The sequence below is a fragment of the Pseudomonas hydrolytica genome (assembly GCF_021495345.1).
GTDB lineage: Bacteria > Pseudomonadota > Gammaproteobacteria > Pseudomonadales > Pseudomonadaceae > Aquipseudomonas > Aquipseudomonas hydrolytica.
The window spans coordinates 2046913-2158616 of sequence record NZ_CP099397.1 but is presented as its reverse complement, the minus strand read 5'-3'; the positions used below and the strand labels follow the sequence as shown (position 1 = coordinate 2158616).

At 65.0% G+C, this 111704-nt stretch carries 110 protein-coding genes and 1 other RNA gene (2 of these 111 only partly in view); 66 read left to right on the top strand and 45 right to left on the bottom strand.

The features are described from left to right. A protein-coding gene (locus tag L1F06_RS09970; protein ID WP_129483410.1) for an acyl-CoA dehydrogenase family protein crosses the window boundary here: on the bottom strand, positions 1-75 show its beginning. Its footprint begins 1074 nt before the window's first position; only the first 75 of its 1149 coding nucleotides appear in the window; its start codon is at positions 73-75; its stop codon lies beyond the left edge, outside the window. A 76-nt stretch (positions 76-151) separates the two neighbouring features. Continuing rightward, a complete protein-coding gene (gene ftrA, locus L1F06_RS09965; RefSeq protein WP_129483409.1) occupies positions 152-1120 on the bottom strand; it encodes a transcriptional regulator FtrA in 969 nt (322 codons plus the stop codon). 97 nt (positions 1121-1217) lie between these two features. On the opposite strand from ftrA, the gene L1F06_RS09960 reads away from it, so the two are divergent. Then, on the top strand, positions 1218-1655 hold the full coding sequence (locus tag L1F06_RS09960; protein WP_012018886.1) for a rhodanese-like domain-containing protein: 438 nt from the start codon (positions 1218-1220) through the stop codon (positions 1653-1655). Positions 1656-1663: 8 nt separating this feature from the next. Next, on the top strand, positions 1664-2170 hold the full coding sequence (locus L1F06_RS09955; protein WP_232460455.1) for a GNAT family N-acetyltransferase: 507 nt from the start codon (positions 1664-1666) through the stop codon (positions 2168-2170). Here L1F06_RS09955 and L1F06_RS09950 read toward each other — a convergent pair. The 4 genes from L1F06_RS09950 to dnaX form a co-directional block, all read right to left on the bottom strand. Next, entirely contained in the window at positions 2151-2720 is a 570-nt protein-coding gene (locus L1F06_RS09950; RefSeq protein ID WP_096826624.1) for an eCIS core domain-containing protein, read from the bottom strand. The two genes, L1F06_RS09955 and L1F06_RS09950, sit on opposite strands and share 20 nt — an antisense overlap. Positions 2721-2750: 30 nt before the next feature. Continuing rightward, on the bottom strand, positions 2751-3350 hold the full coding sequence (gene recR / locus L1F06_RS09945; RefSeq protein WP_129483408.1) for a recombination mediator RecR: 600 nt from the start codon (positions 3348-3350) through the stop codon (positions 2751-2753). Positions 3351-3559: 209 nt separating this feature from the next. Further along, positions 3560-3886, bottom strand: coding sequence for a YbaB/EbfC family nucleoid-associated protein (locus tag L1F06_RS09940; RefSeq protein WP_003240957.1), 327 nt, complete (start codon positions 3884-3886; stop codon positions 3560-3562). 26 nt (positions 3887-3912) lie between these two features. Next, positions 3913-5985, bottom strand: a complete 2073-nt coding sequence (dnaX, locus tag L1F06_RS09935) for a DNA polymerase III subunit gamma/tau (protein ID WP_129483407.1) — start codon at positions 5983-5985, stop codon at positions 3913-3915. A gap of 457 nt (positions 5986-6442) precedes the next feature. On the opposite strand from dnaX, the gene L1F06_RS09930 reads away from it, so the two are divergent. Together L1F06_RS09930 and L1F06_RS09925 are read left to right on the top strand one after the other, a co-directional pair. Further along, positions 6443-6664, top strand: coding sequence for a hypothetical protein (locus L1F06_RS09930; protein ID WP_003240961.1), 222 nt, complete (start codon positions 6443-6445; stop codon positions 6662-6664). A 53-nt stretch (positions 6665-6717) separates the two neighbouring features. After that, positions 6718-7005, top strand: a complete 288-nt coding sequence (locus tag L1F06_RS09925) for a DUF3509 domain-containing protein (RefSeq protein WP_003240963.1) — start codon at positions 6718-6720, stop codon at positions 7003-7005. Positions 7006-7098: 93 nt separating this feature from the next. Here L1F06_RS09925 and cysS read toward each other — a convergent pair whose 3' ends face one another. Continuing rightward, on the bottom strand, positions 7099-8484 hold the full coding sequence (gene cysS, locus L1F06_RS09920; protein ID WP_129483406.1) for a cysteine--tRNA ligase: 1386 nt from the start codon (positions 8482-8484) through the stop codon (positions 7099-7101). After that, entirely contained in the window at positions 8485-10152 is a 1668-nt protein-coding gene (locus L1F06_RS09915) for a glutamine--tRNA ligase/YqeY domain fusion protein (RefSeq protein ID WP_129483405.1), read from the bottom strand. A 159-nt stretch (positions 10153-10311) separates the two neighbouring features. Here L1F06_RS09915 and L1F06_RS09910 point away from each other — a divergent pair, with 159 nt between their 5' ends. After that, positions 10312-10809 (top strand): peptidylprolyl isomerase, encoded by a 498-nt coding sequence (locus L1F06_RS09910; protein ID WP_003240971.1) that lies wholly within the window; start codon positions 10312-10314, stop codon positions 10807-10809. Between the two features lie 4 nt (positions 10810-10813). Next, a complete protein-coding gene (gene lpxH, locus L1F06_RS09905) occupies positions 10814-11542 on the top strand; it encodes a UDP-2,3-diacylglucosamine diphosphatase (protein WP_129483404.1) in 729 nt (242 codons plus the stop codon). A gap of 127 nt (positions 11543-11669) precedes the next feature. On the opposite strand, the gene L1F06_RS09900 is transcribed toward lpxH, so the two are convergent. Next, positions 11670-12323: a MiaE family protein gene (locus L1F06_RS09900; protein ID WP_003240976.1), complete on the bottom strand. Its 654-nt coding sequence runs from the start codon at positions 12321-12323 to the stop codon at positions 11670-11672. 157 nt (positions 12324-12480) lie between these two features. Between L1F06_RS09900 and L1F06_RS09895 the strand changes: the two genes are divergently transcribed. Further along, entirely contained in the window at positions 12481-13344 is an 864-nt protein-coding gene (locus L1F06_RS09895) for a universal stress protein (protein WP_012018837.1), read from the top strand. A 58-nt stretch (positions 13345-13402) separates the two neighbouring features. On the opposite strand, the gene L1F06_RS09890 is transcribed toward L1F06_RS09895, so the two are convergent. Then, positions 13403-13879 (bottom strand): DUF1289 domain-containing protein, encoded by a 477-nt coding sequence (locus L1F06_RS09890; RefSeq protein ID WP_003240981.1) that lies wholly within the window; start codon positions 13877-13879, stop codon positions 13403-13405. Between the two features lie 388 nt (positions 13880-14267). Between L1F06_RS09890 and acnB the strand changes: the two genes are divergently transcribed. The 9 genes from acnB (at position 14268) to L1F06_RS09845 (ending at position 23481) form a co-directional block, all read left to right on the top strand. Continuing rightward, positions 14268-16883, top strand: a complete 2616-nt coding sequence (gene acnB / locus L1F06_RS09885) for a bifunctional aconitate hydratase 2/2-methylisocitrate dehydratase (RefSeq protein WP_435301312.1) — start codon at positions 14268-14270, stop codon at positions 16881-16883. 144 nt (positions 16884-17027) lie between these two features. Further along, positions 17028-17237, top strand: coding sequence for a YgdI/YgdR family lipoprotein (locus L1F06_RS09880; protein ID WP_003240985.1), 210 nt, complete (start codon positions 17028-17030; stop codon positions 17235-17237). Positions 17238-17462: 225 nt separating this feature from the next. Further along, on the top strand, positions 17463-18674 hold the full coding sequence (locus tag L1F06_RS09875) for a CmpA/NrtA family ABC transporter substrate-binding protein (protein ID WP_129483403.1): 1212 nt from the start codon (positions 17463-17465) through the stop codon (positions 18672-18674). A 19-nt stretch (positions 18675-18693) separates the two neighbouring features. Further along, a complete protein-coding gene (locus L1F06_RS09870) occupies positions 18694-19272 on the top strand; it encodes an ANTAR domain-containing response regulator (protein WP_003240990.1) in 579 nt (192 codons plus the stop codon). Between the two features lie 238 nt (positions 19273-19510). Then, positions 19511-20623, top strand: coding sequence for a polysaccharide lyase family 7 protein (locus L1F06_RS09865; RefSeq protein WP_129483402.1), 1113 nt, complete (start codon positions 19511-19513; stop codon positions 20621-20623). A gap of 153 nt (positions 20624-20776) precedes the next feature. Next, positions 20777-22006: an alanine transaminase gene (alaC, locus tag L1F06_RS09860; protein ID WP_003240994.1), complete on the top strand. Its 1230-nt coding sequence runs from the start codon at positions 20777-20779 to the stop codon at positions 22004-22006. 161 nt (positions 22007-22167) lie between these two features. Further along, positions 22168-22890, top strand: a complete 723-nt coding sequence (locus tag L1F06_RS09855) for a 1-acylglycerol-3-phosphate O-acyltransferase (protein WP_129483401.1) — start codon at positions 22168-22170, stop codon at positions 22888-22890. 145 nt (positions 22891-23035) lie between these two features. Continuing rightward, complete coding sequence (locus L1F06_RS09850) at positions 23036-23230, top strand: hypothetical protein (RefSeq protein WP_129483400.1); 195 nt, start codon at positions 23036-23038, stop codon at positions 23228-23230. Between the two features lie 8 nt (positions 23231-23238). Continuing rightward, positions 23239-23481: a hypothetical protein gene (locus tag L1F06_RS09845; RefSeq protein WP_129483399.1), complete on the top strand. Its 243-nt coding sequence runs from the start codon at positions 23239-23241 to the stop codon at positions 23479-23481. A gap of 42 nt (positions 23482-23523) precedes the next feature. Here the strand turns inward: L1F06_RS09845 and L1F06_RS09840 are convergent, their stop codons facing one another. Next, on the bottom strand, positions 23524-24249 hold the full coding sequence (locus L1F06_RS09840) for an amidotransferase (protein WP_003241003.1): 726 nt from the start codon (positions 24247-24249) through the stop codon (positions 23524-23526). 296 nt (positions 24250-24545) lie between these two features. Here L1F06_RS09840 and L1F06_RS24945 point away from each other — a divergent pair, with 296 nt between their 5' ends. From L1F06_RS24945 to L1F06_RS09830, 3 genes are read left to right on the top strand one after another with little or no spacing between them, the layout of a single operon-like run. Beyond that, entirely contained in the window at positions 24546-24659 is a 114-nt protein-coding gene (locus L1F06_RS24945; RefSeq protein WP_277425981.1) for a PA2485 family small membrane protein, read from the top strand. Positions 24660-24680: 21 nt separating this feature from the next. Continuing rightward, positions 24681-24881: a type III secretion system co-regulatory protein PtrC gene (gene ptrC / locus L1F06_RS09835; RefSeq protein ID WP_003241007.1), complete on the top strand. Its 201-nt coding sequence runs from the start codon at positions 24681-24683 to the stop codon at positions 24879-24881. Positions 24882-24935: 54 nt separating this feature from the next. Next, positions 24936-25202, top strand: a complete 267-nt coding sequence (locus L1F06_RS09830) for a PepSY domain-containing protein (RefSeq protein ID WP_003241009.1) — start codon at positions 24936-24938, stop codon at positions 25200-25202. Positions 25203-25298: 96 nt separating this feature from the next. Here L1F06_RS09830 and L1F06_RS09825 read toward each other — a convergent pair whose 3' ends face one another. Together L1F06_RS09825 and L1F06_RS09820 are read right to left on the bottom strand one after the other, a co-directional pair. Further along, positions 25299-27443, bottom strand: coding sequence for a 3-hydroxyacyl-CoA dehydrogenase NAD-binding domain-containing protein (locus tag L1F06_RS09825; RefSeq protein WP_129483398.1), 2145 nt, complete (start codon positions 27441-27443; stop codon positions 25299-25301). A gap of 161 nt (positions 27444-27604) precedes the next feature. Then, the gene (locus L1F06_RS09820) at positions 27605-28810 is read right to left on the bottom strand and encodes an acetyl-CoA C-acetyltransferase (protein ID WP_129483397.1); all 1206 of its coding nucleotides are present in this window, start codon (positions 28808-28810) and stop codon (positions 27605-27607) included. 688 nt (positions 28811-29498) lie between these two features. Between L1F06_RS09820 and L1F06_RS09815 the strand changes: the two genes are divergently transcribed. Continuing rightward, positions 29499-29858: a rhodanese-like domain-containing protein gene (locus L1F06_RS09815; protein ID WP_129483396.1), complete on the top strand. Its 360-nt coding sequence runs from the start codon at positions 29499-29501 to the stop codon at positions 29856-29858. Further along, positions 29855-30664 (top strand): c-type cytochrome, encoded by an 810-nt coding sequence (locus L1F06_RS09810; protein WP_129483395.1) that lies wholly within the window; start codon positions 29855-29857, stop codon positions 30662-30664. Before L1F06_RS09815 ends, L1F06_RS09810 begins: the two co-directional genes overlap by 4 nt. A gap of 77 nt (positions 30665-30741) precedes the next feature. On the opposite strand, the gene L1F06_RS09805 is transcribed toward L1F06_RS09810, so the two are convergent. The 5 genes from L1F06_RS09805 to L1F06_RS09785 all read right to left on the bottom strand — a co-directional run bounded on the left by L1F06_RS09805 (position 30742) and on the right by L1F06_RS09785 (position 35468). Beyond that, positions 30742-31131, bottom strand: coding sequence for a VOC family protein (locus L1F06_RS09805; protein WP_129483394.1), 390 nt, complete (start codon positions 31129-31131; stop codon positions 30742-30744). A 111-nt stretch (positions 31132-31242) separates the two neighbouring features. Then, positions 31243-32040, bottom strand: coding sequence for a transglutaminase family protein (locus L1F06_RS09800; protein ID WP_129483393.1), 798 nt, complete (start codon positions 32038-32040; stop codon positions 31243-31245). Continuing rightward, positions 32037-32987 (bottom strand): alpha-E domain-containing protein, encoded by a 951-nt coding sequence (locus L1F06_RS09795; RefSeq protein ID WP_003241023.1) that lies wholly within the window; start codon positions 32985-32987, stop codon positions 32037-32039. The genes L1F06_RS09800 and L1F06_RS09795 overlap by 4 nt, the downstream gene beginning before the upstream one ends. Before the next feature lie 3 nt (positions 32988-32990). After that, the gene (locus tag L1F06_RS09790; RefSeq protein ID WP_003241025.1) at positions 32991-34400 is read right to left on the bottom strand and encodes a circularly permuted type 2 ATP-grasp protein; all 1410 of its coding nucleotides are present in this window, start codon (positions 34398-34400) and stop codon (positions 32991-32993) included. A gap of 393 nt (positions 34401-34793) precedes the next feature. Further along, the gene (locus L1F06_RS09785; protein ID WP_252576757.1) at positions 34794-35468 is read right to left on the bottom strand and encodes an alpha/beta family hydrolase; all 675 of its coding nucleotides are present in this window, start codon (positions 35466-35468) and stop codon (positions 34794-34796) included. A gap of 101 nt (positions 35469-35569) precedes the next feature. Here L1F06_RS09785 and ccoN (L1F06_RS09780) point away from each other — a divergent pair, with 101 nt between their 5' ends. The 14 genes from ccoN (L1F06_RS09780) (at position 35570) to hemN (ending at position 49341) form a co-directional block, all read left to right on the top strand. Next, positions 35570-37009: a cytochrome-c oxidase, cbb3-type subunit I gene (gene ccoN, locus L1F06_RS09780; protein WP_003241029.1), complete on the top strand. Its 1440-nt coding sequence runs from the start codon at positions 35570-35572 to the stop codon at positions 37007-37009. Next, positions 37009-37617: a cytochrome-c oxidase, cbb3-type subunit II gene (ccoO, locus tag L1F06_RS09775; protein ID WP_012018852.1), complete on the top strand. Its 609-nt coding sequence runs from the start codon at positions 37009-37011 to the stop codon at positions 37615-37617. Before ccoN (L1F06_RS09780) ends, ccoO (L1F06_RS09775) begins: the two co-directional genes overlap by 1 nt. 5 nt (positions 37618-37622) lie before the next feature. Further along, positions 37623-37802 (top strand): CcoQ/FixQ family Cbb3-type cytochrome c oxidase assembly chaperone, encoded by a 180-nt coding sequence (locus tag L1F06_RS09770; RefSeq protein WP_012018853.1) that lies wholly within the window; start codon positions 37623-37625, stop codon positions 37800-37802. Then, complete coding sequence (gene ccoP / locus L1F06_RS09765; RefSeq protein WP_096826642.1) at positions 37799-38725, top strand: cytochrome-c oxidase, cbb3-type subunit III; 927 nt, start codon at positions 37799-37801, stop codon at positions 38723-38725. Before L1F06_RS09770 ends, ccoP (L1F06_RS09765) begins: the two co-directional genes overlap by 4 nt. A gap of 345 nt (positions 38726-39070) precedes the next feature. Beyond that, positions 39071-40513: a cytochrome-c oxidase, cbb3-type subunit I gene (gene ccoN / locus L1F06_RS09760; RefSeq protein ID WP_012018856.1), complete on the top strand. Its 1443-nt coding sequence runs from the start codon at positions 39071-39073 to the stop codon at positions 40511-40513. Next, the gene (ccoO, locus tag L1F06_RS09755) at positions 40513-41121 is read left to right on the top strand and encodes a cytochrome-c oxidase, cbb3-type subunit II (protein ID WP_012018857.1); all 609 of its coding nucleotides are present in this window, start codon (positions 40513-40515) and stop codon (positions 41119-41121) included. Before ccoN (L1F06_RS09760) ends, ccoO (L1F06_RS09755) begins: the two co-directional genes overlap by 1 nt. 6 nt (positions 41122-41127) lie before the next feature. Beyond that, a complete protein-coding gene (locus tag L1F06_RS09750; protein WP_003243863.1) occupies positions 41128-41322 on the top strand; it encodes a CcoQ/FixQ family Cbb3-type cytochrome c oxidase assembly chaperone in 195 nt (64 codons plus the stop codon). Then, the gene (gene ccoP / locus L1F06_RS09745) at positions 41319-42314 is read left to right on the top strand and encodes a cytochrome-c oxidase, cbb3-type subunit III (protein WP_129483392.1); all 996 of its coding nucleotides are present in this window, start codon (positions 41319-41321) and stop codon (positions 42312-42314) included. Before L1F06_RS09750 ends, ccoP (L1F06_RS09745) begins: the two co-directional genes overlap by 4 nt. 158 nt (positions 42315-42472) lie before the next feature. Further along, entirely contained in the window at positions 42473-43885 is a 1413-nt protein-coding gene (ccoG, locus tag L1F06_RS09740) for a cytochrome c oxidase accessory protein CcoG (RefSeq protein WP_129483391.1), read from the top strand. A gap of 13 nt (positions 43886-43898) precedes the next feature. After that, a complete protein-coding gene (locus tag L1F06_RS09735) occupies positions 43899-44417 on the top strand; it encodes a FixH family protein (protein ID WP_012018860.1) in 519 nt (172 codons plus the stop codon). Positions 44418-44425: 8 nt separating this feature from the next. Continuing rightward, on the top strand, positions 44426-46834 hold the full coding sequence (locus L1F06_RS09730; RefSeq protein ID WP_129483390.1) for a heavy metal translocating P-type ATPase: 2409 nt from the start codon (positions 44426-44428) through the stop codon (positions 46832-46834). A gap of 75 nt (positions 46835-46909) precedes the next feature. After that, a complete protein-coding gene (gene ccoS / locus L1F06_RS09725; RefSeq protein ID WP_012018862.1) occupies positions 46910-47116 on the top strand; it encodes a cbb3-type cytochrome oxidase assembly protein CcoS in 207 nt (68 codons plus the stop codon). Next, positions 47109-47792, top strand: a complete 684-nt coding sequence (locus tag L1F06_RS09720) for a sulfite exporter TauE/SafE family protein (RefSeq protein WP_003243851.1) — start codon at positions 47109-47111, stop codon at positions 47790-47792. The genes ccoS and L1F06_RS09720 overlap by 8 nt, the downstream gene beginning before the upstream one ends. Positions 47793-47958: 166 nt before the next feature. After that, positions 47959-49341, top strand: a complete 1383-nt coding sequence (gene hemN / locus L1F06_RS09715) for an oxygen-independent coproporphyrinogen III oxidase (protein WP_129483389.1) — start codon at positions 47959-47961, stop codon at positions 49339-49341. Between the two features lie 27 nt (positions 49342-49368). Here hemN and L1F06_RS09710 read toward each other — a convergent pair whose 3' ends face one another. Beyond that, a complete protein-coding gene (locus L1F06_RS09710; protein ID WP_003243848.1) occupies positions 49369-49812 on the bottom strand; it encodes a hypothetical protein in 444 nt (147 codons plus the stop codon). A gap of 152 nt (positions 49813-49964) precedes the next feature. Between L1F06_RS09710 and fnr the strand changes: the two genes are divergently transcribed. From fnr to L1F06_RS09690, 4 genes are all read left to right on the top strand, one after another. Next, on the top strand, positions 49965-50699 hold the full coding sequence (gene fnr, locus L1F06_RS09705) for a fumarate/nitrate reduction transcriptional regulator Fnr (RefSeq protein WP_003243847.1): 735 nt from the start codon (positions 49965-49967) through the stop codon (positions 50697-50699). Between the two features lie 44 nt (positions 50700-50743). After that, on the top strand, positions 50744-51292 hold the full coding sequence (locus L1F06_RS09700) for an adenine phosphoribosyltransferase (RefSeq protein ID WP_012018866.1): 549 nt from the start codon (positions 50744-50746) through the stop codon (positions 51290-51292). Positions 51293-51385: 93 nt separating this feature from the next. Next, entirely contained in the window at positions 51386-52204 is an 819-nt protein-coding gene (locus L1F06_RS09695; protein ID WP_003243844.1) for an ion transporter, read from the top strand. Positions 52205-52428: 224 nt separating this feature from the next. After that, complete coding sequence (locus L1F06_RS09690) at positions 52429-53265, top strand: metal-dependent hydrolase (protein WP_129483388.1); 837 nt, start codon at positions 52429-52431, stop codon at positions 53263-53265. A gap of 111 nt (positions 53266-53376) precedes the next feature. Here the strand turns inward: L1F06_RS09690 and L1F06_RS09685 are convergent, their stop codons facing one another. Next, positions 53377-54084 carry a TetR family transcriptional regulator gene (locus L1F06_RS09685; RefSeq protein WP_129483387.1) on the bottom strand — a complete coding sequence of 236 codons (708 nt, stop codon included), beginning with the start codon at positions 54082-54084 and terminating at the stop codon, positions 53377-53379. Between the two features lie 116 nt (positions 54085-54200). Here L1F06_RS09685 and L1F06_RS09680 point away from each other — a divergent pair, with 116 nt between their 5' ends. The 3 genes from L1F06_RS09680 to L1F06_RS09670 all read left to right on the top strand — a co-directional run bounded on the left by L1F06_RS09680 (position 54201) and on the right by L1F06_RS09670 (position 57086). Next, a complete protein-coding gene (locus tag L1F06_RS09680; RefSeq protein ID WP_129483386.1) occupies positions 54201-55754 on the top strand; it encodes a flavin-containing monooxygenase in 1554 nt (517 codons plus the stop codon). Further along, the gene (locus L1F06_RS09675) at positions 55751-56638 is read left to right on the top strand and encodes an SDR family NAD(P)-dependent oxidoreductase (protein ID WP_129483385.1); all 888 of its coding nucleotides are present in this window, start codon (positions 55751-55753) and stop codon (positions 56636-56638) included. The genes L1F06_RS09680 and L1F06_RS09675 overlap by 4 nt, the downstream gene beginning before the upstream one ends. Before the next feature lie 199 nt (positions 56639-56837). Beyond that, on the top strand, positions 56838-57086 hold the full coding sequence (locus L1F06_RS09670; protein ID WP_003243836.1) for a hypothetical protein: 249 nt from the start codon (positions 56838-56840) through the stop codon (positions 57084-57086). A gap of 138 nt (positions 57087-57224) precedes the next feature. Here the strand turns inward: L1F06_RS09670 and L1F06_RS09665 are convergent, their stop codons facing one another. The 3 genes from L1F06_RS09665 to L1F06_RS09655 are packed head-to-tail and all read right to left on the bottom strand — an operon-like array spanning position 57225 to position 58855. Further along, on the bottom strand, positions 57225-57440 hold the full coding sequence (locus L1F06_RS09665) for a DUF3820 family protein (RefSeq protein ID WP_003243834.1): 216 nt from the start codon (positions 57438-57440) through the stop codon (positions 57225-57227). 46 nt (positions 57441-57486) lie between these two features. Beyond that, positions 57487-58080, bottom strand: coding sequence for a 2-hydroxychromene-2-carboxylate isomerase (locus L1F06_RS09660; protein ID WP_129483384.1), 594 nt, complete (start codon positions 58078-58080; stop codon positions 57487-57489). A gap of 43 nt (positions 58081-58123) precedes the next feature. Continuing rightward, the gene (locus L1F06_RS09655) at positions 58124-58855 is read right to left on the bottom strand and encodes an SDR family oxidoreductase (protein WP_129483383.1); all 732 of its coding nucleotides are present in this window, start codon (positions 58853-58855) and stop codon (positions 58124-58126) included. Between the two features lie 90 nt (positions 58856-58945). Between L1F06_RS09655 and L1F06_RS09650 the strand changes: the two genes are divergently transcribed. From L1F06_RS09650 to L1F06_RS09635, 4 genes are all read left to right on the top strand, one after another. Beyond that, positions 58946-59512 (top strand): TetR/AcrR family transcriptional regulator, encoded by a 567-nt coding sequence (locus L1F06_RS09650; RefSeq protein ID WP_012018874.1) that lies wholly within the window; start codon positions 58946-58948, stop codon positions 59510-59512. Positions 59513-59560: 48 nt separating this feature from the next. Beyond that, on the top strand, positions 59561-60211 hold the full coding sequence (locus L1F06_RS09645) for a YceH family protein (RefSeq protein ID WP_012018875.1): 651 nt from the start codon (positions 59561-59563) through the stop codon (positions 60209-60211). 32 nt (positions 60212-60243) lie between these two features. Then, positions 60244-60558, top strand: a complete 315-nt coding sequence (locus L1F06_RS09640) for an I78 family peptidase inhibitor (protein WP_252576779.1) — start codon at positions 60244-60246, stop codon at positions 60556-60558. A gap of 96 nt (positions 60559-60654) precedes the next feature. Beyond that, positions 60655-61107 (top strand): MarR family winged helix-turn-helix transcriptional regulator, encoded by a 453-nt coding sequence (locus L1F06_RS09635; protein WP_003243825.1) that lies wholly within the window; start codon positions 60655-60657, stop codon positions 61105-61107. 130 nt (positions 61108-61237) lie between these two features. On the opposite strand, the gene L1F06_RS09630 is transcribed toward L1F06_RS09635, so the two are convergent. The 5 genes from L1F06_RS09630 to aroC form a co-directional block, all read right to left on the bottom strand. Next, positions 61238-61834: a histidine phosphatase family protein gene (locus L1F06_RS09630; protein ID WP_129483381.1), complete on the bottom strand. Its 597-nt coding sequence runs from the start codon at positions 61832-61834 to the stop codon at positions 61238-61240. Further along, positions 61795-61986, bottom strand: coding sequence for a PLDc N-terminal domain-containing protein (locus L1F06_RS09625; RefSeq protein WP_129483380.1), 192 nt, complete (start codon positions 61984-61986; stop codon positions 61795-61797). Before L1F06_RS09625 ends, L1F06_RS09630 begins: the two co-directional genes overlap by 40 nt. A 67-nt stretch (positions 61987-62053) precedes the next feature. Beyond that, positions 62054-62590 carry an acireductone dioxygenase gene (locus L1F06_RS09620; RefSeq protein ID WP_012018356.1) on the bottom strand — a complete coding sequence of 179 codons (537 nt, stop codon included), beginning with the start codon at positions 62588-62590 and terminating at the stop codon, positions 62054-62056. After that, positions 62587-63759 carry an MFS transporter gene (locus L1F06_RS09615; protein ID WP_129483379.1) on the bottom strand — a complete coding sequence of 391 codons (1173 nt, stop codon included), beginning with the start codon at positions 63757-63759 and terminating at the stop codon, positions 62587-62589. The genes L1F06_RS09620 and L1F06_RS09615 overlap by 4 nt, the downstream gene beginning before the upstream one ends. An 85-nt stretch (positions 63760-63844) precedes the next feature. Beyond that, complete coding sequence (gene aroC, locus L1F06_RS09610; protein ID WP_129483378.1) at positions 63845-64936, bottom strand: chorismate synthase; 1092 nt, start codon at positions 64934-64936, stop codon at positions 63845-63847. A gap of 123 nt (positions 64937-65059) precedes the next feature. On the opposite strand from aroC, the gene L1F06_RS09605 reads away from it, so the two are divergent. Then, entirely contained in the window at positions 65060-66052 is a 993-nt protein-coding gene (locus L1F06_RS09605) for an alpha/beta hydrolase (protein ID WP_129483377.1), read from the top strand. Positions 66053-66088: 36 nt separating this feature from the next. Continuing rightward, complete coding sequence (locus L1F06_RS09600; RefSeq protein ID WP_129483376.1) at positions 66089-66895, top strand: hypothetical protein; 807 nt, start codon at positions 66089-66091, stop codon at positions 66893-66895. 53 nt (positions 66896-66948) lie between these two features. Here L1F06_RS09600 and prmB read toward each other — a convergent pair whose 3' ends face one another. Continuing rightward, on the bottom strand, positions 66949-67869 hold the full coding sequence (gene prmB, locus L1F06_RS09595) for a 50S ribosomal protein L3 N(5)-glutamine methyltransferase (protein WP_096826665.1): 921 nt from the start codon (positions 67867-67869) through the stop codon (positions 66949-66951). Positions 67870-68042: 173 nt separating this feature from the next. Between prmB and nhaD the strand changes: the two genes are divergently transcribed. From nhaD to L1F06_RS09565, 6 genes are all read left to right on the top strand, one after another. Then, on the top strand, positions 68043-69335 hold the full coding sequence (gene nhaD / locus L1F06_RS09590) for a sodium:proton antiporter NhaD (RefSeq protein ID WP_003243807.1): 1293 nt from the start codon (positions 68043-68045) through the stop codon (positions 69333-69335). A gap of 337 nt (positions 69336-69672) precedes the next feature. After that, on the top strand, positions 69673-70269 hold the full coding sequence (locus L1F06_RS09585) for a cysteine hydrolase family protein (protein WP_003243805.1): 597 nt from the start codon (positions 69673-69675) through the stop codon (positions 70267-70269). Positions 70270-70349: 80 nt separating this feature from the next. Further along, the gene (locus tag L1F06_RS09580; protein WP_003243803.1) at positions 70350-70670 is read left to right on the top strand and encodes a hypothetical protein; all 321 of its coding nucleotides are present in this window, start codon (positions 70350-70352) and stop codon (positions 70668-70670) included. Positions 70671-70779: 109 nt separating this feature from the next. Further along, a complete protein-coding gene (locus tag L1F06_RS09575; protein WP_012018962.1) occupies positions 70780-71337 on the top strand; it encodes a Smr/MutS family protein in 558 nt (185 codons plus the stop codon). An 85-nt stretch (positions 71338-71422) separates the two neighbouring features. Beyond that, complete coding sequence (folE, locus tag L1F06_RS09570; protein ID WP_003243798.1) at positions 71423-71968, top strand: GTP cyclohydrolase I FolE; 546 nt, start codon at positions 71423-71425, stop codon at positions 71966-71968. Between the two features lie 64 nt (positions 71969-72032). Then, on the top strand, positions 72033-72401 hold the full coding sequence (locus tag L1F06_RS09565) for a glutaredoxin family protein (RefSeq protein WP_003243796.1): 369 nt from the start codon (positions 72033-72035) through the stop codon (positions 72399-72401). Positions 72402-72542: 141 nt separating this feature from the next. Here the strand turns inward: L1F06_RS09565 and ligA are convergent, their stop codons facing one another. The 4 genes from ligA to L1F06_RS09545 form a co-directional block, all read right to left on the bottom strand. Further along, positions 72543-74903, bottom strand: a complete 2361-nt coding sequence (gene ligA, locus L1F06_RS09560) for an NAD-dependent DNA ligase LigA (RefSeq protein WP_129483375.1) — start codon at positions 74901-74903, stop codon at positions 72543-72545. A 60-nt stretch (positions 74904-74963) separates the two neighbouring features. Further along, the gene (gene zipA / locus L1F06_RS09555) at positions 74964-75785 is read right to left on the bottom strand and encodes a cell division protein ZipA (RefSeq protein ID WP_096826668.1); all 822 of its coding nucleotides are present in this window, start codon (positions 75783-75785) and stop codon (positions 74964-74966) included. A gap of 170 nt (positions 75786-75955) precedes the next feature. Beyond that, on the bottom strand, positions 75956-79444 hold the full coding sequence (smc, locus tag L1F06_RS09550) for a chromosome segregation protein SMC (protein WP_129483374.1): 3489 nt from the start codon (positions 79442-79444) through the stop codon (positions 75956-75958). Positions 79445-79450: 6 nt separating this feature from the next. Beyond that, positions 79451-80110 carry a GntR family transcriptional regulator gene (locus L1F06_RS09545; protein ID WP_012018967.1) on the bottom strand — a complete coding sequence of 220 codons (660 nt, stop codon included), beginning with the start codon at positions 80108-80110 and terminating at the stop codon, positions 79451-79453. A gap of 232 nt (positions 80111-80342) precedes the next feature. Between L1F06_RS09545 and L1F06_RS09540 the strand changes: the two genes are divergently transcribed. The 5 genes from L1F06_RS09540 (at position 80343) to guaD (ending at position 88263) form a co-directional block, all read left to right on the top strand. After that, entirely contained in the window at positions 80343-81476 is a 1134-nt protein-coding gene (locus L1F06_RS09540; protein ID WP_129483373.1) for an alkane 1-monooxygenase, read from the top strand. Between the two features lie 386 nt (positions 81477-81862). Further along, complete coding sequence (gene xdhA / locus L1F06_RS09535; RefSeq protein ID WP_129483372.1) at positions 81863-83302, top strand: xanthine dehydrogenase small subunit; 1440 nt, start codon at positions 81863-81865, stop codon at positions 83300-83302. A gap of 27 nt (positions 83303-83329) precedes the next feature. After that, complete coding sequence (gene xdhB / locus L1F06_RS09530; RefSeq protein ID WP_129483371.1) at positions 83330-85726, top strand: xanthine dehydrogenase molybdopterin binding subunit; 2397 nt, start codon at positions 83330-83332, stop codon at positions 85724-85726. Positions 85727-86007: 281 nt separating this feature from the next. Beyond that, the gene (xdhC, locus tag L1F06_RS09525) at positions 86008-86838 is read left to right on the top strand and encodes a xanthine dehydrogenase accessory protein XdhC (protein WP_129483370.1); all 831 of its coding nucleotides are present in this window, start codon (positions 86008-86010) and stop codon (positions 86836-86838) included. Positions 86839-86955: 117 nt separating this feature from the next. Beyond that, on the top strand, positions 86956-88263 hold the full coding sequence (guaD, locus tag L1F06_RS09520; protein ID WP_129483369.1) for a guanine deaminase: 1308 nt from the start codon (positions 86956-86958) through the stop codon (positions 88261-88263). Positions 88264-88301: 38 nt separating this feature from the next. On the opposite strand, the gene L1F06_RS09515 is transcribed toward guaD, so the two are convergent. Both L1F06_RS09515 and L1F06_RS09510 read right to left on the bottom strand, forming a co-directional pair. Then, complete coding sequence (locus L1F06_RS09515; RefSeq protein WP_003243776.1) at positions 88302-88784, bottom strand: GAF domain-containing protein; 483 nt, start codon at positions 88782-88784, stop codon at positions 88302-88304. After that, positions 88781-89671: an ATP-binding protein gene (locus tag L1F06_RS09510; RefSeq protein WP_003243774.1), complete on the bottom strand. Its 891-nt coding sequence runs from the start codon at positions 89669-89671 to the stop codon at positions 88781-88783. The genes L1F06_RS09515 and L1F06_RS09510 overlap by 4 nt, the downstream gene beginning before the upstream one ends. 66 nt (positions 89672-89737) lie before the next feature. Between L1F06_RS09510 and L1F06_RS09505 the strand changes: the two genes are divergently transcribed. Next, entirely contained in the window at positions 89738-92101 is a 2364-nt protein-coding gene (locus tag L1F06_RS09505; protein ID WP_435301311.1) for a response regulator, read from the top strand. Here L1F06_RS09505 and L1F06_RS09500 read toward each other — a convergent pair. From L1F06_RS09500 to pqqF, 4 genes are all read right to left on the bottom strand, one after another. Beyond that, complete coding sequence (locus tag L1F06_RS09500; RefSeq protein WP_012018378.1) at positions 92091-92549, bottom strand: MarR family winged helix-turn-helix transcriptional regulator; 459 nt, start codon at positions 92547-92549, stop codon at positions 92091-92093. The genes L1F06_RS09505 and L1F06_RS09500 overlap by 11 nt on opposite strands. Beyond that, positions 92546-93031: a glutathione peroxidase gene (locus L1F06_RS09495; protein WP_129483367.1), complete on the bottom strand. Its 486-nt coding sequence runs from the start codon at positions 93029-93031 to the stop codon at positions 92546-92548. Before L1F06_RS09495 ends, L1F06_RS09500 begins: the two co-directional genes overlap by 4 nt. Positions 93032-93340: 309 nt before the next feature. After that, on the bottom strand, positions 93341-94525 hold the full coding sequence (locus L1F06_RS09490) for a porin (RefSeq protein ID WP_129483366.1): 1185 nt from the start codon (positions 94523-94525) through the stop codon (positions 93341-93343). Positions 94526-94813: 288 nt separating this feature from the next. Further along, positions 94814-97198 (bottom strand): pyrroloquinoline quinone biosynthesis protein PqqF, encoded by a 2385-nt coding sequence (gene pqqF, locus L1F06_RS09485; protein WP_129483365.1) that lies wholly within the window; start codon positions 97196-97198, stop codon positions 94814-94816. A 183-nt stretch (positions 97199-97381) separates the two neighbouring features. Between pqqF and imuA the strand changes: the two genes are divergently transcribed. From imuA to L1F06_RS09470, 3 genes are read left to right on the top strand one after another with little or no spacing between them, the layout of a single operon-like run. Further along, complete coding sequence (imuA, locus tag L1F06_RS09480) at positions 97382-97999, top strand: translesion DNA synthesis-associated protein ImuA (RefSeq protein ID WP_129483364.1); 618 nt, start codon at positions 97382-97384, stop codon at positions 97997-97999. A 1-nt stretch (position 98000) separates the two neighbouring features. Continuing rightward, positions 98001-99422, top strand: a complete 1422-nt coding sequence (locus L1F06_RS09475; protein ID WP_129483363.1) for a Y-family DNA polymerase — start codon at positions 98001-98003, stop codon at positions 99420-99422. Further along, a complete protein-coding gene (locus L1F06_RS09470) occupies positions 99419-102499 on the top strand; it encodes an error-prone DNA polymerase (protein WP_129483362.1) in 3081 nt (1026 codons plus the stop codon). Before L1F06_RS09475 ends, L1F06_RS09470 begins: the two co-directional genes overlap by 4 nt. A gap of 432 nt (positions 102500-102931) precedes the next feature. On the opposite strand, the gene ffs is transcribed toward L1F06_RS09470, so the two are convergent. Beyond that, positions 102932-103028: signal recognition particle sRNA small type (gene ffs, locus L1F06_RS09465), an RNA gene on the bottom strand. 103 nt (positions 103029-103131) lie between these two features. After that, positions 103132-104766: a methyl-accepting chemotaxis protein gene (locus tag L1F06_RS09460; RefSeq protein ID WP_129483361.1), complete on the bottom strand. Its 1635-nt coding sequence runs from the start codon at positions 104764-104766 to the stop codon at positions 103132-103134. Positions 104767-105098: 332 nt separating this feature from the next. Here L1F06_RS09460 and L1F06_RS09455 point away from each other — a divergent pair, with 332 nt between their 5' ends. The 3 genes from L1F06_RS09455 (at position 105099) to L1F06_RS09445 (ending at position 109072) form a co-directional block, all read left to right on the top strand. Beyond that, on the top strand, positions 105099-105377 hold the full coding sequence (locus tag L1F06_RS09455) for an HU family DNA-binding protein (RefSeq protein ID WP_003243757.1): 279 nt from the start codon (positions 105099-105101) through the stop codon (positions 105375-105377). 150 nt (positions 105378-105527) lie between these two features. Next, complete coding sequence (locus L1F06_RS09450; protein ID WP_129483360.1) at positions 105528-106760, top strand: tetratricopeptide repeat protein; 1233 nt, start codon at positions 105528-105530, stop codon at positions 106758-106760. After that, positions 106760-109072, top strand: a complete 2313-nt coding sequence (locus tag L1F06_RS09445) for an EAL domain-containing protein (RefSeq protein ID WP_129483359.1) — start codon at positions 106760-106762, stop codon at positions 109070-109072. Before L1F06_RS09450 ends, L1F06_RS09445 begins: the two co-directional genes overlap by 1 nt. Positions 109073-109084: 12 nt before the next feature. On the opposite strand, the gene L1F06_RS09440 is transcribed toward L1F06_RS09445, so the two are convergent. The 4 genes in view from L1F06_RS09440 to L1F06_RS09425 are tightly spaced (at most 51 nt apart) and all read right to left on the bottom strand, a layout consistent with a single transcriptional unit that may run on beyond the window. Beyond that, positions 109085-109381, bottom strand: a complete 297-nt coding sequence (locus L1F06_RS09440) for a copper-binding protein (protein ID WP_003243752.1) — start codon at positions 109379-109381, stop codon at positions 109085-109087. A 19-nt stretch (positions 109382-109400) separates the two neighbouring features. Beyond that, complete coding sequence (locus tag L1F06_RS09435) at positions 109401-109895, bottom strand: cupredoxin domain-containing protein (RefSeq protein ID WP_129483358.1); 495 nt, start codon at positions 109893-109895, stop codon at positions 109401-109403. A 51-nt stretch (positions 109896-109946) separates the two neighbouring features. Further along, on the bottom strand, positions 109947-111359 hold the full coding sequence (locus tag L1F06_RS09430) for a multicopper oxidase family protein (RefSeq protein WP_129483357.1): 1413 nt from the start codon (positions 111357-111359) through the stop codon (positions 109947-109949). A gap of 16 nt (positions 111360-111375) precedes the next feature. Then, on the bottom strand, positions 111376-111704 hold the 3' end of the coding sequence (locus L1F06_RS09425; protein ID WP_129483356.1) for a TolC family protein. Its footprint extends 1072 nt past the window's final position; only the last 329 of its 1401 coding nucleotides appear in the window; the start codon falls outside the window, past its right edge — the gene reads right to left on this strand; it ends in the stop codon at positions 111376-111378.

The window sequence follows — 111704 nt, the reverse complement described above, 5'->3', positions numbered from 1 at the left end:
ACGCTCGACGAAACGCCGAACGGAGTCGCGAATCAGCTGATGGGAATCATCGAAGTACGACTGAGGGGCGGCCATGCGGGGTTCTCCCGTTATTGTTTCGGCCACCCTAACCTAGCGCTTGCTTGGTTTTCAAGCTGAGACTACCCGCGGATCAGGATGCGTGCGTCACACCGAAACGCTCGCGGTAAGCCGAAGGCGGTAGCCCGACAGCGTTGCGAAAGGCCACACGGAAACTCTCCACCGAGCGAAAACCGCACAGCTCAGCGATGCGCTCACTGCCATCCGTGCCGCTCTCCAACAGTTCACGGGCACGTGCCAGGCGCTCGTGCTGCAGCCAGGCCTTGGGCGTCATGCCTGTGGCCTCACTGAAACGGCGCAGGAAGGTGCGCTCGCTCATGGCAGCGCGACGTGCCAGCTGGCTCACTTCCAGAGGCTTATGCAAGTGCTGCCGCGCCCATTGCATCAGGGTGGAGAGGTCGCTGCGCGGCGCCCGGGCCACCGGGGCCGGAATGAACTGTGCCTGGCCACCGGCCCGCTGAGGCGACATCACCAGGCGCCGGGCTACGGTGTTGGCAACCTGGGTACCGAAGTCTCGCGCCACCAGGTGCAGGCAGGCATCGATACCGGCGGCACTACCAGCCGAGCTGATGAGCGAGCCGGCATCGACATAAAGCACGTCTGGATCCACCTCGACAGCGGGGAAACGACGTGCCAGCTCCTCGGCGTAGCGCCAGTGGGTAGTAGCGCGTCGACCGTCCAGCAAGCCGCTGGCAGCCAGGACGAAAACGCCGGAACAGATGGAAACCAGCCGAGCGCCACGTCCATGAGCGTCGCGCAGGGCGGACAACAAAGGCTCGGGGGGAACCTCGGCGCGGTCACGCCAGCCGGGGATGACAATGGTGCGCGCCTCGGCCAGGCGCTCCAGTCCTGCCTCGGCGAGTATCTGGATACCGCCCATGGCGCGCATGGGGCCGTTGTCCAGGCCAACGATGCAATGGCGGTACCAGGGGAAATCGAACTCGGGCCGGGGGAGACCGAAGATCTCCACGGCAATGCCGAACTCGAAGGTGCAGAGGCCATCGTAAGCCAGGATGGCCACCAGGCCGGGATCGTCGTGCATTTGGCGGAAACTTACCAGTTACTGTCTTGCACGCCACTTTAGAGCAGGATGCGCGCTGGATACAGTGGCGCCATCACTCAACCGATGGAGAGTCACCATGCCCAGCCTCGTTCGTCAGCACCCTGCTGCCAGCCCGGAAACCGCAATTGCCCATTTCACCCAGCGCATGGCCTTCGAGACCGACTGCTCGGACGTGCATGCCAGCCAGCAGGCGGGCGAGGTCGACTACGTGCTGGTCGACGTGCGCGGAGAAGCCGCCTACGCCGCTGGCCACGTACCCGGCGCGATCAACATCCCCCATCGCCTGATGAGCGCGGAGTTCATGGCCGGATATCCAAGCGACACACTGTTTGTCGTCTACTGCGCCGGCCCACACTGCAATGGCGTGCACCGCGCTGCCGTGCGCCTGGCCGGATTGGGTTTCGCGGTAAAGGAGATGCTCGGCGGTGTCACGGGTTGGCTGGACGAAGGCCTGAGCCTGACCGGCGCGCAAAGCCCGCAGCAAGCCCGCCCTACCTTTACCTGCGCATGTTGAGCCCATGTGTGCGCGAGGCGCGGGCCGAGGATGTGCCCGCCCTGCTCCCGCTGATGCGTGAGCTGGCGCGCTTCGAGGACTACCTGGAGGATTTCGCGGTGGACGAGGAGCAACTGACTGCCCGCGCATTCGCACCTGAACCCCAGTGCCGGATATTCGTGGCACAGGCCTCGGAACGACTGCTCGGCTATGCCGTAACTCAGGAGCTCACCTTCACCTATGACCTGCGCCCGACGGTTCGACTCAAGGAGCTATACGTGGCCCCTGATGCACGCAGCCAGGGACTGGGCGAACAGTTGCTGGCCGCAGTGGCCCGCTGGGCAAAGACTCGCGGCGCGGGCCGATTGAAGTGGGATGTGCTGGCGGGAAACCAAAAAGCCGAGCGCTTCTATCAGCGCCTGGGCGGACAACCCGATACCAAGTGGATCGCCTACACGATGGACCACAGCGCCCTGGCTGCCCTGGCAGAGCATCACTGCGCAGCAGACTGCTCCGCTAACGCAGCGCCCGCCTGACCCGCGCCTGCATCTCGTACGCCGGCCCTTCCACCGACTGGAAGTCACGGGTGTAGCGGCGGGCGAACTCGGCCGTGCCCCAGTCGCGGTACTGCTGCACATGCCACAGCTCGTGCGCCCAGAGCGCGGCATCGCTGGCGGCTGCCTCGGCATCGCGAAACACCACCACATCCACCAGCGTCACGGCCTGCACATCCGGGTTCTGCAACATGACGGTGGCGGCGTCCATCTCGTCGGTGATGCCCACGCGAAAGCGCACTTCATCGAGCAAGGCATCGTCGTAGAAGGGCGCGAGCTGCGCGCGAATCATCAGAGGGATCGGCTCGGTACCGGCCCGCAGCGCCGCCTGACGCGATTGCAGCAGCCAGGCTTCCAGGCGCGCCGCCGCCATGTTCAGGCCGTCTTCACGAACGCGTACCGGATCGGGCACGCACAGGCAGGAACCGCCCAGACAGACCTGTATCTGCCCGGTCGGGCATTGGGCCTGGGCGACCAGGGGCGCTCCCAGCAGGAGCAGCAGAGCGATACGGTGCAGAGTGTCGGTGATCACAGGCACTCCGAGTTGGAAGGTTCCGAGGACTTACAGACTGATCGGACGCCGACCGGCCAGGGCATGCGCCAGAGTGCCGCCATCGACCAGCTCCAGTTCGCCACCCAGGGGCATGCCATGGGCGATGCGCGAAGCGACCAGGCCCTTGCCGGCGAGGATCTGCGCAATGTAGTGCGCCGTGGCCTCGCCCTCTACCGTCGGGTTGGTGGCGAGGATCACCTCGCTGAAGGCACCGGCCTCGATCCGCTCCAGCAGCTCGGGAATGCCGATGGCCTCGGGACCGAGGCCATCGAGTGGCGACAGGTGCCCCTTGAGCACGAAGTAACGGCCGCGAAAGCCGGTCTGCTCCACGGCATGCACATCCATAGGCCCCTCGACCACGCACAGCAGGCTGTCGTCGCGACGTTCGTCCAGGCACAGCTGGCAGACCTCGTCCTCGCTCAGGCTGCGGCAGCGCTTGCAGTGCCCCACACCTTCCATCGCCGCATTCAGCGCCTGCGCCAGGCGCTGACCGCCGCTGCGATCACGCTCGAGCAGCTGCAGCGCCATGCGCTGCGCCGTCTTCTGCCCGACACCGGGCAGGATGCGCAGGGAGTCGATCAACTGGCGAATCAGAGGGCTGAAGCTCATGGAAGTCCTGCAAAGTTGGCGGGCAATGATCTGGTGGGCTAAAGCCCACCCTACGAACGGGTGCGTTTTGCACACCATCACCACGGGGCGACCAGACGGTATGCAGTACAAGGCGCGAAAGGCCGCGAGCACCGGAGTTTACGTCTGTAAATGAGGATGCTCGGGGCCTTTCGCAACGCAGTAATGCGTGCCGACTGGGCGTCACAGGATCAGAAGGGCATTTTGAAGCCGGGGGGCAGCTGCATCCCCGCCGTCATGCCGGCCATCTTCTCCTGGCTGTTCTGCTCGACCTTGCGCACAGCGTCATTCACCGCGGCGGCGATCAGGTCTTCCAGCACTTCCTTGTCTTCCTGCATCAGGCTGTCATCCAGAGTGATGCGCTTGACGTCATGACGCCCGGTCATCACCACGCTGACCAGGCCGGCGCCGGACTGGCCGGTGACTTCGGCATTGGCCAGCTCTTCCTGCATCTTCTGCATCTTTTCCTGCATCTGCTGGGCCTGCTTCATCAGGCCTGCCATGCCACCTTTCATCATGTCGGTATCCTCGGTGTTCGGGGGTGTTAGCTGGGGGTATCGATAGGTTCGATGCTGTCGTCGCGCACCTTGGCGGCGAACTGTTGAATCATCTGCTGCACCAGCGGGTCGGCATGGATCGAGGCCTCGGCGCTGCGCTGGCGTTCGGCGCGGCGACGGGCTGCGGCCTGCGCCGGCGTCTCTTGCTCCGGCTTGCACAGCTCGATGCGCAATTTGATGCTGCGCCCCTGCAGCTGGTTCAGCGCGTCGTTGAGACGGCGCTGCTGGGTCGGATTGAACAGCGCGCTGTGCGCCGGGTCCAGGTGCAGCAGCCAGTCGTCGCCATTGGCTTCGATCAGCGTGCAGTTGGCGGCGATGCTGCCGGTCATGCCGCCCAGGCCAAGCTGCGGGAACAGCGACAACCACTCTGCCGCCAGGCCGGTAGCCGGTTTGGCGGCCGGCAAGGGTTCTGCAACCGCTGGCGCCTCGGCCTCGGCTTGGCCGAAATCGTAGTCGAGCGTTTCCGCGTCCATCTCGACATAGTCGTAGTCGCCGGGCGGTGGCTCGTCGTCACCGCCGTCAGCATCCACCACAGGCTGCACGACCTCGCTCGGAGCGGACTCGGCAACTGCTTCAACCTCCACCGCTACAGGCTCTGGCGCGACGACAGGCTGAACGGCTGCGACTGCCGGTTCCGCGGCCTTGGCGGTCTCCCAGGGCACATCGACGGCAGCCGCAGGAGCAGCGATCTCGGGCTCTGGCTCGGGCAGCAGGCTGGGGGCGGTCGCAACCGGGGCCTCAACAGGCGGGACGGGTTCACTCACGACAGGCTCGCTGCTCGAAGCTGGCGCGACCGGACGGACTTCGGCCACTGCTGGAGAGACGGGCACAGACGGTGCTGAAACCACAGCAGCAGCGGGAGCAGAAACCACAGGAGCCGGCATAGCGGTGCCGGCCACTGGCTTCGGTTGGGAATCAGCAGTGGCCTGGCTGATCCCCAAGGGCTTTAGCGTGATCCTTGGCGCATCGTCGGCATCGGCCGGACGGAAGGCCAACATGCGCAGCAGCACCATCTCGAAGCCGCCACGCGGATCCGGCGCCAGCGGTAGATCGCGGCGGCCGATCAGGCCCATCTGGTAGTAGAACTGCACGTCCTCGGCCGGCAGCGCCTGGGCCAGTTGCAGCACGCGTTCGCGATCACCCTGGCCGTTGTCCACGGCATCCGGCAGCGCCTGGGCGATGGCCACGCGGTGCAGGACGTTGAGCATCTCCGCCAACACGCCGTTCCAGTCCGGGCCCTGCTCGGCCAGATGGCGTACCGCCTCGATCAACGCCCGCGCGTCACCTTCGATCAACGCTTGCAGCACACCGTAGACCTGGCCGTGATCCAGCGTGCCGAGCATCGCGCGCACATCGGCAGCCAGCACCTTGCCCTCGCCGAAGGCGATGGCCTGGTCGGTCAGGCTCATGGCGTCGCGCATCGAGCCGTCGGCGGCACGCCCCAGCAGCCACAGCGCATCGTCCTCGAACGGTACGTTCTCGGCGGTCAAGACGTGAGTCAGATGCTCCACCACCCGCTCCGGCGGCATGTTCTTCAGGGAGAACTGCAGGCAGCGCGACAGCACGGTGACCGGCAGCTTCTGCGGGTCGGTGGTGGCCAGGAGGAATTTCACATGGGGCGGCGGCTCCTCCAGCGTCTTCAACAGGGCGTTGAAGGAGCTGGTGGAGAGCATGTGCACTTCGTCGATCAGGTAGACCTTGAAGCGGCCGCGACTCGGCGAATACTGCACGTTGTCGAGCAGCTCACGGGTGTCTTCGACCTTGGTGCGGCTGGCCGCGTCCACTTCGATCAGATCGACGAAACGCCCTTCATCGATTTCCCGACAGACCGAGCAGGTGCCACAGGGCGTGGAGCTGATGCCGGTTTCGCAGTTCAGGCACTTGGCAATGATCCGCGCGATGGTGGTCTTGCCCACACCGCGGGTACCGGTGAATAGATAGGCGTGGTGCAGTCGCTGGCTGTCCAGGGCGTTGATCAGGGCTTTGAGCACATGGGTCTGGCCGACCATTTCGCGGAACGAGCGCGGACGCCATTTACGTGCAAGAACCTGATAACTCATGGAAAACCGTCATATGAGGAAAGCAAAAGTGGGCTAATCCTAGCGGAGCAACCGGCAAATTGCATCCGCCACCGGCATGCCCGACAGGGTCTTGCACCAACCTGGAAATAGCGCTGTTCATTTCTTGAACAATGCATTATAATGCGCACCGTTCGTACCACGCTGTAAGTCATTCGGGCCTCGCGCCCTCCGCTGGTTTCCCGGTTCAACGTCAAGCGCATCTCCGCGCTGCCGCCCTCCCCGATCCCACCTGCTGACTGATCAGGCCGACTCGCCATCCGGCGCAGTTCCTCTGCCTGCCTCCGACGTACCGACCACGCCGAAGAACCGTAACAATGGAACTTTATCGTGCTAATCAGGCTCCGATCAGGTTCAACGCTATGGCCGTCTTGCGGCCGACCTCATGGAGCAACATAACGCGCAACGAAGCGCATATGCTTTGAAGGAAACACCCACAATGAATACTCAACATCAGATCGAGAAAGCTATCAGCACGCTGACCCGTGCATTCGCCCCGTTCGACTGCCGCATCCAGGCAGCGCGCAAGGGCAGCTTCAGCTTCACCCTAGTCGACAAGACCGGTATCGCGCAGTACAGCCAGCGTCTTTACCCAGGTCAATACAACGACGAATCGCTGCAGCAAGTGATCGAGCGTACTCGCCAGTCAATTATTGCTTGAACCATCTACCCATCCTGAGGTCGAAGGGTGCCAGTCTCAGGATGGAGTAGGTTATGGCACTTACCAACCAGCAACTCGTCGACCACCTGTTCAACCCGCTGCGCGCCAGCTTCAGCTCACCAAGGCCGGACGGCAGCATCATCCTCGCCCTGCTCGACGAGAGCGACAGCACCGTTTACAGCCGCGTACTGGCCAAGCCCCAGCTCGATGACCAAGGTGCCTTCGCCCAGAGCCTGGAAGAAATCCGCCTGGAACTGGCCGTACGCGCCGGCAACATCCCTGCCGACCTGCGCAAGACGCTCAAGGAACAGGACAGCGTGCTTAACTATCACAGCAGCTGAGCCCGAGCCCGCTGCGCGGGCTTGCTCCTCCTGCACACCGAACCCAAATGACAAAGGCCGCTATCAAGCGGCCTTTGTCGTGTGGCGCGAAGCTTACTCGGCGAGACGCCAGGTGGTGCCGCCCTTGCCGTCTTCCAGCACCACGCCCATGGCGGTGAGCTGATCGCGGATGCGGTCGCTTTCCGCCCAGTTCTTGTCGGCGCGAGCCTGCAGGCGCGCGGCGATCAGCGCCTCGACCTCGGCCGCATCGACCTTGCCGGCAGCGCCCGCCTGGAGGAAGGCTTCCGGCTCGAGCTGCAGCACACCGAGCACGCTGGCCAGCTGCTTGAGCTGGGCAGCCAGGCCGGCGGCAGCCTGCACATCCGACTCACGCAGGCGGTTGACCTCGCGGATCATCTCGAACAGCACGGCGCAGGCTTCCGGCGAGTTGAAATCGTCGTCCATCGCCGCACCGAAGCGCTCCACATACGCCTCGCCACCGGCAGGCGCTGCTTCCGGCAAACCTTTCAAGCCGTTGTAGAAACGCTCCAGGGCGCCCTTGGCTTCCTTGAGGCTCTCTTCCGAGTAGTTGATCGGGCTGCGGTAGTGGCTGGACACCAGCAGGTAGCGCACCACCTCGGGGTGGTACTTTTCCAGCACCTCACGGATGGTGAAGAAGTTGCCCAGGCTCTTGGACATCTTCTCGCCATCCACGCGCACCGCGCCGGCGTGCATCCAGGCGTTGGCGTACTGCTTGCCGGTGGCCGCCTCGCTCTGCGCGATCTCGTTCTCGTGGTGCGGGAACACCAGATCCGGGCCGCCGCCGTGGATGTCGAAGGTCTCGCCCAGGCAGCAGGTGGACATCACCGAGCACTCGATGTGCCAGCCCGGCCGACCCTTGCCCCAGGGCGAATCCCAGCTCGGCTCACCTGGCTTGGCGCCCTTCCACAGCACGAAGTCCAGCGGGTCTTCCTTGATCTCGTCCACTTCGATACGCGCGCCGATCTTCAGCTCGTCGATCTTGCGCCTTGAGAGCTTGCCGTAGGTCTCGAACCTGGTGACGCGGTAGTACACGTCGCCATTGCCCGGCGCGTAGGCATAACCCTTGTCGATCAGGGTCTGGATCATCTGGTGCATGCCGGCGATATGGCCGGTGGCGCGCGGCTCGATGTCCGGACGCAGCACGGAAAGGCGCGCCTCGTCTTCGTGCATCGCCGCGATCATGCGCTCGACCAGCGCCTCGAACGGCTCGCCGTTCTCATTGGCGCGCTTGATGATCTTGTCGTCGATGTCGGTGATGTTGCGCACGTAGGTCACGTCATAGCCGCGCTGACGCAGCCAGCGGGTGACCACGTCGAAGGCGACCATGACGCGGGCGTGACCGATGTGGCAGAAGTCGTACACGGTCATGCCGCACACGTACATGCGCACCTGGTTGCCGACCAGCGGCTGGAATACATCCTTGGTCTTGGTCAGGGTGTTGTAGATGGAGAGCGCCATTTATTGCCCCCAGGAATCGCGCAGGGTGACGGTGCGGTTGAACACCGGCTTGCCGGGCTGCGAGTCCTTCAGATCGGCGACGAAATATCCTTCGCGCTCGAACTGGAAGCGCTCTTCCGGCGCGGCCTGGGCCAGCGACGGCTCGGCGCGGCAGCCGCTGAGCACCACCAGCGAATCCGGATTGATGTTGTCGAGGAAGCTGCCGCCCTCCTCGCTTTTTTCCGGGTTGGCGGAACGGAACAGGCGGTCGTACAGGCGCACTTCGCACTCGACGCTCTCGGCGGCCGGCACCCAGTGGATCACGCCCTTGACCTTGCGGCCTTCGGGGTTCTTGCCCAGCGTATTCTCGTCATAGGAGCAGCGCAGCTCGACGATATTGCCGGCGGCGTCCTTGATCGCCTCGTCAGCGCGGATCACATAGCTGCCACGCAGGCGCACCTCGCCACCCGGGATCAGGCGCTTGAAGCCGTCCGGCGGGGTTTCCTCGAAGTCGCTGGCGTCGATGTAGATCTCGCGGGAAAACGGCAGCACGCGCACGCCCATGTCCTGCTTCGGGTGGCGCGGCAGCTCGAGGTTCTCGACCTTGCCCTCCGGGTAGTTGGTGATCACCACCTTCAGCGGCTTGAGCACGCACATGGCGCGCGCGGCGTTGGCGTCGAGATCCTCGCGGATGGCGAACTCCAGCATGCCGATGTCCACCACGCCGCCGGCGCGGTTGACGCCGATCATGTCGCAGAAGGTGCGGATCGAGGCGGCGGTATAACCGCGGCGACGGTAGCCGGACAGCGTGGACATGCGCGGATCGTCCCAGCCGCTGACATGGCCTTCGTCAACCAGTTGCTTGAGCTTGCGCTTGCTGGTGACGGTGTAGTTCAGGTTAAGGCGGGCGAATTCGTACTGGCGCGGCTGCGCCGGCACCGGGAGGTTCTCCAGGAACCATTCGTACAGCGGGCGATGATCCTCGAACTCCAGGGTGCAGATCGAGTGGGTGATGCCCTCGATGGCGTCCGACTGGCCATGAGTGAAGTCGTAGCTGGGGTAGATGCACCACTTGTCACCGGTCTGGTGATGATGGGCATGGCGGATGCGGTAGAGGATCGGGTCGCGCAGGTTGATGTTCGGCGAAGCCATGTCGATCTTGGCGCGCAGCGAACGGGCGCCGTCCGGGAACTCGCCGGCCTTCATGCGGGCGAACAGATCGAGGTTCTCCTCGACGGAGCGGTCGCGGAACGGGCTGTTCTTGCCCGGCTCGGTCAGGCTGCCACGGTAGGTGCGCATTTCCTCGGCGTTGAGATCGCAGACGAAGGCCTTGCCCGCCTTGATCAGCTCCACCGCCCAGGCGTGCAGCTGGTCGAAGTAGTCGGAGGCGTAGCGCTCTTCGCCTGCCCATTGGAAGCCCAGCCACTCGACATCAGCCTTGATCGCGTCGATGTATTCCTGGTCTTCCTTGGCCGGGTTGGTGTCGTCGAAACGCAGGTTGCACTGGCCGCCGAACTCTTCGGCCAGGCCGAAATTGAGACAGATGCTCTTGGCATGGCCGATGTGCAGGTAACCGTTGGGCTCCGGCGGAAAGCGGGTCACGATCTTGGCGTGCTTGCCGCTGTCCAGATCGGCCTGGACGATGGGGCGCAGGAAGTTGGCAGCTTTTTCGACGGTGGGCTTGCTCATGGGGTCCTTAACAATACTGGCGCGGCACAGGGTAGGCCGCTTCGGGCAAAGTCCGTATCATAACCAACCTGTCAAGCCCCTGACAGGGTGCACGCCACCCTGGCATGCGCTGTTTCCCCAGAGCCAATGGCTCGAACCTGCCTCATCACGGATACGATCATGATCAAACTGCACACCAATCACGGCGTCATCACCCTGAATCTGTTCGCCGACAAGGCCCCGGAAACCGTGGCCAACTTCGAGCAATACGTGAAGGACGGCCATTACGACGGCACCATCTTCCACCGCGTGATCGGCAACTTCATGATCCAGGGCGGCGGTTTCGAGCCGGGCATGAAGCAGAAGCCGACCCGCGCACCGATCAAGAACGAAGCCAACAACGGCGTCGCCAACAAGGTCGGCACCATCGCCATGGCCCGCACCATGGAGCCGCATTCGGCCAGCGCGCAGTTCTTCATCAACGTCGCCGACAACAGCTTCCTCAACCACAGCGCACCGACCGTTCAGGGCTGGGGCTACGCCGTATTCGGTGAAGTGGTCGAAGGCATGGACGTGGTCGAGAAGATCAAGGGCGTGGCCACCACCATGAAGGCCGGCCACCAGGACGTGCCGGTGGATGACGTGATCATCGAGAAGGCCGAAATCGTAGCCGAGTAAGTCGATGATCCTGCTGATCTCCGATCTGCACCTCGAAGAGAAACGCCCGGACATCACCCGGGCGTTTCTGCATTTTCTCGCCACCCGCGCGCGCCAGGCCGAGTCGCTGTACATCCTCGGCGACTTCTTCGAAGTCTGGATCGGCGACGACGGCATGACGCCCTTCCAGCATGAAATCGCCGGCGCGCTGCGCGAGCTGAGCGACAGCGGTACGCGCATCTACCTGATGCACGGCAATCGCGACTTTCTTATCGGCAAGCGCTTCTGCCGCGAGGCGGGCTGCACTTTGCTGAGCGATCCGCACAGGGTGCAGATGAATGGCGAGCCCGTGCTGCTGATGCACGGCGACAGCCTGTGCACCCTGGACGTCGGTTACATGAAACTGCGCCGCTGGCTGCGCAACCCGCTGTCGCTGTTGATCCTGCGCAACCTGCCGCTCGCCACCCGGCAGAAGCTGGCGCGCAAGCTACGCAACGAAAGCCGCGCACAGACGCGGATGAAGACCAGCGAAATCGTCGATGTCACGCCCGTGGAAGTGGTCAGGGTGATGGGCGAGTACGGTGTGCGTACGCTGATCCATGGGCATACCCATCGGCCGGCGGTGCATGATCTGGAAGTCAACGGACAACCGGCACGGCGCATCGTGCTGGGGGACTGGGATCGCCAGGGCTGGGCGCTGCAGGTCGATGAAGAGGGGTTCAACCAGGCGCCGTTCGAGCTGACGCCAGCCTGACTGCAGCCTGGATGAAATCCGGGGAGCAACTCCGAGGACCGCCCCGGATTTCATCCGGGCTACGACCGAAGGGCTCTGCTCCCCTCTCCCGCCCTTCGGATCACCAGATGGCCGCTTCGCGGCTGTTTTATGCGGGCACGCCGCTGTGGAAACGGAACTGCTCGTCCGGCGAAGTGATCAGCTCCTGCTCCACCGCGCGCACCACTTCGATACGCGCATCCACGTCCGCCGCGTCACCATACAGATAGGCGAGTTTGAGATAGCCGCGGTAGTGGCGCCCTTCGCTTTCCAGCAGGCCGGCGTAGAACTTGGCCAGCTCGGCATCCAGACGCGGCACCAGGGCGGCGAAACGCTCGCACGAACGCGCCTCGATAAAGGCGCCCACCACCAGCACATCCACCAGCCGCTCCACTTCGCCACCACGCAGCAATGCGCGCAGGCCGGCCGCGTAGCGCGACGCCGAAACATGGCGAACCTCGATGCCACGCGCGCGGATGATCTTGCTCACCTGCTCGAAATGCACCAGCTCCTCACGGGCCAGACGTGACATTCTCGCGGTCAATTCGGTCTTGGTCAGGTAGCGCCCCATCAGGCTCAGGGCCGTCTGCGCTGCCTTGTATTCCAGGTTGCGGTGGTCGAGCAGGAGGATTTCCTGCTGGCGCAAGGCCTCGTCCAGCCAGGCATCCGGCGTGGCGACGCCTCCCAGAAAGCCGAGGATCTCCTGCAGGATCGATACCGATTCCTCACCGTTACTCGGAACATGCTGGGCATTTGACATCATATTTGAAGCGCTCTCGGTGCTGGCGAGGTTGAAAATGGCGGGCCATTATACGAGTGGCAGGCCGGACGACCAGCACGCCGTTGATGCAGGTCAACATGCCGCTGGCAACGACGCACCTATAGTTGGATAAGCGCTATTCATTCTCAGGGAGACGACCATGCAAGCGATCCGTAGCATTCTGGTGGTGATGGACCCCCAGCACCCGGAAGGCCTCGCACTGAAGCGGGCAAAACTGATAGCTGGAGTCACCCAGTCGCGCCTGCATCTGCTGGTTAGCGACAAGAAAGGCGACCACGGCGCCTGGCTCAACGACCTCAGCAGCAGCCTCGGCGAAGAAGGCTATGCCGTCTCCACGCAGCAGGCCTGGCACGACAACCTGCATCAGACCATCATCGCCGTGCAGCAGGCCGAGGGCTGCGGCCTGGTGATCAAGCAACACCTGCCGGACAACCCGTTGAAGAAGGCCATTCTCACCCCCGAGGACTGGAAGCTGCTGCGCTACTGCCCGGGCCCGGTGCTGATGGTCAAGACCGACCGCCCATGGACCGGCGGCACCATTCTTGCCGCCGTGGACGTCGGCAATGCCGATGACGAACACCGCACCCTGCACGCCGGCATCATCAGCCACGGCTACGATATCGCCGGCCTGGCCAAGGGCACGCTGCACGTGATCACCGCCCATCCGACGCCGATGCTGTCGGCGGCCGACCCCACCTTCCAGCTCAAGGAAACCATCGAGGCGCGCTACCGCGAACAATGCCGCAGCTTCCAGGCCGAATACGACATCCACGACGACCGTCTGCATGTGATCGAGGGCCCCGCCGACGTGGTGATACCGCATATGGCGCACCAGCTCAGCGCCGTGGTCACCGTCATTGGCACCGTGGCGCGCACCGGTCTCTCCGGTGCACTGATCGGCAACACCGCCGAAGTCATACTCGATGCCCTGGAAAGCGATGTGCTGGTGCTCAAGCCGGACGAAGTGATCGCCCACCTCGAGGAACTGGTGGCACAGCGCTGAAGCGATGAACGAAACGAAAAATGCCGCTCTGAATCGAGCGGCATTTTTGTTTCAGGGGCTAAACCCTCAGCTCCAGCCCTTCGCGCAGAAACTTCGGCGCGATGTAGCGCTCGTAGTGCGCCTCGGAGAGCAGGAAGAATTCCCTGTCGATGGCATCGCGCAGCTCGGGCAGCGCCCAGTTGCGAAACTCCGGCAGCAGCACCATGCCATAGGCTTCCAGCTGGTTGATCACCCGCGCGCCCCGCGCGATCAGCTGATAGGCCCAGCAGTAGGGCGATTGTTGCGGTACGAAGCGGATCTGCCGCTGCTCGAGCTGAGTGCGCAGACGCTGCTCGTCGAACACCTCCAGCTTGGCCGTCATCACCTGTACCAGCAGCACTTCCAGACGCGTCCAGACGGCGCGCTTCTCCTCGTCGTTGTAGCTGTTCCAGTTGATCACCTCATGGTGGAAGCGCTTGCAACCGCGGCACACGACATCGCCGTAAACGGTCGAACACAGCCCCACGCAGGGCGTCTTGATGCGCTGATTGGACATGGCGAAACAACATAAACAGCAAAACGGCCTGGCATCTTAGCCCTTTGTCTAACGCAGATCACCCCTGTCGACACGGGGACATCGGCTTAACTTTGTTCGCGCTTTCCATTAGAATCGGCCCGCCTTTTACGGCGCCAATGTCCGTTGGAAGCTGTTTTCAAAGCGTCACGAGCACAGTCGATCCTGCAGGTACGATGGCGGCGCAGCCACTCGGAGTCCCCCCGAGCGTCTGCGTCGGCCCTCATCAGAACCGTCCTGCCGGCGTAAAACTTTGAAAGCAGCTTCTACAAGAGACTCGTGAAACCTCGGCTGATTGGCTCATAAAGTCGAAAAGCGCCTGGTTCATGGGTTTCTGGATCGCGTCCCGGACAACCCTTTGGGACCACTGATGAGGGTAATAACTGTGCTTGAAGCCTATCGCAAACACGTAGCAGAGCGTGCCGCTCAGGGTATCGTGCCCCAGCCGCTGAACGCCGAACAAACCGCAGGCCTGGTCGAGCTGCTGAAAAACCCGCCGGCTGGCGAAGAAGAATTCCTCGTAGACCTGATCACCAACCGTGTACCGCCGGGCGTGGACGAAGCTGCCTACGTCAAGGCCGGTTTCCTCTCTGCCATCGCCAAGGGCGAAGCCACTTCCTCGCTGATCAGCAAGCAACGCGCCGTCGAGCTGCTGGGCACCATGCAGGGCGGCTACAACATCGCCACCCTGGTCGAACTGCTGGACGACGCCACCCTGGGCGCCGTTGCCGCCGAGCAACTCAAGCACACCCTGCTGATGTTCGACGCCTTCCACGACGTCGCCGAGAAAGCCAAGGCTGGCAATGCCAATGCCAAGGCCGTGCTGCAGTCCTGGGCCGATGGCGAGTGGTTCACCAACAAGCCGGCCATCGCCGAGAAGTACAGCCTGGCCGTGTTCAAGGTGCCTGGCGAAACCAACACCGACGACCTGTCCCCTGCCCCGGACGCCTGGTCGCGCCCTGACATCCCGCTGCACGCCCTGGCCATGCTGAAAATGGCTCGCGACGGCATCGTGCCGGAGCAGCAAGGCGCCATCGGCCCGCTGAAGCAGATCGAAGAGATCAAGGCCAAGGGCTTCCCGGTCGCCTACGTCGGTGACGTGGTCGGTACCGGTTCTTCCCGCAAGTCCGCCACCAACTCGGTGCTGTGGTTCTTCGGCGACGACATTCCGTACGTTCCGAACAAGCGCGCTGGCGGCTTCTGCTTCGGCACCAAGATCGCCCCGATCTTCTACAACACCATGGAAGACGCCGGTGCCCTGCCGATCGAGTTCGACGTGTCGAACATCAACATGGGCGACGTGATCGACGTCTACCCGTACGCCGGCAAGGTCTGCAAGCACGGCACCGACGAAGTCATCACCACCTTCGAACTGAAGACCCCGGTGCTGCTCGACGAAGTGCGCGCTGGCGGCCGTATCCCGCTGATCGTCGGCCGCGGCCTGACCGAGAAGGCGCGCGCCGAGCTCGGCCTGGGCTCCTCCGACCTGTTCAAGAAGCCGGAGCAGCCGGCTGACAGCGGCAAGGGCTTCACCCTGGCACAGAAGATGGTCGGCAAGGCCTGCGGCGTCGAAGGCGTACGTCCGGGCACCTACTGCGAACCGAAGATGACCACCGTCGGCTCCCAGGACACCACTGGCCCGATGACCCGTGACGAGCTGAAAGACCTGGCGTGCCTGGGCTTCTCCGCCGACCTGGTGATGCAGTCCTTCTGCCACACCGCTGCTTATCCGAAGCCGATCGACGTCACCACCCACCACACCCTGCCGGATTTCATCCGCACCCGTGGCGGCGTATCCCTGCGTCCCGGCGACGGCATCATCCACAGCTGGCTGAACCGCATGCTGCTGCCGGATACCGTCGGCACCGGTGGCGACTCGCACACCCGCTTCCCGATCGGTATTTCCTTCCCGGCCGGCTCCGGCCTGGTGGCCTTCGCCGCCGCCACCGGCGTGATGCCGCTGGACATGCCGGAATCGGTGCTGGTGCGCTTCAAGGGCAAGATGCAGCCGGGTATCACCCTGCGTGACCTGGTCCACGCCATCCCCTACTACGCCATCCAGAAAGGTCTGCTGACCGTCGAGAAGAAAGGCAAGAAGAATATCTTCTCCGGCCGCATTCTCGAGATCGAAGGTCTGGACAACCTGACCGTCGAGCAGGCGTTCGAGCTGTCCGATGCCTCCGCCGAGCGTTCGGCTGCCGGTTGCACCATCAAGCTGCCGGAAGCGGCCATCGCCGAATACCTGCAGTCCAACATCACCCTGCTGCGCTGGATGATCAGCGAAGGCTACGGCGATGCCCGCACCCTGGAGCGTCGTGCCCAGGCGATGGAAGCCTGGCTGGCCAACCCGGTGCTGATGGAAGCCGACAAGGACGCCGAGTACGCCGAAGTCATCGAAATCGACCTGGCCGAGCTCAAGGAGCCCGTCCTGTGCGCCCCGAACGACCCGGACGACGCCCGTCTGCTGTCCACCGTGGCCGGCGACAAGATCGACGAAGTGTTCATCGGTTCGTGCATGACCAACATCGGCCACTTCCGCGCTGCCGGCAAGCTGCTGGACAAGGTCAAGGGCGGTATCCCGACTCGTCTGTGGCTGTCGCCGCCGACCAAGATGGACGCGCACCAGCTGACCGAAGAAGGCTACTACGGCATCTACGGCAAGGCCGGTGCACGCATGGAGATGCCGGGCTGCTCGCTGTGCATGGGTAACCAGGCACGTGTGGCTGCCAACTCCACCGTGGTCTCGACCTCCACCCGTAACTTCCCGAACCGTCTGGGCGATGGCGCCAACGTGTACCTGGCCTCCGCCGAACTGGCGGCAGTCGCTTCGATTCTCGGCAAGCTGCCGACCGTCGAGGAGTACATGGCCTACGCGAAGGATATCGACAGCATGGCTGGCGACATCTACCGCTACCTGAGCTTCGACCAGATCGCCGACTTCCGTGAAGCCGCGGCCAACGCCAAGATCCCGGTCGTTCAGGCCTGATCCCAGCGTTGCAAGAAGAGCCCCGCCTAGTGCGGGGCTTTTTTTTATGCGCGCAAAGCCCCCGGCCGCATCCGGCTTGCAGCCGTTGCGCCACCGTCTACCTTTCGAAGTGGGAGCCCCCCGACAACCATTCAGGAGCACGTCATGAAGCCATGGATCATCGCCGCCCTGTGCCTGTTCGGCCTGGCCGGTTGCAGCAGCGAGTACATCATCACCACCACCGACGGCCAGATGCTGACCAGTGACGGCAAGCCACGCCTGGACAAGGACACCGGCATGCTCGAATTCACCGACAGCGAAGGTCGCAAGCAGCAGATTCCGCAAAGCAACGTGAAACAGATGCTGGAACGCTGAACACCTCAGCCAACCGCGTACCGTTCTGAGCACTGGCATATGCCTTGCTTTCTCTCCAGGCAGTGAGCCTCTCCGGCGGCGGATAAGGCCCGAACGACAACGGCGTCGTATTCGAACTCGGCCTCTAAAGCCGTGATCGGTACGACGCCTTTTTTGTGCGCCTTCCGCCGCCAGGCGGACGCCAGCCGGCGGCTCGACACCCATTGCGTGGATGAAGGAAGCGACATGAGCGAACAGCATATCCCTCGCGGCGACGCCCTGGCCTGGGTCGGCGGCAGCGATGCACCGGAAAAGAGCGCGCTGAACATCGGCTTCATGGCCCTGAGCGACTCCGCCTCGGTGATAGTGGCCGCCACCCAGGGCTTCGCCGAGAAGTACGGCCTGAGCCTCAAACTGCAGCGCCAGGCCTCCTGGGCCGGCCTGCGCGACCGCCTGCTCAGCGGCGAGCTGGACGCCGCCCACAGCCTGTACGGCTTGATCTACGGCGTGCAGCTCGGCCTCGGTGGCGCCGCGGCAACCGACATGGCGGTGCTCATGGGGCTGAACCAGAACGGCCAGAGCATCAACCTGTCGCACACGCTGCAAAGCGCCGGCGTGACCAGCGGCGAAGCACTGCACCAGCATGTGCACCAAAATGAAGCGCGACTGACCTTCGCGCAGACCTTCCCCACTGGCACCCATGCCATGTGGCTTTACTACTGGCTGGCCAGCCAGGGCATCCACCCGCTGCGCGATGTGGACAGCGTGGTGGTGCCACCGCCGCAGATGATCGAACACCTGGTGGCCAAGCGCATCGACGGTTTCTGCGTTGGCGAACCCTGGACCGCCAAGGCCGTCGATGAGCAGCTTGGCTGCACCGTCACCACCATCCAGGCGATCTGGCCGGATCATCCGGAAAAGGTGCTGGGCTGCAGGCGCGCGTTTGCCGAGCAGAATCCCAATACCGCTCGCGCACTGATCATGGCGGTGCTCGATGCCGCGCGCTTCATCGATCAGAGCGAGGAGAACAAGCGCAGCACCGCCCAGTTGCTCAGCGGCAGCGATTACGTCGACGCACCGGCCTCGGTCATCACTCCGCGCTTTCTCGGCCAGTATCAGGATGGCCTGGGGCATGCCTGGCAGGATGCCCACCCGCTGCGCTTTCACGGCGAGGGCGCCGTGAACATGCCCTACCTGTCCGACGCCATGTGGTTCATGACCCAGTTTCGGCGCTGGGGCCTGCTGCGCAGCGACCCCGACTACCTGGGCGTGGCTCGCCAGGTGCAGCAACTGAATCTCTACCGACAGGCCGCCGAGGCGCTCAAGATCCCCGTCCCCGCGGAGATGCGCAGTTCCATGCTGCGGGACGGCAGTTGCTGGGATGGCAGCGACCCTGTCGCCTACGCCCGCAGCTTTCGCCTCCACGCCCTGGCCGACAGCCCCGCCGTCGCCCTGTAACCGCTCTGGAGAGTCACCGATGCTGCGTATCCTGCTGATCAACGACACCCCGAAGAAGGTCGGCCGCCTCAAGTCCGCCCTCATCGAAGCCGGCTTCGAGGTGATCGACGAGTCCGGGCTGACCATCGACCTGCCTGAGCGCGTGGAGGCCGTACGCCCCGACGTGATCCTGATCGACACCGAGTCGCCCGGCCGTGACGTGATGGAACAGGTGGTACTGGTCAGCCGTGACCAGCCGCGCCCGATCGTCATGTTCACCGACGAGCACGATCCCGGCGTGATGCGCCAGGCGATCCAGAGTGGTGTCAGCGCCTACATAGTCGAGGGCATCCACGCCCAGCGCCTGCAGCCGATTCTCGACGTGGCCATGGCCCGCTTCGAGAGCGATCAGGCGTTGCGCGCCCAACTGCAGGCGCGCGACGCCCAGCTGGCCGAGCGCAAGCGCGTCGAGCTGGCCAAGGGGCTGCTGATGAAAATGAAGAGCTGCAACGAAGAGGAGGCCTATACCCTGATGCGCCGGCAGGCCATGAGTCGCCAGCAGAAGCTGATCCAGGTGGCCGAACAGATCATTGCCATGCACGACATGCTGGGAGGGTGATCATGCCGGCAATTTTGATGCCATGAAGCCATCACAAAGCAACCGATCGTCTGAAAAAAGAGCAAAGGGATGAAGCGAGGCTGAACTCACCCGCGCAGCCATGGGTCATGTTTGGGGTTCAACGGGAATCAGGGAGCTATCGATCACCGGCGAACCCTATCCATGGACAGGTCCAACCTGCATCGCCGATGCAACGGACGGACCGGTCATCTAGAGCATGACTTCAGGAAAAACAACGATGAACAACGATCTTGTCGCAACGTCTAGCAAGCGTAGTTACGCCGCCGTGATTGGAGCTGCAGTAACAGGCTCTTTACTGAGTTTCGCCAGCCATGCCGAACTGCGCCCGGAGCTGGCTCCCGGCGGTAACTTCGCACTGGAAAACTGGTCGCTGACCTTGCCGGTGGACGAGGAAGGAGGCAACCAGGGCCGCGCTCAGACCCTGTATCCCGACCGGCTCAGCGGTCCGCAGGGTTACACCTCCTCCTACTTCCGCACCGACACCGACGGCGCCATGACTTTCTGGGCCCCCGCCAACGGCGCCCTTTCGGCTCGCGCCGACTATGCCCGCGCCGAACTGCGGCAGATGATCGACCCCAGCTCCAATGCGGTGAACTGGGACAGTCAGGGCCGCGCTCACCTGGACGCACGCCTGCGCGTTCTGCAGGTGCCGGTAGGCAACGGCCTGATCGCCGTTGGCCAGATCCACGCTTACGAGGCCATGCCGCTGGTCACCCTGTACTACCAGTACGACATGGATGCCCAGACCGGTCGCCTCTTCGCCAGGGTCAAGCAGAGCCCGGAGGGCGCCGAGGAGGCCAAGCGCTACAACCTGGCCGAGGGCATCCAGCTGGGCCAGGCGTTCGTCTATCGCCTGGGCATGGCGCGCAACCGTGACGGCGTGGCCGAGGTGGCCGTTACCATCAATGGCTCGCAGGTCCTGCAGGTTCCGCTGGACCCCGCCTGGGACAGCCGCACCTTCTACTTCAAGGCAGGCGCCTTCCTCAACAGCCGCAGCGACAACAGCGAAGATGGCGCGCTGGTCAAGTTCTATCGACTGGCCACCAGCCACCCGGCTGCAAGGCTGCACATCACCCAGCTCTCCGCATTGCCGCCGGCATCGGTTGGCACCCCCTACTCCGTGCAGCTGGAATCGCGCGGCGGCGTGGGCGGCACGACCTGGCGCCTGGTCAGCGGCTTCCCGCCGGCCGGCCTGACCCTGAGCAGCGACGGCGTGCTCAGTGGCGAGCCGCAGAATGCCACGTCGATTCCCGATGACTTCACCGCGCAGATTCGCGACTCCAACGGCAACACCGTTTCCAAGAAGTTCTCCATCGTCATCAATCCCTGAGGCCAGCCTCGATTGATGGTTGGCTGAGCCCCCTGCGGGGCTCAGCCAACGCTCGACAGAATCCCCCCGCTGCGCTTATCTTCTCGCCAGGCCGCCAAATGTGGCCAACGTCGCTCGGACGGTTCCGGGCGCTTACGTATTCCTGAGGAAATCATGGCTGAGAACGCCAAGCGCCGCTTTGCGCGCATCGATCGTCTCCCCCCCTACGTCTTCAACATCACCGCCGAACTGAAGATGGCCGCGCGCCGTCGCGGCGAGGACATCATCGACTTCTCCATGGGCAACCCCGACGGTGCGACCCCGCCGCACATCGTCGAGAAGCTCGTGCAGGTCGCCCAGCGTGAAGACACCCACGGATACTCCACCTCCCGCGGCATCCCGCGCCTGCGCCGCGCCATCTCGCGCTGGTACAAGGACCGCTACGACGTGGAGATCGATCCGGAAAGCGAAGCCATCGTCACCATCGGCTCCAAGGAAGGCCTGGCGCACCTGATGCTGGCCACCCTGGACCATGGCGACACCGTGCTGGTACCCAACCCCAGCTACCCGATCCATATCTACGGCGCGGTGATCGCCGGCGCCCAGGTACGCTCCGTGCCGCTGGTGCCGGGCGTGGACTTCTTCGCCGAACTGGAACGCGCTATCCGCGAGTCGATTCCCAAGCCGAAGATGATGATCCTCGGCTTCCCGTCCAACCCCACCGCGCAGTGCGTGGAGCTGGACTTCTTCGAGCGCGTGGTGACCCTGGCCAAGCAGTACGACGTACTGGTGGTGCACGACCTGGCCTACGCCGACATCGTCTACGACGGCTGGAAGGCACCGTCGATCATGCAGGTGCCGGGCGCCAAGGACATCGCGGTGGAGTTCTTCACCCTGTCCAAGAGCTACAACATGGCCGGCTGGCGCATCGGCTTCATGGTCGGTAATCCCGAGCTGGTCAGCGCCCTGGCGCGCATCAAGAGCTACCACGACTACGGCACCTTCACCCCACTGCAGGTGGCTGCCATCGCGGCGCTGGAAGGTGATCAGCAGTGCGTGCGCGATATCGCCGAGCAGTACCGTCAGCGCCGCAACCTGCTGGTCAAGGGCCTGCACGAGATCGGCTGGATGGTGGAAAAGCCCAAGGCCTCGATGTACATCTGGGCCAAGATTCCCGAGGCCTACGCCCATCTGGGCTCGCTGGAGTTCGCCAAGAAGCTGCTGGCAGAAGCCAAGGTCTGCGTCTCGCCCGGGCTGGGTTTCGGCGACTATGGCGACGACCACGTGCGCTTCGCCCTGATCGAGAATCAGGACCGTACGCGCCAGGCGCTGCGCGGCATCAAGGCGATGTTCCGTGCCGACGGCTTGCTGCCGGGCAAGCCGGCCAAGGCCGAGAGCGAGTAACAGCATAGGGCGCCGCAAGGCGCCCTTTCTGTTGGGCGCTCGAACTAGACAAGATCTGCGACAATTCGGGACGTTAGACCGCACAACCAGTAGTTTCGGGTAATTGCCCGGCAGAGTGAACGCCCGTACACTGCGCGCCCCTCCTCTGACGGTTTCCCCCAATGCTCTTCGTTTTGCGCATGCTGCTCATGGGCGTGCATTTCGTTATCGCCGGCCTGGCCGGCCTGCTGCTCGGTCTGTGCCGCCCGTTCAACCCCGACAACAGCCGCCTCTGTGCACGCCTCTATTCGCTGCCTGCCCTGTGCCTGCTGCGCCTGAAGCTGAAGACCGATGTGCGCCCGCTGCTGGAACATCAGCGCTCCTGCGTGATCATCGCCAACCATCAGTCCAACTTCGATCTCTACGTGCTCGGCCGCGTGGTACCGGAGCGCACCGTGAGCATCGGCAAGAAGAGCCTCAAGTGGGTGCCGTTCTTCGGTCAGCTGTACTGGCTGGCCGGCAACGTGCTGATCGACCGCAGCAATGCCGTCGCTGCCAAGCGCGCGATGCTGACCACTACCGAGACCCTGCGCCATCGCGACACCTCGATCTGGGTCTTTCCCGAGGGCACGCGCAACCTCGGCCGCGGCCTGCTGCCGTTCAAGAAAGGCGCGTTTCAGATGGCGATCACCGCCGGCGTGCCGATCATCCCGGTATGCGTGAGCAACTACGCCAAGTCCATGCGCCTGAACCGCTGGCACAGCGGCCGCATTCTCATCCGTTCGCTGCCGGCGATCCCCACGGCCGGCCTGAGCCTGGACGACATGCCGGCACTGATGGAGCGCTGCCAGCAGGCCATGAGCGAGTGCATCGCCACCCTGGATCAGGAGCTGGCCAAGGCGTGAGGTTGGTAGCGGGATGTCGAGGCAGTTGGCGTCCCGCGCCAACCATCAAAACTGTCGATAGTTAATCTGAAGAGCATCCATTATTCAATCGAAATGACTTCAGCGACTCTGTGCCCATCGTCACTCCTGACCTGGAGCACAGAACATGTCCCGTCTCTCTCAAGCCGCCCGCAACGGCGCCCTCGCGGGCATCGGCCTGTACCTGATCAGCACCTCCACGGTGCTGGTCGTGAGTTACGCCAGCCTGCAGCCCAGCACCCCGACCATCGAGCAGCCCGGCCCACTGCACAGCCTGATCACTCGCCTACCCGCCCTGCTCGGCGCATTCTCGCAGGGGTGAGTACGATCATGATCAGAACGCAACGCACTCGCATGCTGATGCTCGCCAGCCTGTCCCTGCTGACCACCCTGCTGGCGCTCGGCGGTATCGGCAAAAGCTCGGCTGGCGCCGTGGCGCGCAATATCGAATGCTGCCACAAGCTGGCTCACCACCTGGATCTGGCCGAAAGCCTCAAGCGGCAGTTGAGCAGCCCGCCGCCGAACAGAAGCGAGCGTCTCTCGCCCTACTTCGTGCTCACCCAGCAGGCATGAAAAAGCCCGGTAACCCGGGCTTTTCTCTGGATCGGGTCAGGCTCAGGCCTTGGCTTCCTTACCCTGCGCCACGAAGCGCATCATCCACTCGGCCACTGCGCTGCCTTGCTGCGAATGCTTGAGGCTGTCCACGCCTCGCTGATAGACCTGCTCACCGAGATGCTGCTGACGCAGATCAAGCAACGCGCGCGAGTAGTCGTGGACGAACTCCGGATGCCCCTGGAAGCACAGCACCTGATCTTCGATGTGATAGGCGCCAATCGGGCAGAAATCGCTGGACGCAAGCAGCGTGGCCTTCTCCGGCAGACGGGTGACCTGATCCTGGTGACTGATCAGCAACTGCAATTCGTCCAGCGCCGGGCTCATCCACTCGGGCTTGCCCTCCAGACGGTAGCTGTGAACGCCCACGCCCCAGCCCTGCTCGGCACGCTCGGCCTTGCCCCCCAGCAGCAATGCCAGCAACTGGTGACCGAAGCAGATGCCCAGCAGCTTGTCGCCACGCTTGTAGCGTTCGAGCAGGTATTCCTTGAGCGTCTGGATCCACGGCTCGCTGCCGAAGGAATCGGCCTTGCTGCCGGTCACCAGATAGGCATCGAACTTCTCGCTATCGGGCGGGTAATGCCCCTCCACCACGTTGTAGACACTGAACTCCGCCGCGACCGGCTGCTGAGCGAACAGCTGCTCGAACATGCGGCCATAACCCTGGTACTGGTCGACCAGTTCGGGGCGGAGGATGTCAGTTTCCAGGATGCAGATACGCAGTGACATGGGGTTTCCTGTGGTGAACACGCGGATGGGTGATTTGTGCGTTTTTCTTAACACATGACCTCGCACAAGGAAATAGCCATCCCTGATTTGTCAGCACATTTGACTTCGGCGAACGCTGTGCAACGGCATGAACAGTCGTAAATTAAAATTTACAGCCAAGCTGAACCAGTCTCGGATCGAACACCATCAGCCGCCTCGATAGTTACCATGCACGCCATTCACTTCTGTGATCGCTAGAGCGCAGCGAATATCGACACATCGGGCAGTCGCCCACATCGCACAGAAGGAAATCGATCATGAGCATCTACGCCGCACTCGCCAGCTTTGCCGCTGCATCCGCCTTCCAGACCGCCGCCCCGGCCCGTACCGAGCAGGTTGCCCCCGCAGCCCGCGACGTTCGTCCGAGCTGATACAAGCGCAGGAGAGCAGCCATGCACAGCCAACTCAGCCAAGACGCCTACGGCGTCACCTATGTCCACCTGGAAGACGGCGGCCTGCAGTTCGAGACCGAAGCCGCTCTGCAGCTCGATGACGGCAGCATGCTGACCCTGCGCATGCCGACCCGTTACAGCGAGATGCTGGCGATCCACGAAGCCGTGTGCATTCGCCAGGGCTGGTGCCAGGCGGCGTGAAGTCGCGATGATCTAGACTCCTCGGGCATCTTCAACGGAACGAGGAACTGGCTCATGCAGATACGCAACCTCACTACCCTGCTTGCAGGCGGCCTGTTACTGGCCGGCAACGCCGTGGCGGATCGCCCCGGCAGCGACTGGATCAGCATCGAGGACGCCCTGAGCAAGGCTCGTGCAGCCGGCTACACCGAACTGCACAAGATCGAGGCGGACAGCGATGGCTACTGGGAAGGCGAAGGCCTGAAACAGGACGGCCGTCTCTACGAGTTCCGCATCGACGGCAAGAGCGGTCAGGTGATCCGCGATCAGCTGGAAGACTGAGCAAAATGGAAACGGCCCTTGCGGGCCGTTTCTGCTTGTGCGGCAGGCGGGGCGCTCGGTGCGCATGGCGCATCCGAACCTGCCTGACGTTCTGCCTCAGAAGGTTTCGCCCTTGGCCGCCTTCTCCAGCAACAGCGCCGGTGGCAGGAAGCGCTCGCCGTACTGTTCGGCCAGGTACTGGGCCCGCGCGACGAAGTCTTTCACCCCGTACTGATTGATGAACTGCAGCGCACCGCCGGTCCAGGCGGCGAAGCCGATGCCGAAGATCGAGCCGATATTGGCGTCGGCCACCGACTTCAGCACGCCCTCTTCCACGCAGCGCACCGTCTCGATGGCCTGGATGAACAGAATGCGGTCGCGCACGTCCTCCTGCGAGATCTGTGCATCGGCCTTTTCGAAACGTGCCTTGAGCTCCGGCCACAGGTGCTTCTTGCCCCCGGCCGGGTAATCGTAGAAGCCCATGCCCGCCGCTTTGCCCGGACGCTTGTACTCGTTAAGCATCAGATCGATGACAGCAAAGGCCGGATGCTCGGGGATGGATTTGCCCTCGGCGGCCAGGTCCTTGATGGTCTGCTGGCGGATATGGTTCATCAGGCTCATGGACACTTCGTCGCTGATCGCCAGCGGCCCGACCGGCATGCCGGCCTTGCGCGCCTCGTTCTCGATCATCGCGGCGCTGACGCCTTCGCCGAGCATGGCCAGGCCTTCGTTGGTGAAGGTGCCGAACACGCGCGAGGTGAAGAAGCCGCGGCTGTCGTTGACCACGATGGGGGTCTTCTTGATCTGCATGACGTAGTCGAAGCCACGCGCCAGGGTCTCGTCACTGGTCTTCTCGCCGCGGATGATTTCCACCAGCGGCATTTTGTCCACTGGGCTGAAGAAATGCAGGCCGATGAATTTCTCCGGTTTTGCCACGGCAGTCGCCAGACCGGTGATCGGCAGCGTCGAGGTGTTGGAGGCGATCACCGCATCGCTCAGCGCCGCGGCCTCGGCGGCAGCGGTGACCTTGCCCTTGAGCGCACGGTCCTCGAACACCGCTTCGATGATCAGGTCGCAGCCCTCGAAGTCTGCCTCGCTATCGGTGGCCTTGATCCGCGCCAGGAAGGCGTCGCGTTGCTCGCCACTCATATGGCCCTTGCCGACCTTCTTGTCGAGCAGCTTGGCCGAGTAGGCCTTGCCCTTCTCCGCCGCTTCGACGGACACGTCCTTGAGCACCACCTCGATGCCGGCCGCTGCCGATACGTAGGCGATACCGGCGCCCATCATGCCTGCACCGAGCACGCCGACCTTCTTCGTCTGGGTTTTCGGGTAGCCCTGCGGGCGCGAGCCGCCAGCGTTGATCTCGTTGAGCTGGAACCAGAAGGTGCCGATCATGTTCTTCGCCACCTGACCACAGGTCAGCTCGGTGAAGTAGCGTGCCTCGATGATCTGCGCAGTGTCGAAGTCGACCTGCGCACCTTCCACAGCGGCGCACAGGATCTTCTCCGGCGCCGGGAAGCAGCCCTTGGTCTTGTCGCGCAGCACGCTCGGGGCGATGGCCAGCATCTGCGCCACGTTCGGCGAACTGGGCGTGCCGCCGGGGATCTTGTAGCCCTGCACGTCCCAAGGCTGCTTGGCCGCCGGGTTGGCGGCGATCCAGGCGCGGGCCTTGGCCAGCATCTCCTCGCGGTCACTGGCCAGGTCGTGAATCAGTCCGGCCTTGAGCGCTGCCTCGGGGCGCACCTTCTTGCCTTCGGCCAGATACGGCAGCGCCTTTTCCAGGCCAAGCAGGCGCACCATGCGCACCACCCCGCCGCCGCCCGGCAGCAGGCCGAGGGTGACCTCCGGCAGGCCGAGCTGCACGTGGCTTTCGTTCAGCGCGATGCGGTGGTGACAGGCCAGGGCGATTTCCCAGCCGCCGCCCAGCGCTGCTCCGTTGATGGCGGCGACCACAGGTTTGCCGAGGGTTTCCAGACGGCGCAACTGGCCCTTGATCCTGAGGATCATCTCGTAGAAGCCCTGGGCCTCGGCCTGGGTGACCTTGATCAGCTCATTGAGGTCGCCGCCAGCGAAGAAGGTCTTCTTCGCCGAGGTGACGATCACCCCGGCGATCGAGTCCCTTTCCGCTTCCAGGCGATCGACGATCTGGCCCATGGCCTCGCGGTAGACCGCGTTCATGGTGTTGGCGCTCTGGCCGGGCATGTCCATGGTCAGGACGACGATATTGTCCTGGCCCTTTTCGTAACGGATGGCGTCAGTCATTTCATTCACTTCCCAATGTTCGGGGAGCGCTTCAGGGGCGTCACGAGCGAAGGTCAGGCTAGGCGGAAATCATTCGGAAAGCGGAGTTTGCTGTAGCAAATGAGCATTTCCGGAGGATTTCCAACGCGGCATGGCCGAGCGCAGTAGCCCGTGATAGCTCCTTAAATACGTTCGATAATCGTTGCGATACCCATGCCACCGCCAACGCACAAGGTGGCGAGGCCATAGCGCAACTGACGCTTCTCCAGTTCATCGAGCAGCGTGCCGAGGATGGCGCAGCCGGTGGCGCCCAGCGGGTGGCCCATGGCGATGGAACCGCCATTGACGTTGACCTTGTCCTCGCTCACGCCCATGTCCTTCATGAACTTCATCACCACCGAGGCGAAGGCCTCGTTGACCTCGAACAGGTCGATGTCGTCGATGGACAGCCCCGCCTTGGCCAGTGCCTTGCGCGTGGCCGGCGCCGGGCCGGTGAGCATGATGGTCGGGTCGGTGCTGGTCACCGCCGTGGCGACGATGCGCGCGCGCGGTTTCAGGCCCAGCTCCTTGCCCTTGGCTTCGGAGCCGATCAGCATCAGCGCCGCGCCGTCGACGATGCCGGAGCTGTTGCCCGGCGTATGCACATGGTCAATGCGCTCGACATGGCTGTAGACGCGCAGCGCGGTGGCGTCGAAGCCCATCTGGCCCATCATCTCGAAGCTGGGCTTGAGCTTGCCCAAACCTTCGAGGGTGGAGTCGCCGCGAATGAACTCGTCATGATCCAGCAGCACGATGCCGTTCTGATCGGTCACCGGTACCAGCGACCTGGCGAACGAACCATCGGCGCTGGCGCGCGCGGCCTTCTGCTGCGAGCGCAGGGCGAAGGCATCGACATCGGCGCGACTGAAACCCTCCAGGGTGGCGATCAGGTCGGCACCGATGCCCTGCGGGACGAAATTGGTGTGGATGTTGGTTTCCGGGTCCATCACCCAGGCGCCCCCGTCAGAGCCCATGGGCACGCGCGACATGGACTCCACGCCACCGACCACCACCAGATCCTCGAAGCCGGAGCGCACCTTCATGGCGCCCATGTTCACCGCCTCCAGGCCCGAGGCGCAGAAGCGGTTGAGCTGCACACCGGCGACGCTGACATCCCAGTCCGCAACCATGGCGGCGGTCTTGGCGATATCGGCGCCCTGATCGCCCACGGGCGTCACGCAGCCCAACACGATGTCGTCCACCTGGCTGGTATCCAGGTCGTTGCGGGCCTGCAAGGCGTTCAACAGGCCGGCGACCAGTAGCACCGGCTTGACGCTGTACAGCGCGCCGTCCTTCTTGCCCTTGCCGCGCGGTGTGCGTACCGCATCGAAAATATATGCTTCGGTCATGGCGTCCTCGGAGACTGATACGGCGCTGGCGGAACATTACGAACCGGCCGCGCCTGTTCTTATTGAGCCTGACTACCATAGCGCCGGGGCATCAGCGCTCAATGACCTAAGCGCTCAGCACCATTGACCGCTGAGCTCAGACGAACGGTCGTTTGCTCGAGCGGACACCTGCAAGGGCAAGCAAGCTGTCTGCCTCAAGGCCTGCATTGTTGTGGAGGACCTCCTACATAGCCCCAGCTTCCTAACAGTACTTCGTTAGCAACCAAACCATCTAAGCAAGCTGTGACGCCAGCCCTAGAGTTACCTCGACACCCGTGCGGAAAAAACGGGTACAGGGAGCCGTCGCCGGGTCATGCCGGGGCGGTGAATCAGAGTAACGCCCAGGTGTGACGCAGCGACCTGTCGGACAGTGATGCAGGCGCCCGACGCCACTCCCATAACAACAAAAGGCATGCGGCCATGTTCAAACAGCCGAAATATCGCCAGGCTGGTGTAATCCTTTTCGCCACGGCACTCATCCTGATCCTTCCCAATCTGACCCGTCTGGTCAGCTGAACGTCCACCCTCCCCGCTGCTGTGCGACGCCGTGGTGCGTTACGCGCAGGGCGGGCGCTTGACTCATGTCTCCGTCTGGACGGCACGCGGAGCTCGGGCAAAGATAGGGCACCAGTCCACCCCGGAGCCTGACATGCGTCTTGCCATCTTATTGAGCGGTCTGCTCACCCTGCTCGGTGCTCAAGCCGAAGAAGCGGACCATGCCGCCGCCCTCGCCAGCCTGCAACGAGCCGACAGCCTGCTGATCGACGTGCGCAGCGCGGAGGAATTTTCCGCCGGTGCCCTGCCGGGCGCGATTCGCATCGGTCATGACGAGATCGCTGCGCAGATCGCCAGCATCGCACCGGACAAGGACCGGCCCCTGGTGCTCTATTGCCGCAGCGGCCGCCGCTCGGGCCTGGCCAAGCAAAGCCTGGAAGAGTTGGGTTACCGCGAGGTAATCAATGCCGGCGCCTATGACGATCTGCTGCCTCTGCTGGAGGCCGACCAGTGAAAGCACTGTTTCTTGCGCTGCTGGTCATGAGCGGGACGGCGCAGGCCGCGCAGCTCGAGGTGCAACTGAGCGGCGGGCAACGCAGCTGGAGCAGCAGCGAATTGCTCGACCATCCGCAGGCACGCGATATCGAGATAGACGAAGACGTGAGCTACAAGCGGCCCATGCGTTACCGCGCGGTGCCCATAAGCGCCCTGCTGGACGGCGTCAGCGCGGGCGACCACTTGCAGGCCGTGGCCCTGGACGGGTTTGCCGCCGAACTGCCGGCCGCCACCCTGCTGGCGCGCGAGGGTGCCAAGGCCTGGCTGGCCATCGAAGACCCGCAGCATCCGTGGCCACCGCTGGCCAAGGGCAAGCCCAGCGCCGGTCCCTTCTATCTGGTCTGGACCGATCCGGCCGCCAGCCAGATCGGCCCGGAGCAGTGGCCCTTCCAGGTCGCCCGGATTCGCCAGCTCGCCGCGGTCGAACAGCGCTTCCCCGCCCTGCTGCCGGCAGCGGACGCCAGCGCCGAAGTCCGTACCGGCTTCGCCCTGTATCAGAAGAACTGCATGGCCTGCCATCGCCTCAATGGTGCGGGTGACTCCGAGTTCGGCCCCGACCTGAACATCCCGCACAACCCGACCGAGTACTTCACCGGCGATTTCCTGCGCCAGTACATCCGCAACCCGCAGAGCCTGCGGCGCTGGCCGCAGGGGCGCATGCCGGGGTTCACCCAGCAGGTGCTGAGCGAGCAGGAGCTGACCGAGCTGATCACCTATCTGGCGCACATGGCCGATATTCGGGATCAGCGCAGCGAACGTCAGTAGATGCCGGCGGGTAAGCAGGGCCGCCCGCGCCACGCGCATCTTCGGCAGCCTGAAGAGGATGGTGCGCGCGGCGCACCCTACCCGCGCGGATAGACGACGAAGGCCAGCTTGTTGCCGTCCGGGTCCCTGACGTAGGCCGCGTAGAAGCCCTCGCCGTAGCGCGGACGATAGCCCGGCGCGCCCTCGTCGCGTCCGCCGCTGCTCAGCGCGAGACGGTGCAGGCGGTCGACCTGCTCCGGCTCGGCGAACTGGAAAGCGGTCATCACGCCATTGCCGACGCTGGCCTGGTTGCCGTCGTAGGGATAGCCGACGTAGAAACGTGGAAAAGCCAGATCCTCGACCCGGCCGTAGCCGACCGAGGCCTCGTCCTTCCAGCAGACCTGCAGGCCCATTTCGGCGCAAAGCGGGTCATAGAAGCGCAGGGCCTGCGGCAGATCCCGCGTTCCCACCATGGTGTAGGCAATCATCGTTCGAGTCCTCCTCATCTGGCGCGCCTCGACCAAACTGGCGCGCACCGATATTAGGGAAAGACTCGCAACCGCCGGGCTTCGTTCAGCCCCGCTCGCCCGCCGAGCGACTCACTGCTGGCGCACCTGCAACAACGGCGCAACCTGCACCTGCGCGTGCATCTGCTCGCAACCACCACCCCGGCGCATGCCGCGCACCGGGCAGGCATCGAGGTAGTCCAGGCCGACCGCCAGCTTGAGGTGGCGCTCTGGACGCGCCAGGCAGTTGGTCACGTCGAAGCTGTACCAGGCATCGTCCAGCCAGGCCTCGGCCCAGGCATGGCTGGCCAGGTGCTCGGCGTCGTCGGTGTAGAGATAACCCGAGACGTAGCGCGCCGGCACGCCGAGGCTGCGCGCGCAGGCGAGAAAGGCATGGGTGTGATCCTGGCAGACGCCGCGCCGGCCGGCGAAGGCTTCGGCGGCGCTAGTGTCCACCTCGGTGATGCCCGGCTGGTAGGCGATATGGGCATTGAGCGCATGCATCAGGTCGATCAGGCCGTTGCGATCCGTACGCGCCTTGCTCTGCTGCGCGGCGAATTCGCGGATGGCGTCGTCGGCCTGGGTCAGGCGGGTGAAACGCAGGAATGGCAATGCCGACTGGCGCTCGTGCTCGGCCTCGCAGCTTTCGTCGATGTCCACCTGACCGCGGGCGCCAATGACGATGGATTCGTGCGGCTCGTCCAGGGTCAACACGTGCAGGATGTTGCCGTAGGGATCGAGCTGGGCATGCACCGGGCGCGGCAGGTCGAGCTGCCAACTGAGCACCTGCTGGCGCTCGCTGTCGTGCGGCGTCAGGCGCAGGTACTGGATGCTCGCGCGCACCTGATCATCGTAACGGTAGGTGGTGTCATGACTGATCGAGAGTCTCATGCGACCTCCAGGTAGGACGTATGGATGGTGTTGCCCAGCTGGCGCACCAGCAGGATGAAGTCGGTGAGCCAGGCGTGCAGGCCTTCGTCGAGCACCTCGCCGATGCTGGTGTAACGCAGGCGGGCATCCAGCTCGGCGGCCAGACGCTGCGCCGGGCGACCGTTCTCGCCGGGCAGGCCGGCAAGCATCAGGTTGAGTTCTTCCAGGCAGGCGCGCAGCGAGCGCGGCACGTCCGGGCGCAACAGCAGCAGCTCGGCCACCTTGCGCGTGCGCGGCGAGCCGCGGTAGATCTCGGCGAAGGCCTCGAATGACGACAGTGCACGCAGTAGCGCACTCCACTGGTAATAGCTGCGCGCGGTGCGCTCTTCCAGTTCGTCGATTTCCTCGCCAAGCATTTCGTAGCGCGCATCGAGCAGGCGCAGGGTGTTGTCGGCGCGCTCGATGAAGGTGCCCAGGCGAATGAAGCGATAGGCCTCGCCACGCATGATGGTGCCGAAGGTGGCGCCGCGGAACAGGTGCGAACGCTCCTTGACCCACTCGCAGAAACGGCTGATGCCGTAGCGTCCCAGCCCCTGCTCGGCGATGCCGCGCATCTCCAGCCAGGAGGCATTGATGTTCTCCCACATGTCCGCAGTGATCCGCCCGCGCACCGCATGAGCGTTGCTGCGCGCGGCCTGCAGGCAGCAGTAGATACTGCCCGGGTTGCTCGCATCGAGGGCGAAGAAGTGCAGCATGCGCTCGGCGTGCAACGGGCCGTGGCGCTCCAGGTAGTCGTCCAGAGTGCCGGTGATGAGCAGCGGCATGGCCAGTTCATCCAGGCCGTCGCCACGACCGTCCTGCGGCATCAGTGACAGCGAATAGCTGACGTCGAGCATGCGCGCCAGGTTCTCGGCGCGCTCCAGGTAGCGCGACATCCAGTAAAGATCGGAGGCAGTTCTCGAAAGCATGGGTCAGTCCTCCACCACCCAGGTGTCCTTGGTACCGCCGCCCTGCGACGAGTTGACCACCAGCGAGCCTTCGCGCAGTGCCACGCGCGTCAGGCCGCCGGGCACCAGGCGGGTTTCGCGACCGGTCAGGACGAACGGGCGCAGGTCGATGTGACGTGGAGCGATGCCGCGCTCGACGAAGGTCGGGCAGGTCGACAGGCTCAGTGTCGGCTGGGCGATATAGGCCTCCGGCTTGGCCTTGAGCCGCTCGCGGAAGGCTTCGATCTCGGCCTTGCTCGCCGCCGGGCCGACCAGCATGCCGTAGCCGCCGGAGCCCTGGGCCTCCTTGACCACCAGCTCGGACAAATTGGCCAGCACGTGGGACAGTTCCTCCGGCTTGCGGCACTGCCAGGTCGGCACGTTCTTGAGGATCGGCTCCTCGTCCAGGTAGAAGCGGATCATGTCGCCGACGTAGGGGTAGACCGACTTGTCGTCGGCCACGCCGGTGCCGATGGCGTTGGCCAGTACCACGTTGCGCGAGCGGTAGGCCGACAGCAGGCCGGCGACGCCGAGCATGGACTCGGGGTTGAAGGCCAGCGGATCGAGGAAGGCGTCGTCGAGGCGGCGGTAGATCACGTCCACCTGCCGCGCGCCGGCAGTGGTGCGCATGTAGACCTTGTCGTCGCGCACGAACAGGTCGGCGCCCTCCACCAGTTCCACGCCCATCTCGCGGGCGAGGAAGGCGTGCTCGAAGTAGGCGCTGTTGAAGCGCCCCGGCGTCAGCACCACCACCGTGGGATTGTCCAGCGGGCTGGAGCTCTTCAGCGCATCGAGCAGCAGATTCGGGTAGTGATCCACCGGCGCCACGCGTTGCGCGGCGAACAGCTCGGGGAACAGGCGCATCATCATCTTGCGGTCCTCGAGCATGTAGCTGACGCCGCTGGGTGTGCGCAGGTTGTCTTCCAGCACGTAGTAGCTGCCGTCGCCGTCACGCACCAGGTCGACCCCGGCGATGTGCGCGTAGATGTCGCGGTGCAGGTCCAGGCCCTGCATGGCCATCTGGTAACCCTCGTTGGCCAGCACCTGCTCGGCCGGGATGATCCCGGCCTTGATGATGCGCTGGTCATGGTAGAGGTCGGCGAGAAACAGGTTGAGCGCCTGCACGCGCTGGATGCAGCCGCGCTCGACGATGCGCCATTCGCTGGCAGGGATGGCGCGCGGGATGATGTCGAAGGGGATCAGGCGCTCGGTGCCCTGGTCATCCCCGTAAAGGGTGAAGGTGATACCGGCGCGGTGGAACAGCAGGTCGGCTTCTCGTCGGCGCTGGGCCAGCAGATCGTCCGGCGTCTCTGCCAGCCAGCGGGCAAATTCGCGGTAGTGCGGACGGACAGCGCCGCTCGCGTCGTACATCTCGTCATAGAAGGTGCGGGCCATGCCGTACTCCTTGTCACCCGGACTTGCAGCATCCTCTGCAAGGCCCGAGCCAGCGCTCTTATTCCTTTAATTTCAATCAGTTGCGCAAACGAACCGAACAAAACGCACCATCTCGGTGCGGCGCAATCTTTCCGTCATGACGCTCCGCCCTATTGCGTGGCACCGCTGGCTCCACAGAGCGGCAAGTGCCCGCCAATGCAGGCAAAAAGCCTGCAAAGCCCGCGCTGACACGGGCCGGGACACTTAGCTGTCACATTGCGTGACCGCTCGGTCAAGCGCAACCGCTTTTGCAGCGGTCGCGCCACGAAAAAGACTCTGAAGGGGCTTGGCCACAGGAACCTTCTTGCTAGCGTCCTGACTCTCATCCGGACCGCAGAACGGCCACATTCCCCGTCAACTTGCTCCCAGTTGCCTGACGATGACCTGAGCCGCGCTGTCGAGGTGTTGCTCATGGCTGAAGCCGGAGGCCTTGAGCGGCTTGAGATCATGATCGGCCGCCTGCAGCCAGTGCAGCGCGATGGCCGGCGACAGGTCATAGCCAGCGACGGCCTCGCGATTGCCCAAGGCATCGCGCTCTCCCTGAACGATCAGCGTCGGCGTGCGCAGCTCGGCGAGATGGGCGACTCGTGGCTTCTCCGGCTTGCCGGCGGCATAGAAGGGATAGCCCAGACAGATCAGCGCAGCGGCGTCCAGCTCGTCGGCCAGCAGGCTGGCCATGCGCCCGCCCATGGACTTGCCGCCGATGGCCACGGGCTCTGCGACCCGTTGGCGCACCTGGGCATGCACCTCGCGCCATTGCTGCAGCAGCTGCGCCTGCGGATTGGGCGGCCGTTTGCGTCCGTCCACCCGGCGCTGCGCCATGTAGGCGAACTCGAAGCGCACCACGCGCACGCCGCGCGCCGCCAGGCCCTGCGCCATGTGCTGCATGAACGGGCTGTCCATCGGTGCGCCCGCGCCATGGGCCAGGATCAGCGTGCTGCGCGCCACCTGCGGCGGTTCGTCCCACAACCAGGGCAGCCCCTGCTCCCATTGACCGGCGTCAATAAACCCAGATGGCCCTTTGCTCATGCTTGCCTCGCGTCGATATCCGTGGTGTCCGTGGCTTGCTCATGCCTGCGGGCACCACGGTTATCGGCCGCTCTGCCATAACCGTGGATGGAAACCCAGACATGAACACAACAACCCGTTCCGCCTACAACTACAGGGTGGTTCGCCAGTTCGCCATTATGACGGTGGTTTGGGGCATCGTCGGCATGGGACTCGGCGTTTTCATCGCCGCCCAGCTGGCCTGGCCCGACCTCAACTTCAACCTGCCCTGGACCAGCTTCGGCCGGCTCCGCCCGCTGCATACCAATGCGGTGATCTTCGCCTTCGGCGGCTGCGCCCTGTTCGCCACCAGCTACTACGCGGTACAGCGCACCAGTCAGACGACGCTCTTCGCGCCCAAGCTGGCTGCCTTCACCTTCTGGGGTTGGCAACTGGTGATCGTGCTCGCGGCCATCAGCCTGCCCCTGGGCTGGACCAGTTCCAAGGAATACGCCGAGCTGGAATGGCCGATCGACATCCTGATCACCATCGTCTGGGTCTCCTACGCCATCGTCTTCTTCGGCACGGTGATGCAGCGCAAGGTCAGCCACATCTACGTCGGCAACTGGTTCTTCGGCGGGTTCATCCTCACCGTGGCCATCCTGCACGTGGTCAACAACCTGGAAATCCCGATCACCCTGACCAAGTCCTACTCGCTGTATGCGGGGGCGACCGATGCGATGATCCAGTGGTGGTACGGCCACAACGCCGTGGGCTTCTTCCTGACCGCCGGCTTCCTGGGGATGATGTACTACTTCGTGCCCAAGCAGGCTGGGCGTCCGGTGTATTCCTACCGCCTGTCCATCGTCCACTTCTGGGCGCTGATCGCGGTGTACATCTGGGCCGGCCCGCACCACCTGCACTACACCGCGCTGCCTGACTGGGCGCAGAGCCTGGGCATGGTGATGTCGCTGGTCCTGCTGGCGCCGAGCTGGGGCGGCATGATCAACGGCATGATGACCCTCTCCGGTGCCTGGCACAAACTGCGCACCGACCCGATCCTGCGCTTCCTGGTGGTGTCCCTGGCGTTCTACGGCATGTCGACCTTCGAAGGCCCGATGATGGCCATCAAGACCGTCAACGCCCTGTCCCACTACACCGACTGGACCATCGGCCACGTGCACGCCGGCGCCCTCGGCTGGGTTGCCATGGTGTCCATCGGCTCGCTGTATCACCTGATTCCCAAGGTGTTCGGCCGCGAGCAGATGCACAGCATCGGCCTGATCAACAGCCACTTCTGGCTGGCCACCATCGGCACCGTGCTGTACATCGCCTCGATGTGGGTCAACGGCATCACTCAGGGCCTGATGTGGCGCGCGGTGAACGAAGACGGCACCCTGACCTACTCCTTCGTCGAAGCGCTGGAAGCCAGCCACCCCGGCTTCGTGGTGCGGGTGATCGGCGGCGCGATCTTCTTCGCTGGCATGCTGCTGATGGCCTGGAACGTCTGGCTGACCGTACGTAGCGCCAAATCCACCGAGATGGAAGCCGCTGCGCAGTTCTCGGTAGAAGGAGCCCACTGATGAAACACGAGATTCTCGAGAAGAACATCGGCCTGATGGCCCTGGTGATGATCCTGGCGGTCAGCATCGGCGGCCTGACCCAGATCGTTCCGCTGTTCTTTCAGGACGTCACCAACGAGCCGGTCGATGGCCTCAAGCCCTACACCGCGCTGCAACTGGAAGGTCGCGACATCTACATCCGCGAGGGCTGCGTCGGCTGCCACTCGCAGATGATCCGTCCGTTCCGCGCCGAGACCGAGCGCTACGGCCACTACTCCGTCGCTGGCGAGAGCGTCTGGGATCACCCCTTCCTGTGGGGCTCCAAGCGCACCGGTCCGGACCTGGCCCGCGTCGGCGGCCGCTACTCGGACGAGTGGCATCGCGCCCACCTGTACAACCCGCGCAACGTCGTGCCGGAGTCGATCATGCCCGCCTACCCCTGGCTGGTGGAGCACAACCTCGACGGCAAGGACACCGCCAAGAAGATGAGCGCACTGCGCACATTGGGCGTGCCCTACAGCGACGCCGACATCGCCGCCGCCGGTGACGCGGTCAAGGGCAAGACCGAGATGGACGCCCTGGTCGCTTACCTGCAGGTGCTCGGCACCGCCGTGAAGAACAAGAGGTGAGCGCCATGTTCGAGCTTATCGATATCGGCACCCTGCGCGGCCTAGGCACCGCGCTGGTTCTGCTCGCCTTCACCGCCGTCACCCTCTGGGCCTACAGCGGCAAGCGCCGCGACGCCTTCGCCGAAGCGGCCAACCTGCCCTTCGCCGATGAGCCCAAGCCCGCCGTTTCGAGGATCCAAGCATGACCACCTTCTGGAGCTGGTACATCACCCTGCTGACCCTGGGTTCGCTGGTCGCGCTGTTCTGGCTGATCTTCGCCACCCGCAAGAGCGAAGTGCACAAGAACCCGACCGAGCAGACCATGGGGCACTCCTTCGATGGCATCGAGGAGTACGACAACCCGCTGCCGAAGTGGTGGTTCATGCTGTTCCTCGGCACCCTGGTGTTTTCCGTGGCCTATCTGCTGCTGTACCCGGGCCTGGGCAACTTCAAAGGCCTGCTGCCGGGTTACGAGGACGGCTGGACCCAGGTCAACCAGTGGCAGCGCGAGATGAATCGTGCCGATGAGTTGTACGGGCCGATCTTCGCCAAATATGCGGCCATGCCCATCGAAGAAGTGGCGAAAGACGAGCAGGCGCTGAAAATGGGCGGTCGCCTGTTCGCCTCCAACTGCTCGGTGTGCCATGGCTCCGACGCCAAGGGCAGCTACGGCTTCCCCAACCTGACCGACAGCAGCTGGCGCTGGGGCGGCGAGCCGGAGGCCATCAAGACCACCATCCTCAACGGCCGCATGGGCATGATGCCGGCGCAAGGCCCGGTGATCGGCGAAGATGGCGTGCGTAACGTCGCTGCCTACGTGCTGCAGGAACTGGGCGGCCGCGAGCTGCCGGAAGGCACCCAGGCGGATGTCGCGGCCGGCAAGCAGATCTTCGCCAGCACCTGCGCCGCCTGCCACACCCCGGCCGGCACCGGCATGGCCGCCATGGGTGCGCCGGACCTCACTCAACCGAGCGCCTTCATCTACGGCAGCAGCTTTGCCCAACTGCAACAGACCATTCGCTATGGTCGCAGCGGCAACATGCCCGCCCAGGGTGATTTCCTCGGCAACGACAAGGCCCACCTGCTGGCCGCCTACGTGCTCAAGCTGAGCCAGGGCGACGCCAAGTAATACCCCGCTGCACCGGCGACCGACCATCGGTCGCCGGCCCCTCTATATATATGTGCGACTCAGTGTCGCACCTGCCGACCAGCCGCCCGGCAAATTCTCCGATCTGGGCTAAGCTGCCTTTCAGTCGCCATCTGTCACAACTCCAAGGCGATCCTTTCTTAGCGCTGCGCAAACTGGTTGCGCAAAAAGCTGCCAGGGCTGTTGCTCAAGTCATCCTGCATGACCCGGCAAGGGCTCTGAAACCCCGTTGGCGTCGGCATGTCGCGTTGCAATGGCTACCTGCTTTCTCCATACTTGCCGCCGATTTTTGCCCCATAAAACTCCATTAACCGTGGAACCCCTAGCATGAGCACAGCAATCAGTCAGACTGCTTATAACTATAAGGTGGTCCGCCAGTTCGCCATTATGACGGTGATCTGGGGGGTCATTGGGATGGGTCTAGGCGTGTTCATCGCCGCACAACTCGTGTGGCCGGAACTCAACCTAAACCTGCCGTGGACCAGCTTCGGCCGTCTGCGCCCGCTGCACACCAACGCGGTGATCTTCGCCTTCGGCGGATGCGCCCTGTTCGCGACCTCGTACTACGTGGTCCAGCGCACCTGTCAGACGCGCCTGATCTCCGACGGTCTGGCTGCCTTCACCTTCTGGGGCTGGCAAGCGGTCATCGTGCTCGCCGTGATCACCCTGCCCATGGGCTACACCAGCTCCAAGGAATACGCCGAGCTCGAGTGGCCGGTGGACATCCTGCTGGGCATCGTCTGGATCACCTACCTGGTGGTGTTCTTCGGCACCATCGTCAAGCGCAAGACCAAGCACATCTATGTGGGCAACTGGTTCTTCGGGGCGTTCATCCTGGTCACCGCGATGCTGCACATCGTCAACAGCGCAGCCATGCCGGTGAACATGTTCAAGTCGTACTCCATGTACGCCGGTGCCACCGACGCCATGATCCAGTGGTGGTACGGCCACAACGCCGTGGGCTTCTTCCTGACCACCGGCTTCCTGGGCATGATGTACTACTTCGTACCCAAGCAGGCCGAGCGTCCGATCTACTCCTACCGCCTGTCCATCGTGCACTTCTGGGCGCTGATCACCCTGTACATCTGGGCCGGTCCGCACCACCTGCACTACACCGCACTGCCGGACTGGGCGCAGAGCCTGGGCATGGCCATGTCCGTGGTGCTGCTGGCACCGAGCTGGGGCGGCATGATCAACGGCATGATGAGCCTGTCCGGCGCCTGGCATAAGCTGCGCACCGACCCGATCCTGCGCTTCCTGGTGGTGTCCCTGGCCTTCTACGGCATGTCGACCTTCGAAGGCCCGATGATGGCCATCAAGACCGTCAACGCCCTGTCCCACTACACCGACTGGACCATCGGCCACGTACACGCCGGCGCCCTCGGCTGGGTAGCGATGATCTCTATCGGCTCGCTGTATCACCTGATTCCCAAGGTGTTCGGCCGCGAGCAGATGCACAGCATCGGCCTGATCAACGCGCACTTCTGGCTCGCCACCATCGGCACCGTGCTGTACATCGCCTCGATGTGGGTCAACGGCATCACCCAGGGCCTGATGTGGCGCGCGGTGAACGAGGACGGCACCCTGACCTACTCCTTCGTCGAAGCGCTGGAAGCCAGCCACCCCGGCTTCGTGGTGCGCATGATCGGCGGCGCCTTCTTCGTCACCGGCATGCTGCTGATGGCTTACAACACCTACCGCACCGTGCGTGCCGCCAAGCCGGCTGAATACGAAGCGGCCGCGCAGATTCCCGCCGGAGTAGCTCACTGATGAAACACGAAATCATCGAGAAGAATATCGGCCTGATGGCGCTGCTGATGGTGATCGCCGTTAGCATCGGCGGCCTGACCCAGATCGTTCCGCTGTTCTTCCAGGACGTCACCAACGAGCCGGTGGAAGGCCTCAAGCCCTACACCGCGTTGCAACTGGAAGGCCGCGACATCTATATCAAGGAAGGCTGCGTCGGCTGCCACTCGCAGATGATCCGTCCGTTCCGCGCCGAGACCGAGCGTTACGGCCACTACTCCGTCGCCGGCGAGAGCGTCTGGGATCACCCCTTCCTGTGGGGCTCCAAGCGTACCGGTCCGGACCTGGCCCGCGTCGGCGGCCGCTACTCGGACGAGTGGCATCGCGCCCACCTGTACAACCCGCGCAACGTCGTGCCGGAGTCGAAGATGCCCGCCTACCCCTGGCTGGTGGAGAACACCCTCGACGGCCGCGACACCGCGAAGAAGATGGAAGTCATGCGCGGCTTCGGCATCCCCTACACCGACGAGGACATCGCTGGTGCTCGCGACGCCGTGAAGGGCAAGACCGAGATGGACGCGCTGGTCGCGTACCTGCAGGTTCTCGGCACTTCCATCAAGAACAAACGGTAAGACGCTATGGACATCGGGACTATTCGCGGTATCGGCACGGCGGTGGTGTTCATCGCCTTCATCGGCGTGGTGCTCTGGGCTTACAGCAGCAAGCGCAAATCCAGCTTCGACGAGGCGGCCAACCTGCCCTTCGCCGACGACCCCGAAGCCAAGCCCGAGTCCAAGCGTGACCAAGACTCTTCCAGGAGCAATAACCAATGACCACGTTCTGGAGTTGGTACGTAACCATTCTGTCTCTGGGCACCATCTTCGCCCTGACCTGGCTGATCTTCGGCACCCGCAAGGGCCAGCGCCAGGAAACCACCGAGGAAACCGTCGGCCACAGCTTCGACGGCATCGAGGAGTATGACAACCCGCTGCCGAAGTGGTGGTTCATGCTGTTCGTCGCCACCATCGTGTTCGCTCTGGGTTACCTGGCCCTGTATCCGGGCCTGGGCAACTTCAAGGGTCTGCTGCCGGGTTACGACTACCTCGACAGCGAGAGCAAGACCCCCTTCGCGGCTGGCGTGCAGGTTGCCGGTGGTGAAGTGCGTCATGCCGGCTGGACCGGCGTGCACCAGTGGGAGAAGGAGATGCTGCGCGCCGACGAGCAATACGGCCCGCTGTTCGCCAAGTACGCCGCGATGTCGATCGAAGAAGTCGCGCAGGACCCGCAAGCCCTGAAAATGGGCGGCCGCCTGTTCGCCTCCAACTGCTCGGTGTGCCACGGCTCCGACGCCAAGGGCAGCTACGGCTTCCCCAACCTGACCGACAGCGAATGGCGTTGGGGCGGCGAGCCGGAAACCATCAAGACCACCATCCTCAAGGGTCGCCAGGGCGCCATGCCGGCTCAAGGCCCGGCCATCGGCGAAGACGGCGTGCGCAACGTCGCTGCCTATGTGCTGAAGGAACTGGGCGGTCGCGAACTGCCGGAAGGCGTGGAAGCCGATATCGAAGCGGGCCAGAAGGTCTTCGCCGGTACCTGCTTCGCCTGCCACGGCGCCGACGGCAAGGGCACCCCGGCCATGGGCGCGCCGAACCTGACCAATCCGGCAGCGTTCATCTATGGCAGCAGCTACGCGCAACTGCAGCAGAGCATCCGCTACGGTCGTCACGGCAACATGCCGGCCCAGGAAGAATTCCTCGGCAACGACAAGGTGCACCTGCTGGCCGCCTACGTGTACAGCCTGTCGCACAAGGCACAAGAGCAGTAATAGCGCGACTCTTTTGACAAGGGTCAATGAACGCCCGGGACGCGACTGCTGGTCGCACCCGGGCGTTGTCTTTCAGGCGTACCATATGTCTACCGTGAACCGACCCTGACCGGCACGTATCGGCCTGGGCTGCTAACCAACCGCTTTGGTATGCATTGATGAGCGAACAGATTCCCGTCCAGGACATCACCCCTCCTTCTGCCAAGAATGCCAGCGTCGACCTCTACGCCAGTCGCGAGAAGATCTACACCCGTGCATTCACCGGCCTGTTTCGCAACCTTCGACTCGCGGGGGGCGCCCTCCTCTTCCTGCTGTTCTTCGGTACCGTCTGGCTGAACTGGGATGGCCGCCAGGCCGTCTGGTGGAACCTGCCGGAACGCAAATTCCATATCTTCGGGGCCACCTACTGGCCGCAGGATTTCATGCTGCTGTCCTGGCTGCTGATCATCTGCGCCTTCGGCCTGTTCTTCATCACCGTGTTCGCCGGCCGCGTCTGGTGCGGCTACACCTGCCCGCAAAGCGTGTTCACCTGGGTGTTCATGTGGGCCGAGAAAGTCACCGAAGGCGACCGCAACCAGCGCATGAAGCTGGACAAGCAGCCCATGAGCGGCGCGAAACTGGGCCGCAAAGCGGCCAAGCACGGTATCTGGGTGGGCGTCTCGCTGCTCACGGCAATCACCTTCGTCGGCTACTTCACGCCCATACGCGAGCTGGTCATCGAGATCTTCACCGGTGAAGCCAGTGGCTGGGCCTACTTCTGGATCGGCTTCTTCACCCTGGCCACCTACGGCAACGCCGGCTACCTGCGCGAACAGGTGTGCATCTACATGTGCCCCTACGCGCGCTTCCAGAGCGTGATGTTCGACCAGGACACCCTGATCGTCTCCTACGATCCGCGCCGCGGCGAGAAGCGCGGCCCGCGCAAGAAGGATGCCGACTACAAGGCGCAGGGCCTGGGCGACTGCATCGACTGCAAGATGTGCGTGCACGTCTGCCCCACCGGCATCGACATCCGCGACGGCCTGCAGATCGAGTGCATCGGCTGCGCCGCCTGCATCGATGCCTGCGACAGCATCATGGACAAGATGAACTACCCCAAGGGGCTGATCAGCTACACAACCGAACACAATCTTTCCGGACAGAAGACCCACCTGATGCGTCCGCGCCTGATAGGCTACGCCGTCGCGCTGGTGGCCATGATCGGCCTGTTCGCCTGGGCCGTGGCCCATCGCCCGCTGGTGGAGCTGGACGTGCTCAAGGACCGCGTGCTGTTCCGCGAGAACGAGCGCGGCCATATCGAGAACGTCTACACCCTGAAGATCATGAACAAGGCGCAGCGCGACATGACCTACGTGATCACCGCCGACGGTCTGGACGGCTTGGTCTATGAAGGCAAGCGCGAGGTTCGCGCCCTGGCTGGCGAGGTCTACTCCTTCCCGGTCGAGCTGTCGATCTCCCCGGAGAAGCTGCCCTCCAGCGCCAACAACATCGTCTTCCACGTACAATCCGTGGACGACCCGAGTATCAAGAACGACGCCGACAGCCGCTTCATCGGCCCAAGCGTCCGCTGACAACGGTAAAAGCATGACCGAACAAGCACCATCGCCAGTCAAACCCTGGTACAAGCAGTTCTGGCCCTGGTTCATCCTGTTCCTGCTGGGCTACTCCGTGGTGCAGGGCCTGACCCTGCTCACCATCGCCACCAAGAACCCGCCGGGCCTGATTTCCGACGACTACTACGATGTCGGCAAGGGCATCAACCAGTCGCTGGAGCGGGAAAAGCTGGCCGAACGCCTGCAGCTGCACGGCCAGATGGTGCTGGATGAAGCCACCGGCACCGTCGAGCTGCAGCTGGAAGGCAACAGCCGCCCGCAGCAGCTGGTACTCAACCTGATCTCGCCGACCCAGCCCGAGCGCGACCGCCGCATCATCCTGCAGCCGAGCGCCGACGGCATGTACCGCGGGCAGATGGTCGACATGGTCACCGGCCGGCGCTTCGTCGAACTGCTCGGCGAGGAAGGCAGCCAGCAGTGGCGCCTGTTCGAGGAAGAGACCATCGCCGACGGCCAGACCATCGAGCTGGGCGACAACCCCTCCTACTGATCCTGCCGATGCCCGCCCCCACTCCCTGCTACCACTGTGGCCTGCCGGTGCCTGCCGGCAGCAGCTTCCACGCCGAGGTACTCGGCGCGACCCGCGAGATGTGCTGCCCCGGTTGCCAGGCGGTGGCCGAGGCCATAGTCGCCGGCGGCCTGGAACACTACTACAAGCACCGCAGCGAGAACGCCGCCAACCCCCAGGCCCTGCCTCAGGCCCTACCGGACGAGCTGGCGCTGTACGACCGCAGCGAGGTGCAGCAGCCCTTCGTCCAGCAGGACGGCGAGCTCAGCGAAACCCAGCTGCTCATCGAAGGCATCAGTTGCGCCGCCTGCGGCTGGCTGATCGAGAAACACCTGCGCGGCGTGCCCGGCGTGGCCGAGGCGCATCTGAACCTGTCCAATCACCGCCTGCAGGTGCGCTGGCAGGACAGCCAGATTCCCCTGAGCAAGCTGCTCGCCGAATTGCGCCGCATCGGCTACGCCGCCCACCCCTGGCAACCCGACGAAGCGGCCGAACGCCTGGCCGCGGAGAACCGCCGGCGCATGCGCGAACTGGGCGTGGCCGGCCTGCTGTGGATGCAGGTGATGATGGCGACCATGGCCACCTGGCCGGAATTCAACGTCGACCTGTCACCGGAGCTGGACAAGATCCTGCGCTGGACCAGCCTGTTCCTCACCACCCCCATCGTCTTCTATTGCTGCGGCCAGTTCTTCCGCGGCGCCCTGCGTGACCTGCGCACCCGCCACCTGACCATGGACGTGTCCGTTTCGCTGGCCATCGGCGGCGCCTACGTGGCCGGCATCTGGTCGACCATCACCGGTCAGGGCGAGCTGTATTTCGATGCCGTGGGCATGTTCGCCCTGTTCCTGCTCGCCGGCCGCTATCTGGAGCGCCGCGCCCGCGAACGCACGGCGACGGCCACGGCGCAACTGGTCCAACTGCTGCCGGCGTCATGCCTGCGCCTGGACGCCGACGGCCAGAGCCAGCGCATCCTGCTCAGCGAACTGCGCATCGGCGAGCAGGTGCTGGTGCAGCCCGGCTCGCTGATCCCGGCCGACGGTCAGGTGCTGGCCGGCCAGTCCAGCGTCGACGAATCGCTGCTGACCGGCGAATACCTGCCGCAGCCGCGCGGCATCGGCGACGGCGTCACCGCCGGCACGCTGAATGTCGAAGGCCCGCTGACCGTACAGGTGCAGGCGCTGGGCGACGCCACCCGTCTGTCCGCCATCGTCCGCCTGCTGGAGCGTGCGCAGAGCGAAAAGCCGCGTCTGGCCGAGATCGCCGACCGGGTCGCGCAATGGTTCCTGCTGTTTATCCTGATAGCCGCCGCCCTGGTCGGCCTGGCCTGGTGGCAGATCGATTCCGGCCGCGCCTTCTGGGTGGTGCTGGCGCTGCTGGTGGCTACCTGCCCCTGCGCCCTTGCCCTGGCCACGCCCACGGCACTGACCACCGCCACCGGCAGCCTGCACAAGCTGGGCATGCTGCTGACGCGCGGCCATGTGCTCGAAGGCCTCAACCAGATCGACACCCTGGTGCTGGACAAGACCGGCACCCTCACCGAGGGGCGCCTGACGCTCAAGGCCATCCACCCGTTGCGCGAACTCGATGAAGGCGCCTGCCTGGCGCTCGCCGCAGCGCTGGAGAATCGCTCCGAGCATCCCATCGCGCGCGCGTTCAGCCAGGCGCCGCATGCCGCGGAATCCGTCGACAGCCATCCCGGCCAGGGCCTGCAGGGCCGTGTCGAAGGCCGCCTGCTGCGTATCGGCGAGGCGACTTTCGTCTGCGCCCTGAGCGGCCAAGCCGTGCCGTCGATTGCCGGCGAGCACGGCCAATGGCTGCTGCTGGGCGACGAACAAGGGCCGCTGGCCTGGTTCGTTCTCGATGACCGCCTGCGCGACGACGCCGCGCAGCTGATCGCCGCGGCGCGGGCCCGGGGCTGGCACATCCACCTGCTGTCCGGCGACAGCTCGCCGATGGTCGGCGAAGTGGCGCGCCAGCTCGGTATCGAGGACGCCCGCGGCGGCCTGACCCCGGATGCCAAGCTGGCGGTGCTCAAGCAGTTGCACGGCGAGGGTCGCCGCGTGCTGATGCTGGGCGACGGGGTCAACGACGTGCCGGTACTGGCCGCCGCCGATATCAGCGTGGCCATGGGCTCGGCGTCCGATCTGGCCAAGACCAGCGCCGATGCGGTGCTGCTGTCCAACCGCCTGAGCAGCCTGGTGGAAGGGCTGAAGCTTGCCCGGCGCACGCGGCGCATCATCATCGAGAACCTGTCCTGGGCGACTCTGTACAATGGCCTGGTGCTGCCCTTCGCCGCGCTGGGCTGGATCACGCCGATCTGGGCCGCCGTGGGCATGTCGCTCAGCTCGCTGCTGGTGGTACTCAACGCGCTGCGCCTGAGCCGCACCCCGAACACCTAGGTGCGAGCGCTGCTCGCAACCAAGCGGTTCGCGAGCAGCGCTCGCGCCTACCCAGATGCCCACCATGGAGACAGCATGTCCGCCCTCTACATCCTGATTCCCGTCGCCATCGCCCTGGTCGGCTTCGCCATCTGGCTGTTCTTCTGGGCGGTGGACAGCGGCCAGTACGATGACCTCGACGGCCCGGCGCACAGCATTCTGTTCGACGACGAAGACCCGCTGCACAAGGCGGGGGTCGAACAGGCCGAAGAGCCGAGCAAGCAGGACAAACCCGATGCTTGAACTGACGCCCTTGCTGGTGTCGGCACTGATTCTCGGCCTGCTCGGCGGCGGCCACTGCCTGGGCATGTGCGGCGGCCTGATGGGCGCGCTGACCCTGGCCATTCCTCCCGAACAACGCGGCAGGCGCCTGCAGCTGCTGCTGGCCTACAACCTCGGGCGCATTCTCAGTTACAGCCTGGCTGGCCTGCTTCTGGGATTGGCCGGTTGGGCCGTTGCCGGCAGCAAGGCCGAGGTGATCATGCGCACCCTGGCAGCGCTGCTGCTGATCGCCATGGGTCTGTACCTGGCCGGCTGGTGGAGTGGCCTGACCCGTATCGAGGCGCTCGGCCGCGGCCTGTGGCGCCACATTCAACCGCTGACCCGACGCTTTATGCCGGTCACCAGCCTGCCACGCGCCCTGGTGCTGGGCGGGCTATGGGGCTGGCTGCCGTGCGGGCTGGTCTACAGCACCCTACTGTGGGCCTCCAGCCAGGGCAACGCGGTGGATAGCGCCCTGCTGATGCTGGCCTTCGGCCTGGGCACCTGGCCGGTGCTGCTGGCCACCGGGCTGGCTGCCGAGCGCCTCACCGCCCTGCTGCGCAAACGCGGCGTGCGCATGGCAGGCGGCCTGCTGGTCATCCTGTTCGGCATCTGGACCCTGCCCGGCCCGCATCAGCACTGGCTGATGGGGCACTGACACGTAGCCCGGATGTAATCCGGGAGCAAGGCGCCCAACATCCCGGATTGCATCCGGGCTACACAGCGACAAGACATCGGCGCCCCACGCGCCCTTGATTCAGGTCAAGGCCCCTTGTCCCCTGCATCCCTAGACTGGCCGCAAAGCCTGTCCAGGATTCTTTCCCATGCTCGATGCCATCCAGTGGGATGCCGACCTGATCCGCCGTTACGATCTCGCCGGCCCGCGCTACACCTCCTACCCGACCGCCGTGCAGTTTCACGACGACATCGGCCCGTTCGACCTGCTGCACGCCCTGCGTGACAGCCGCAAGGCCCGGCGCCCGCTGTCGCTGTACGTGCACGTGCCGTTCTGCGCGCACATCTGCTACTACTGCGCCTGCAACAAGGTGATCACCAAGGACCGCGGTCGCGCCCTGCCCTATCTGGAAAAGCTCGAGCGGGAAATCGAGATCGTCAGCCGCTACGTCGACAAGGACCAGCCGATCGAACAGCTGCACTTCGGCGGCGGCACCCCGACCTTCCTCAGCCACGACGAATTGCGTCGGCTGATGCTGCACCTGCGTCAGCATTTCAATCTGCTCGACGACGATTCCGGCGACTACAGCATCGAGATCGACCCGCGCGAGGCAGACTGGTCGACCATGGGCCTGCTGCGCGAGCTGGGTTTCAACCGCGTCAGCCTCGGCGTACAGGACCTCGACCCCGAGGTGCAACGCGCGGTCAATCGCCTGCAGACCTTGGAAGAAACCCGCGCCATCGTCGAGGCGGCGCGCACCCTGCAGTTCCGCTCGGTGAACATCGACCTGATCTACGGCCTGCCCAAGCAGACGCCGGAACGCTTCGCGCGGACCGTGGCCGAAGTGATCGCCCTGCAGCCGGACCGCCTGTCGCTGTTCAACTACGCGCACCTGCCGGAGCGCTTCATGCCGCAGCGGCGCATCAACAACGATGACCTGCCCAGCCCGGGCGACAAGCTGGTCATGCTGCAAGCCAGCATCGAACAGCTGACCCGCGCCGGCTACCGCTACATCGGCATGGACCACTTCGCCCTGCCCGACGACGAGCTGGCCGTGGCTCAGGAGGAAGGTACCCTGCAGCGCAATTTCCAGGGTTACACCACCCATGGCCACTGCGACCTGATCGGCCTGGGGGTGTCGGCCATCAGCCAGATCGGCGACCTGTACAGCCAGAACGACAGCGATATCACCAGCTATCAGCAGACCCTGGGCAACGGCCAGCTGGCAACGCGCCGCGGCCTGCACTGCAACGCCGACGATCGCCTGCGCCGCTCGGTGATCCAGCAACTGATCTGCCATTTCGAACTGCGCTTCAGCGATATCGAGCAGGCCCACGGCGTGAACTTTAACGAGTACTTCGCCAGTCTCTGGCCGCAGCTGGAGCAGCTGCATCGCGACGGCCTGATCGAACTGAATGCGCAGGGTATCGAGGTGCGCCCGGCCGGACGGCTGCTGGTGCGTTCGCTGTGCATGCTGTTCGACCGTTATCTCAACGACCAGGTGCGCCAGCGCTTTTCACGGGTGATCTGAACCAGCAGCCGATGCCTACGGGCGTCTTCAGGACATCGCCAGCGAGGCCGCCGTTTGCATCTGCTCCGGGCTGAGGCCGTTCTCGCGCATCAGCTTGACCAGATTGGCATTGGCCGAGGCCAGAGCGCCGTTGAGCGAGGCCAGCTCGGTCTGCAGCGACTCCAGCTGCAGGCGCCTGGCTTCAGGGTCGAGACTCTGGTCGCGCATCACCGCGTCGATCTGCGCCTGCTTCTCGGCGATCTGGGCCCTGAGTTCGCGGATCATCTTGAGCAGATCCTTGATCGCCTTGGGCAGGTCGCTGTCGTCGATGTCACGGTTGCGCTCGGCCTTCTCCGCCATGCTCTTGCCCAGTTCGGAAAGGCTCACCCGCAATCCCTCGCGGACTTCCTCCGGGCTGCGCTCGGCTGCGGTGTTTTGTCGCTGCATGGCCTGGACGAGATTGCCCAGTGGCCCGCCTGAGTCGATACGCATCGCTTAGCTCCCTGCTTTGGACCATGGCTCTCCTCTTGATCGGCCGGCGCCGGTCCGACTTGAGGATTCGGTCAGGCTTTTATACGACTGGCCCCTACCCGCCCCCTGGGTTAACCTTACGAGCATTGCGTGTTTAACCGGGAAGCCCAACGATGTCCGAGAGCATCAAAATGCGTGCGCAGCATCAAGCCCATTGCAAGGACTGCAGCCTGTCTGCCCTATGCCTGCCCATTTCGCTGAACATGGAGGACATGGACGCGCTGGACGAAATCGTCAAGCGCGGCCGCCCGCTGAAGAAGGGCGAGTTCCTGTTCCGCCAGGGCGATGCCTTCGGTTCCGTGTTCGCCGTGCGTTCCGGTGCGCTGAAGACCTTCAGCCTGAGCGATGGCGGCGAGGAGCAGATCACCGGCTTCCACCTGCCCAGCGAGCTGGTCGGCCTGTCCGGGGTCGACGGCGAGCGCTACCCGGTCTCGGCCCAGGCCCTGGAAACCACCTCGGTCTGCGAGATTCCCTTCGAGCGCCTCGACGACCTGGCCCTGCAGCTGCCGCAGCTGCGCCGCCAGCTGATGCGCATCATGAGCCGCGAGATCCGCGATGATCAGCAGATGATGCTGTTGCTGTCGAAGAAGACCGCCGACGAGCGCATCGCCACCTTCCTGGTTAACCTGTCCGCGCGCTTCCGCGCCCGCGGCTTCTCCGCCAACCAGTTCCGCCTGGCCATGTCGCGCAACGAAATTGGTAACTATTTGGGCCTTGCGGTGGAGACGGTGTCTCGCGTATTTACCCGCTTCCAACAGAACAAGCTGCTCGAAGCCGAAGGCAAGGAAGTGCACATTCTCGACCCCATCGAGCTGTGTGCCCTGGCCGGCGGCAACCTCGAGATCTGAGCCCGATCGCCAGCCGCGGGCTCAGCGCATTTCAGGAACCCGCGATGATTTTCGACGAATTCAGCATCAAGACCCTGATCCGCCCGGTACCGGACTTCCCCAAGCCGGGCGTGGTCTTCCGCGACATCACCCCGCTGTTCCAATCACCGCGTGCGCTGCGCATGGTCGCCGACAGTTTCATCCAGCGTTACGTGGAGGCCGAGTTCAGCCATATCGGCGCGATGGACGCGCGCGGTTTCCTGATCGGCTCGATCATCGCCTACGAACTGAACAAGCCGCTGATCCTCTTCCGCAAGCAGGGCAAGCTGCCGGCGGATGTTCTCAGCGAGAGCTACCAGACCGAATACGGCGAAGCCTTTCTCGAAGTGCACAGCGACAGCCTGTGCGAGGGCGACTCGGTACTGATCTTCGATGACCTGATCGCTACCGGCGGCACCCTGATCGCCGCGGCCAACCTGGTACGGCGCATGCGCGCCAGCGTATTCGAGGCCGCCGCGATCATCGACCTGCCGGAGCTGGGTGGCTCGCAGAAGCTGCAGGACGCGGCGATTCCCACCTTCACCCTGACTGCCTTCGCCCTCGACGACCGCTAGACACAGGCCGCTGATGGCCCCGCGCCCCGCAGGCCCGACGGGCCGCTGCAGCGGATTTCCCCGGCCAACGACTCGATTCCCACCGATACCGCCATGCACGAACTCGAATTGAACCAATCCCCCTCCGACTGGCGCCAGCGCCTGGGACAGCTGATGGACGGCACCGCCGTACAGCGCCTGGTCACCCTGCTGATCGTCGTCAACGCGGCCATTCTCGGCATGCAGACCTCGCCATCGATCATGGCCGACTGGGGCCGGCCGCTGCTGATCCTCGACAGCCTGATCCTCGCCTGCTTCGTCATCGAGCTGGCGCTGCGCTTCACCGCGCGCGGCATCGGTCTGCTGCGCGATCCCTGGGCGGTGTTCGACTGCCTGGTGGTGGGCATCGCCCTGGTACCGGCCAGCGGTCCCTTCGCCGTACTGCGCGCCCTGCGCGTACTGCGGGTGCTGCGCCTGGTGTCGATCAACCCGAGCATGCGCAAGGTGGTGCAGGCGCTGCTCGCCTCGCTGCCGGGCATGGGCAGCATCGTCATGCTGATGGGGCTGGTGTTCTATGTGGCCGCGGTGATGGCCACCCAGCTGTTCGGCCAGAGCTTCCCCGAGTGGTTCGGCAGCATCGGCGCCAGCCTCTACACCCTGTTCCAGGTGATGACCCTGGAAAGCTGGTCGATGGGCATCGTCCGCCCGGTGATGGAGCAGCACCCGCTGGCCTGGATGTTCTTCGTGCCCTACATCCTCATCGCCACCTTCATGATGCTCAACCTGTTCATCGCCGTGATCGTCAACGCCATGCAGAGCACCCACGAGCCCAGCACCGAGGAGCTGGCGGCAGCTGCCCGCGAGCAGGCGATCCTCGACGAACTGCGCGCGCTGCGCAGCGAAGTGGCAGAGCTGCGGCGCAACGCTCCCTGACCCCGCCTTCTGTCGAGATGGCGGGCCATGCCCGCCGTTTCGCCTCGGGCGATTGCCCGACACACCCGCCTTAAGTTGGCGGCGCCCGCCGCCGCCACGTCCGATAGTTACATCGTTCAATGACACAGTTGGTCCGTTGAGGCTAACCGCCTGCAACCCCGATGTTGTCAACCAGAGCCGCACAACAATCGGGAGCACCGACTCCCCAGAAGAGGACTCGAACGATGAATGCAAGCGCTACCCTGCCCCAGCCGAAATCCAGCTTTCCGGTTCGCCGCATGGACTTCAGCTTCGCCGAAACGCCGAAGTACTGGTTCTTCGACGATCCCTTCATGAGCCACTTCATGAACAACCTGTCGTCGCTGTTCCCCTATGGCGAAAAATTCTTCGTCGACAGCGTGCGGGCGGTGCGCGACCAGGTCAGCGAGCCGCAGCTGAAGAAGGACATCAGCGCCTTTATCGGCCAGGAGGCCATGCACTCCAAGGAGCATGCGGCCTATAACGACTATGCCAACGAGCACAATATCGACCTGGAGCGCCTGGAGCTGCGCATCAAGGTACTGCTCGAGTGGACGACCCGCTTCAGCACCAAGAAACAGCGCCTGGCCGCCACCTGCGCGCTGGAGCACTTCACCGCGACCATGGCCGAGCAACTGCTCAAGCGCGAAGACCTCACCACGCAGATGAACGATCCGAAGCTGTACCAGCTGTGGATGTGGCACGCCATCGAGGAGAACGAGCACAAGGCGGTGTGCTACGACGTGTACCAGAAGGTCTATGGCGGCTACTTCACCCGTACGCTGGTGATGCTGCTGACCACCGTGATGTTCCTCGGCGTGATTGGCTGGTTCCAGATTCACTTGCTGCGCAAGGACGGTCAGCTGTTCAACTGGCGCAGCTGGGGCTTCGGTTTGAAGAAACTGTTCGGCCCGCGCAACGGCTTCTTCACCAAGCTGATCGGCCCCTACCTGGACTACTACCGCCCCGGCTTCCACCCCAAGGATCACGATACCGAGAAGCTGGAGAAACGCTGGCGCGAGCGCCTCGGCTTCAGCAGCTGATGTCCCTTCGGGCGGCCTTGGCCGCCCTTTTTCATGGCCCGCAGCCCAGGTCGGGGGCGCCCTACGCACCCGCCTTCGCCGTGCCGCTGCGGATGCGCAGCGCATCCTGCGTCAGCCCAGACGCAGCTGCCCCATGCTCTGCAACATGCTGGCGCCGGTGAACAGCATGACGATCTGCTCCTCGGCCAGCGCACAGATCGCCTCGCGCCGCTGCGGCTGGCCGATGTAGTCCAGCGACTGCTCGAACAGGCTGCGACTGATCAGCCCCGAAACCTGGCGCACCGCCGCCGCGCTGACGATATCCGGCAGCAGCTTGAATTCGACGATGTCCTCGGCCATGTCATCGGCGAAGTCGTCCATCACCTGGCGCAGGGCCTCGCGCAACACGGGCGACGCGCCATGCAGCTCGCGCACCCCGATGATGAACGCCTCCGGATGCTCGGCGACGAAGTCGAAGAACAGCTGCACCGTCTCGTGACACACCCGCCGCCCGCGCCCGAGATCGATACCCAGCAGCTTGGGCAGCAGGGGCCAGTCATCCTTGACCGCGCGCTGCGCGGCCTCGCGGCGCAAATCGCGCAGCGGTTGACGCAGCAGCCGAGTGATCTCGCCGATCACGGTCAGGCCCAAGTCGTCGACATCGCGAAAGTGACGGTAGAAGGTGTTGGGGTTGAGCCCCGCCTCGCGCGCCAGCTCGCGCAGGCCCAGGCTGCTGAGGCTGCGGCTGGTCGAGGTGAGACGTAACGCCGCTTCCATCAGCAGGCGCTTGCCAGGCGCTTCGCTGGCCCTGTCGCGTACCTGCGCATCGTCGTTGTGCATCCTTACCCCTACCTAAAGTTGGTTTGTCGATTCTATGGCTTGCCGCAAAGTATACACATGTCTACCTTGGTATACAGATGTAGACACCAACAAGAACGACAAGCAGGAGTCCGGCCATGAATGCGCCCGTGTCACCCCCTACCGCTGCCCGCCATTGCAAGATCGCCATCCTCGGCAGCGGCTTCTCCGGCCTCGGCATGGCCATCCGCCTCAAGCAGCAGGGCGAGCAGGACTTCCTGCTGTTCGAAAAGGAAGCCGGCGTCGGCGGCACCTGGCGGGTGAACAACTACCCGGGTTGCGGCTGCGACGTGCAATCGCACCTGTACTCCTTTTCCTTCGAGCCCAACCCGAACTGGACGCGGATGTTCGCCAGGCAGCCGGAAATCAAGGCCTACCTGGAAGGCTGCTGGGCGAAGTACCGCTTGCAGGACAAGACCCTGCTGGGCACCGAAGTGGTACAGATGCGCTGGGACGAGCACGCCGAGTTGTGGCACCTGCAGGACCGTGCCGGCAACCAGTACAGCGCGCAATTCGTGGTCTCCGGCATGGGCGCCCTGTCGACACCCTCGATCCCCAAGCTCAAGGGCCTGGAGACCTTCACTGGCGAGGTGTTCCACTCGCAGCAGTGGAATCACGACTATGACCTGAGCGGCAAACGCGTGGCGGTGATCGGCACCGGCGCCTCGGCCATCCAGTTCGTGCCGCAGATTCAGAAGCAGGTGGCGCGGCTCGATCTCTACCAGCGAACCGCGCCGTGGATCATGCCCAAGCCCGATCGCGCCATTGGCGATGGCGAACGCCAGCGCTTCAAGCGCTTTCCGCTGGTGCAGAAACTCTGGCGCGGCGCCCTGTACGGCATCCTGGAAAGCCGGGTGATCGCCTTCGCCTTCGCCCCGCGCCTGCTGCGCATGGCCCAGGGCATCGCCAAGCTGTACATCAAGAAGCAGATCAAGGACCCGGTGCTGCGCGCCAAGGTCACCCCGGACTACACCATGGGCTGCAAGCGGGTGCTGATCTCCAATGACTACTACCCGGCGCTGACCCAGGCCAACGTCGAGGTGATCACCGACGGTATCGCCGAAATCCTGCCGGGCGCCGTGCGCACCGCCGACGGCCAGGAGCGCGAAGTGGATGCCATCATCTTCGGCACCGGCTTCACCCCCAGCGACCCGCTGCCGCGCGGCACGGTGTTCGGCCGTGGCGGCGTCGATCTGCTCGACACCTGGCCCGAAGGTCCGGAAGCCTACAAGGGCACCATGACCGCGGGCTTCCCCAACCTGTTCTTCCTCATGGGGCCGAACACCGGCCTGGGCCACAACTCCATGGTCTACATGATCGAGTCGCAGATCACCTATGTGCTCGGCGCCCTCAGGCAGCTCGAAGAGGGCCAACTGCAGAGCCTGGAACCCAAGCGCGAGGCGCAGGACGCCTTCAACCGCAAGATCCAGGGCACCCTCGGCAGCACCGTATGGAACGCCGGCGGCTGCATGAGCTGGTATCTGCACCCGGTCAGCGGACGCAACTGTACGGTGTGGCCGGGCTTCACCTGGCGCTTTCGCATGCTGACGCGCAACTTCGATCCGCATGCCTACCACTTCAGCCGCAAGCACGCCGCGCATCCGGCGCAGAGCAATGCCATCACCCTCGCCGCGCAGGAGGTCAGCGCATGAAATCCTTCGAGAACAAGGTTGCCGCCATCACTGGCGCCGGCTCCGGTATCGGCCGCGCCCTCGCCTACCACCTGGCGCGCCAGGGCTGCCACCTGGCGCTGTCCGACGTCAATGTCGAGGGCCTCCAGGAAACCGTCGAGCAGGCCCGCAAGCTCGGCGTCACCGTCAGCGGACAACGCGTCGACGTTGCCGACCGCGCTGCGGTCGAGGCCTGGGCGGAGCAGGTAGTCAGCGAGTTCGCCCGGGTCAACGCCATCTTCAACAATGCCGGCGTGGCTCAGGGCGGCACCGTGGAGGGCAACGACCATGCCGACTACGAGTGGATCATGAACATCAACTTCTGGGGCGTGGTGAACGGCACCAAGGCCTTCCTGCCCTACCTCAAGGCGGCCGGCCAGGGACACGTGATTAACGTCTCCAGCGTGTTCGGCCTGTTCTCCCAGCCGGGCATGAGCGCCTACAACGCCAGCAAGTTCGCCGTACGCGGCTTTACCGAATCGCTGCGCCAGGAACTGGACATGGCCGACTGCGGCGTTTCCGCCAGCTGCGTGCATCCGGGCGGCATCAAGACCAACATCGCCAAGACGGCGCGGGTGAACGACAGCCTGACCAAGGTCACCGGCCAGGAAACCGAGCAGGCGCGCCAGCAGTTCAACGACCAGTTGCTGCGCACCACGCCGGAACAGGCGGCCAAGGTCATCGTAAACGGAGTGCTGGCCAACAAACGGCGCATTCTGATCGGTGCCGATGCCCATGCCCTGGACTGGATGCAGCGCAGCATGCCGGCGCTGTATCAGCGCCTGGTGACCGTCTCGATGCGCCTGGCGGCGCGCTTTGCGCCGAAGCCGAGAAACCTCAACAAGGTGAGTGAGGCTGCCGAGTAGAGGCTCGTCAGCAGCAGACGCAGGGCCGGCCGTTGCCGGCCCTGCGCGTTTGTCGGGCAACGCTCGCGGCCGCGACATCTGGACTAAGGTAGGGGAACAGACGCACCACTCATCCACGCGGCGCCGCTACCGGCTCCCGGCTGGAACCTCGGTGTAGCGTCGACGCCGAGGGCGGCGCCTTGATCCACGAGGTGGCCTCATGAGCGCGCTTACCTGCACCCATCGCGATCACGTCATCCGCGCCAGTGTCATGGAACATCCCGGCCTGCCCACGCCCTGGGCCGGCGGATGCCAGATCACCGACCCCGACGGCAACACCAGCAAACGCCAGACCCTGCCGGTGGATTACGCCTTCATGGATGATCTGCACAAGGCCCAGCACGCGTCCATCGCCCATGGCAAATGGCTGGTGGATCAGAAGCTGGATCACGGCCGCAATTGGCATTGAGGCCAACCCAGACGTAGGGTGCGCCGCGCGCACCGATGGCTTGCAGTGGCTCCTTCTGCAATGTGCAGGGGCGATGCACACGGCGCACCCTACGGGCATCCGGGAGAGTTCGAAGTCTCCCGCGGATTTTCATCCAGGCTACGAACGGTCGCGCAACGGATCGAGCAGCGGCTTGAGGCCGTTGTGGTCGATCTCCTGCATCAGCGCGAGCAGCTGGCCCAGCTCGCCCTTGGGAAAGCCCGTGCGGGCGAACCAGTTGAGGTAATGGCCCGGCAGGTCGGCGATCAGCCGGTCCTTGTACTTGCCGTAGGGCATGCGGCGGGTCACCAGGAGTTTCAGCGCTTCGGGGTTCATCGGTGGCTCGAATGGCGGAAAAAGAACCCCGCCATTGTGCCAGACATCAGTCGCGCAGTGCTTCGCGTACGAACTCCAGGCGATCCTGGCCGAAGAACATCTCGCCATCGACGAAACAGGTCGGTGCGCCGAATACGCCGCGCTTGACCGCCTCTTCGGTGCTCGCCTTGAGCGCGTCCTTGACCTGCTGTTCGGCGATCTGCGCCTGCAACGCCTGGGCGTCGAAGCCGGCCGCCGTCAGCACTTCGGCCACCTTGGCCGGGTCGCCCATGTGAATACCGTCCACCCAGATCGCCCGGAATAGCGCCTGCAAGGCATCGTCGAAGCGCTCCGGCTGATGCAGTTGAACGGCCACCAGCAGGCGCATCAGCGTCAGGGTATTGATGGGGAAATGCGGGTTGAAGCGCATCGGTACGCCGTAGCGCTCGGCGAAGCGTGCCAGGTCGCGCAGCATGTAGCGCCCCTTGGCCGGAATCATCGCCGGCGAGGCGTTGCCGGTAGCCTGGAACACCGCGCCCAGCAGCATCGGCCGATAGACCAATTCAGCCCCGGCGTCGCGACACAGATCAGGTAGCTGGGTATGGGCCAGGTAGGAGGCCGGACTGCCCAGGTCGAAGAAAAACTCCACCGTCTTGCTCATGGCTTTCACTCGCTCGTTATTGTGGTTATGGGTTCAGGGCAGGTTACCAGCGCTCGATCCATGGACGCAGATCCAGCTCGAAGGTCCAGGCGTCGCGCGGCTGAGCGTGCAGGAACCAGTAGCTGTCGGCGATATGCTCGGGATCGAGAATGCCATCCTGATCCTTCCTGGCGTACAGCTCGGGAAAGCTGTCGCGGATGAAGGCGGTATCGATGGCGCCGTCCACCACCACATGGGCGACATGGATATTCAGCGGTCCCAGCTCGCGCGCCATGCTCTGCGCCAGCGCGCGTATGCCGTGCTTGGCGCCGGCAAAGGCGGCGAATCCGGTGGCGCCACGCAGCCCGGCCGTGGCACCGGTGAACAGGATGGTGCCGCGTCTGCGCGCGACCATGCGCTTGGCCACCGCCTGGCTGGTGAGAAAGCCGGCGAAGCAGGCCATTTCCCAAATCTTGAAATACTTGCGCGCGGTTTCTTCGAGAATGCTGCACGGCACGTTGGCGCCGATGTTGAACACCATCACCTCGATGGGGCCGATGTCACGCTCGATGCTTTCGACCAGCTCGGCCACCTGCTCCTCGCGCCGCGCATCGGAGGCAAAACCATGGGCCTCGCCGCCTTCGCTGCGGATGTCCTCCAGCAACGGCTGCAGCTTGTCCAGGCTGCGGCGGGTAACGCAGGCCACATAGCCTTCGCGGGCAAAACGTCGGGCAATGGCGCCACCGGTGGCGTCGCCGGCGCCGATGATCAAGGCGACCTTCTTGTTCTCGCTCATGGCTTTCTCCATTAACTAACGATCGTTAGCTTAACGAACGTTATGCTACGCTTCCGAGCAGGTCAAGCCACCCTCTTCACGGAGCCATTCATGCGTTATTCCGCCGAACACAAGGCCGAAACCCGCGAGCGCCTGCTGGCCAGCAGCGGCGCCATTGCCAAGCAGCAAGGTTTTGCCGTGACCGGTGTGGATGCCCTGATGAAGACCATCGGCCTGACCGGCGCAGCCTTCTACAGCCATTTTCCGAGCAAGGACGCCCTGTTCGCCGAGCTGGTCGAGCGCGAACTGCGCAACAGCCTGGCGCGGCTCGGCGGCGCGCCGGGCGAAGCCGGACGCGACAGGCTGCAACGCTGCCTGGCGGCCTATCTCAGCCTGGCGCATGTCGAGCAGCCCGACAAAGGCTGTGTATTGCCTACCCTGGGTGCGGAAATCGCCCGCGCCGACGAAAGCGTGCGGCAGCGCACCGAGCAACAGATCCTGCAGCTGCAGGAAACCTGGGCCGAGATCATCGGCGATGCACAACTGGCCTGGACCGTTCTCGCGCAATGCCTGGGCAGCCTGCTGCTGGCGCGCATGATGGCCAGTCAGGAATCTCGCCAGCAGGTACTGGCGGCCAGCCTGGACATGCTCGAACACACATTGAAGCCTGTCGGCTGAGCGCGGATGCCGTTACCCTAGGCAGGTTCTTTCTGCCAGGATCGATCCATGTCTCTCGCCCCCTCCCCGCTGGTTGGTGAAACGCCGCTGCATGCCGTCGAGGTACGTATCCTCGGCTGCCTGATCGAGAAGCAGCTGACCACGCCGGAAACCTACCCGCTGACCCTCAATGCCGTGCAACTGGCCTGCAACCAGAAGACCAGCCGCGAACCGCTGATGCAGCTGGAAACCGGTGAGGTCGGCCGTTACCTGCGCAGCCTCGAGGGGCGCAAGCTGGTGCACCTGGTCATGGGCAGCCGCGCCGACCGCTGGGAACAGCGCTGCGACAAGCAGCTGGAACTGGTCAAGCCGCAGACGGTGCTACTGGGCCTGTTGATGCTGCGCGGCCCGCAGACCCTCAACGAACTGCTCACGCGCAGCAACCGCATGCACGACTTCGACGATGTGGACGAGGTCCAGCATCAGCTGGAACGCCTCATCGCTCGTGGGTTGGCCGTGTTGCTGCCGCGCCAGAGCGGGCAGCGCGAGGATCGCTACATGCACCTGCTGGGCGAGCCCGCCGATCTGGAAAGTCTGCTGCTCAGCCGTCCAGCCAGCCGTGGCGACGCCTCGGCACCTAGCGAAGATCGTCTGGTCGAACTGGAGGCGCGTATCGCTGCCCTGGAAGAACGCCTGGCCCGCCTCGAAGGCGCGCAATAATGCAAAAGATCATGGACAAGGAGCCCATAGCGTTGAACCTCAAGACTCGTTTCAGCCTGATTCTCGCCACCGCCCTGCTGGCCGCCGGCTGCAGCAGCACAGCCGAGAAATCCGAACCGGCGGCGAAGCCCGCCGATCCCAGCCAGGGCTGCACATCCGCGGCCGTGGAGCATCTGCAAGGCAAAGTGGCCACGCCCGAGCTGCTTGAACAGGCCCGTCAGCAGGCCGGTGCCAGCACCGCCCGCGTGCTGACCCCAGGCAGCGTGGTGACCCTGGAATACAATGGCCAGCGCCTGAACCTCAACGTCGACGATCAGCGCGTGATCACCCGCGTTTCCTGCGGCTGATCGGGCTTCGGTGCGGGCACTGCCCGCACCATCCTCTGGCGCGATGATCATTAGCGCGCTAGCTTTATGCCCATCGCAACCGCAAAGGCAACCGTCATGACCACTCAAGTACAGCCCTGTGCCGAGCTGATGCTGGACAACCAGCTGTGCTTCGCCCTCTATTCCACCTCGCTGCTGATGACCAAGACCTACAAGCCGCTGCTGCAAGCGCTGGGGCTGACCTATCCGCAGTATCTGGCCATGCTGGTGCTGTGGGAGAACGAAGGGATCACCGTCAGCGAAATCAGCGCGCGCATGCTGACCGACCCAGGCTCGCTCACCCCCCTGCTCAAGCGCCTGGAAAGCGAAGGTCTGTTGCAGCGCCAGCGCAGCAGCCAGGACGAACGGGTCGTTCAACTGCATCTGACCGACAAGGGCCGCGCCCTTCACGAACAGGCCAAGGCCATCCCGGCCTGCATCCTCAAGGCCACCGGCCAGAGCATGGAGCAACTCGGTGAACTGCGCGATGACCTGATCACGCTGCGTAAGCACCTGCAAGACGCTCTCTGACTGTAGGCAACGGAGCCATCGCTACTTATGACGAGCCCTAGTTGGGCTCTAAAGAGGGTGACTGCGCTCCATTGGCTCGTTCAACTTGCGCCAAATGCAGCAGCGCGACCGATCTGCTGATGCACGACCACTATCGAGGCGGCGCGATACGCGCCAGCACCTGCGGCGCCGCGCGCAGCGGCAAAGCCAGGATCAAGCCTTCGCCGGAAGCCGGAAAGATGCGCGTCAGGGCCGTGATATTGACCTGATGAGACACCAGCACCAGTGGTTCTCCGGGCGGCATAAGGTTGATGGTGCGGATCAGTTGCGACGTCTGCTCGCTGCCATTGCCGGGTAGCGCGAAGAAGGAATCCAGTGCCGGCAGCGGTTGTACCGTGCCCAGACCCATCTCCCGCGCGGTATCCAGCGCCCGGCACCAGCGACTGCTGAACAGGCGTGGCCGCCCGATGCCCTGGCTGCGCAACAGCGCGCCCCAGCGCCTTGCCTCTTCACGCCCCTGCTGGCTGAGATTGCGCTGCGTGCTGCAGTTGCCCAGCTGGAAATGGGCGGGATCGCCAGTGCCCGGCGCCGTGGTATGACGCAGGATGAGCAGCGCGCGTCCCTCGCGCAACGCCTGCCAAGCCTGCTCCTCCTGCTCTGCCGCCAGGGCCCAGAGCGGGGCCAGCAGCAGCGCCAGCAGGCACAGGATCAGACTCGGACGTTGCCGCGCGGCCCCATCAGCGCCCAAATGATCAGGCCCAGCACCGGCAGCAGCACGATCAGCAGAATCCAGAGAATCTTGATGCCGATTTCGGCGTTGCTTTTCACCACGTTGATGATGGCCCAGATGTCCAGAGCCAGAATGACCAGGCCGATCAGCCCGTTGAGGGTGGAACCCATGAGGATGCTCCTGCGTAAGGGGTGGTATGCGTAGGATCGTCATCGCTTTGCCAGGGTTCCCCCTGCCTCACTCGCCCAGACGGGCAAAACGGCTGGCGATGTCATCGCCCGTGGGTTGAGGCGCCTCGTCACTGGCGCTCAGACGCAGCGCCAGCAGGTGCGGTTCCTCGCCCAGGTCGAACCAGTGGCGGGTGCCCGCGGGCAACTCCAGCAGATCGCCACGCTCGCCCTGCAACACATACACGTAGCCATCCAGATGCAGGCTGAGCTGGGCGAAACCGCCGAGAAACAGCCAGGCACTGGCGGTCGGTTGCATCTGCTCGTCCAGATGCCGCGCACGCATCTCCAGCTTCTGCGGGTGGTTGCGCTGCAGGTTGAACAGCTCGTGATGCGGATACCCCTCCTCCATCAGCCGCTGCAGCCAGAGGCCGTAGGCCGCCTCGAACTCGGCCTGCTCGCAGCCCGGTCGCAAGGCTGCCGGCAGCTCCAGCTGGCGGTAAGCGATACCGACCGCGGCCAGCGTGCTGGCGATGTCCTCGGCATGGGTCAGCACCTTGTTCGGCAGATTCGGGGAGCTGTGCAGATGAACGCTGAGGCTGGTCATGAGGTACTCGCTGAAGTCAGGGGCCGCTCAGGCGGCAGACGAAGGGCAATGATAACCGCTGCAGCCAGCGCTGCCAGACTGGCTAGGGCAAAGGTCCAGGCCGGGCCGAGGCTGCTCCAGCTGTAGCCCGCATACAGCGCGCCGAGGGCACCGCCGATACCGGCCAGGGTGGCGTACAGCGCCTGGCCCTGGCCCTGCTGACGGTCGGCAAAGCTGCGCTGGATGAAATGGATGCTGGCGGCATGGAAGGCGCCGAAGGTGGCGGCGTGCATGCACTGAGCCAGCAGCAGGATCGCCAGCTGGTCGGCCAGGTTGCCCAGCAGCAGCCAGCGCACGGCGGTGATCAGGAAGCTGGCCAGCAGCACCGCGCGCAGCGAATAGCGCTCCAGCAGCCGCGCCATGATCAGAAACAGCAGGATCTCCGCCACCACCCCCAGCGCCCAGAGCATGCCGATCACCCCGCGGCTGTAGCCGAGCGCCTCCAGATGCAGGGTGAGAAAGGTGTAATAGGGCCCGTTGCTCAGTTGCATCAGCCCGACGCTGGCATAGAAGGCGAGAATGCCGGGGCGGCCCAGCTGACGCAGGAAACCGCCCTGTTCGGCGCTGCCGGGGCGCAGCAGCGGCTGGGCGTTGGGCACCCAGAAGCTGCCGGCGACGATGCCGGCCATGATCAGTATCAGCGCCCAGGGGTAGGCATCCAGGCTCAGCCATTCGAACAGGCGGCCCAGGCCGACCACCGCGACGATGAAACCGATGCTGCCCCACAGGCGAATCTGGCTGTAGCGCGCGGCCTGCTCGCGCAGATGCGCCAGGGTGATGACCTCGAACTGCGGCAGCACCGCGTGCCAGAAGAACGCGTGCGCCGCCATGATCAAAGCCAGCCAGGCATAACTGTGGCTGATGAAGATGCCGGCGAAGCACACCAGCGTGCACAGCGCGCCGAGGCGCACGATCAGCAGGCGCTGACCGGTGTGATCGCCGAGCCAGCCCCACAGGTTCGGTGCCAGGCAGCGCATCAGCATGGGAATGGCCACCAGCTCGCCGATGCGCGCCGGCGAGAAACCCAGGTGATCGAAGTACAGCGCCAGGAACGGCGCCGTGGCGCCGAGCAGGGCGAAGTAGAAGAAGTAGAAGCCGGACAGGCGCCAGTAGGGCAACGCGTGAATCATGGCCCGGTCTTAGCCTGGGTCGAGCGCAGCGATAGCCGGGGCAGCGGTTGTTGGGTATCGCTGCGCGCCACCCAACCTACCGCGCTCACAGCTGCGGCAGCACCGGCGTCGCCACACGCACCTCGGCGTTCTGCGCGCGATGACGCAGCAGATGATCCATCAGCACGATGGCCATCATCGCCTCGGCGATCGGCGTGGCGCGGATGCCTACACAGGGATCGTGGCGCCCCTTGGTAATGACCTCTACCGGGTTGCCGTCGATGTCGATCGAGCGCCCCGGCGTGGTGATGCTGGAGGTGGGCTTGAGCGCCAGGTGGGCAACGATGGGCTGACCGCTGGAAATACCGCCGAGAATGCCGCCGGCGTTGTTGGTCAGGAAGCCTTCGGGCGTCAGCTCGTCGCGGTGCTCGGTGCCGCGTTGACTGACGCTGGCGAAACCTGCGCCGATCTCCACGCCCTTGACCGCGTTGATGCTCATCAGCGCATGGGCCAGCTCGGCGTCCAGACGGTCGAAGATCGGCTCGCCAAGCCCCGGCATCACCCCTTCGGCTACCACGGTGATCTTCGCGCCGACCGAATCCTGGTCGCGGCGCAACTGATCCATGTAGGTCTCAAGCGCAGGCACCTTGTCCGGATCGGGGCTGAAGAAGGCGTTCTGCTCGACGCTGTCCCAGGTCTTGAACGGAATCTCGATCGGGCCGAGCTGGCTCATATAGCCGCGCACTTGGATCCCTTGCGTGGCCAGGTACTTCTTGGCGATGGCGCCGGCGGCCACGCGCATGGCGGTCTCGCGCGCCGAACTGCGGCCGCCGCCACGGTAGTCGCGGATGCCGTACTTGTGGTGGTAGGTGTAGTCGGCGTGGGCCGGACGGAACAGATCCTTGATCGCCGAGTAGTCCTTGGACTTCTGGTCGGTGTTGCGGATCAGCAAACCGATGGCGCAACCGGTGGTCTTGCCCTCGAACACGCCGGAAAGAATCTCCACCACGTCGTCTTCCTGGCGCTGCGTGGTGTGGCGGCTGGTGCCCGGCTTGCGTCGGTCGAGATCGCGCTGCATGTCCTCCAGCGACAATTCCAGGCCCGGTGGGCAACCGTCGACGATGGCGACCAGGGCCGGGCCATGGCTTTCGCCAGCGGTGGTGACGGTGAACAGCTTGCCGTAGGTATTGCCGGACATGGGACGACGCTCCGCGAAATTCAGCCCCGACCTGCCGCTGCGCAGGCCGTTTAACGAGGTGGGCGAGTATACCCGTGGCGATCTTCCAGTTCACCCCGAACCTTGGTGCTCGGCTAGCGTCCAATGCCAGTCTGCCACTACCCTACCCCCATCATGCTGCAAGCACTGCTCTTGTCCCTCACCCTGATCACCGGCCTGGCCCAGGCCAGCACTATCCGGCAACTCCCCCTCAGCCTCGACACCGACCAGGGCACCCTGTACGGCAGTCTGCTGGTGCCGCAAAGCGACGCGCCGGTGCCGGTGGCGCTGCTGATCGCCGGCTCCGGCCCCACCGACCGCGACGGCAACAACCCCGCGGGCGGCCACAACGATGCGCTGAAGAAGCTGGCCCAGGTGTTGGCGCGCAATGGCATCGCCAGCCTGCGTTACGACAAGCGCGGCGTGGCCGCCAGCAGCAAAGCCACACCGGATGAGCGCAACCTCAGCGTCGAGCGCTACGTGACCGATGCCGAAGGCTGGGGACAGCTGCTCAAACGCGACCCGCGCTTCGACCGGCTGATCCTCGTCGGCCACAGCGAAGGTGCGCTCATTGCAAGCCTGGCCGCCGCCCGCAGCGGCGCCGATGCCCTGGTATCGATCGCCGGTCCCGCCTACCCCATCGGCCAAGTGCTCGACGCACAACTGGCCATGCGCCTGCCGCCTGCGCAACTGGCGCAGAGCCGGCGCATCCTCGCCAGCCTGATCCGCGGGCAGGAGCAGGCCGATGTGCCCGAACCCCTGCAGGTGCTGTTTCGTCCCAGCGTGCAGCCCTACCTGATCAGCCTGCTGCGGCAGAACCCGGCCGAAGCCTTTGCCGCACTGGAGATTCCGGCGCTGATTGTGCAGGGCGGTCACGACGCCCAGGTCGGGGTGGACAACGCCGAGATTCTCAAGCAGGCCAAACCGGATGCCGAACTGGCGCTGATCCCCGGCATGAACCACGTCATGCGCATCACCCCCCTACCCTGGCAGGAACAGCTGGCCTCCTACAACGATCCTCAGCTACCGTTGGCGCGTGCGCTCGGTGAACACATCGTCCGTTTCATTCGCTCCAGTACGGAGCAAAATGGTCGATAACCTGCCATGACAGTCGTATCAGCGCCCAGGACAGCCATGAGCGAACAACCCGCCCCCTCCACCGAAACCCTCGCCCAGGCCGATGCTCAGCAGCCTGGCGAAACGCCGGCCATCGCTCATCCCTGGGCCGACCTGGCGCCTGAGCAGTTCAGCCTGTTGCGCCTGGCCGCATTGCCGGTGGATCGGGAAACCGGGCCGCGCCCGCTGCGCTTCATCCAGCTCGGCCGGGTGGAGCGTCACGCCAAGGACCTCAGCCTGCTGCGCCTGAGTCTGCAAGTGCCCGGGCAGCGCACGCATCGCGAGCAGAACCTGCTCGAGGTATGGGCCGACCACCAACGCAAGGAAGTGCGTTTCGGTCCGGACAAGGGTCTCAGCGTCGAGCCCGCCAACCGCGGTCTGGGTCGTTTCCTGCTCGCCCAGGGCATCGCCTGGGCGCGCCAGCGCTACGCTCACTATCAGGTCGAAGGCGGCGCCCTGCCCACCAAGGACAACTTCAACGAGGCCGCCCGCGCGCGCCGCGACCACGCGCTGAAGGCGCAGGGTTTTACCATCGAGTACAGCGACCCATTGCAGCTCAAGCCTTTCTACAGTGCTGCGCGGGTCAGCTCGCTGCATGGCGATTGGCAAACGGAGAAGGTGCAGATCATCGAACTGCTGGACGCCGCGGCCATGCTGCAGCAGGCCGATCAACGCCTGCAGGAACAGGAGGTCAAGCTGCGCAAGCTGGAGGAAAAACTCGAACGCCTCAAGCGCGAGGACAGTGGCCTGCGCTTCACCATCACCTGCCTGGTGGCTTTTTCCCTGTTCCAGGCCGGGCTACTGATCTGGATCGCCACGCGCTGAGATGATTGCTGCGCACGGCGCACCTTAGGGTAGGGTGCGCCGTGCGCATCGCGTCACGCCGAGATACGCGAACGGAACAGCGCCTGATGCTCGCGGCACTGCTTGGCCGCCAGCAGAAACACGCCGTGGCCGCCGCGCTCGAACTCCAGCCAGGTGAAATCCACTTCCGGATACAGCGCCTCGACATGCACCTGGCTGTTGCCCACCTCGACGATCAGCAGACCGCGCTCGGTCAGGTGATCGGCCGCCTCGGCCAGCATGCGCCGTACCAGATCCAGGCCGTCGTCGCCGCAGGCCAGGCCCATGGCCGGTTCGTGCTGGTACTCGGCCGGCATGTCGGCGAAGTCCTCGGCATCCACGTAGGGCGGATTGGACACGATCAGGTCGAAGCGCTGCCCAGGCAGGCCGGCGAAGCCATCGCCCTGCACGCAGTAGACGCGCTCTTCCAGGCCATGGCGCTCGATGTTCTGGTTGGCCACTTCCAGCGCCTCGAACGACAGATCGGCCAGCACCACCTCCGCCTCGGGAAACTCGTAGGCGCAGGCGATGCCGATGCAGCCGGAGCCGGTGCACAGGTCCAGCACCCGGGCCGGCTCTTGCGGCAGCCAGGGGGCGAAATGACGCTCGATCAGCTCGGCGATCGGCGAACGCGGGACCAGCACGCGCTCATCGACCCTGAACGGCAGGCCGCAGAACCAGGCTTCACCCAGCAGGTAGGCGGTGGGCACGCGCTCTTCGATGCGGCGCTTGAGCAGGCCCTGCAGATGCAGGTGCTCGTCGTCTTCCAGGCGGCAATCGAGGTAGGCATCGGATATTTCCCAGGGAAGATGCAGTGCGCCAAGCACCAGTTGGCGAGCCTCGTCCCAGGCGTTGTCGGTACCGTGGCCGAAGAACAGCTGCTCGGCCTGAAAGCGGCTGACGGCCCAACGGATGTAGTCGCGCAGAGTACGTAAACGGGTAGCGGGAGCAGTCACGGGCGGTCTCCGGGGTGAAAAACGCGGAAGTTTAGCCCAGACCGCACGAAGGACGCATGGCCACAGATAAATGTCGTGAAGTCGCCATTTGACCGCTGCCAGGATCCGGGTCACATCGTTATAATTTGCAACGAATTCTTAACCCTTCCCATCCCTTCTCAACGAGATTTTCCATGGTCATCGACCCCTTCTCGCTCACGGGCTTGCTCGTGCTGGCGATATTCCTTATTGGCATGACGCTGATAGTTTTTGAAGCACAACTGGAGATGGATAAGTTCAAGCCGGCCATGTTCATGATGTCCGGCCTGATCGTCATCGGCCTGCATTACGCCCTGACCGATCCCAACGGCTTCCAGTACTTCCTCCACGCCCAGAGCGAAACCAAGGAAGAGCTGTTCGGCCTGATCGCCTTCATGGCCTTCATGTGGATGGTGGTGGAGCTGCTCAACGAGCGAAACGTATTCACCGCGCTCAACGGCTACCTGCTGCGCAAGGGCCTCGGCGCCCGCGGCATGTTCTGGGCCACCGGTGCGCTGTCGGCAACCCTGTCGCCCTTTCTCAACAACTTCACCACGGCGATGATCTTCGGCAAGACCATCACCAGCATCTCCAGCCACCCGCGCTACACCCACGTGGCGCTGTGCAACATTGTGGTGGCGTCCAACTCCGGGGTCTGGTTCCTCGGCACCTCCACCAGCCTGATGGTGGTACTGGCCGGCAAGATCAGCATCGCCGGCCTGCTGCTGTTGATCCCCTCGGCGCTGATCGGCTGGCTGTTGTTCGCCGCCACCCTGCAGTTGTTCTACCTGAACAAGCTGGACGGCCAGCAGCTGATCCGCAAGGTGGATGCCAGCGAGAGCCGGCTCAAACCGGGCGGCGCCGGCCTGGCGCTGGTGGGCTTCATTGCCGTGATCGGCGCGGTGCTGTGCAACATCGTGCTCAAGGTCGGCATCGAGTTCGCCATCGGTATCGGTCTGGGGCTGGTGGCGCTGTACAGCTGGCTGCTCACCCGCCTGGGCATCGAGACGCGCTGGCACGAGCAGCTGCAGAAGGTGGAGTGGAACGCCCTGCTGTTCTTCATCGGCATCATCACCTCGGTGGCCTGCCTCAACCACGTCGGCTGGCTGTCCTATATCTCGCGCTTGTTCGAGCTGCTCGATCCGACCCTGGTCAACGTGGTGCTGGGCGTGGCCTCCGGGGTGATGGACAACGTACCGGTGGAGGCTGCCGCGCTGATGTCCAACCCCAATCTGGGTCTGGATCAATGGGCGCTGAATGCGCTGATGGTGGGTATCGGCGGTTCGCTGACGGTGGTGGGCTCAGCGGCCGGGGTGATGGCCATGACGCTGGACAAGAGCTACAGCTTCGGCGTGCACCTGAAGTTTCTGCCGGCGATCCTGGTCAACTTCCTCGGCTCGCTCGGTATCTGGTACCTGCAGTTCCAGTGGCTGGGCCTGGGCGGCTGACGCGGCAGCGCGCCGCCATGGCCTGGCAGAGAAACACGCCGGTCAAGCACTAGGTTTGCGAGCCGACGCCGGATCAGCGCGGCTCATCCGGCGGGCGACGCAACTCGCGCAGGACGGCGATGGCGACCGCCACGGAGAACAGCAGCCAGAAATGCGAGGAAAACTGCGAAAAAAGTGACATGAGCAACTCCTTTTGCGTACGACTCCGATTCCTTTGGAGCAGTTCCGATTCTGCTCCGCCCTTGGCGGGCGAGCAAGCATTGACGCAGATAGAGGTTCACAGAGCGCTCTGGCAAGCGGACAATGGCACATCATCACCATCAGCCAGGAGTCCGAGATGTCCCTTCCGCAAACCATGTTCCAGCTCACCGGTCGTGGTCACGCACCGGCCAGCCTGAGCAATGCGACCTTGCTGATCATCGATGCCCAGGAAGAGTATCGCAGCGGCGTGCTCGCCCTGCCCGGCCTGGACCCCGCCCTCGCCGAGATCGCCAGCCTGCTGGCCGCTGCCCGCTCAGCCGGCACCGACATCGTTCACGTCAAACACCTCGGCATTCCCGGCGGCCTGCTCGACCCCAGCGGCCCGCGCGGTCGCCACCTGCCGGAAGCCGCTCCGCTGGCCGGTGAAATCGTGGTGGAAAAGCGTCTGCCCAACGCCTTTGCCGGTACTGAACTGCACGACCGCCTGCAGGCGCTCGGCCACCTGGACCTGATCGTCTGCGGCTTCATGACCCACTCCAGCGTCAGCACCACGGTACGCGCCGCCAAGGACTATGGTTATCGCTGCACCCTGGTCGATGCCGCCTGCGCCACGCGTGATCTGCCCGCTCCGGACGGCAGCGTGATCGCCGCCGCCGAAGTGCATCGCATCGAGATGATTGCCCTGGGCGACAACTTCGCCACCCTGGTGCCCCAGGCCAAATCGCTGATCTGAGTCGGCAATGGCCGTGACGAACCGGCGGAACCCCGGGGACACCGACCGGTCATAGCGCCGACAAGCCAAAGGAAATCGGCATGAAGCTGTCCGATGATTTCGATGCACGCCGACTGCGTCCACGCCAGCCCAAGAGCTGGCGGCTGCGTGTCGGTGCAGGCCTGGGCGCGCTGCTGGCTACCCTCGGCATTCTCCTGGCCATGGCCGGTGTCGCCTCGCTGGTGGGACGAGCGCCGGCCCTGGGCGGCCTCAACGACTCCACTGGCGAAGCCATTGCTCTGCTGCTGCTCGGCCTGTTCCTGCTCTGGGCCGGCATCGCTTTCTGGCGCCGCTGCCGCAGGCGTCTGCGCCGCCCCAGCGATCTCAGCCTGTCGCCACACCTGATGAAAAAGCGCGACTGAGCAGGTAGAAAACAGCACGCAGCTATTGGGTCTCGCGTCGCGCTGGCCCACAGGGTGGCCGCCAGGAGCGGCACGCCCTAAAATGCCCGCCTGTTTCGCGGAGCTTCCGATGCAAGACGACGACATTTCCCTGTTCAAGGCCGAGCTGCGCGGCGTCAAGCCGATCAAGCACGACCGTGCCGACACCGGCAAACCCAAACCCGACCGCAAGCAGTTCACGACCTTGCGCCAGGCGGCAACCATCAGCCAGGGCGAGACCAAGGTGGACGGCCTGTCCGACCAGTTCGTCATCGACGTCGGCGCCGAGGACCCGCTCTACTGGGCCGGCAATGGCGTGCAGGAAGGGCAGATGCGCAAGCTCAAGCTCGGCCAGATTCCCTTCGACGGCAGCCTCGACCTGCACGGCATGAGTGTCGAGAAAGCGCGTGACACGCTGTGGGAGTTCCTCGCCGAAGCCGCCAGGCTAGAGGTGCGCTGCGTGCGCGTGACCCATGGCAAGGCGGTGCGCATGGACGGGCGCAAGCCGATGATCAAGAGTCATGTGAACACTTGGCTGCGCCAGCACCCGCAAGTGCTGGGCTTCACCTCTTGTCAGGCCAAGCACGGTGGCACCGGCGCCGTGTATATCCTGCTCAAGCGCACCATGATGGATGGCCGCGACGAGTAACCTGCGTCGCATTGGCACCTGACGCTCTTGTCAGGCCCCTGACGGCGCCCTACCCTGCGCCCTTCGATACCCAACAGGATTTTCCATGTCCCTGGAACAACACTACACAGCGATCCTCGGCCAGCTCGGCGAAGACGCCACCCGCGAAGGTCTGCTGGATACGCCCAAGCGCGCCGCCAAGGCCATGCAGTACCTCTGCCGCGGCTACCAGCAGACGCTGGAGGAAGTCACCAACGGCGCGCTGTTCAGCTCCGACAACAGCGAAATGGTGCTGGTCAAGAACATCGAGCTGTACTCGCTGTGCGAGCACCACATGTTGCCGTTCATCGGCAAGGCCCATGTCGCCTACATCCCCAACGGCAAGGTGCTCGGCCTGTCCAAGGTGGCGCGCATCGTCGACATGTACGCCCGGCGCCTGCAGATCCAGGAGAACCTCAGCCGCCAGATCGCCGAAGCGGTCGCGCAGGTCACCGGTGCCCTCGGCGTGGCGGTGGTCATCGAAGCGCAGCACATGTGCATGATGATGCGCGGCGTGGAGAAGCAGAACTCTTCCATGGTCACCTCGGTGATGCTCGGCGAATTCCGCACCAACCCGGCGACTCGCGGCGAATTCCTCAATCTGGTTCGCTGATCCCGCTCAAGACGACGGCCGCTCACTTCGGTGAACGGCCGTCGGCATTTCAGGAGTTAGAAAGATGTTGCTCAAAGCCCTTCGTATCGGCCTGGGCCAGCTGGTCGTGTTCGTTGACTGGATCAGCCGCCCGCGCAAGCTCAAGCGCAGCCCCGAGGCGCAAGCCGAAGTCGAGCGCGCCACGGCCAATCTGGCGCTGTACCAGTTCCACGCCTGCCCGTTCTGCGTCAAGGTCAGGCGCACCCTGCACCGCCTCAACCTGCCGGTACAACTGCGCGACGCCAAGCACGATGCCGAGCACCGCCAGGCGCTGGAGCAGCAAGGCGGACGCATCAAGGTGCCGTGCCTGCGCATCGAGGAAAACGGCCAGAGCACCTGGCTGTACGAGTCCAAGGCGATCATCGCCTATCTGGATCAGCGCTTCGCCGCTTGAGGATCGCAGAGGCCAAGGTGCGCATGGCGCACCCTACGGTTGGTGTCGACGGATGTAGGGTGCGCCGTGCGCACCGGGATCGTATCGCTCAGTTCGTAGCCCGGATGCAATCCGGGAGGTCGTAGAGCGGGTTCACCCGCCCTACGCTTCAATGCCGTAGCTCTTGAGCTGCTCGAGAAACTGCGCTTCATCCAGCACCTTCACCCCCAGCTCGCTGGCCTTGGCCAGCTTCGAGCCGGCGCCGGGGCCGGCGACCACGCAGTGGGTCTTGGCCGACACCGAACCGGCCACCTTGGCACCCAGGCTTTCCAGCTTTTCCTTGGCGACGTCGCGGCTCATCACCTCCAGGGTGCCGGTCAGCACCCAGGTCTGGCCGGCCAAAGGCAGACCTTCGGCGACCTTCTTCTCGCTTTCCCAGTGCATGCCGAACTCGCGCAGCTGCTGCTCGATGGCGCGGGCACGCTGGGCGTTGGCCGTCTCGTCGAAGAACTCGCGCACCGCCTTGGCCTGCCTCTCGGGCAGTGCCTGGCGCATGTCCAGCCAGTCGCCATTGAGCACGCCTTCCAGGCTGCCGAAGCGCTCGGCCAGCTTCTGCGCCGCTCCCGGGCCGACAGTGGGAATGTTCAGCTTGTCGAGCATGCCGCCGAGCGTGGCCACGGCGGAGAACTCGGCGCTCAGCTCGCCTTCGTCCTGCAACTCGAGGCCGCACTCGCCGAGCAAGGCGCTGATCACCTGCTGGTTGTGCGCATCCTCGAAGAAGCTGTGGATCTCGTGGGCCACTTCCAGGCCGATATCCGGCAGGTAGGTGAGCACCTCGGGCAGCGCCTGACGCACACGCTCCAGCGAGGCCAGCGAACGGGCCAGCACCTTGGCCGTTTCCTCGCCCACGTCGGGAATGCCGAGGGCATAGATGAAACGCGCCAGGCTCGGCCGCTTGCTGTTCTCGATGGCTGCCAGCAGCTTGTTGCTGGAAACCTCGGCAAAGCCTTCCAGACCGATGATCTGCTCGAAGCTCAGCTTGTACAGGTCGGCCGGCGAGCCGATCAGCTTCTCGTCCACCAGTTGCTCGATGGTCTTGTCGCCGAGGCCCTCGATATCCATGGCGCGACGCGAGACGAAATGGATGATCGCCTGCTTGAGCTGCGCCTGGCAGCTCAGCCGGCCGACGCAGCGGTATACCGAACCTTCGCTGACGCTGGCCTTGCCCTTGCTGCGTTTGATCAGTTGCGTGCGCTCCACCGCCGAGCCGCACACCGGGCACTGCTCGGGGATATGCACGGGCCGCGCATCGGCCGGGCGACGCTCGGGCACCACCGCCATCACCTGCGGGATCACGTCGCCGGCGCGGCGGATGATCACCGTGTCGCCGATCATCACACCCAGGCGCGCCACTTCGTCCATGTTGTGCAGGGTGGCGTTGGCCACCATCACGCCCGCCACCTTGACCGGCTTGAGCCGCGCCACCGGGGTGACTGCACCGGTGCGCCCCACCTGAAACTCCACGTCGAGCAGTTCGGTGAGCTCTTCCTGCGCAGGGAACTTGTGGGCGATGGCCCAGTGCGGCGTGCGCGCGCGAAAGCCCAGCTGCTGCTGATCCTCGATATTGTTGACCTTGAACACCACGCCATCGATGTCATAGGCCAGGCTCATGCGCCGCTGACCGATATCGCGGTAGTAATCCAGGCAGGCCTCCACACCCTTGGCCAGTTTCAGCTCGCGACTGATCGGAATGCCCCAGGCCTTGAGCTGTTGCAACATGGCCACTTGAGTGCCCGGCAGCTCGCCGCTGACCTGGCCAACGCCATAGCAGCAGAACTCCAGCGGGCGGCTGGCGGTGATCTTCGGGTCGAGCTGGCGCAGGCTGCCGGCGGCGGCGTTGCGCGGGTTGGCGAAGGTCTTGCCGCCGGCCTCGGCCTGGCGTGCATTGAGCTCCTCGAAGCCGGCCTTGGGCATGAATACTTCGCCACGCACTTCCAGCACCTGCGGCCAGCCATCGCCCTGCAGCTTGAGTGGCACGTTGCGGATAGTGCGCACATTGGCGCTGATGTCCTCGCCGGTGCTGCCATCGCCGCGCGTGGCGCCGCGCACCAGTTGGCCATTCTCGTAGCGCAGGCTGACGGCCAGGCCATCGAGCTTGGGTTCGCAACTGTACTCGAGCTCGGCGCCGCCGCCGAACAGGTCCCCGCCAGCGAGGCCCAGGCCGCTCTGTACGCTGCGGTCGAAGGCGCGCAGGTCGTCTTCCTCGAAGGCGTTGCCCAGGCTGAGCATCGGCACTTCATGGCGCACCTCGCCGAAGGCGCTGAGCGCCTCACCACCGACGCGCTGGGTCGGCGACTCGGGCGTGACCAGCTCCGGATGCTCGGCTTCCAGCGCCTGCAGCTCGCGGAACAGACGGTCGTACTCGGCGTCGGGCACGCTCGGTTCGTCCAGCACGTAGTAACGGTAGTTGTGCGCATCCAGTTCGTTGCGCAGTTCGGAAATACGTTGGGCGGCGTCGGTCATGCTCGGTCTCTCAAACGAAAAGAGCAGCCTTGGCTGCTCTCTTTTGACTTCGTGTACGGGTCAGCGTTTCTGTGTCAGCTGCCGGCGCTCGAACTCGACGATGCGCTGGCGGTAATGTTCGATGGTCTGCGCGGTCATCACGCTGCGCTGGTCATCCTTCAGCTCGCCGCCCAGTTCGTGGGCCAGCTTGCGGGCAGCTGCGACCATCACGTCGAAGGCCTGCTTGGGATGACGCGGACCGGGCAGGCTGAGGAAGAAGCTCACCGCGCGAGTGCTGAAGCCTTCGATATCGTCCAGATCGAAAGTACCGGGCTTGAGCGCGTTGGCCATGGAGAACAGGACCTCGCCGTTACCGGCCATGCTCTCGTGACGATGGAAGATGTCCATTTCGCCGAAGCGCAGACCGCTTTCCAGGATGTTCTGCAGCAATGCCGGGCCCTTGAAGCCGAGGTCGTCGCGGGCAACGACGTTGATCACCAGCACTTCCTCCACCGGCGCGGCTTCGGCCGAGGGCTTGGCGGATTTCTTCGGCTCCTGGGGTTTGTCGTCGACCGGATTGAGCAGAGTCGGTACCGGCTCGTCGACGGCCAGATTGAGGTCGCCCTGCTGCGGTTCGTTGCGCGAGCGGCGCGGCAGCTCCTTGGCGCTCATCGAGGGCAGATCGTCCTCGTCCAGTTGCGGCTCCATCTCACGCTTGACCACACGCGGCGGGCTGAGCAGGTCGGGGTCGCTGTCATCGTCGGGCATGTTGGCGAAGCTGCGGTCGAGCTTGAACTTGAGCCTGCCCTTGCCACCGCGCATGCGGCGCCAGCCGTCGAAGAGAATGCCAGCGATAACGATGATGCCAATAACGATCAGCCATTCGCGCAGACCGAATTCCATGAAATACCCGACCCCTAAAAATTCTGGTGAAAAAAAGATCCAATCAACCGGATCACAACTTGACTATAAAACGCGACGCCAACTCCATGTTCTATCTGACGTTTTCCGCGTGTAACAAAAGTGGGCAATAAGCTAGCACGACGAAAGGCAACTTTACACAGGCAGACGCATCAGCTCTCCACCATCGCCAGCGCCTCTTCGACATCCACCGCCACCAGGCGCGAGCAGCCCGGCTCGTGCATGGTGACCCCCATCAGTTGATCGGCCATTTCCATGGCGATCTTGTTGTGAGTGATGTAGATGAACTGCACCGTCGCCGACATTTCCTTGACCAGACGCGCATAGCGACCCACGTTGGCGTCGTCCAGCGGCGCATCCACTTCATCCAACATGCAGAACGGCGCCGGATTAAGCTGGAAGATGGAAAACACCAGCGCCAACGCCGTCAGCGCTTTCTCTCCACCGGAGAGCAAATGAATGGTGCTGTTCTTCTTGCCCGGGGGCCGCGCCATGATGGTTACACCGGTATCGAGTAAATCTTCGCCGGTGAGTTCCAAATAAGCGTTGCCGCCACCGAAAACTTTTGGAAAGAGTGCCTGCAAACCGCCATTGATCTGATCGAAGGTGTCCTTGAAACGATTGCGCGTTTCCTTGTCGATCTTGCGGATGACGTTTTCCAGGGTTTCCAGGGCCTCGACCAGATCCGCGTCCTGCGCATCCAGGTAGCGCTTGCGCTCGGACTGCTGCTGATACTCGTCGATGGCTGCCAGGTTGATCGGCCCGAGCCGGGCGATGCGTGCGGCCATGCGCTCCAGCTCTTCTTCCCAGGCGCTTTCCGTGGCCTCGGCCGGCAGGGTGGCGATCACCCCGTGCAGGTCGTAATTGTCCTCGGCGAGCTGGTCGGCCAGGGCCTTGCGTCGCACGTTGAGCGACTGCCAGTCCATGCGCTGCTGCTCGAGCTGGCTGCGCAGCATCTGCGCCTGCTGCTCGGCCTGGGTACGGCGCTTCTCGGCATCGCGCAGTTCGCGGTCGGCATCTTCCAGCGCCAGGCGCGCCTGGCGCAGTTCCTCGTCCACCGCCATGCGCCGCTCGAGCAGCTCCTCGAGCTTGATGCGCAGCTCTTCCAGAGGCGCCTCGCCCTCTTCCAGATTCAGCGACAACTGCTCACGCCGCTCGTGCAGGCGCTCGGCCTGCATCTCCAGACGCTCCAGCGCCTGGCGGGTGGAGTCGTGCTGCGCCTTGAGCGAACCGACCCGTACCGCCAGCTGGTGAGCGTGATCCTTGTGCTGACGCGCTTCCTGGCGCACACGGTCGAGGCGCTCACGCAGGCTGTCGCGGCTGGCCAGCAGACTTTCGCGCTGCTCGTTATCCAGCGCCATGGCGTCCAATGCATCCTGCAGTTGCAGGCGCGCTTCGCCCAGTTGCTCCTGCTCGATCTCGCGCTGCTCGGCCGCTTCCTGCAGTTCGTCCTGCAGACGGCGGCGACGCAGTCCCAACTGCTCGGCCTTGGCCTGGCTGGCGGACAGGCGCGCCTTTAGCTCGCTCACCTGGCGCGCCAGTTCCTGGCCTTGGCGGCGTTGCTGCTCGCGTTGTTCTTCCTGGCGGCGTTGCTCGTCGCGTAGCGCCATCAGGCGTTCATCCAGCTGCGCCAGGGCCGCTTCGCGCTCCTCGCGCTCAAGCTGTAGGCGTTCCAGTTCCTGGCCGCGGGCCAGTACACCGCTGTCCGCCTCGGCGGCGCGGCGTACGCGCAGAAAATGCCGGCCGACCCAGTAGCCGTCGCGGCTGATCAGGCTTTCGCCATCGGCCAGCTGCGCGCGAGCCGCCAGAGCCTGCTCCAGCGACTCCACCGGGCGCACACTGGCTAGCCAGGGCGACAGATCGTGGCTCGACTCGATCTTGTCCAGCAGGCTGCCGGCGCGACGGCCACCAGCGGTGCCCGGGCTGGCCAGGCGCAGCTCGCCCTGCTCCAGGCTGGCAAAATCCAGCCCGGCGAAATCGTCCAGCAGCACGGCCTGCAGGTCAGCGCCGAGCACGGTTTCCACCGCCAGCTCCCAGCCGGCTTCCACGCGCAGCCCTTCGGCCAGGCGCGGACGCTGCAGCAGGTTCTGCTCGCGCAGCCAGTCGCCTGCGCCCTGCCCGGGATCGAGCGCGGCCTGTTGCAGGGCCTCCAGTGACGCCAGACGGCCGTTCAGCCGCTGCAGTTCACCCTGAGCCTGCTGCTGCGCCTGGCCGGCTTGCTGCAACTCCTCGCGCAATTGCTGCAGGCGCTCGGCCTGCTGCTCTTCGGCCAGCTGCAGGGCTTCGTGCTCCAGCTCTCCGGCGGCGAGCTGTTCGTTCAGTTCGAGAATGGCGGCGTCTTCGGGGTCGGCCGCCAATTGCTGCAGCTCTTCGTTCAGTCGGCGCTGGCGTTCGGCCAGGCGCTCCAGGCTCTGCTCCAGCTGGGCGATGCGCAACTGCTGCACCTCGGCCTGGCGACGCGGCTCGGCGCTGCGCTGGTTGAAACCGTCCCATTGCTCCTGCCAGCCATGCATGGCGGCCTCGGCCTCTTCCAGGCCGGCGGCGGACTCCTCGGCAGCGGCGGTGGTCAGCTCCTGCTCGGGCAGGAGCATCTCCAGCTCTTCGCCCAGAGTGGCCAGCAGGGTGCGGTCATGGCCAAGGTGCGATTCGGTTTCCAGGCGCGCCTTTTCCGCCTCGCGCAGGTCGTCCTGCAACTGGCGCAGACGCTGCTGGCCATGCTGGATGCTCTGCTCGACGCGAGCGATATCGCCACCCACGGAATAGAAGCGGCCCTGCACCAGGTTGAACCGTTCGGAGAGTTCGTGATGGCCATCGCGCAGGCGCTCGATGGCGGCATCGGCACTGCGCTGCTCGGCCACCAACGCCTCGAAGGCCACTTCCTGGTCGCCGATCACCTGCTCGCGGCTGCCGACCTGCTGATTCAGGGTCTGCCAGCGCAGGGCCAGCAGCTGGGCCTTGAGCTGACGCTCCTCGGCCTTGTATTCCTGGTACTTCTCCGCCGCCTGGGCCTGACGGTGCAGACGTTCGAGCTGGCGCTCCAGCTCCTCGCGCAGGTCGGTCAGGCGCGCCAGGTTTTCCTGGGTGCGGCGGATACGGTTCTCGGTCTCGCGGCGGCGCTCCTTGTACTTGGAGATGCCGGCGGCTTCCTCGATGAAATTGCGCAGCTCCTCGGGCTTGGCCTCGATCAGCTTGCTGATCATGCCCTGCTCGATGATCGAGTAACTGCGCGGCCCCAGGCCGGTGCCGAGGAAGATATCGGTGATATCGCGGCGACGGCACTTGGTGCCGTTGAGGAAATAGGTGTTCTGCCCGTCGCGAGTCACCCGGCGGCGGATAGAAATCTCGGCGAAGGCGGCGTATTCGCCCACCAGCGAGTTGTCGCTGTTGTCGAAGATCAGCTCGATGGAGGCCTGGGTCACCGGCTTGCGCGTGTTGGAGCCGTTGAAGATGACGTCGGTCATCGACTCGCCACGGAGGTTCTTCGCCGAACTTTCACCCATCACCCAGCGAACGGCGTCGATGATGTTGGACTTGCCGCAACCGTTGGGCCCGACCACCGCCGCCATGTTGCTGGGAAAGCTCACCGTCGTCGGATCGACGAAGGACTTGAAGCCGGCCAGCTTGATGCTTTTCAGGCGCATCTGGGCTTAGCGCTCGGCCAGGGTCGCCAGCACCAGCTGGCAGTTGTGCTGACCGTAGGCCTGCAGCACTTCGCGGGCGCGGGCGTGATCGCGGGCGATGATCGCCTGCAGCAGGCTGGCGAAGGTGTTCATGAACTGACCCATCTCGCCTTTGCGCCGCTCCAGCGCCAGGTGGTAGGTGCGGCTGATGGCCGGCAGCAGGTTCTCCAGAGTTTCCTGCAGGTAGGGGTTGTCGGCGAAGGGGAAGGCGGCGCGCATGACGTCGAAGCTGTTCTCGACGAAGGCGCCGATATCGCTGCGCTCGAGGCTGTCCTGCAGACGTCGCTGGATATCGAGGAAGGGCGCCAGATCGGTTTCGGCCTGCCAGCGGTCGGCCACCGCGCGCGCCAGCAGGATGTACAGCTCGATCACCAGGCCGTAGAGGCTCTGCACCTTGTGCGGAGTCAGTTCGGTGACCTGGGCGCCGCGGCGCGGCAGGATCACGATCAGGTGGCGGCGCTCGAGAATCAGCAGCGCCTCGCGCACGGAACCACGGCTGACATTGAGCGCCTGGGTGACCTTCTGCTCCTGGATGCGCTCGCGTTCCTTGAGCTCACCGCGAATGATGCGTTCGGCCAGGTAATGGGCAATTTGCTCGGCGAGGCTGTCCGGGGCCTTGAACGTCATGACATTCCTTATTTGCGTCGATCCAGGGGCGGGCGGTCGAGTCTGGGAGCCCCGCCACGGCTGGGCGGGAGCCAAAAAAACTGGCGGCGAGTGTAACACAGGGTGTTACCGGGCCAAGCGTCCGGGCGCGGTGCTTTCCGTTCGAAAGGTCGGGCTGTCAGGGGTAGTCGCAGAAGACGATTGTCCTACAATCCTACCAATGCATTCATAACAAGAATCAAGCGGAGCCCCCATGTTCGAACGCCTGCCCTCGCACTGGATGATCGCACTGAAGAAAGTCGGCTACTGGATCTGGCTGATCCCGGTACTCGGCATACCCCTCAGCTACTACTGGTCGCTGGGCAGCGCGCACGCCGATGCCTGGGCCTGGCTGGTGATCACGGTGGTGTTCGGCGTCATTCCGCTGCTGGATTTCGTCGTGGGTCGCGACCCGGCCAACCCGGACGAACGCGAGGAAGTACCGGCGCTTGAGGCTCAGGGCTACTACCGCCTGCTGAGCCTGGCGACAGTGCCGCTGCTGCTGGCGATGCTGATCTGGAGCGGCTGGATTTTCGTCAGTTACGAAGGCTGGAGCTGGGTCGGCCAGCTCGGCTGGGTGCTGTCGGTCGGCACGGTGATGGGGGCCATCGGCATCACCGTGTCGCACGAGCTGATCCACAAGGATCCGCGTCTGGAACAGAATGCCGGGGGCCTGCTGCTGGCGGCGGTGTGCTACGCCGGCTTCAAGGTGGAGCATGTACGCGGCCACCACGTGCACGTATCCACGCCCGAGGACGCCTCCTCCTCGCGCTTCGGCCAGAGCCTGTACGCCTTTCTGCCGCACGCCTACAAGCACAACTTCCTCAACGCCTGGAAGCTGGAGGCCGAGCGCCTGGGGCGCCGCGGCCTGCCGGCCCTGCACTGGCGCAACGAACTGATCTGGTGGTACGCAATAAGCGCGCTGTTGCTGCTCGGCTTCACCCTGGCCTTAGGCGCACTCGGCGCGCTGTTCTTCCTCGGCCAGGCGGTGATGGCCTTCACCCTGCTGGAGATCGTCAACTACGTCGAGCATTACGGCCTGCACCGGCGGAAACTGGACAACGGCCGCTACGAGCGCACCAATCCGCACCATTCATGGAACAGCAACTTCCTGCTTACCAACCTGTTCCTGTTCCACCTGCAGCGTCACTCCGATCACCACGCCTACGCCAAACGCCGTTATCAGGTATTGCGCCATTTCGACGACAGCCCGCAGTTGCCCAATGGCTATGCGGGGATGATCGTACTCGCCCTCTTCCCGCCGCTGTGGCGCGCGGTGATGGACCCCAAGGTCCGCGCCTACTACGCCGGCGAGGAACATCAGCTGAGCGAATCGCAGCTGACGTAAGCCCTGAGCCACCCTCCCCATCCCAACCCCGGCAGCGCAGGCTCCCGGGGTTTTGTTTTGGCTATGTCGTATTTGCTTGTTGATGCAGCGATTTGGCTTTGTAGGGTGCGCCGTGCGCACCTGCTGCTTAGTTGAACAGCGGTGCGCATGGCGCACCCTACCCTCTGGCAGCGCCTGCGCTGGCATGAAAGTCGCTACGCTGAACGCATGGCGGCCTCATAACCGATTTGCATGACAAGCAGCTGACCACAGGGTCAAATATTTGTTGACCCAAAAGTCAGAAAACTCTAGATTGACCCCATGGCAGCCCGCGCCAGGGCCCTGCAGTGCGTGCATCACCTGGCCAGCCAACCGAGTCATAACAATAAAGTGCCTGGAGGTCGTCCTTGATCCAGTTTTTACTCAACCGGGAGCTGCGCACCGAGCATGCCCTGGACCCCAACGTCACCGTGCTCAACTATCTGCGTGAGCACGTTGGCAAGACCGGAACCAAGGAAGGCTGCGCCTCCGGCGACTGCGGTGCCTGCACCGTGGTGGTGGGCGAGCTCGATGGCGAGCGCGTGCGCTATCGCACCCTCAACTCCTGCCTGACCTTCGTCTCCAGCCTGCACGGCAAACAGCTGATCACCGTCGAAGACCTCAAGCATCAGGGCAAGCTGCACAGCGTGCAGCAGGCGATGGTCGACTGCCATGGCTCGCAGTGCGGCTTCTGCACCCCCGGCTTCATCATGTCGCTGTTCGCCCTGCAGAAGAACTCCACCGGCTTCGACAAGGGCGCCACGCTGGAAGCCCTGGCCGGCAATCTGTGCCGCTGCACCGGCTACCGCCCGATCATCGACGCCGCCGAGCAGGCCTGCTGCCAGAAGCAGCCGGACCAGTTCGACGCCTTCGAAGCCGACACCGTGGCCCGGCTCAAGGCCATCGCCCCGCGCGAAACCGCCGAGCTCAACAGCGGCGACAAGCGCTGCCTGGTGCCGCTGACCGTGGCCGACCTGGCCGACCTCTACACCGCCAACCCGGAAGCCCGCCTGCTCGCCGGCGGTACCGACCTGGCCCTGGAAGTCACCCAGTTCCACCGTGAACTGCCGGTGATGATCTACGTCGGCCATATCGAGGATATGAAGCGCATCGAAGTGACCGACAGCGCCATCGAAATCGGCGCTGCCGCGGCGCTGTCCGACTGCTACGAAGCGCTGTCGCGCGAGTACCCGGACTTCGGCGAGCTGCTGCACCGTTTCGCCTCGCTGCAGATCCGCAACCAGGGCACCCTGGGCGGCAATATCGGCAACGCCTCGCCCATCGGTGACGCCCCGCCGCTGCTGATCGCCCTCGGCGCGCAGATCGCCCTGCGCCGGGGCAACACCCGACGCATCCTGCCGCTGCAGGACTACTTCCTCGACTACAAGGTGACCGCCCGCCAGGAAGCCGAATTCATCGAGAAGATCATCGTGCCGCGCTCCCAGGCCAACCAGGCGTTCCGCGCCTACAAGGTGTCCAAGCGCCTGGACGACGACATCTCCGCCGTCTGCGCGGCCTTCAACCTGACTATCGTCGACGGCGTGGTGACAGACGCGCGCATCGCCTTCGGCGGCATGGCCGCCATCCCCAAACGCGCCAGCGCCTGCGAAGCGGCCCTGGTCGGCTCGGCCTGGTATCCCGGCGTGATCGAACGCGCCTGCGAAGCACTGGGCGAGGACTTCACCCCGCTGTCGGATTTCCGCGCCAGCAAGGAATACCGCCTGCTCACTGCCCAGAACCTGCTGCGCAAGTTCTTCCTGGAACAGCAGTCACCCGAAATCGAAACCCGGGTCACGGCTTACGCCTGAGCGCGCAGCATTTTTTTGGAGACGAAGATGTCCAGTCATATCGAACACAAATCCCAGGAAGAGCTGGCCGCCCTGTTCCGCGCCGGCATGACCAGCGGCGTCGGCCGCAGCGTCAAGCACGAGAGCGCGGACAAGCATGTCACCGGCGAGGCGGTCTATGTCGACGACCGTCTGGAATTCCCCAACCAGTTGCACGTCTATGCGCGCCAGTCGGATCGCGCCCATGCGCGCATCCTGCGCATCGACACCCGCCCCTGCTACGAGTTTCCGGGCGTGGCCATCGCCATCACCAAGGACGATGTACCGGGCCAGCTGGATATCGGCCCGGTAGTTGCCGGCGACCCGCTGCTGGCCGACGGCAAGGTCGAGTACGTTGGCCAGGTGGTGCTGGCAGTGGCCGCCGACAGCCTGGAGACCGCACGCAAGGCGGCCATGGCCGCGATCGTCGAGTACGAGGACCTGGAGCCGGTGCTCGATGTGGTCGAGGCCTACCGCAAGAAGCATTTCGTGCTCGCCAGCCACACCCACCGCATCGGTGACTCGGCCAGCAAGCTGGCCAGCGCCCCGCGTCGCCTGCAGGGCAGCCTGCATATCGGCGGCCAGGAGCACTTCTACCTGGAAACCCAGATTTCCTCGGTGATGCCCACCGAAGACGGCGGCATGCTGGTCTACACCTCGACGCAGAACCCCACCGAGGTGCAGAAGCTGGTGGCCGAGGTGCTCGGCGTGCCGATGAACAAGGTCGTCATCGACATGCGCCGCATGGGCGGTGGTTTCGGCGGCAAGGAAACCCAGGCCGCCGGCCCAGCGTGCCTGTGCGCGGTGATCGCCCACCTCACCGGCCGGCCGACCAAGATGCGTCTGCCGCGCATGGAAGACATGAGCATGACCGGCAAGCGTCACCCCTTCTATGTCGAGTACGACGTCGGCTTCGATAACGACGGCCTGCTGCATGGCATCGAGATGGACCTGGCCGGCAACTGCGGCTACTCACCGGACCTGTCCGGCTCCATCGTCGACCGCGCCATGTTCCACTCCGACAATGCCTACTTCCTCGGCAACGCCACCATCAACGGTCATCGCTGCAAGACCAACACCGCCTCGAACACCGCCTACCGCGGCTTCGGCGGCCCGCAGGGCATGGTCGCCATCGAGGAAGTGATGGACGCCGTCGCACGCAGCCTGGGCAAGGACCCGCTGGAAGTGCGCAAGCTCAACTACTACGGCAAGACCGAGCGCAACGTCACCCACTACCACCAGACCGTCGAGCACAACGTCATCCACGAGATGACCGCCGAGCTGGAGCAGAGCTGCGAGTACGCCAAGCGCCGTGAAGAAATCCGCGCCTTCAATGCCAAGAGTCCTGTGTTGAAGAAAGGCCTGGCCATGACCCCGGTGAAATTCGGCATCAGCTTCACCGCCACCTTCCTCAACCAGGCCGGCGCGCTGATCCATATCTACACCGACGGCTCGATCCACCTGAACCACGGCGGCACCGAGATGGGCCAGGGCCTCAACACCAAGGTCGCCCAGGTCGTCGCCGAAGTGTTCCAAGTCGATATCGAGCGCATCCAGATCACCGCCACCAACACCGACAAGGTGCCCAACACCTCGCCGACCGCCGCATCCAGCGGCGCCGACCTCAACGGCATGGCGGCGAAGAACGCAGCCGAAACCATCAAGCAGCGCCTGGTGGACTTCCTGGTGCGCGAGTACAAGGTCACCCCGGAAGATGTGGAATTCCGCAACGGCCAGGTGCGCGTGCGCGACCACTTCCTGTCCTTCGAGGAGATGATCCAGAAGGCCTACTTCGGTCAGGTCTCGCTGTCTTCCACCGGCTTCTACCGTACGCCGAAGATCTACTACGACCGCGACAAGGCGGCCGGCCGCCCCTTCTATTACTACGCCTACGGCGTGGCTTGCGTGGAAGTGCTGGTGGACACCCTGACCGGCGAATACCGCATGCTGCGTGGCGACATCCTGCATGACGTCGGCGATTCGCTGAACCCGGCCATCGACATCGGCCAGGTTGAAGGCGCCTTCGTCCAGGGCATGGGCTGGCTGACCACCGAGGAGCTGGTGTGGAACGCCAAGGGCAAGCTGATGACCAACGGCCCGGCCAGCTACAAGATCCCGGCCATCGCCGACATGCCCATCGACCTGCGCGTGAAGCTGGTGGAGAACCGCAAGAACCCGGAAGACACCGTGTTCCACTCCAAGGCCGTGGGCGAGCCGCCCTTCATGCTCGGCATCGCCGCCTGGTGCGCCTTGAAGGACGCCGTGGCCAGCCTGGCCGACTACAAGGTGCAACCGCAGATCGACGCCCCGGCCACGCCTGAGCGCGTGCTCTGGGGTGTGGAACAGATGCGCAAGCTGAAGACGACGGCCAAGGCTGCCAGCGCTGCCGAGGTTGAACCGGCGTAACACGATCGGCTCCCTCTCCCATTCATGGGAGAGGGTTGGGGAGAGGGAGGCTCGGACGACTCGATCGAACAGGCCACCCTCTCCCCCGCCCCTCTCCCGCAAGCGGGAGAGGGGTGAACAGCCATGTAGTTCGAATTAAACAGGTGTACAACAATGACAAAACACACCGAACCGAATAACCGCCCCGCTCGCCCGGCGCCGGAGCCGATTCTCGATCCGTCGCCGAGCAACTGGCGCCTGCCGCGCCCGGGACAGACCACGCCTTCCTGGAGGCTGAGCAAATGAGCTGGATCAGTGCCCTCGCCGAGCTGCAGCAAAAAGGTGAAGCCTGCGTGCTGGTGACCATCATCGAAGAACGCGGCTCGACGCCGCGCAATGCCGGCTCGAAGATGGTGGTCACCGCCGAGCGCATCTTCGAGACCATCGGCGGCGGCCATCTGGAATACAAGGCCATGGAAATGGCCCGCGAGATGCTCGCCAGCCGCAGCCAGGACACTCGCCTGGAGCGCTTCTCCCTCGGCGCCAGCCTGGGCCAGTGCTGCGGCGGCACCACCGTGCTGCTGTTCGAGCCCATGGGCCAGCCCCAGGCGCAGATCGCCGTGTTCGGCGCCGGCCATGTCGGTCGCGCGCTGGTACCGCTGCTCGCCAGCCTGCCGTGCAAGGTGCGCTGGATCGACTCGCGGGAAAACGAATTTCCCGAGCACATCCCCGCCGGCGTGGAGAAGATCGTGGGTGACGAGGTGGTCGACGAGGTGGAGAACATGCCGCCCGGCAGCTACTACATCGTCATGACCCACAACCACCAGCTCGACCTGGAGCTGACCGCGGCGATCCTCAAACGCGGCGACTTCGCCTACTACGGCCTGATCGGCTCGAAGACCAAGCGCGTCAAATTCGAGCACCGCCTGCGCGAACGCGGCTTCGCGGACACCCTGATGGCGCGCATGCGCTGCCCCATGGGCCTGCCCGAAGTGAAAGGCAAGCTGCCGGTGGAGATTGCCGTGTCCATCGCCGGCGAGGTGATCGCCACCTATAACGCCAGCTTCGGCCAGGACGCGAAGAAGGGTGAGTCCAGCGTCGCCAAGCTGTTGCCCGCCTCGCGCCGGTCCTGACTCTGCCTAATTCGCAGTGCGCCCAGTAGGGTGCGCCGCGCGCACCAATAACACCGCATTGCCAGTGGTGCGCACAGCACACCCTACGCACTGCCCCGCTCAATCGAGACGTAACAGATGACCATCAATACCAAAGCCTACCGCGCCGCCATCCTGCACAGCCTCGCCGACCCCGCCGTGGTCGGTGTCGAGCAGTCCTATGAATATTTCGAGGACGGCATCCTGCTGATCGAAAACGGCAAGGTCGCCCAGGTTGGCCCCGCCGCCGAGCTGTTGCCGAAGCTGGCCGGCGTCGAGGTTCAACACTACCGCGACGCGCTGATTACCCCCGGTTTCATCGACACCCACATCCACTACCCGCAGACCGGCATGATCGCCTCCTACGGCGAGCAACTGCTGGACTGGCTCAACACCTACACCTTCCCCACCGAGCGGCAGTTCGAAGACAAGGCCCATGCCAGCGACGTGGCGGCGATCTTCCTCAAGGAACTGCTGCGCAACGGCACCACCACCGCCCTGGTGTTCGGCACCGTGCATCCGCAGTCGGTGGACGCCTTCTTCGAGCAGGCCGACAAGCTCAACCTACGCATGATCGCCGGCAAGGTGCTGATGGATCGCAACGCCCCGGACTACCTGACCGACACAGCCGAGTCCGGCTACGCCGAGAGCAAGGCACTGATCGAGCGTTGGCACGGCAAGGGCCGCCTGCACTATGCGGTCACCCCGCGCTTCGCCCCCACCAGCACGCCAGAGCAGCTGGAGCTGGCCGGCAAGCTGCTGGGCGAGTACCCGGATCTGTACATGCACACCCACCTGTCCGAGAACCGCAAGGAAATCGAATGGGTCAAGGAACTGTTTCCCGAGCGCAAGGGCTACCTGGACGTCTATGACCACCACAAGCTGATCGGCCCGCGCGCGGTGTTCGCCCATGGCGTGCACCTGTGCGACGACGAGTGCACGCGCCTCGCCGAAACCGGCTCGGCCGTGGCCTTCTGCCCGACCTCCAACCTGTTCCTCGGCAGCGGCCTGTTCGACCTGAACAAGCTGGAAGCCCATGGCGTGCGCGTCGGGCTGGGTACCGATGTCGGCGCCGGCACCAGCTTCAGCCAGCTGCAGTCGCTGAACGAGGCGTACAAGATCATGCAGCTGCAGGGCAAGAAACTCGACCCGTTCAAGTCGCTGTACCTGGCCACCCTGGGCGGTGCCAATGCACTGTATCTGGACGACAAGCTGGGCAACTTCCTGCCCGGCAAGGACGCCGACTTCCTGGTGCTGGACTACAACGCCACACCGCTGATGAGCTACCGCATGCAGCAGGCCAGAAGCCTGGAGGAACGCCTGTTCGCCCTGACCATGCTCGGCGATGACCGCGCAGTGAAGGAAACCTTCGCCACTGGCGTGTCGGTGCACCAACGCGAAGCCTGAACACCGGGTCTACAACGCAGCCACCTCAAGCCGGCGCCTCAGCAGTCGCTGGCCGCCAGGAAGATCGCCGCCAGCGCTTCGATACCCGCCTGATCCACCTCGGTGAAACGCCCGACCGACGGGCTGTCCAGGTCCAGCACCCCGATCAGGCGCCCTTCCTTGACCAGCGGCACCACCAGTTCGCTGTTCGAAGCGCTGTCACAGGCGATATGGCCGGCGAACGCATGCACATCCTCCACGCGCTGCGTCTGCAGGCTGGCCGCTGCCGCGCCGCAAACGCCACGCCCGAAGGCAATGCGTACACAGGCCACCTTGCCCTGAAACGGCCCGAGTACCAGTTCGCCGTCCTTCACCAGATAGAAACCGGCCCAGTTCAGATCCGCCAGCTCATGAAAGAGAAAAGCGGAGAACTGCGCGGCGTTGGCGATGAAGTCGCGCTCGCCCGCCAGCAGCGCCTCCAGTTGCGCAGCCAGCAGCGGATAGCCATCCATCCCGGCGCCAGTCTGGGAAAGGTCGATCATGGTTGTTGCTCCAACAGTTGCAGCCCGACCCAGTGGCGGGCGAATTGATAAGCGCAGCGGCCGTTGCGATTGCCCCGAGCCAGCGCCCAGCGAATGGCGGCCTTTTCCAGCGCCTCGTCCCAGGCCCAGTCCAGGCCCACCTGGCGCGCCTGCACGCCGACCCAGTGACGCACCACGATCAGGTAGTGGTCCTGGCTGAAGGGGTAGAACGACAGCCACAGACCGAAACGGTCCGACAGCGCGATCTTGTCTTCCACCGCCTCGCTGGGATGCAGCTCGCCGTCGACCATCTTCCAGTTCTCGTTGTCACTCTGACGCTCGGGCACCAGGTGACGACGATTGGACGTGGCATACAGCAGCACATTGTCCGGCGCCTGCTCCAGCGAACCGTCAAGCACGGTCTTGAGCACGCGATAGTCGCCCTCGCCGGCTTCGAACGACAGGTCGTCGCAGAACAGCACGAAGCGCTGCGTCAGCCCGGCCAGCAAGGCAACCACGCGCGGCAGGTCGGCCAGATGATCACGCTCGATTTCGATCAGGCGCAGCCCGGCCGCGGCATGCTCGGCCAGCAGCGCCCGTACCAGCGACGACTTGCCGGTGCCGCGCGCGCCCCACAGCAGGGCGTGATTGGCCGGCAGGCCTTTGACGAACTGGCGGGTGTTGCGCGCCAGCTGCTCGCGCTGGGCGTCGACACCGAGCAGGTCGCTCAAGGACAGGTCCAGGCTGACGTCCAACGGCTGCAGAAAGCCGCTGCGCCCATCGCGCACCCAGCGGGCCGCCACGCACTGCTGCCAGTCCAATTCGGGGCGCAGAGCCGGCAACAAGGGCTCGAGACGCTCCAGCACCTGCTCGGCGCGGATTAGAAAACTCTGCAATCGGGAATCCACGATCCACTACTCCTTTTGCGCAGAACCGCACGTTGCGGAGTCTGCGATATAGCGCCGCTATCGGCTATGCTTGGCAGGCGCTCAGGATCAGAGACCATAACCGCCTTGATGGATATTTCGCTCACCCACCGCCTGTCATTCAAACAGGCCGGCCTTACCGTGCTGGTGGCGTTTATCCTCGGCACGCTGCTCAGCGTCACTCAAGTGGCCGTGGATTATGCCAGCGAAGAGGCCTCCATCAACCGCGAGATTCGCGCGCTGCTGGAAATCAGCCACAACCCGGCCGCCCGCATCGCCTACAACATCGACGCCGAACTGGCTCAGGAGCTGGTGCTCGGCCTGCTGCGCTCGCCTGCCGTCACCCGCGCCGAACTGATCGACAACAGCGGCCTGGTGCTGGCCAGTGTCAGCCGCCCGCGTCGCGAAAGTCGCTATCGGGTGTTCAGCGACAGCCTGTTCGGCGCCCAGCGGCAATTCTCCGACCCGCTCTACGTCGCCCATGCCCCCAACGAGGCGCTCGGCGTGCTGCATCTGGAGGTGGACACCTACGCCTTCGGCAGCCACTTTCTGCGGCGCTCGCTACTGACCCTGCTGACCGGCTTCGCTCGCAGCCTGCTGCTCTCGCTGATTCTCTTGGTGCTGTTCTACTTCATGCTGACCAAGCCCCTGGTCGGCGTGATCCGCGCACTCAGCGAGCGCAACCCGCAGGACCCACAGCACCGCCCGGTCCCCTGCCCGAAAGGCCATGAGCGCGACGAGATTGGCACGCTGGTGGAGGTCACCAATCGCCAGCTGTCGAGCATCGCCAAGGAGATCGAGCAGCGCCGCCATGCGGAAGACCGCCTGACCCAGTACCTGGCCGAGCTGGAAAACATCGTCTCGGCACGTACCGCCGAACTCAAGGCCACCAACGCCCGCCTCAGCCGCTCCAATGCCGAGCTGGAGGTGGCGCGCACCACGGCGCTGAACATGGCCCAGGCCCGCTCGGCCTTCCTGGCCAACATGAGTCACGAGATTCGCACCCCGCTCAATGGCCTGCTGGGTATGCTCGCCCTGGCCCTGGATGGCCCGCTCAGCGCCGAGCAACGGCAGCAGCTGGGCATCGCCCACGACTCCGGCAAGGTGCTGGTGGAGCTGCTCAACGACATTCTCGATCTCTCCAAGTTCGAGGCCGGGCAGTTGGAGCTGGAACAGATTCCCTTCGACCTCGGCGTGCTGGCCGAGGAAACTGCCAGCCTGCTGTCGCAGAACGCCGCCGGCGCGGTGGAGCTGACCTGCCTGATCGACCCGCAGCTGCCGGCACAGGTCGTCGGCGACCCGACCCGCGTGCGCCAGATCGTCAGCAACCTGCTGTCCAACGCCTTGAAATTCACCCGTTTCGGCCGCGTCGACCTGCAGGTGGTGCGCACTGACGAAGGCGTCGGCATCCGCGTCCGCGACACCGGCATCGGCATCGCCGCAGATGCCCAGGCACGCATCTTCCAGCCGTTCGCCCAGGCCGAGGTCGGCATCACGCGCGAATACGGCGGTACCGGCCTGGGCCTGGCGCTGACCCGCCGCCTCTGCGAAGCCATGCACGGCAGCCTCAGCCTGCAATCGAAAGAAGGTTTCGGCAGCGAGTTCTATGCGCAGCTGCCGCTACCTGACCATGGTGGGCCCGCCCCGCAACCGCGCCTGCAAGGTCGTATCGTCGCCCTGACCCCCGCCAGCAGCGGCCTGCAGCAGATGCTCAGCCAATGGCTGCCGACCTGGGGCCTGGACTACCAGCGCCTGGACACCGATGCCAGCCTGCTGGGCATCGAGGCCGACCTGCTGATCAGCGATTGCCCCGAATGCCTGCTCGGCATACGTCCTGCCGTGGGCACGCCCATCCTCCTGGTCACGGCCTACGGCAACTTCCTGCCCAACGATCAAGCCCTGCGTCTCGCCCCGCTGCAGCAGATCGCCCGGCCGCTGGCCCGCAGCGGGCTGCTGCAGGTGTTGCGGCACACCTTTCACAGCGATACCGCCGACGCCCAGAGCCAGGCTCAGACCCAGCCTCAGCGCGAGCGCTCGGCCCGCGTGCTGCTGGTGGAGGACAATCCGGTCAACCAGATGGTGGCCAAGGGCATGCTGGCCAAGCTGGGCTGCCAGGTGCTGGTCGCCGGCCATGGCGGCGAAGCGCTGGAAGCACTCGAATGGGAGCCCGTCGATCTGGTGCTGATGGATTGCAACATGCCGGTGATGGATGGCTACGAGGCCAGCCGCCGCATTCGCGCCAACGGTCGCTGGCCGGAGCTGCCCATCGTGGCGCTGACCGCCAACGCCCTGTCCGACGAACGCGAGCGCTGCCGCGCCGCCGGCATGAACGACTACCTGGCCAAACCCTTCCGCCGCGAGGAACTGGCCGCCATGCTCGACAGCTGGCTGCCTGTCGAAGTCACGCGCTGAAGCGGGTCAGCAGACGATCCAGGCTGCGGCGCAGGCCATCCATTTCCAGCAGGTCATCATCGCCCAGCTGACACAGCAGCTGCGCCTTGAGCGGCGCGACCTGCGCCCGCAACGCTCTGCCTGCCTCGCTCAGGGTCAGATGCACCTCACGCTCATCCGCCTCGGCGCGGCGTCGCAGCACCAGGCCCATCTGCTCCAGGCGCTTGAGCAAGGGCGTGAGGGTGCCCGAATCCAGCTGCAGGCGTTGCCCGAGCGCCTTGAGCGTCGGCTGTTCGGGGGCCTGCTCCTGCCACTCCCACAGCACCAGCATCGCCAGGTACTGCGGGTAGGTCAGACCGAGGGCATCGAGCATCGGCTTGTAGGCGCGTATGACCGCGCGCGAGGCGGCGTAAAGCTTGAAGCACAGCTGGTTGTCCAGCTGCAGCCCGGCGGTATCGAAAGCGGTCATTTGAGCAGGGCTTCGATCTCGCTGGAGAGCTCTTCGGGCTTGGTGGTCGGGGCGAAGCGCTTGACCACCTGGCCATCCTTGCCGATCAGAAACTTGGTGAAGTTCCATTTGATGCCCTGGCTGCCGAGCAGGCCAGGGGCGCGCTTCTTCAGTTGCACGAACAGCGGGTGAGCGTCGGCACCGTTGACGTCGACCTTCTTGAACAGCGGGAAGCTGACGCCGAAGTTCAGCTCGCAGAACTCGGAGATGGCACCCTCGTCGCCCGGCTCCTGCTTGCCGAACTGGTTGCAGGGGAAGCCGAGCACTACCAGGCCCCTGTCCTTGTACTGCTGCCAGACGCTTTCCAGGCCCTTGTACTGCGGGGTGAATCCGCACTTGCTGGCGGTGTTGACCACCAGTACGGCCTTGCCGTCGAAGTCGGCCAGGGTCTTCTGCTCGCCCTTGATGGTGGTGACCGGGATATCGAAAAGTGCGTTGCTCATGAGGAATCGTCCTGAGTGGGCTGGAAGCTGGGAGCAAAATAGCGAGCAATTAAATTGCATGCAATTTAATTTCAGCAATATAAGGCGCGTGGATTACCCCTCATCCAAACCCAAAGAGACCGACAGCCAACAGGAACCTATGGAGGCTCCGCCCTGTATCTGAGGGGCACAGGATCAAGTCACCAGACGATGGGCCTTGCGAGTCATTCGTCGTTCCGGGGGCACGCCGCCAAGCCAGAGCCATGTGCCCATGTTCCGAAAAAAAGACCGGGCAGAGGTCGCCCCCTGCCCGGCCTTGTGCAACGGTGCTTACCAGCTGAGCACGGCACCCACGGCGAAGGTGTCGGTGTCCTCGTTCAGACCGCTGCCTGCGGCGGCGTCGATCTGGTACTGGTTGTACTCGGCGACCAGCTTGAGGTTGTCGTTGATGGTGCGGAAGTAGGCAATGCCGCGGGTCTCGTAGTCCGCTGCCACGCCCAGGCCGTTGCCGTCGTCCTCGGTCTTGCCGTAGGACAGCGCCACGCGGTTCTTGCCCCATGTGTAGGAACCCTGCAACAGGTAGCCGTCGCTGTCGATGTCACGCAGGGTCGGCTCGCCCAGGTTGTTGGTGAAGAAGGGGTTGATGCCCTTGGCCTGGAAGCCCGAACCGGTCAGCGACAGGCCGCCGAACTTGGCCTGCACGCCATAGCCGAGGCCCTTGGAGGTGACCTTGTCGACGGTGTCGTCGGTGTTCTCCGAGGTCTGGTAGGCGCCGTTGACCCAGGTGTAGATGGTCGAGCCGCCCACATCGAACTGGTAGCTGACTTCCGATTCGAAGCGCGGGTTTTCCTGGTAGGCCTTGCCGGTCGGGCTGTCGTCGTTGGTGTCGACCGGGTCCATGATGCCAACCGCCAGACGCAAGCCTTCGGCCAGGTTGTTGTTGCGGTAGGTGATCTGCGAGGTCGGGAACGGGTACGGGTAGCCGGTGCCGATGTTGCCGAAGGACACGCCGTTGCCGTCCACCAGGCCGAGGGTATCGGAGACGTTGCCGTAACCGGCCAGCAGCTCGTCGAGGAAGATGTTGGAGCGCGAGAACAGGCCGAAGTCCTTGCCCACCAGCACCTCGCCCCACTCCGGGCTGGAGACGGTGCCGTAGAACTGACGCACGTCGATGGCGGTATCGGTGCCGTTGGTTTCGCTATCGTTGATGGTCACCCAGAACGAGGAGCGGCCGCCCAGTTTGAGATCGTCGATCTGCTTGCCGAAGTTGAAGCCGATCCAGTTGGGCAGAAAGCCCATCTTCACCCGCGACTGACGACGGTCGAACTGCTCGCCCTCGCGATCGACGTCACTGTTGACGTAGAAGGCGTTGATATAGCCGTCGGTGGAAAAGGTGGTGTCGTCCTTGTCGTACAGGACGATTTCGGCGGCGGCCTGCTGGGTGCCGACCAGCGCTACGGCCGCAGCCAGGGCAAGGGGCAGAAACCGGGGGTTGGCGATCTTCTTGTTGTGCATAACGCTCTCCGCTTGAGTGGTCGACCGCCAGGGCAGTCGGGTCGGAGGCGATTATCGAAAGGCGCCAGGGCAGGCCATACGCTGCCTTGGCAGCGTTTGCCTGCTGCTTTGGCGCGCCCTGCCCGGCTTGCCCCGGGCGACCCGCGACCGGGCTGCTACCGGTAGCGGGCGAAAGGTCGTAGTACCGGCACAATCCTTGGGCGTAGAAGCGCACGGCGCATCCATCCCGTAGGGTGCGCTGCGCGCACCACAGGCCGCCGAGGAATCGAGGGAGAAGAAAAATCGCGCCTAGGCGTGTGGTCCAGGCCCGCTGGCCAGCACCCGCCAGCTGCCGCTTTGCAACAACTGCGCATAGGCCGCCTGCAGCTCATCCTGCGTCAGCTCAGCCAATGCCTGGCGCACCCGTTGCGGGCGCTCTTCATTCAGTCCAGCCAGCTGTAATTGCCACAGCTGTTCGGCACGCGCCACATTGCCCTTGGGCGTTCGCAGAGCCTGCGCCAGTTCCTCGCGGCAGCGCTCGAACTCCGCATCCGGCAGCTCGGCGATCCGCTGGCGCTGCTGGTCGAGAAAGCTGCGGATATGCGCGAATATGCCGGCCGCCTCGCACACCGGCGACTGCAGGGCGAACAGCAGCACGCGCTCGCCCTGCACCTGGCGGTAGCCGGCAAACAGCGCATAGCCCAGTTGCAGCTCGCCGCGCAGACGGCGATAGAAAGCCCCCTGCAGCAGTTGCCCTAGCAGGCGCCAGGCCGCCTCGCTGCGCGGCTCGTCATCCGCCAGCGGGCATAGCAGCACCAGCGCCGCATCACCACCCGGCTGCGCCACCTCACGCCACAGCAGCTCGTGGTTTGACACCGCCTGCGGCTGCCCGGCGGGCAAGGGTTCGACCGCGGCGAACAGCGCCTCCAGCTGCGCCCGCTTGCCCTCACCCAGGCCGACGCTAAGCCCCTGCAGACCCAAGCCGCCCCGGGCACCGCCCAGCTCCGGCAGGCACTGCAGCAACCGGCGCAGCAGCAGGCCTTCCGGCACCGACTCGGCCACCTCGGGCAGCGGCGCCAGCAACAGCGGCAACAGCCGCGCGCTACAGGCCGGCAACAGGGCCGCAGCGCCGTGCAGCGCCAGGCTCCAGGCGCCCGGCTCGACGCCCAGCTGCAAGGCGACGCCCAGGCGTTCGCAGGCGCGTTGCACATCGGCGATACGCGCCTGCAGCATCGCCTGCAACTGGGGCAGCGAATGCTGCCCGGCAATCTCGCCGCGCCAGTGCAACGCCGCCGGCCCACCAGCGGCCGCGCCGGGATGGTGACGCAAGCGGGCAGGCGGCAGGCTGGGCGACGCCGCATCGGTCAGCGCCAGCAGCGATTCGACCGCTGCCAGCCCCCCGCTCAGCTGCGCTGCGGGCAGTTCGCGCGCCGGCAATGCAGCCAGCGGCAGCGCCAGGCCAATGGCCGGCCACGCTGGCCGCTGCTGCTTGTCGCAAACGAGCTCGATCAGCCCGGCGCCTTCGGCCAGCTGGACAAGCAAGGCATCGAGCGTGAGCAACAGGCTGGCGTCGTCCGTATCGGGCTCCTGCAGGCTGCGCGCCAATGCCAGCGGCCCCGCTCCGAACTGGCGCAACGTCTGGGCCTGGCGCCAGTCGGCCAGACGCGCCGGCCAGAGCGGGTCCAACCGCACCCGGGCGAGCCAGCCCTGCAGTTCGGCGATCAGTTGGCCGCCCCGCTGCGCCTCGGCGCCAGCGAAGTCCAGGCGCAGCAGACACTGTCCGGCATGCCGGTACAGCACCCGCGCCTGCAGCTGTCGGCACAGCCGCGCCGCGCGCAGGCCGGCAAGCAGTCCGCCGGGTGCCGGGTCCTGCAGCACGTCCAGCAGCAGCTCCAGCGCAGGCATCAGCCCGGGTTCATCCAGCTGCACGGCGTAACCCAGGTACAGCGCTTCGACAGCATGCTGCAGGCCCGGGCGCGGCGCCCGCAGCGGCAGCATGGACGGCGGCGCTTCGCGCGCCACCGCCTCACCCGCCGGCAGCTCTTCCAACAGGGCCCGGCCAATCTCCAGCAGCTCAGCCAGCGGCTGCGGCCCGACCAGCGTCAGGCGCATGTTGCCGGCCTGGTAATGGCGGCGATGATAGCCCTGCAGCGCCTCCTGGAACGCGCTCTGCTCCAGCGCCAGGCTGGTGCGCTCGCCGGCCAGGAAGTCGCCGCAGCGATGCCCCGCCGCCAGCGCCTGGCCGAGGGCGTGATCGATGCGGCTGTCGGCGTCCTGGCTACGCGCCTGATACTCGGCATCCAGCACCTCGCGCTCGCGCCGCTGTGCGGCGCCATCGAGCAGCGGCCAGCGCAACATGTCGAGCAGGCGCGCCAACGCCGGCTGCAAGCGCTCGGCCGGCAGCTCGCAGACGAAATCGGTATGGCGCGCCTGGGTCGAGGCGTTGACCTGGCCGCCGCAACCCTGGGTATAGGCCATCAGCCCCTGCTCGACGCCATAACCGCGGCTGCCGAGAAACAGCAGATGCTCGAGAAAATGCGCCAGCCCCGGGTACGCGGCCGGCTCGTCGTGACTGCCCGCCGCCATCCGCAGGCAGATCCCCACACGTTCGGCCCAGGGCTGCTGCGCCACGCACAGCTCGGCGCCGTTGGCCAGGCGCAGCCGCTGCATGGGGACGGAAGCTAGATGCGACATCGATCATTCTCGGACGACAGGTCAGCAGCTTCAGCCTAACCGACTGCGCCTGGCAATGCTGCTTTGGAACGACATGGACAGAACGGTCATCGGCTTGCGAGCTGCACGACGACCGGCGGCTTGACCGCAACCACGGCAAACCAAATACTGTATGCATAGACAGTATTTGGAGTTTTCACCGCCATGTCTGCCGTGGTCGCCCTCGAGCACCTCTTCGACAGTCGCCGCCTCTGGCGTGCCCAGGACGTTGCCCGCGCGCCCAGTCGCCAAGCGACCGGGCATGCCGCGCTGGACGCCCTGCTGCCCGGCGGCGGCTGGCCCGACTCGGCGCTGAGCGAACTGTTGGTGTCCGCCTCCGGAATCGGCGAACTGCGCCTGCTGTGGCCGACCCTGGCGCGGCTGACCCAGGCCGGCGAGCGCGTGGTGCTGGTCGCCCCGCCTCATCTGCCCTACCCCCAGGCCTGGTTGGCGGCACAGGTCGATCTGCGCCAGCTGAGCATCGTCCATGCCCAGGGCCGCGACGCGCTGTGGGCAGCCGAGCAATGCCTGCGTTCGGGCAGTTGCGGCGCGGTGCTGTGCTGGCCGCAGCAGGCCGATGATCGCGCCCTGCGCCGCCTGCAGGTGGCGGCCGAGACCGGGCAGACCCTGGCCTTCGCCTACCGCCCGCTGGGCGAGGCGATCAACCCGTCACCGGCAGCCCTGCGCCTGGCCATCGAGGCCCGGCCGGCGCAGCTGCGCGTGCTCAAGTGCCGCGGCGGCCTGGCTCCGGCGCAGCCGCTGCCGGTCGCGGCCTGGTCCTGAGATGAACCCGCTCTGGGCCTGCATCCTGCTGCCGCAGCTGGCGCTCGATGGCGTCATGCGCCAGCGCGTCGATCCGGCCGAGCCGCTGGTGCTGCTCGGCGGCCCGCCACAGCGGCGCGTGCTGCAGGCGGTCAACCCGGCGGCGCGGGCGCTGGGCCTCAAGCCCGGCCAGCTGCTCAGCGCAGCGCAGGCGCTGACCCGCGGCTTCGCCAGCGCCGACTATGACCTTGCCGCCATCGAACGCTGGCAGCAGTTTCTCGCTGCCTGGGCCTATGGTTTCAGCGCCCAGGTCAGCCTGCACTACCCGCGCTGCCTGTTGCTGGAAGTGGGTTCCAGCCTCGGCCTGTTCGGCCCCTGGCCGCGCTTCGAGGCACGCCTGCGCCGGGAGCTGGGCGAGCTGGGTTTCCAGCAGCGCATCACCCTGGCGCCCAATCCGGTCGCCGCGCGCATGCTGGCCAACGTCCACGACGGCCTGGCGATCGGCGACGCGGCCGAGCTGCGCGCCGCGCTCGAGCGCCTGCCAGTCGAGCGTATCGGCCTGTCCCGCGAGACCGCCTCCGCCCTCGCCCGCATGGGCCTGCGCAGCCTGCAGCAGTTGCTCGCGCTGCCGCGTGACGGTCTGGCGCGGCGCTTTCCGGCCGAGCTGCTGCGCCACCTCGACAGCCTGCTCGGCGAACGGGCGCTGGCCCTGGAGTTCTACCGCCCGCCGGATCGTTTCGATGCGCGCATCGAGCTCAACTTCGAGGTCGAGTCGCACCAGGCGCTGCTGTTTCCGCTGCGCCGCCTGACCGCCGATCTGGCCGCCTACCTGGCCGGGCGCGACAGCGGCGTGCAGCGCTTCACCCTGCATCTAGAGCACCGCAATCGCCCGGCCAGCCAGCTGGTGGTGGGCCTGCTCAGCGCCGAGCGCGATCCGGCCATGCTGCTGGAGCTGACCCGCGGCCGCCTGGAGCAGCTGCAACTGCCGGCGCCGGTGCTGGCGCTGCGTCTGGAGGCCCGCGAGCTGCCGGCCTTCGCTCCGCAGCACCGCCAGCTGTTCGACGAGCGACCGCAGCAGTCGCTGCCCTGGGAGCAACTGCGCGAACGCCTGCGTGCGCGCCTCGGCGACGAGGCGGTACAGGGCCTTGGCGTCCGCGCCGATCACCGCCCGGAGCAAAGCTGGCAGACCGAGAGCGACCGGCGCACACCGCCGCTGCCCAGCGTCGGGCCGCGTCCCGGCTGGCTGCTGGGCGAACCTCAGCCGCTGGCCGAGGCCGGCCTGCTGATCCTCGCCGGGCCCGAGCGCATCGAATCGGGCTGGTGGGACGGCGGCGACCTGCGCCGCGACTATTACCTGGTGCAAACCCGCAGCGGCCAGCGCGCCTGGGCCTTTCGCCCGGTCGGCGGCGCAGGGCCGCTGCAACTGCACGGCTGGTTCGCATGACGCCCGACTACGCCGAGCTGCACTGCCTGTCCAATTTCAGCTTTCAACGTGGAGCCTCCAGCGCCCGCGAGCTGTTCGAGCGCGCCGCGCGCCTCGGCTACCGGGCCCTGGCGATCACCGACGAATGCACGCTCGCCGGCATCGTGCGCGCCTGGCAGGCGGCCAGGGAGACCGGCCTGGCGCTGATCGTCGGCAGCGAGATGCCTATCGAGGGCGGCCCCAAGCTGGTGCTGCTGGCCGAGGATCTGGCCGGTTACCAGGCGCTGTGCCGGCTGATCACCGTCGCCCGGCGCCGCGCCGAGAAGGGTCGCTACCGCCTGCTGCGCGAGGACCTCGACACGCCGCTGGCCGGCCTGCTGGCGATCTGGCTGGCCGAACCGCAGGCCAGCGAGCACGAGGGCATCTGGTTGCGCCAGCGTTTTGCCAACCGCCTGTGGCTGGGCATCGAACTGCACCGCGGCGCCGACGATGCCGCCCGCCTGCGCCAGTTGCAGGCCCTGGCCGCGAGCCTGGGCATTCCCGCCCTGGCCTGCGGCGACGTGCATATGCACGCCCGCGGCCGCCGCGCCCTGCAGGACTGCATGAGCGCCATCCGCCAGCATCTGCCGGTGGCCGAAGCCGGCGCCTGGCTGTTTCCCAATGGCGAGCGCCACCTGCGCCGCCGCGAGGAACTGGCCGAGCTGTATCCGCAGGCGTTGCTCGACGAGACGCTACGAGTTGCCGCGCGCTGCCGCTTCGAGCTCCGCGAGCTGCAGTATCAGTACCCGCACGAACTGGTGCCGGCCGGCCACAACGCAACCTCCTGGCTGCGTCATCGGGTCGAAGAAGGCCTGCGCTGGCGCTGGCCGAACGGTGCCAGCGCCAAGGTGCGGGCGCAGGTCGAGCACGAGCTGCAGCTGATCGTCGAACTGGAATACGAAAGTTACTTTCTCACCGTGCACGACATCGTCCGCTGGGCCCGCGAGCAGCACATCCTCTGCCAGGGCCGTGGCTCGGCGGCCAACTCGACCGTGTGCTTCGCCCTCGGCATCACCGAACTGAACCCGGACAACTCGGGCAGCCGGCTGCTGTTCGAACGCTTTCTCTCGCGCGAGCGCAACGAGCCGCCGGATATCGACGTCGACTTCGAGCACGAGCGCCGCGAGGAAGTCATCCAGTATGTATTTCGCCGCTATGGCCGCCAACGCGCGGCGCTCACCGCGGTGGCCAGCACCTACCACGGCGCCGGCGCACTGCGCGACGTGGCCAAGGCGCTTGGCCTGCCGCCCGACCAGGTTGGCGCCCTGGCCGACTGCTGCGGACGCTGGAGCGACCGCATACCGGACGCCGAGCGTCTGCGCGAGGCCGGCTTCGACCCGGACAGCCCGTCATTGCACCGCATCCTGACCCTGGCCGGCGAGCTGATCGGCTTTCCCCGCCACCTGTCGCAGCACCCGGGCGGCTTCGTCATCTCCGAACACCCGCTGCAGACCCTGGTGCCGGTGGAGAACGCCAGCATGGCCGAGCGCACCGTGATCCAGTGGGACAAGGACGACCTCGACCTGGTCGGCCTGCTCAAGGTCGATATCCTCGCCCTCGGCATGCTCAGCGCGCTGCGCCGCTGCTTCGCCCTGATCGAGCGCTACCGCGGCACCCGCTGGACCCTGGCCAGCCTGCCGCAGGAGGATGCGGCGACCTACGCCATGATCAGCCGCGCCGACACCGTCGGCGTGTTCCAGATCGAGTCGCGCGCGCAGATGGCCATGCTGCCGCGCCTGCGCCCGAAAAAATTCTACGATCTGGTGATCCAGGTGGCCATCGTCCGCCCCGGGCCGATCCAGGGCGACATGGTTCATCCCTATCTGCGCCGGCGCAACGACGAGGAGCCGGTGGAATATCCTTCAGACGAATTACGACCGGTGTTCGCACGCACCCTCGGCGTGCCGCTGTTTCAGGAGCAGGTGATGGAGCTGGCCATGGTCGCCGCCGATTACAGCCCCGGCGAGGCCGACGAGCTGCGCCGCTCGATGGCCGCCTGGAAGCGCCACGGCGGGCTGGAGCCGCATCGCCAGCGGCTCACCTCACGCATGCTGGAAAAAGGCTACACGGCGGAATTCACCGCGCGCATCTTCCGCCAGATCGAGGGCTTCGGCAGCTACGGCTTCCCCGAATCCCACGCCGCCAGCTTCGCCCTGCTCACCTACGCCAGTTGCTGGCTGAAATGTCACGAGCCGGCCGCCTACGCCTGCGCCCTGGTCAACAGCTGGCCGATGGGCTTCTACAGCCCCGACCAGGTACTGCAGGACGCCCGCCGCCACGGCATCAAGGTGCGCCCGGCGGACGTACGCCACAGCGCCTGGGACTGCAGCCTGGAGCCAAGCGGCGGCGAGCAGCCGGCAATCCGCCTGGGGCTGCGCCTGCTGCGCGGCTTTCGCGAGGAGGATGCCCTGCGCATCGAGGCGGCGCGGCAGGCGGCGCCCTTCACCGATGTGGACGACCTGTGCCGACGCGCCGCACTGGATGCCCGCGCGCGCGAGTGCCTGGCGGACGCCGGCGCCCTGCGCGGTCTGGCCGGCAACCGTTATCGCGCCCGCTGGGCGGTGGCCGGAGTGGAACCGCAGCTGCCGCTGTTCGCCGGCCATTCCAGCCGTGAAGAACCCGTGGCGCTGCCACGGCCCACGGTCGGCGAAGACCTGCTGACGGATTACGCCACCTTCGGCACCACCCTCGGCCCGCACCCGCTGGCGCTGCTGCGCGAACGACTGAGGGCCAAACGCTGCCGCAGCTCGCACGAACTGGGCACAGTCGAGCACGGCCGGCCGGTCAGCGTCGCCGGCCTGGTGATCGGCCGCCAGCGCCCGCAGACCGCCAGCGGGGTGATCTTCGTCACCCTGGAAGACGAGTTCGGCATGGTCAACGTGGTGGTCTGGCATGACCTGGCCGAGCGCCAGCGCCGGGTGCTGCTGCAATCACGCCTGCTGCGCATCGACGGCCACCTGGAAAGCGCCGACGGCGTGCGCCACGTCATCGCCGGACGCCTGACTGACCTGAGCCCGCTGCTGACCGGGCTCGATGTGAAGAGCCGGGATTTTCACTGACCCGGAGCGAGATCAGCACTGGGGCGATAGCCCTTTATGCCATTCGATAACTACTTGATTTGGAAAATGAAATTTGCCGCTGGCGAGTGATCCGTATGTAACGAGCTTTACAGCTGTAAGGCTTACAGCGGAGCTTTCCAACCAAGACTCGCAGGGGAAACGCCTCCTTTCCTGAGGAATCGCACTGTTGAGGCAGAAGCAATACGCGACCACTAATCAGTGCTTCGCGATGGTAGTGCGTTTGCAGCGGACGGAGCGTCTCAAAACAGGGGAAAACGAACGCAGATCTCCAGGCTCCATGATCCTGAAATTGAAGATCGAATAACGGGGTGGCCAGAGGCAGGGAGGAAGTGGTGGCACGATAGATCGCCCCATGATCACTGAGGTGAAGAGAGCGAAAACCGTTAAAAGAACATAGGCTATGGAGGTGGACCCCACCAGCCACACCCCGGCACTCGATGTCACCGCTGCGGCTGCTCCCTTCCGGGCCTGACCGGGTTCACGGCTGATCAATGCGAGGGGACCGGCAGGGCCACCATAACGCTGCCCGCCATTGCAACGGGCCGCGCCATTGTAACGACTAAATGCAAAGTTACAACCGCTTCAATCACTTAGATGCGCCAAGCGGTTTCCTACACGCGAAAACGCCCTACCAGCTGGGCCAGATCGGTAGACAGTTCGGAGAGGCGCTGGCTGGCCTGGGTGCTTTGCTCCGAGGTCTGCGCCGCTTCGTTGGAGAGGTCGCGGATGTCGCTGATGTTGCGCGCGATCTCTTCGGTGACGCTGCTCTGCTGCTCACAGGCGGTGGCGATCTGTGCGGCCATGTCGTTGATACGCTGCACCGAATCCCCGGTCACACTCAGCGCCTGATCGACGCCGGCTGCCTGCTCCACGCTCTGCCGCGCGCGGGCGCTGCCGGAGTGGGTGGCCTTGACCGCATTCTGCACGCCGATCTGCAAGCGCTCGATCATCTGCTGAATGTCCTTGGTCGACTCCTGGGTGCGCGCAGCCAGTGCCCGCACCTCATCGGCGACCACGGCGAAACCGCGCCCCTGCTCTCCTGCCCGCGCTGCCTCGATGGCAGCATTGAGCGCCAGCAGGTTGGTCTGCTCGGCGATGCCCTTGATCACCGCCAGCACCGCGCCGATGTTGGCGGTTTCCTGCTCCAGGGTCTGGATGGTGTCGGAAGCGCTCTCCACCTCCTGCGCCAGCTGCCGTATCGAATGGATGGTCGTACCGACCACCTGCGCGCCCTCGCGTGACTGCACTTCGGCGTGCCGCGCCGCGTCGGCGGCGTTCTGCGCGTTGCGTGCAACTTCATGCACCGCCACGCTCATTTCGGTAGCGGCTGTGCTGACCTGGTCCACCGCGGCGTGCTCACTGCTGATCAGCCGATCATTGGCCGCCGCCATGCCGGCCAGGCTCTTGGCCGAATCGGCCACCTCACCGGTGACGCGCCCGACTTCCTTGATCAGCGGTTGCAACTTGTCCAGAAAGCGGTTGAAGGCATGGCTGAGCTTGCCGAGTTCGTCCCTCGACAGCACATCGAGACGCACACGCAGATCGCCGTCGCCATCGGCAATCTGCTCGATGCGATGCAGCAGGCTGTGCAACGGTCGGGTCACCAGCAGGGGGAAACCCATCACCAGTACCAGGCACACCAGCAGGCCGATGGCGATGATCAGCCCTTGCTGCCAGGCCAGTGCGGCGCCGCGCGAAATGGCGGCGGTACCGACTGAATTGGCCGCCTCGTCCTCCAGCTCGCCAAGCTTGTCGATGGCATTGCGCGCCTCTTCGAACTGCATCTCGCTATCGCCGAAACTGAGCCGGCTGGCAGCTTCCGGATCGCTCGCGCTCATCTCCAGTACGCGCAGGGACGTGGACTTCCAGCGTTCGAAGCCGCGGTCGAACTCGCTGACCAGGGCGAGCGCCTGGCTACCGGGCTGCATGGCGGCGAACTTGTGCACGCGGTCATAGGCCTGCAGGAGATTGTCGGCATGCACCTTGCGCAATTGGGCGGCATGCTCTTCAGCGTTTTCGTCGAGCAGGCTGCGCTCGGCGACGAAGGCCTGGTAGAGGTCACGATCTGCGTTGAGCAGCAGACTGATGGCCGGCAGATGGCGATTGGTCAGGGTGGTGCTGGATTCGGCCACCTGGGCGATGCCACGCATGCCCAGCACGCCCATGGTCACCAGCAAGGCCGCCAGCAGCAGAATCGGCAGAGCGATTTTCCAGCGAAACCCCAGGTCAGCGAAGGCGCGTAGCATGAAGGCACTCCAGCTCGATACGTGTTTCAAAAGCTTAGTCGAGCCTGACCGCCACGCCGGGCGATCTCGCATATTCGGGATATCACGCCCCCGCTGCCATCATCCCGACGGGCAAACCCGCCACGCCGAAGCCACCGGTCGTTGCGCTGCGTATTTTCGTCGCACTCGGGAACCACAGGCCGCAACGCACCGACTAACGCGGGCTAACCCACCTACCGCGCACGACCACGCGTCGCCGACATTTGTGCTAGCGTTCCCCGCCTTCGGCCACTACGCCCGTGCCTGAGCCCTGCGCCGAGGCCGACCCCCTCATCTGATAATGGAGTTACATCATGGCAATCACCAAAGACCAACTGATCGGCGACCTGGCCGAAGCCGTAGACCTGCCGAAGAGCACGGTCCGTGCACTGCTCGATCAGCTGGGTGAAATCGTCAGTGACGCCCTGGAAAACGACGGCGAAATCACCCTGCCCGGCGTCGGCAAGCTGAAAGTCAGCGAGCGCCCTGCCCGCACCGGCCGCAACCCGCAGACCGGCAAGGCAATCGAGATCGCCGCGAAGAAAGTGGTCAAGCTGGTGCCTGCCAAGGCCCTGACCGACGCGCTCAATTGAGTTCCTGCTGGCCGCCGCGCGCACCAACGGCGGCCAGTTTCCCGCTCCGGTTGGCGCCCAGATCAACCTCCCCCGTTTTCGACTAGAGTAGTCAGGCCGACTCGCTGAAATCGTCCGCCACTCGGCAGCCGTGAAGTTTGGGGGGAGCCCGTGCGCCAGCTGATCGTCTGTCTTACCTGCCTCCTCTGCCTCAGTGGCTGCTCGAGCCTGCAGCCACAGGAGGGCCTGATCGCCCGATCGAGCGAACTGCTGAGCAAGGCCGGCGAACGGATCAGCCAGCAGGCGCGCAACCTGGGCAACCAGGGCTCTGCGCAAAACACTGCGCAGTATGATCGGGAGCTGGCGGCGCTGTTCGACCAGCCCTACATCGCCCCCCTGACTCACTACCTCGATCAGCATGGCAGCGACCCAAGCCGCAGCGCCCATCTGCGTCAGGTCGTCGAGGAGCGCCAGCGCCGGTGCCGGCAGGTTGCCCTGCGCTACGCCGAACGCGACAAGACCAACGAGAATCTGCAGCAGATGCGCGCCAGCTATGCCGATTCCTGTCCGGCGGAGATTGCCGCCTTTGCCGCTCAGATCAAACCCGTGGCGACGAGCGAGCGCCCTACCCCAAGCCAGGCAACGCCCATCGGCAAAGGGTCGCCCAGAACGACCAGCGCAGGCACCGAACAGGCCAACGAGTGCTATCTGCTGTTCACCATCAAGAACTACAGCCAGGCTCGTGACGCCTGCCTGGCGCCGGCCGAGGCAGGCGATGGCAAGGCCCAGTACAACCTGTCGGTGATCGCCAGCAGCCTGAAGAAATACGCCGAGGCCCTGCACTGGGCGCGCCGCGCTGCCGAACAGTCGCCCGACGGGCGTTACCAGCTGGGCCAGCTGTACCTGCGCGGTCAGGGCGTCGAGCAGAACCCCGCCACCGCCCTGAGCTGGTTCGACCAGGCGGCCGACCAGGGCCTGGCCCGCGCCCAGTATCAGAGTGCGCGCATGTATCAGCGTGGCCAGGGCGTCGCGGCCAACCCCATCAAGGCGCGCCAGCGTTTCGAGCAGGCCGCCAGGCAGGGACATCGCGAGGCGCAGCTCGAGCTCGGCCTGATCTACCTCGAGGGCAAGGGCGTCGCGGCGAGCAACGACAAGGCGCACGACTGGCTGCTGCGCGCCGCGCGCCAGGGCAGCGCGGCCGCGCAGTACCAGCTCGGTGAGCTGTACGCCGAGGGCCGCGGGGTAGCGGCCAATGCCGCAGCGGCTTACGTCTGGATCAGCCTGGCGCGCGACAATGGCGAGCCGCGCGCCGAAGCCCGCCTGCAGCAATTGCGCACGCAACTCGACGACGGGCAGATCGCCCAGGCTCAGGCGCAGGTGCGCCGGGCACTGGATCAGCGTTGATGGCCAGCCTGCCCCGCCTGGCGGGCTCCTCCAAGCGGTTGTTGATGCTCTTGGTGCTGCTGCTGGTGGCGCTGTTTCTGACCGCGATGTGGGTGATGTCCACGCTCAACCTGGACTATTCCCAGCGCGCCATGGCCGAGCTGCGCCGCAGCCAGATCGAGGACAACTTCTACGCCAATCTCGGCCGTATCAACAGCCACCACCGGCGCATGGAGCTGCACACCGAATCCCTCGCCCGTCTCGGTGAGCTGCTGCAGCGCAGCGGCAATACCGCAGAGCTGGAAACGCAACTGCGGCAGAAGCTGCGCGACTTCAGCGATGCCTTCAGCGTCGGCCTGTGGTTCGAGCCCGGTCATTTCCCGGCACTGGCCGATACCCCCGGAATCTACGCGCACTGGGCGGCGGACCGGCGCATCGAAGTGCTGCGTCAGAGCGGCGACCCGCGGCGCCTGGACTGGTATCGCAACCTGCTGCCCAGCGATCAGCCGCGCAACCTGCCACTGGCCGAGCCACTGCTGTGGAGCGCCGCCTATTACAACCCGTTGTCGGATGCCGCGGTGATCACTCTGGCCACGCCCCTGTACGACCGTCGCCAGCGCATCATCGGCCTGGCCAGCAGCGACTGGCGCAGCGAGGACGTGGTGCGCCTGATCAGCGACATCAAGCTCACGCCCAATACCTTTTCCTTCCTGCTCGATCGCGACAATCGCAAGCTGACCAGCCTCAGCGAACGCGACGACACCCCGGCGGCGCAGCGCATCATGGATGCCATCCTCGCCGAGCAGCTGACCCGGGCCGCCACCACCACCGGCGCTCCCGGCACAGCGCGGGCTCAGCTCTACAGTCGCGAATTGCTGATCGACGGCGAGCGCTATGCCCTGCTGTTCGCCATGACCCGCGCCAACATGCTGTTCGGCCTCGGTGTACCGCAGAACGAGATCGACGCCGTGCTGGCCCCGATGCGCCAGAGCAACCTGCGCATTCTCGTGCTCACCGGGTTGGTGGTGTTGCTGCTGGCGGCGCTGCTGCTGCACCTGATCGCCAACACCATGCGCCAGCTGGAGGCCTCCTACACCGATCCGTTGACCCAGCTGCCGAACCGCGCGCGCCTGCTGCTGGACCTGCAGCGCACGCCACGGCCGAGCCTGATCCTGCTCAACCTCGACGCCTTCAAGGAAATCAACGGCTTCTATGGTCACGCCTGTGGCGACCAGATGTTGCGCCACCTTGGCGCGCAGCTGCTGCAGCACCTGCGTTTGGAGGCCGACAGCGCACGCCTCTACCGCCTCACCGCCGACGAGTTCGCCGTGCTGCTGCCCCGGCTCAGCGACGAAGCGCTGGAGGCGCGGATGAACGAACTGGGCACCTTCATCCAGCGCCAGCGGCTGGACTGGCAGGGCCAGGAGGTGGGCTTCAACGCCACCTTCGGCGCCGCCAGGCTCAGTGCCGGCGAGGCCCGCCAGGGACGCGACAGCCTGCTGGCGTCGGCGACCATCGCGCTGAAGCTGGCGCGCCTGCAGCAGCGCAACCACCTGCTCTACGACCCGGCATTGAAGATCCGCGAGGAGTACGAGCAGAATCTGCTATGGGCCAACAAGGTCAAGACGGCCTTGCAGGAAGACCGGCTGCTGCCCCACTTCCAGCCGATTCTCGACAACCACGGCGGCAGCATCGGCAAGTTCGAGTGCCTGGTGCGCATGCTCGATGACGATGGCCAGGTGATCAACCCGGGGCGCTTTCTCGGCGTGGCGAAGAAAATCCGCCTGCACCGGCAGATCACCCGGGTGATGCTGGAGAAATGCCTGGAACGCTTTCGCGACCTGCCCTACGAGTTCTCCATCAACCTGTCCTACGAAGACCTGATCGACCCGCAGCTCAGCCAGACCATCAAGGAACAGCTGCAGCACAGCGGCATGGGGCCCCGGCTGATCTTCGAGATTCTCGAATCCGAAGGCATCGACAACTACAGCCAGGTGCGCGCCTTCATCGACGAGGTCAAGGCGTTGGGCTGCCGCATCGCCATCGATGACTTCGGCACCGGCTACTCCAACTTCGAGCACCTGCTGCGACTCAACGTCGACCTGATCAAGATCGACGGCAGCCTGATCCGCCAGCTCGACAGCGACCCCAACGCCCTGGCGGTGACCCTGGGCATCGTGCAGTTCGCCCGCAGCCTCGGCATGCAGACGGTGGCCGAGTTCGTGCACTCGGCAGCGGTGCAGGAGAAGGTGCTGGCCCTGGGTATCGACTACTCCCAGGGCCAGCATATCGGCATGCCGCAGGCGCAGTTGCAGACACAACCGCCGCCCTGAGCGCCAGGCCGGCTACTGCTCGACGACCTGCAGTTCGGTCACGATGTAGCGGTTACCCTCCTGGCGCGCCTGGAAGCGCACCTTGTCACCGGCCTCGACACCCTCGAGCAGGCTGCCCGGCTCCACCTCGAACACCATGGTCATCGGCGGCATGCCAATGCTGGCGATGGGGCCGTGACGCAGGGTGATCTTCTGCGCGGCGGCGTCCACCTTGCGCACCTCGCCCTGGCTCAGCGGTGCGGGGTCGGCGGCCTGCAACGGCAGACTGAACAGGGCGGCCAGCGCCGCGATCATCAGTTGCTTCTTCATGCGTGTTTCCTCTCGTAGGTCAGTCGGCCAGCACCCGGATGGTGCCAACCATGCCGGCCTGGTAGTGGCCGGCGATCAGGCAGGCGAAATCGAATTCGCCGGCGCGGTTGAAGGTCCAGATCATCTCGCCGCTCTGCCCCGGTGCAACGTGGGCCATGTAGGGCTCGTCGTGTTCCATGCCGGGAAAACGCAGCATCGCCTCGGCATGTTCATCCAGGGTTTCGCGGGTACCGATGACGAACTCGTGGAGGATCTTGCCGTCGTTGTGATGGACGAAACGAATGGTCTCGCCCTGCCGGACCTGCAGCCGATCCGGGGTGAAACGCATCTGATCGGTCATGCGGATCTCGATGGTGCGGTCGACTTCGCTGGCGTCGCCGGCGATGCCCCAGGGCTTCTGCTCCCTGATCGTTACGGCGGCGTGATGCTCCTCGTGCGTCTCGCTATGGGCCAGCGCTGCCGGGCTGCCGAGCAGCCCGATCAGGGTCAGAACCAGTAAGTGTGCTGTTTTCATCGGTGAATCCTCGCTTGCTGTGGGGACCGGGCCGCGTGGCGGCCCGCCCCGTCAATGCCCGGCATGACCGCCGGGCTTGCGTACCTGCACTTCCACCGGCGCCTCGAGCGGCTGCTTGAGTGGCATCGACTGGCCGCCGCCGTCGTGCGAGCGGCTCGGGCTGGCCAGTGCGCCTTTCCATTCATAGGCCACGGTGCCGGCTGGGTGCTTGAACCAGCCCGGGTCGCGGTAGTCGCCGGCGGCCTGCTCCTTGCGCACCTTGAGCATGGTGAACATGCCACCCATCTCCACCGAGCCGAACGGGCCGTCGCCGGTCATCATCGGCACGGTGTTGTCCGGCAGCGGCATCTGCATCTCCGCCATGTCGGCCATGCCGCGCTCGCCCATCACCATGTAGTCCGGCACCAGTTTGGCGATCTTGCGGGTCATGTCGCGGTGATCGACACCGACCAGAGTCGGCACGTCGTGCCCCATGGCGTTCATGGTGTGGTGGCTCTTGTGGCAGTGCAGCGCCCAATCGCCCTCCTCGTCGGCGATGAACTCGAGCTGGCGCATCTGCCCCACCGCCACGTCGGCGGTCACCTCCGGCCAGCGCGAGCCGACCGGGGTCGGCCCGCCGTCGGTGCCGGTGACCTCGAACTCGTGACCGTGCAGGTGGATCGGGTGGTTGGTCATGGTCAGGTTGCCGACGCGCAGGCGCACGCGCTCGCCCTGGCGCGCCACCAGCGGGTCGATGCCGGGAAACACGCGGCTGTTGAAGGTCCACAGGTTGAAATCGAGCATCTGCATGATCTTCGGCGTGTAGGCGCCCGGCTCGATGTCGTAGGCGCTGAGCAGGAAGCAGTAGTCGCGGTCCACCTCGCTGATCAGCGGATGATGCTCCTTGGGGTGGGTGACCCAGAACCCCATCATGCCCATGGCCATCTGCACCATCTCGTCGGCGTGCGGGTGGTACATGAAGGTGCCGGGGCGGCGGGCGACGAACTCGTAGACGAAGGTCTTGCCCACCGGAATCGCCGGCTGGGTCAGGCCCGCCACGCCGTCCATGCCGTTGGGCAGACGCTGGCCGTGCCAGTGGATGCTGGTGTGCTCGGGCAGTTTGTTGGTGACGAAGATGCGCACCCGGTCGCCCTCCACCACCTCGATGGTCGGCCCCGGCGACTGACCGTTGTAACCCCACAGGTGGGCCTTGTAGCCGGGCGCCAGCTCGCGCACCACCGGCTCGGCGACCAGGTGGAACTCCTTGACGCCGTTGTTCATCCGCCACGGCAGGGTCCAGCCGTTGAGGGTGACCACCGGGTTGTAGGGGCGCCCGCTGTTCGGCTGCAACGGCGGTTGGGTGTCGGCGCTGGCCTGCAGCACCGGTTCGGGCAGGGCCGCCATGGCCACCCGGCTGACCGCCGAAGTGGCCACCGCAGCGCCGATGGCGCCAGCCCCGAGAAAGAAATCGCGTCGTGAAACCATCTGGGAAATTCCTTGTTCAGTGGCCGGCGGCGGCCGGCTCGGCAGCAGCGGCAGGCGCCGCGCCGAGCGAGGGATTGGGGGCGCCCAACAGGGCCATGTCGAGGTCGGCGCGCGCCAGCCAGAAGGCGCGCTGCGCCTGCAGGTAGCCATCCACCGCCTGCACCTGGCGGCGCGCATCGGCGAGCAGGTCGAAGGTGCTGATGAACATGCCGTTGTAGCGCAGCAGGTTTTCCTCGGCGATGCGCTGGCGCAGCGGCAGCACCTCGGTGCGGTAGTGCTGCGCCAGCTCGAAGGCGTTGCGGTAGGCGTGATAGGCCTCGCGCACCTGCGAGCGGGCGTTGACCG

Coding starts and splice junctions, on each gene's coding strand:
- ftrA (WP_129483409.1), bottom strand. CDS start 1,120: ATGCACGACGATCCCGGCCTGGTGGCCATCCTGGCTTACGATGGCCTC.
- L1F06_RS09960 (WP_012018886.1), top strand. CDS start 1,218: ATGCCCAGCCTCGTTCGTCAGCACCCTGCTGCCAGCCCGGAAACCGCA.
- recR (WP_129483408.1), bottom strand. CDS start 3,350: ATGAGCTTCAGCCCTCTGATTCGCCAGTTGATCGACTCCCTGCGCATC.
- L1F06_RS09940 (WP_003240957.1), bottom strand. CDS start 3,886: ATGATGAAAGGTGGCATGGCAGGCCTGATGAAGCAGGCCCAGCAGATG.
- dnaX (WP_129483407.1), bottom strand. CDS start 5,985: ATGAGTTATCAGGTTCTTGCACGTAAATGGCGTCCGCGCTCGTTCCGC.
- L1F06_RS09930 (WP_003240961.1), top strand. CDS start 6,443: ATGAATACTCAACATCAGATCGAGAAAGCTATCAGCACGCTGACCCGT.
- L1F06_RS09925 (WP_003240963.1), top strand. CDS start 6,718: ATGGCACTTACCAACCAGCAACTCGTCGACCACCTGTTCAACCCGCTG.
- cysS (WP_129483406.1), bottom strand. CDS start 8,484: ATGGCGCTCTCCATCTACAACACCCTGACCAAGACCAAGGATGTATTC.
- L1F06_RS09915 (WP_129483405.1), bottom strand. CDS start 10,152: ATGAGCAAGCCCACCGTCGAAAAAGCTGCCAACTTCCTGCGCCCCATC.
- L1F06_RS09910 (WP_003240971.1), top strand. CDS start 10,312: ATGATCAAACTGCACACCAATCACGGCGTCATCACCCTGAATCTGTTC.
- lpxH (WP_129483404.1), top strand. CDS start 10,814: ATGATCCTGCTGATCTCCGATCTGCACCTCGAAGAGAAACGCCCGGAC.
- L1F06_RS09900 (WP_003240976.1), bottom strand. CDS start 12,323: ATGATGTCAAATGCCCAGCATGTTCCGAGTAACGGTGAGGAATCGGTA.
- L1F06_RS09895 (WP_012018837.1), top strand. CDS start 12,481: ATGCAAGCGATCCGTAGCATTCTGGTGGTGATGGACCCCCAGCACCCG.
- L1F06_RS09890 (WP_003240981.1), bottom strand. CDS start 13,879: ATGTCCAATCAGCGCATCAAGACGCCCTGCGTGGGGCTGTGTTCGACC.
- acnB (WP_435301312.1), top strand. CDS start 14,268: ATGAGGGTAATAACTGTGCTTGAAGCCTATCGCAAACACGTAGCAGAG.
- L1F06_RS09880 (WP_003240985.1), top strand. CDS start 17,028: ATGAAGCCATGGATCATCGCCGCCCTGTGCCTGTTCGGCCTGGCCGGT.
- L1F06_RS09875 (WP_129483403.1), top strand. CDS start 17,463: ATGAGCGAACAGCATATCCCTCGCGGCGACGCCCTGGCCTGGGTCGGC.
- L1F06_RS09870 (WP_003240990.1), top strand. CDS start 18,694: ATGCTGCGTATCCTGCTGATCAACGACACCCCGAAGAAGGTCGGCCGC.
- L1F06_RS09865 (WP_129483402.1), top strand. CDS start 19,511: ATGAACAACGATCTTGTCGCAACGTCTAGCAAGCGTAGTTACGCCGCC.
- alaC (WP_003240994.1), top strand. CDS start 20,777: ATGGCTGAGAACGCCAAGCGCCGCTTTGCGCGCATCGATCGTCTCCCC.
- L1F06_RS09855 (WP_129483401.1), top strand. CDS start 22,168: ATGCTCTTCGTTTTGCGCATGCTGCTCATGGGCGTGCATTTCGTTATC.
- L1F06_RS09850 (WP_129483400.1), top strand. CDS start 23,036: ATGTCCCGTCTCTCTCAAGCCGCCCGCAACGGCGCCCTCGCGGGCATC.
- L1F06_RS09845 (WP_129483399.1), top strand. CDS start 23,239: ATGATCAGAACGCAACGCACTCGCATGCTGATGCTCGCCAGCCTGTCC.
- L1F06_RS09840 (WP_003241003.1), bottom strand. CDS start 24,249: ATGTCACTGCGTATCTGCATCCTGGAAACTGACATCCTCCGCCCCGAA.
- L1F06_RS24945 (WP_277425981.1), top strand. CDS start 24,546: ATGAGCATCTACGCCGCACTCGCCAGCTTTGCCGCTGCATCCGCCTTC.
- ptrC (WP_003241007.1), top strand. CDS start 24,681: ATGCACAGCCAACTCAGCCAAGACGCCTACGGCGTCACCTATGTCCAC.
- L1F06_RS09830 (WP_003241009.1), top strand. CDS start 24,936: ATGCAGATACGCAACCTCACTACCCTGCTTGCAGGCGGCCTGTTACTG.
- L1F06_RS09825 (WP_129483398.1), bottom strand. CDS start 27,443: ATGACTGACGCCATCCGTTACGAAAAGGGCCAGGACAATATCGTCGTC.
- L1F06_RS09820 (WP_129483397.1), bottom strand. CDS start 28,810: ATGACCGAAGCATATATTTTCGATGCGGTACGCACACCGCGCGGCAAG.
- L1F06_RS09815 (WP_129483396.1), top strand. CDS start 29,499: ATGCGTCTTGCCATCTTATTGAGCGGTCTGCTCACCCTGCTCGGTGCT.
- L1F06_RS09805 (WP_129483394.1), bottom strand. CDS start 31,131: ATGATTGCCTACACCATGGTGGGAACGCGGGATCTGCCGCAGGCCCTG.
- L1F06_RS09800 (WP_129483393.1), bottom strand. CDS start 32,040: ATGAGACTCTCGATCAGTCATGACACCACCTACCGTTACGATGATCAG.
- L1F06_RS09795 (WP_003241023.1), bottom strand. CDS start 32,987: ATGCTTTCGAGAACTGCCTCCGATCTTTACTGGATGTCGCGCTACCTG.
- L1F06_RS09790 (WP_003241025.1), bottom strand. CDS start 34,400: ATGGCCCGCACCTTCTATGACGAGATGTACGACGCGAGCGGCGCTGTC.
- L1F06_RS09785 (WP_252576757.1), bottom strand. CDS start 35,468: ATGAGCAAAGGGCCATCTGGGTTTATTGACGCCGGTCAATGGGAGCAG.
- ccoN (WP_003241029.1), top strand. CDS start 35,570: ATGAACACAACAACCCGTTCCGCCTACAACTACAGGGTGGTTCGCCAG.
- ccoO (WP_012018852.1), top strand. CDS start 37,009: ATGAAACACGAGATTCTCGAGAAGAACATCGGCCTGATGGCCCTGGTG.
- L1F06_RS09770 (WP_012018853.1), top strand. CDS start 37,623: ATGTTCGAGCTTATCGATATCGGCACCCTGCGCGGCCTAGGCACCGCG.
- ccoP (WP_096826642.1), top strand. CDS start 37,799: ATGACCACCTTCTGGAGCTGGTACATCACCCTGCTGACCCTGGGTTCG.
- ccoN (WP_012018856.1), top strand. CDS start 39,071: ATGAGCACAGCAATCAGTCAGACTGCTTATAACTATAAGGTGGTCCGC.
- ccoO (WP_012018857.1), top strand. CDS start 40,513: ATGAAACACGAAATCATCGAGAAGAATATCGGCCTGATGGCGCTGCTG.
- L1F06_RS09750 (WP_003243863.1), top strand. CDS start 41,128: ATGGACATCGGGACTATTCGCGGTATCGGCACGGCGGTGGTGTTCATC.
- ccoP (WP_129483392.1), top strand. CDS start 41,319: ATGACCACGTTCTGGAGTTGGTACGTAACCATTCTGTCTCTGGGCACC.
- ccoG (WP_129483391.1), top strand. CDS start 42,473: ATGAGCGAACAGATTCCCGTCCAGGACATCACCCCTCCTTCTGCCAAG.
- L1F06_RS09735 (WP_012018860.1), top strand. CDS start 43,899: ATGACCGAACAAGCACCATCGCCAGTCAAACCCTGGTACAAGCAGTTC.
- L1F06_RS09730 (WP_129483390.1), top strand. CDS start 44,426: ATGCCCGCCCCCACTCCCTGCTACCACTGTGGCCTGCCGGTGCCTGCC.
- ccoS (WP_012018862.1), top strand. CDS start 46,910: ATGTCCGCCCTCTACATCCTGATTCCCGTCGCCATCGCCCTGGTCGGC.
- L1F06_RS09720 (WP_003243851.1), top strand. CDS start 47,109: ATGCTTGAACTGACGCCCTTGCTGGTGTCGGCACTGATTCTCGGCCTG.
- hemN (WP_129483389.1), top strand. CDS start 47,959: ATGCTCGATGCCATCCAGTGGGATGCCGACCTGATCCGCCGTTACGAT.
- L1F06_RS09710 (WP_003243848.1), bottom strand. CDS start 49,812: ATGCGTATCGACTCAGGCGGGCCACTGGGCAATCTCGTCCAGGCCATG.
- fnr (WP_003243847.1), top strand. CDS start 49,965: ATGTCCGAGAGCATCAAAATGCGTGCGCAGCATCAAGCCCATTGCAAG.
- L1F06_RS09700 (WP_012018866.1), top strand. CDS start 50,744: ATGATTTTCGACGAATTCAGCATCAAGACCCTGATCCGCCCGGTACCG.
- L1F06_RS09695 (WP_003243844.1), top strand. CDS start 51,386: ATGCACGAACTCGAATTGAACCAATCCCCCTCCGACTGGCGCCAGCGC.
- L1F06_RS09690 (WP_129483388.1), top strand. CDS start 52,429: ATGAATGCAAGCGCTACCCTGCCCCAGCCGAAATCCAGCTTTCCGGTT.
- L1F06_RS09685 (WP_129483387.1), bottom strand. CDS start 54,084: ATGCACAACGACGATGCGCAGGTACGCGACAGGGCCAGCGAAGCGCCT.
- L1F06_RS09680 (WP_129483386.1), top strand. CDS start 54,201: ATGAATGCGCCCGTGTCACCCCCTACCGCTGCCCGCCATTGCAAGATC.
- L1F06_RS09675 (WP_129483385.1), top strand. CDS start 55,751: ATGAAATCCTTCGAGAACAAGGTTGCCGCCATCACTGGCGCCGGCTCC.
- L1F06_RS09670 (WP_003243836.1), top strand. CDS start 56,838: ATGAGCGCGCTTACCTGCACCCATCGCGATCACGTCATCCGCGCCAGT.
- L1F06_RS09665 (WP_003243834.1), bottom strand. CDS start 57,440: ATGAACCCCGAAGCGCTGAAACTCCTGGTGACCCGCCGCATGCCCTAC.
- L1F06_RS09660 (WP_129483384.1), bottom strand. CDS start 58,080: ATGAGCAAGACGGTGGAGTTTTTCTTCGACCTGGGCAGTCCGGCCTCC.
- L1F06_RS09655 (WP_129483383.1), bottom strand. CDS start 58,855: ATGAGCGAGAACAAGAAGGTCGCCTTGATCATCGGCGCCGGCGACGCC.
- L1F06_RS09650 (WP_012018874.1), top strand. CDS start 58,946: ATGCGTTATTCCGCCGAACACAAGGCCGAAACCCGCGAGCGCCTGCTG.
- L1F06_RS09645 (WP_012018875.1), top strand. CDS start 59,561: ATGTCTCTCGCCCCCTCCCCGCTGGTTGGTGAAACGCCGCTGCATGCC.
- L1F06_RS09635 (WP_003243825.1), top strand. CDS start 60,655: ATGACCACTCAAGTACAGCCCTGTGCCGAGCTGATGCTGGACAACCAG.
- L1F06_RS09625 (WP_129483380.1), bottom strand. CDS start 61,986: ATGGGTTCCACCCTCAACGGGCTGATCGGCCTGGTCATTCTGGCTCTG.
- L1F06_RS09620 (WP_012018356.1), bottom strand. CDS start 62,590: ATGACCAGCCTCAGCGTTCATCTGCACAGCTCCCCGAATCTGCCGAAC.
- L1F06_RS09615 (WP_129483379.1), bottom strand. CDS start 63,759: ATGATTCACGCGTTGCCCTACTGGCGCCTGTCCGGCTTCTACTTCTTC.
- aroC (WP_129483378.1), bottom strand. CDS start 64,936: ATGTCCGGCAATACCTACGGCAAGCTGTTCACCGTCACCACCGCTGGC.
- L1F06_RS09605 (WP_129483377.1), top strand. CDS start 65,060: ATGCCAGTCTGCCACTACCCTACCCCCATCATGCTGCAAGCACTGCTC.
- L1F06_RS09600 (WP_129483376.1), top strand. CDS start 66,089: ATGAGCGAACAACCCGCCCCCTCCACCGAAACCCTCGCCCAGGCCGAT.
- nhaD (WP_003243807.1), top strand. CDS start 68,043: ATGGTCATCGACCCCTTCTCGCTCACGGGCTTGCTCGTGCTGGCGATA.
- L1F06_RS09585 (WP_003243805.1), top strand. CDS start 69,673: ATGTCCCTTCCGCAAACCATGTTCCAGCTCACCGGTCGTGGTCACGCA.
- L1F06_RS09580 (WP_003243803.1), top strand. CDS start 70,350: ATGAAGCTGTCCGATGATTTCGATGCACGCCGACTGCGTCCACGCCAG.
- L1F06_RS09575 (WP_012018962.1), top strand. CDS start 70,780: ATGCAAGACGACGACATTTCCCTGTTCAAGGCCGAGCTGCGCGGCGTC.
- folE (WP_003243798.1), top strand. CDS start 71,423: ATGTCCCTGGAACAACACTACACAGCGATCCTCGGCCAGCTCGGCGAA.
- L1F06_RS09565 (WP_003243796.1), top strand. CDS start 72,033: ATGTTGCTCAAAGCCCTTCGTATCGGCCTGGGCCAGCTGGTCGTGTTC.
- ligA (WP_129483375.1), bottom strand. CDS start 74,903: ATGACCGACGCCGCCCAACGTATTTCCGAACTGCGCAACGAACTGGAT.
- zipA (WP_096826668.1), bottom strand. CDS start 75,785: ATGGAATTCGGTCTGCGCGAATGGCTGATCGTTATTGGCATCATCGTT.
- smc (WP_129483374.1), bottom strand. CDS start 79,444: ATGCGCCTGAAAAGCATCAAGCTGGCCGGCTTCAAGTCCTTCGTCGAT.
- L1F06_RS09545 (WP_012018967.1), bottom strand. CDS start 80,110: ATGACGTTCAAGGCCCCGGACAGCCTCGCCGAGCAAATTGCCCATTAC.
- L1F06_RS09540 (WP_129483373.1), top strand. CDS start 80,343: ATGTTCGAACGCCTGCCCTCGCACTGGATGATCGCACTGAAGAAAGTC.
- xdhB (WP_129483371.1), top strand. CDS start 83,330: ATGTCCAGTCATATCGAACACAAATCCCAGGAAGAGCTGGCCGCCCTG.
- xdhC (WP_129483370.1), top strand. CDS start 86,008: ATGAGCTGGATCAGTGCCCTCGCCGAGCTGCAGCAAAAAGGTGAAGCC.
- guaD (WP_129483369.1), top strand. CDS start 86,956: ATGACCATCAATACCAAAGCCTACCGCGCCGCCATCCTGCACAGCCTC.
- L1F06_RS09515 (WP_003243776.1), bottom strand. CDS start 88,784: ATGATCGACCTTTCCCAGACTGGCGCCGGGATGGATGGCTATCCGCTG.
- L1F06_RS09505 (WP_435301311.1), top strand. CDS start 89,738: ATGCTTGGCAGGCGCTCAGGATCAGAGACCATAACCGCCTTGATGGAT.
- L1F06_RS09500 (WP_012018378.1), bottom strand. CDS start 92,549: ATGACCGCTTTCGATACCGCCGGGCTGCAGCTGGACAACCAGCTGTGC.
- L1F06_RS09495 (WP_129483367.1), bottom strand. CDS start 93,031: ATGAGCAACGCACTTTTCGATATCCCGGTCACCACCATCAAGGGCGAG.
- L1F06_RS09490 (WP_129483366.1), bottom strand. CDS start 94,525: ATGCACAACAAGAAGATCGCCAACCCCCGGTTTCTGCCCCTTGCCCTG.
- pqqF (WP_129483365.1), bottom strand. CDS start 97,198: ATGTCGCATCTAGCTTCCGTCCCCATGCAGCGGCTGCGCCTGGCCAAC.
- imuA (WP_129483364.1), top strand. CDS start 97,382: ATGTCTGCCGTGGTCGCCCTCGAGCACCTCTTCGACAGTCGCCGCCTC.
- L1F06_RS09475 (WP_129483363.1), top strand. CDS start 98,001: ATGAACCCGCTCTGGGCCTGCATCCTGCTGCCGCAGCTGGCGCTCGAT.
- L1F06_RS09470 (WP_129483362.1), top strand. CDS start 99,419: ATGACGCCCGACTACGCCGAGCTGCACTGCCTGTCCAATTTCAGCTTT.
- L1F06_RS09460 (WP_129483361.1), bottom strand. CDS start 104,766: ATGCTACGCGCCTTCGCTGACCTGGGGTTTCGCTGGAAAATCGCTCTG.
- L1F06_RS09455 (WP_003243757.1), top strand. CDS start 105,099: ATGGCAATCACCAAAGACCAACTGATCGGCGACCTGGCCGAAGCCGTA.
- L1F06_RS09445 (WP_129483359.1), top strand. CDS start 106,760: ATGGCCAGCCTGCCCCGCCTGGCGGGCTCCTCCAAGCGGTTGTTGATG.
- L1F06_RS09440 (WP_003243752.1), bottom strand. CDS start 109,381: ATGAAGAAGCAACTGATGATCGCGGCGCTGGCCGCCCTGTTCAGTCTG.
- L1F06_RS09435 (WP_129483358.1), bottom strand. CDS start 109,895: ATGAAAACAGCACACTTACTGGTTCTGACCCTGATCGGGCTGCTCGGC.
- L1F06_RS09430 (WP_129483357.1), bottom strand. CDS start 111,359: ATGGTTTCACGACGCGATTTCTTTCTCGGGGCTGGCGCCATCGGCGCT.